The organism is Bradyrhizobium sp. ORS 111 (assembly GCF_045571485.1).
In the GTDB taxonomy this organism is placed as follows: Bacteria; Pseudomonadota; Alphaproteobacteria; order Rhizobiales; family Xanthobacteraceae; genus Bradyrhizobium.
The window spans coordinates 3,479,491-3,590,911 of record NZ_CP120701.1; the positions used below are offsets into that span (position 1 = coordinate 3,479,491).

A 111,421-nucleotide genomic window follows, 5' to 3' on the forward strand; every position below is an offset into this window, starting at 1 on the left:
GGACGATTGAGAGACGCCAGCGGAGAACGATTTGACCATCAAGGGCAAAGCCTACATTGCCGGGATCTATGAACATCCCACCCGGCACGCACCCGACAAATCAACTGCACAGCTTCACGCCGAGGTCGCCAAGGGTGCGCTCGAGGACGCCGGGCTCACCAAGGACGATATCGACGGCTATTTCTGCGCCGGCGACGCGCCGGGCGGGCTGTGGCCGATGGTCGACTATCTCGGCCTCAACACCAAGAAGTTGCGCCACGTCGATTCCACCGAGACCGGCGGCTGTTCCTATCTGATCCATCTCGGCCACGCCGCCGAAGCGATCGCCGCGGGCAAGTGCTCGGTCGCGCTGGTCACGCTGGCGGGCAAGCCGCGCACCGGCCCGATGCCGCCGCGCGCCGCCGGCGCCGAGCTCGATTTCGAATCCGCCTACGGGGCTACCACGCACAATGCCTACGGCATGTGTGCCATGCGCCACATGCACGACTACGGCACCACCTCCGAGCAGCTCGCCTGGATCAAGGTCGCGGCCTCGCATCATGCGCAATACAACCCGCATGCGATGCTGAAGGAGGTCGTGACAGTCGAGGACGTCTTGAACTCGCCGATGATCTCCGACCCGCTGCACCGGATGGATTGCTGCGTCGTCACCGACGGCGGCGGCGCGATGATCGTCACCACGCCCGAGATCGCGAAGAGCCTGAAGAAGCCGCTGGTGCGGTTGATCGGCCATGGCGAGGCGATGAAGGGGCCGCGCGGCGGCAAGGATCTCGACCTGACGTACTCCGCCGGCGTGTGGTCCGGTCCGCGCGCCTTTGAAGAGGCGGGCGTGACGCCGAAGGACATCAAATACGCCTCGATCTATGACAGCTTCACCATCACCGTGCTGATGCAGCTTGAAGACCTCGGCTTCTGCAAGAAGGGCGAGGGCGGCAAGTTCGTCGCCGACGGCAACCTGATCTCGGGCGTCGGCAAGCTGCCATTCAACACCGATGGTGGCGGTCTGTGCAGCAACCATCCCGTCAACCGCGGCGGCATGACCAAGATCCTCGAGGCTGTCCGGCAGCTACGCGGTGAGGCGCATCCGAAGGTGCAGGTGAAGAACTGCGACCTCGCGATCGCCCACGGCACTGGCGGCCTGCTCGGCGTTCGCCACGCCGCCTCAACCTGCATTCTGGAGCGCGCGTGATGTCTGAAGCCAAGAAGTACAATGCCCCGGTGACCAACCCGGAGACCGCGCCGTTCTGGGAAGCGGCGAAGGCCGGCAAGTTCATGATCAAGCGCTGCAACACTTGCGGCGAAGCGCATTACTTCCCGCGCGCGATCTGCCCGTTCTGCTTCTCCGACAAGACGGTGTGGGAGGAGTCGAGCGGCGAGGCGACTGTCTACACCTACAGCCTGATGCGGAAGTCGCCGACCGGGCCCTATGCGATCGCCTATGTGACGCTGAAGGAAGGTCCGTCGTTGCAGACCAACATCGTCGATTGCGATCTGGAGAAGGTGAAGATCGGCCAGAAGGTGAAGGTGGTGTGGAAGCCGACCGATGGCGCGCCACTGCCGTTCTTCACGCCGGCCTGATTTTACCCTCTCCCCTTGTGGGAGAGGGTGCCTTCGCTGCAAGCGAAGGCGGGTGAGGGGTCTCTTTCCGCGAAAAGAATCTCTCTGCGGCGCGAACCCCTCACCGAAGCGAGTTTGTGACTGACGCCGGCGTGGCCCTCTCCCGCAAGGGGAGAGGGCGCTTCAACGAGCACCGCGCCGCAAGAAAGTTCGGGGAGAAAACAACAATGCCGATCGTGTATGAAGAGCTCATGGCCCTGAAAAATCTCGGCCAGAAATACAGCTACACCGACCGCGACGTGATGCTCTACGCCTATGGTATCGGACTGGGCGCCGATCCGATGGACGAGAAGGAGCTGGCCTTCGTCAACGAGGGCACGCTGACGCCGCGTCCGCTCAAGGTGGTGCCGACCTTCGCGTCGGTCGCGGCGTGGGGCGCCGGTCCCGGCGAGATGAATCTCAACCGCGTGATGGTGGTCGACGGCGAGCGCGACATCACCTTCCACAAGCCATTCGCGACCGCGGCCCACATCACCGCCGACTCAACGGTGCTCGACGTGTTCGACAAGGGCAAGGACAAGGGTGCTGTCATACGTCACCAGACCGTGCTGAAGGACGAGAAGGGCGAGAAGCTCGCCACGCTGGTGGCCTCGCGTTTCGCCCGCGGCGACGGCGGCTTTGGCGGGCCGTCAGACGGCCAGCCCGAGCCGCACAAGGTGCCGGAGCGCGCGCCCGACAAGGTTGTCGATATCACGACGCGGCCCGACCAGGCGCTGATCTACCGGCTCTGCGGCGACCGCAATCCGCTGCACTCCGATCCGGAGTTCGCCAAGAAGGCGGGCTTCCCGCGCCCGATCCTGCACGGCATGTGCACCTACGGCATCACCTGCCGCGGCGTGCTGCAGACCTATGCCGACTACGATCCGTCCGCCTTCAAGCAGCACGCGGCGCGGTTCTCCTCGCCGGTGTTTCCCGGCGAGACCGTGACGATGGAGCTGTGGAAGGACGGCAACGTGGTGTCGTTCGAAGCCAAGGTGAAGTCGCGCGGCGTCACCGTGATCAAGAGCGGCAAGACGGTGCTGGCGTAGGCAACGCGTCGCGGCCGTCGGCTCCCTCGCCCCGCTCTCTTGTCCGCCGAAGCCCGCCTTCGGGCGAAGGCGGATGCGGGGAGAGGGTGGGGTGAGGGGCGCCTCCGCGGAGCAGATGTCGCGGATAGTCCAGTGCCCCTCAACCGAAATTCGCTGGCGCGAATTCCGACCTCTCCCCGCAGGCGGGGAGAGGTGAAGAAGACAAAGCAAGGGAGAAACAACCATGGGATTGCTCGACGGCAAGGTGGCGCTGATCACGGGCGCCGGCGGCGGATTAGGTGAAGCCTACGCGAAGCTGTTCGCGCGCGAAGGTGCGGCGGTGGTGGTGAACGACCTCGGCGGCCCGCGCGACGGCTCGGGCTCCGACAAGTCGATGGCGCAGAAGGTGGTCGACGCGATCAAGGCCGAGGGCGGCCGCGCGGTCGCCAACGGCGCCGACATCTCGACCATGGCCGGCGGCCAGTCGGTGTTCGACGACGCCATCAAGAATTTCGGCCGCGCTGACATCCTGGTCAACAACGCCGGCATCCTGCTCGACGAGACCTTCCACAAGGCCAAGGAAGCGAACTGGGACAAGGTGATGAAGGTGCACCTGAAGGGCACCTTCTGCTGCACCCAGCCGGTGTTCAAATGGATGCGCGACAATGGCGGCGGCGTCATCGTCAACACGTCGTCCACCTCTGGCCTGATCGGCAATTTCGGTCAGACCAACTACGGCGCCGCCAAGGGCGGTATCTGGGGCCTCTCCAACGTGCTGGCAATCGAGGGCCGCAAGTACAACATCCGGATCTGGACGCTGGCGCCGGGCGCCCTGACCCGCATGACCGCAGACCTGCCCCGCTACAAGGAGAACCCTGGCGCGGCGCTCGGTCCGGACGGCATTGCGCCGGCGGTGCTGTACATGGTCAGCGACTTGTCAGGCGATCAGACCGGCAAGGTGCTCGGCGTCTCGGGCCCGCGCGGCGTCCGCGAGATGCGGATGATGGAAATGGAGGGCTGGAAGCCGCCCTTTACCGGCTGGAAAGCCGAGGACATCGTCACCCATGCCAAGGAGATCTTCTTCTCCGAAGAGCAGATCAAGATGGGCGCGCGGCGGTTTTAGGTGCTACACGTCGTTCCGGGGCGATGCGCCAGCATCGAACCCCAATGCGCAATTGCGCGTTGTGGAACCTTGAGATTCCGGGTTCTCGCTTTGCGAGGCCGGAATGACGACAGATGATAGAGGCATCCATGAAGCTCACCGCCCAGGCCGCAGGAACCTTTGCGATCGCGCCGACCCCGTTCCACGATGACGGCCGCATCGACGAGACATCGATCGACCGGCTGACCGATTTCTACAGCGAGGTCGGCTGCGACGGCGTCACGGTGCTCGGCATCCTGGGCGAGGCGCCGAAGCTCGACGCCGCAGAGGCACAGCAGGTCGCGCTGCGCTTTGTGAAGCGCGCCAAGAAGCTGCAGGTGATCGTCGGCGTCTCCGCGCCGGGCTTTGCCTCGATGCGGTCGCTGGCGAAGGCCTCGATGGATGCGGGCGCCGCTGGCGTCATGATCGCGCCGCCGCCGAACCTGCGCACCGATGACCAGATCATCACCTATTTTAAGCAGGCGCAGGACGCGATCGGCGACGACATTCCCTGGGTGCTGCAGGACTATCCGCTGACGCTGACAGTCGTGTTCACGCCCGCGGTGATCCGCAAGATCGTGATGGATAGCCCGTCCTGCGTGATGCTCAAGCACGAGGACTGGCCGGGCCTGGAGAAGATCTCGACGCTGCGCAACTTCCAGAAGGACGGCTCGCTGCGGCCGCTGTCGATCCTGGTCGGCAACGGCGGCCTGTTCCTCGATTTCGAGATGGAGCGCGGCGCCGACGGCGCGATGACCGGCTATGCCTTTCCGGAGCTTCTGATTGACGTCGTCAAGCTCTCCAAGGCCGGCAAGCGCGATGCGGCGCACGACCTGTTCGATGCGCATCTGCCGCTGATCCGTTACGAGCAGCAGCCCGGCGTCGGCCTGACCGTGCGCAAATACGTACTGCAGAAGCGCGGCATCATCGCCTCGAGCGCCCAGCGCAAGCCGGGTGCGGTGATCACGCCGCAGGCGAGGGCGGAAGTCGATTATCTGTTGTCGCGTGTCGCCCGCGTGGACCGCCGCGCCAACCTGCAACCCCAATCCAGCGCAGCGGGCTAGCCCTTCATGACCGAAATCGTCGCTCCGCGCCTTGCATCGACTGTGTTGCTCCTGCGGGACGCTGTACCGTTCCGCGGGATCGAAATCTTCATGATGGTCCGCCATCACCAGATCGAGTTCAACTCGGGTGCGTTGGTGTTTCCGGGCGGCAGCGTCGACCGGAACGACAAGGAGATCGCGGCGAATCCTGCGCTCTATTCCGGTGGCGCGGGGCTCGATCCCGATGCGCTCGGTTTCCGCATCGCCGGGATCCGCGAGACCTTCGAGGAAAGCGGCATCCTGCTGGCGCGGCCGAAAGGCGCGAAGGAGCTGGTCGGTGCGAAGCGGGCGAGCGAGATCGCGCTGGCCCATCGCGCTGACCTGAACGAGGGCAAGATCACCTTCCAGACCATCCTGGCCGACAACGGTCTGGTGCTGGCGCTCGATGCGCTCGTGCCCTATGCCCACTGGATCACACCGGAGGGCATGCCGAAGCGCTTCGACACCTGGTTCTTCCTCGCCGCCGCTCCTCCGGAGCAACTCGGCGCCCATGACGGCAAGGAATCGACCGACTCGATCTGGGTGTCGCCGCGCGAGGCGCTGGAGGGCGGCGAGACCGGCCGCTTCAAGCTGCCGTTCCCGACCACCCGCAACCTGATCCGGCTCGGCAAGCAGACCAGCGTCCAGGGCGCGCTCGCCGATGCCGAGGGCATGGCGATCGTCACGGTGATGCCCGTGATGACCAAAACCGCCACCGGCCGCCAGCTCCGCATCCCCAAGGAAGCGGGCTATGACGGCGAGGTCTTCGAGGTCGGCGCGACGGGGTAGTTCCGTCGTCCCCGCAGGCTCACACTTCGGCCCATGCCGAAGGGTCGTCGCAGGCCTGTGCGGGTGCCGGATTGAGCCAAAGTGCTTCGCCAGCGTGACGCAAATCACCTTCGGTCACGCGGCCGGCTTGTTGATCGGCCGTCGTCCTGTTCCCCAAAGCACGTAATTTCCCTTATATTGCGGCCGGACTGGACCCCGGCCCCGATGACATGACAGCAGAACTGCCGCCGAATTCGCAAGCGCCGCGAGCGTTCTCGCTGTCGATTGGCCAGCTCACGTTCGGCAGCTTCCTGCTGGTGCTGGCTGTGATCATCATCACATCCACCGCGAGCGTGGTCGCGATCCGTCACATCGACGCGACCTTTGCCGAGCTGCAGCGGCTGCAAAGCGTCGGCGACATCGCCGAGGATATCGATCGGCGCATGAACGAGCTGCGGCTGGCGGCGCGGGACTTCGTCACCGAACCGGGCAGCCAGTCGGCGCAGGTCGCGGGCGCGGCGCAATCGCTGAGCGAGATCCTGAAGAAGACCCGCATCGAGCTCGCCCCCGAGCAGCAGGACATGATCGACGGCGTCACCCAGCGGCTTGCGACCTATCGCAGCGGCATCGAGCGCATCTCGGCGCTGCTCAGCAGCCGCGCCGAGCTGATCGCCGCGCTGCCGCCGCTGCGTGACGCCTTCGACAAGGCGATCGCGGCGAGCTCGGATCCGATGACGGCGGCCGAGCTGTCGCAAATCCAGAGCCGTATCGGCACCGCGCTGCTTGCGCACAATACGTCGGCGGCCGAGCAGGGCGCGCGGAGCATGCGCGCGATGACCATTGCCGATCCGGCGCTGCGGGCCGCCGTCGACAAATATGCCGAGGCGGTTGGCGCGATCTCGGTGCGCGAGGGCCAGATCGCCGACATCGACAGGGAGGTGCTCGGCGAAGAGGGGCGGCTGATCCAGCGCGTCACCGAGCTGCTACGTGAGCTCAGCGCGCGGCGCGGGCACGTGCTGTCGCGGGATTTCGCGCGCACGCTGGCGGAGGCGAAATGGCAAAGCATCGTGCTCGGTACGGCGGGCGTCTTGATCGGCCTGTTTGCGGCGGTGCTCGTGGTTCGCCGCACCGTGCGGCCGCTGGCCAGGATCGCTGGTTCGATCCGCAAGGTCGCAGGAGGCGAGAAGAGCGCGTTCATCCCGGGCGCCGATCTCGACAACGAGATCGGCGATATCGCGCGCGCCGCCGAAGTGTTCCGCCAGACATTGGTCGACGCGGATAGCGCCCGCGAGGCCGCGTTGCGTGCTCTTGCCGAGCAGCGGCTCGCCGAGGAGAGCTACCGCAAGCTGTTCGAGGCCTCGGTCGACGGCATCTACGTGACGACGCCGGGCGGCACGCTGCTCAACGCCAATCCGGCGCTGGCGCGGATGATGGGCTACGCCACGCCGCAGGACCTGATCGACGGCATCGACGATATCGCCTCTGCCGTCTATGTGGATCGGGCGGCCCGCGCGCGATTTCAAGAGCTGATGCAGCGCCACGGCATGGTGCGCGACTACGAGTACCAGGTGCGCTCCCGCGACGGCACCGTGCTGTGGCTGTCGGACTCGGCGACCGCCGTACACAACGAGGCCGGCGAGGTGATCCGCTATGAAGGCACGGTACGCGACATCACCGACCAGAAGCGCGCCGAGGACGCGATCGCCGAAGGCCGGCGCCTGCTGCAGATGGTCATCGACACCGTGCCCGCGGTCATCAACGTCAAGGACCGCAATCTGCGCTACGTGATGATGAACCGCTACATGGCCGGCATCTTCGGCATCGAGCCGCAGGACGCGATCGGCCAGACCACCGCCGAGCTGATGTCGCGCTATGGCGCCGCCAAGACCGACGAGAACGACAAGCGCGTGCTGTCGGCGCGCCGCGAGCTCGGCTTCTACGAGGAGGAGTACGAGGATTCCGCGGGCAACATGCGGCAATGGCTGGTCAACAAGCTGCCGATCCTGGGGGCGCAGGGTGAGATCGAGAACATCGTCACGGTCGCGCTCGATATCGGCGAACGTAAGCGCTCCGAGCAGGAGATGCGCAAGGCGAAGGATTCCGCCGAAGCCGCGCTGCGCAATCTGCGCGAGACCCAGAACTCGCTGATCGAGGCCGAGAAGCTTGCGGCGCTCGGGCGGTTGGTGGCCGGCGTCGCACACGAGGTCAACAATCCCGTCGGCATCAGCCTGACGGTGGCGTCCGCGCTCGAACGCAAGACCGCGAATTTCGCCGGTCAGGTCGAGCGTGGCGATCTGCGCCGTTCCAGCCTCAACGATTTCCTGGAAACGGCCCGCGACGCCTCGTCGCAGCTCGTCGCGAATCTCAACCGCGCTGCGGAGCTGATCCAGTCGTTCAAGCAGGTTGCCGCGGATCGCAACTATTCGGATCAGCGCAGCTTCGATCTCGGCGATCTCACCGAGCAGGTGGTGATGAGCCTGCGGCCCGGCCTGCGCAAGCACAATCTGACGCTCAACGTCGATTGCGAGCCGAACCTGATCATGAACTCCTATCCCGGACCGTATGGCCAGGTGTTGACCAATCTGTTCCTCAACTCGGTCGCGCATGCGTTTCCGGATGGCCGGGCCGGAGAGGTCGACATCCAGGTGCGCGCATTGGGCAAGGATCATGTCGAGGTGATCTTCGCCGACGATGGCTGCGGCATGAGCCTCGACGTGCGCCGCCGCGCCTTCGATCCCTTCTTCACGACCCGGCGCGATCAGGGCGGCACTGGGCTAGGCCTGCATATCGTCTACAGCATCGTCACCACGCGCCTGGGTGGACGGCTGCATCTCGATTCAGAACCCGGACAGGGCACGCGCATCCAGATCATCCTGCCCCGCGTCGCGCCGCTGGAGCAGGCGGCGGAGTAGATCGATATTTGATTAGTATCGATCGATGCCGGAAGGGAATTGGACGGTTGCTGACAACGCCCGTACCGCTCCCTCAATCGACCTTCGATCAGTGGGCGATCGCAGCAGGGAGGCACGACATGATCTCACGTCGCAACGTGATGGCCGGCATCGGCGCCGGTGTGGCAAGCGCGGTGGCTGGCCCAGCGATGGCGCAGTCGTTCCCGTTCAAGCCCAATCAGCGCTATCCGGATCCGGCCGTCGAAATCCTCGATCCGAGCTTTGCGAAATACCGGCTCTACAGCAGCACGCTGGAGCAGGTCGCCACCGGCATGCGTTGGGCGGAGGGGCCAGCCTATTTCCCCGAGGGCGGCTATCTGCTGTTCAGCGACATTCCCAACAATCGCATCATGAAATTCAGCGAGAAGGACGGCAGCCTCAGCGTCTTCCGCAGCCCCGCCAATTTTGCCAACGGCAACACCCGCGACCGCCAGGGCCGGCTGGTCACCTGCGAGCATTCCGTGACGCGGCGGGTCACGCGCACCGAGAAGAACGGCAAGATCACCGTGCTCGCCGACAGCTTCGAGGGCAAGCGCCTCAACGCGCCCAACGATATCGTGGTGAAGTCGGACGATACGATCTGGTTCACCGATCCGGTGTTCGGCATCGCCGGCGAGTGGGAGGGCTTCAAGACCAAGCCCGAACAGGCCAACACCAACGTGTTCCGCATCGGCACCGACGGCAAGCTGACGGCGGTCATCACCGACCTCGTCAATCCCAATGGGCTCGCGTTCTCGCCGGACGAGAAGAAGCTCTACGTCGTCGAATGGAAGGGCACGCCGAACCGCAGCATCTGGAGCTACGACGTCAATGCGGACGGCACGGTCGGCAACAAGTCCAAGCTGATCGACGCCGCCGATCAGGGTTCGCTGGACGGCTTCCGGGTCGATCGCGACGGCAATCTCTGGTGCGGATGGGGAAGCAACGGAACGCTGCAGTCCGAGCCGACCGACGTCAACGGCCGCAAGATCTATCAGCTCAAGGGAAAGCCCGAGGACCTCGACGGCGTGATGGTGTTCAGCCCCCAGGGCAAACCGCTCGCCTTCATTCGCCTGCCTGAGCGTTGCGAGAACCTGACGTTCGGTGGCCCCAAGAACAACCGCCTCTACATGGCGGCCTGTCACTCGATCTACGCCCTCTACCTCGAGGCGCACGGCGCGACCTGAGGCGTCGGCCGACTGTACTCGGCCTAATTGATATCCGTGAGCCTGTGCAGCGTCGCGCTGAAGATCAGGCTGGCCTTGCCGACCAGCGCGGTTCCGCTCATGGTCGCGCGCGTGTCGGTGAAGGTGCCGGAGACGCCGATGCCGACCGGGGCGGGGCCTCCGAACAGCGGGTTGTCGGTGTCACGCGGCGTGGTATGGCGCTGCACTAGGACCTCGCCCCTGAATATGTCGCCTTTCACCGTGTAGGTACCGGTGTAGTAGAGATAGGCGTCGCCGCCAAAAATCTGGCCGTCCCGGAAAAGAATCACGCCGCTACCCTTGCCGACGCGCCCGTCCAGCAGGGTGACGTGGATTGAGTACAGCCCGTTCTTCATGACGTCCCGCTTTGCCGGCCGCCGCGCCCACGGAAGCCGGTCGGTTTTTTATGCCAAAGCGCGCAACCTCGCGCAACGCGGCAGGTTAATTATGGGGTGGCCTGCGTTGGCGTGAACCCTCGGTTCCTGCCAGTCGGTGTGACAGCGCCATGACAGCGGACCGTACGCGTGAATCGAACTGGCCCGCGAAATGCATGGCTCTGATTGCACTGGCCGGTAGTGCTGGAGCAAGAGACATATGACAGATTGGATTGAAGCCGGCGGCCCTTCGGCGCGCTCATGCGAGGTCTCTGGAAGTTCGGTCCGTCATCCGGCGGTCCGTGTGACGGCGTCACTTTGCCTTGGTCTTGTGGCGCTCCTGTCGGTGGCGACTGTGCACGTCGCGCAAGCGCGGGATCCCGATGGCCGCTATGCCAATTCGCCCCTCAAGCAGTGGTTTGATGGTTTGCGCAGCGGCAAGGGGCCGTGCTGTTCGGATGCCGATGGCACGGCAGTCAGCGACGTCGATTGGGAGTCCAAGAACGGACACTACCGCGTCCGCCTCGATAACCAATGGATCGATGTGCCGGACGATGCGGTGATCACCGAGCCCAACCGCGCCGGTCGCGCCATGGTCTGGCCGATCCGCAGCTACATGGGCATTACGATCCGCTGCTTCATGCCCGGCAGCATGACGTAGCGGACTTGGCGCCAGGCTTCATCCGAAGCGCGTGACAGTCGGCTCACGCGTATTTCTTGTCGCGCTCGAGCAGTTCGATCGAGATGCCCTGCGGGCCGCGGATGAAGCAGATGCGCACGCCTGGACGGATCGTAGTCGGCTCTTTCGTGAATTCGACGCCCTTGGCCTTGAGCTCGTTGGCGACCGCGTCGATGTCCTTCACTGTCAGCCCGAAATGATCGAGTCCCTGATAGGGCGTCACCGGTGGAGCGTTGACGCCGTCTCCCGGGGTCACCTCAGCGATGAAGACCTTGGCGCCGCCAAGCTGAACGTCGATGCGGCCCGGTCCGCGGATAATCTCGCCACCGAGGATGTCGCGAAGCCAAATGGCGGTCGCCTCGGGATCTGGACTGCGCAGGTGGATGTGGTCCCAGGTCACGGTCGGCATTGCGATCTCCTTGCTGGTTCTTGCGCCGCTTGTGCAGGCGTTGTTTCGCAGCGCAAATCTAGAGCACGATTGCGAAAAGTGCGAAGCCGTTTTTCCGAAAAGATCGTGCTCGAACAAGGAGCTAAAGCGTGACGACGGCTCAATCCAAGCGTGCTTGCGGCCTGTCGTCGGCCATTCCATCCCGCGCGCCCGCCGCAATCTCGCCGTCCCCGAATGAAACTATTTCGGAGCTCGGCAATTGTCTCGGCAGTGGCGCCCTTTGGCGGCCGTCCCAGAGGCCAGGGCGCCTCCTGGCGTGGCCAGCGGGGTGAGGGCACGACGATGCGGATCGGTTTGGCGTCGTTTCGCAAGGCGGGCGCTGAACATTTCGATGAACTAAGCCTTTGGGCCAGCTTGGCGCTAGCGGTGATCGTCGTCGCCGGGATCGCCGCATGGCTTATGCTCCCGGAGCCGAGCGACGCCGGTGACGATGACAGGTCTTCTTCCTCCATCACCCTCCCAGCCCAAAACGCTTCCAATGCAGTGCAGTCAGGCCGGACGCAGTTGGCGGCGGTCCCATCTCCGTCGGTCGCGGCCGCACCGTCCGACGAACCGGCTACCGTCGGTGTCGTCGCGGCCCCGCAAGCAGCACAAGATGAGAAGGTGCCAGGACCGACGTCCGATAAGTCACCGCTCGACAGGCTGCGGATCGCATCGCAGTCCTTTCAGCGAGGCGGGCTTGGCTCAAAGGCACTCGTCACCCTGACGCTGCGCAATGCCAACGATTTCGCGGTGAAGGATGTCGAGATCGCCTGCGCCTTCGTCCGCCGTGACGGCAGTCCCCTGACCGAGCGCACGCGCGTCATTCCCGGCGCCATCGCCAGGAAGAGCCGGAAGACCTACACCCACATGCTGATTGGGTTCGTGAACATCAACGCAAGCAAGGCGAAGTGTTCTCTGGTGACCGCGAGCCGCCTGTAGCCAGATCCTCATCCCGAAAAAGTGACCACCCCGGGTGAACCGTCGGGGACGATCAGGAACTAACTATAAGCTTGCCCGTTTCCACCACGGTCCGGCAACGTGGATGGCGATTTTCCCAGGTGGTCATGCGCAATGGATGAAATCGGCGGGCGATGAGATGTGTCGTCGTGCCAAGGCGATATGAACCGCGCCTGATACGCGCGGGGGAGCTGTCAAAATGCCAATGGCGCGTTACTTCCTTTTTGTCGGCGGGGTTCTGCTTGCGCTGTTGTTCGTTGTAAACGCGATCTTGCCGCAAGAGGACGTTGCTGCGTCCAACGGCTTGTCGTCGCCGGATTTCGACAAGACCGTTGTTCGCATCAGGTCAACCCAGAAGTTGCCGGAGCGGGTGGTTTATGACACCAACCTGCCCACTATTGTTCCGCCGCAGGTGAACGCGGTCGCCGCTGCCATTCCGCCCGCTAAGGACATGACGACGGCGCATTCGCGCGTTCGCGACACCTTTGCCCAGTTGGGATCTGCGGAAGGCAAGAAGGGTCAGGAGGCGAAGCCGGCTGAGCAGCAGGCGCAGGCCCAGTCGCACGCGTCGAGGAAGCGTCGTGTCGCCCGAGCCCGCCTGCCGAGCCAGTTCCAGCAACCACGCATGGCGCCGCCGGGCATGTTCCAGCCGTTCCGGATGGCCCAGCAGCAGCCGCGCGGTTTCTTTGGCGGTTTCGGCGGCTTCGGCACCTGGTAACGTAGCCGCAACCAGAGCTGTGCCGCCGGGCAATGGCGGCGCTTCGCTTGATCCATCAAGCTTGCGCTTCGCCCATCGCCGCCTGCGCGGCGGTGAATGCGGTTAACGGGGCAGCTTCGGGATCTTGTCGGCGAAGCCGTTGTAGCAAGTCAGCCGCTCGTCCTCTTCCTTCACGAAGCGACAGTCGTTCACGCCTTTGGCCGGGGTCGCCTTCGGCTTCGGCTGCGGCTTGAAGATCTCATCGTAGCAGTTCAGCCGCTCCTTGGTGCCGTCGTCGACATCCTGGCAGGCCTGCAGCTTCTGCGCGACCGATTGCGGTTTGCCGGCGGCAGCCTTCTCGCCCTTCTTGGCGGCCTGCTTCTTGCCGATCTGGACCAGCGGCTTGTCGCCGACCATCGGCGGTTGCGAGGCGGCTGGCTTGGCCTCATTGGGCGGCGGCGCGGTGGTACCCTGGGCAAGCGCGGCAGCGGGGTACAGGAGCGCCAGCGCGAGGATGATCTGCTTCATGTTGAAAACGTCCGAAATGGCGTGGTGACCAGAGGAAGACGCCCGGGATCGGAAAAACCGGGTGTGCCGTGACTATCGCAAGTTCCGCTCAAATCCTACCCCCGACTTGGGTCCACGCCATGGCGTCCACCGGGAATCCGGGCCGGCGGCCGAGCCCACCCTCGGCCGCGAGCCGGGCGCCGCGGCTTTCCACGGCTTGCGAAGGCCTGCCGCCATTGCCTTTGCCGGACCGGCCGACTATAAACCGGCCATCTGCGCGACTGGCGCTTGGATGGATGACCATCGGGGAGCGCAGAGGCTGAACGCCGCGCGCCTGGGCACCGCTTCGAAACGGAGGTGCCATGACGGCGAACATTCTTGATGGGCACGCGCATGCCCGCATTGTCATCGACAGCATAACAGACGAGCTTGAGCGGTTGCCCCGGGTGCCGGGGCTCGCCGTTGTCCTGGTCGGCGACGACCCGGCCAGCCACATCTACGTCCAGAGCAAGATCAGGATGGCCGAGCGGCTTGGCTTGCGCGGCGAGGTCGAATTCCTGCCACACGATGCCGGCGAGGCCGAGCTGCTCGTGCGGATCGAGATGCTCAACGCGCGCGACGATATCGACGGCATTCTGGTTCAATTGCCCTTGCCGGCGCATATCGACAGCCTGCGGGTCATGGCCGCGGTCGATCCCTCAAAGGATGTCGACGGCCTGCACGCCCTGAATGCCGGCCGCCTGTTCCATGGTGACGACGCACTGGTGCCCTGCACACCGCTTGGCTGCCTGAGGCTGATCAAGTCGATCCAGAGCGATCTCACGGGCTGCCATGCCGTGGTGATCGGAAGCTCCAACATCGTCGGCAAGCCGATGGCGGCGCTGCTGCTGAAGGAGCACGCAACCGTGACGCAGACGCATATCCACACCCGCGGCATCAGCAACATCTGCCGCCAGGCCGACATCCTGGTGAGCGCGGTGGGGAAGGCCGGGCTGGTCCGCGGCGACTGGATCAAGCCGCACGCCATCGTGATCGATGTCGGCACCACGCGGGTGGAAAAGCCGGAGGGCGGCTATGAGGTGCGCGGCGACGTGACCTTCGATGAAGCGGTGCAGGTCGCCGGCGCCATCACACCGGTGCCGCGCGGCGTCGGTCCGATGACGATCGCCTGCCTGATGGAGAACACCGTCAAGGCCGCAAAGGCGAGAGCGGCGCGGCTGCAATAGCGTTGCCGCAAAGTGCGGCGCGCGATCCACCTCGCGCGCCGGCGACTCATGACCTCTCGGGTAATGGAAAGCCGTCGGCTTTGCTCTATCGTCGTGGCCAAAACGAGGAGCTCTGCAATGCTGTACGCGGAAGATCTCACCGAGGGCCAGATATTTCAGCTCGGCACCTACACGATCGATGAGGCCGAGATACTGGAGTTCGCCCGGAAGTACGATCCGGTGCCGATCCACGCCGACCCTACAGCGGCCGCGGCAGGCCCGTTCGGCGGCCTGATTGCGAGCGGCTTCAACACCATCGCGATCTATCAACGCCTCGTCGTCGAGGCGATCTGGACCAAGGTCGCCGGCATCGTCGGACGGAGCCTCGAGATTCGGTTGCCTCGCCCGGTTCGTTCAGGAGCCACACTCACCGGTCAATCGCAAATCCAGAAGATCACGATCAGACCGGAGCGGCACGACGCCGTCGTGATCTTCAAGACAGAACTGGTCGACGACGAGCGCCGCCCGGTTCTCGTCCTGGTGCTTGATGCACTCATTCACCTCCGACCGGCCGAGAGCCCGCCCGCGCACCCCAAACCGTCGGCGTCGGCAAGCTAGATCGCGCCGCAGCCACTCGCCAGCCCTGGCATTGCGGGCAGCTCGGGCTTCGAGGAACCTGTGGGTCAGACGTAGTCAATAGGTCGCGCGCGGGAACATTTCGATGCGGGATCGGTTCGTAACTCCGGGCCTCTGAGGAAAGAGGGTGAAAAGGGGGAAATCCAGCCAAGGCCGAAGCCAAGAAAAGAGGAGCAGCGCATGAAGCTGAGTTCCACGCAGGTGAAACAAACGATGACGCAACTCGATGCCCAGGTGCTTCCCGAGGATCACCCGGCCGTCGCACAACTGAACAGCGTGTTCGGCGATCACACGTTCTTCGTCGACAGGAGTGGTCTCAAGGTTCTCGAGCCCGCCGAGGCGCCCGATATGCAGGGACAGACCGGTGAAGTCGTGAGCCTCGCCGATTGGAGCGATCCGGAGCTCACAAGTCTTCGGCCGCACGAACCGGAACCGACCGGCGTGCTGATCACTCTCGAGCCTAGCAAGCACTGACTGCCGCATCAGATGGCGCCGCGACCGGTTGCATAAGCGCGCCGTTCGCGGGCCGATGCAGCGGCCCGTCGTCAATTCGACGTCTCCATTGCCGTTAGTGCCGATCGTCACATCAAGAGATGGCGAAAGTCACATGGCAAATCAGCCGTGCCTGCGTATGCATCGATTCCAGATGCAGCGTATCCAGGCGAAGAGGGGCAAATGGGGAGCGTGCGGCGCTGGACCTCTGATGAGGACGAAAAGCTCAGGGAGCTCGCCAAGGCCGGCAGGAATGCTCTTGAGATCAGCAACGAGCTGACCCGCAGCCCTTCAGCCGTGCGCCGCCGCGCGGAAGTTCTGTCTGTTCTTATCGTCGCGAAAGCCTACCGGGCGCGCCCGTCGCATGTCGCGACGCATCTCGAACGCGTGGCGATCGACGCGATCCGGAATCGCCGCCCATTTCCCGCCGGCGTCGGCCCGAGCACCATCGCAGGTATGATCGAAAAGGGATGGATCGTCGCGGAGGGAGCTGCGGGACGCAAATACCGCGTCACCGACGACGGCGAGGAGGCGGTGCGCCGCAAGATCCCGAGCAACTGAGACTTTTCGGAGAGTGTCGGGCCGCAGCACGTCCGCGCGAGGACGCCTCTGTCGCCATTGTGGCGTCGGCATCGTTGGCGGATAGAATGGCGCAATCTCTTAAAAAGGGAATGCGCAGTGGCCGGCGAACGCAATCTCGAGACCTTGTTGCGGGATATGAAGCCCGAAATGCAGGACGGCATCTTCGTGTTTTGCACGATTGCCGCCGACGCGGATATGCCCGTCGGCATCAGGCCGGTGCTGACATTTCGCGAATCGGAAGCAACGACCCTGGTGATGCGGAAAGACGAGGCCGAACGCGCCGGGCTGCACCATCAATTCGCCTCGCGCCTTCTGACCTTGACAGTGCACTCCTCGCTTGAGGCCGTCGGCTTTCTCGCCGCGGTGTCGGGTCGCCTCGCGGAGGCCGGCATCAGCGTCAATGCGGTGTCGGCGGTCTATCACGACCACCTGTTCGTGCCCGAGCATCGGGCCGATGAAGCGCTCGCGCTTCTGCAGGGCATGACCGGCCGGGACTGACTCCCGTCCTTGACATCTCCTCAGAGATTTGTTGAATTGAATTCAGTTTAACGTGCAGACAGGAGAATTCGTGGCCGGCGTGGGGACGCGAGAGAAGCTGATCCGCGCGGCTGAGGAGGAGCTGGTACGGGGGCACGGACACCTGGAGATGCAAGCCGTCGCGAAGCGGGCGCGCGTCTCGGTCGGGCTCGCCTATCATCACTTCGGCTCGAAAGCCGGTTTGATCGCCGCCGTGGTCGAAGACTTCTACCGCTGCCTCGATGAGGCGGCGTTCAGCGGCGCAAGGCTGCCCGCGGAAAGCTGGACGGAGCGGGAGCGGGCGCGGATCGGCGCCTATATCGCATTTCACTACGCCCACCCGTTTGCGCCTCTGGTCATCGGGACGCTCAGCCGCGCGCCCGAAGTCGTCGATGTCGAGGCCGCCTTCACCACCAAGCAGCTTGCGGCGGGGGCGTTCATGCTGGAGGCGGCGCAGCGCGACGGGATCGTGCCCCGCGACATCGATCCGCACCTCACCATCTCGCTGATGATCGGAGGCATCCGCCAGGCACTGATTGGCAGCCTGACGCGCCAGCCGCGGCCCGATCCGGGAAAACTGACCGACGACATCTGGGCCTTCATCGCCGCCGCGCTGCGCCTGACCGCGGAGGCCGACGCTCCGGGCCGGGACGCCTGACGTCCGGCAGCCGACAACCTCACGAAAGGTCTTGTGTTGCCTAACCCACACGATTTCCACGCGCCCCAAACGTCCTACACCAAGGAAGATCTGCTCAGATCGAGCGCGGGCGGCTATTTCGGCCCGGGTAACGCGCAGTTGCCGGCGCCGCCGATGCTGATGATCGATCGCATCACCGAGATCAGCCTGGACGGCGGCGAGTTCGGCAAAGGCCGCATCGTCGGCGAGTTGGACGTCACGCCGGGCCTCTGGTTCTTCGACTGCCACTTTGCCGATGATCCGGTGATGCCGGGATGTCTCGGGCTCGACGCCATGTGGCAGATGATCGGTTACTGGCTGGGATGGTCGGGCTCGCCGGGCAGGGGCCGGGCGCTTGGCGTCGGCGAGGTGAAGTTCAGGGGGCACATCACGCCCGACGTCAGCCGTGTACGCTACGAGGTCGACATGCACCAGGTCAGGCGGGGCCGGCTGGTGCTCGGCATTGCCGACGGCCGCGTGCTCGCCGACGATATGTGCGTTTACGTAGCCAGGGACATGAGGGTTGGGCTGATCACGTCAGCGGCCTAGCGCTGGGCGATCGCCAGATGATGCAAAACAGCTTTGTGGGCTGGCGCGGGTCCGATCGTGGCCCACACCGCCGCCGCGATCGCGAGAGCCGCCAGGAGGGCGCCGCGCAGCGGATGGTCGTTCTTCATGCCGGGCCCAGTCAGATCACGTGCTCGAGTTTCCGCATCTCTTGCAGGCGAGCCAAGCAATACTCTCGATATAGCGCGTTGATGAAATCCCACATGACCCGATTCCCATTTGGTGCAATCACGGTAAACTGGCCCGGATTTGTTTCAGGCCGATTTCGCGGGGCCGGGAAAATGGTTTCGTCCGGTACTGGTGGAGCGGGCGCGCCACAGCTTGCCCCGGACGGTCACGGCATTGCCAGGAGCGTGGTCCGGTTTCATACTCCCGCACCATCCGGCGCGACGCTGCGACAAGTGCAAAATGCGGGCGACAACGCCGGATGATCGGAGAGCGGAGGGACGGCGATGCTGTTTCGTCTCGCATTTGTCCTTGTGTCGATGGCGGCGCTGCTGGGTGATCCCATCGATGCCACGGCGCAGGGCATGCTCAGCAACGTCGACCTCAACAGTCCCGAAATGTCGACGGCGGAGATGACGCGCGCCGAGGTCGAGGCGCTGCTCAAGGCGGTGCCTCAGGACGGCGCGGGCCGGTCCTCCGCAGATTTGCAGGGCAAGCGGCTGTCCCATCTCGATCTCTCGGGGCTCGACTTCTCCGGCAGCAATCTTCGCCTCGTCAAGCTCAACGGGGCCAGCCTGAAGGGTGCACACTTCGATCGTGCCAATCTCAACCAGGCCTGGCTGATCGACGCGGACCTGACCGGGGCGTCGCTTGCAAACGCGTCGCTGCTCGGCACCCAGATGCAACGCGCGAAGCTTGGCGGCGCCGATTTGAACGGCGCTCGCATCACCGCGGATCTCTCCGGTGCAAGCTTGATCGGGGCCAAGCTCAGCGGCGCCGATTTGAGCGCAGACATGCGCAACCAATCGATGGGCCTGATGCGCGGCGTGCTGAAATCTGCGGACCTCGCTGGCGCGGATCTGAGCGGTGCCAATCTCTCGCGTGTCGATCTCGAATTCGCACAGCTCCAGAACGCCAATCTGGCGAATTGCAATCTCGGCCACGCCGACCTTGCGGGAGCCGATTTGTCCGACGCCAATCTCGCAGGTGCTGATCTGACTGAGACCGATCTCGCCTCGGCCCTGTTGCCGGGCGAAGCCGCGCTGAAAAAGGCCAGCAATCTGGATAAGGCCTTGAACCTGAGCCTGGCGCGGCGCCACCCCTGAGGATCGCCACTGTGCGGCAAGGTTTGGCCGGTCGCTCCATGCCAACGCGGTCGGTTCCATTGCCGCGATTGCATCATAATTAATGCACAACCTAACCACTCATGCGTGTTGCTGTTCCCGCAAAACAGCTTCAGGCTGAGCATTCCTCGGCGGCCGGCGGCGCGCGCCATCGGACGCTGGCCTCGCGTGTGTCCGCCGTCATCGCCGGAGAAACTCGCTGGCCTGTACCTCGTGATCGCGACCGAGGCTCGGCAAGCGTCAACCCCACGTCAGTGGAATTGAGAGCCCGCGCTTGCCAAGGGCTCGAAGCGGCGTCCTGGCATCATTCCCGCCGGGGCGCGCTCGTTTCAAAAAAGAAAAAGAAGGAGACCGCAGCGATGACAGAGCCGACCAACAAAGAAGTCGCTGACCTCGCTCGCAAGCTGATCAAGCTCATTCTGCGCGAGCACCCCGTGACCGACCCGCGCGTGACGACCGTGATGATGGTGAGAGCGTTGATCGCCGTAATCATGACGGTGGGCGAGATAGCCGGTATCTCGTCACAGGCGATCGCCATGGAGTTTGAATTTGCCGCGCACAATCTTCGTGACGGCAAGGTGCTGCACATCGGCCCCGGAGCGGATGCAAAGCGTCGATAGCCGCGTGCCCAAGTACGAGAGGAGCAGGTTTGGAGTGCCCGGTTTTGCACCGAAATGGCGCGCTCGGAGAGATTCGAACTCCCGACCCTCGGAATCGAAATCCGATGCTCTATCCAGCTGAGCTACGAGCGCGTTGAGGTCGCTTAGCAGACCTGAGCCGAAACGGCCAGCGATGGCTGGCGGCATTTTCGGGCGATCTGCCGGCAGGGTTGCGTGATGCGAACGGACCTCACTCGCAGGGGTGCCGGCGGTGGTCCTGGCCGATATAGGCGGCCGCGCTCTGATAGCACTTGTTGCTGGAGGGGCCGTCGTAATAGGCGAAGCGGCCGGGCGTCAGGCCGGGGCCGTAATTGTGCAGATAGCTGATGTGGTAGGGCAGGCCCCGATGGACGTGGTGTCGGTAATGGTGATGCCGATGGTGCGGGTAGATCGAGAGGTCGGCCGCGACCGCCGGGGCGACCGCAAGGACGGCGATGGCCGTGGCTGCGAAAAGCTTCAGTCGGGTCATTGGCGGCCTCCTGACATCGCGTGGGAAACGGCATTTTCGGCCGATCTGCCATCTATTTAACTCGGAATCAGGCGAAAAGCTGCAGGGAATCGGTCACATCGCGCCAAATTTCGCCGCTTTGCGCATGCTTAACGGATTGCCAACACAGTCCGGCCAGAGTCTTGCGATCAGGTCCGGCTGTGGGCCGACCTTCCGCCGATATCCTTTGGGCACTTCGGTTTCGAACATTCGATGCGCATCACGCCCTTTGCCCTGCTGTTCCTCGTTCTGGCAGCCGCGCCTGCGCGGGCCGATCTGCACATCACCCGCGATCACGGCGGCTATGTCGAGGAATACAAGGCCAAGTACAAGCGCGTCCGCGAGCGCGGTGAGCGGGTCATCATCGACGGCATCTGCAACTCGGCGTGCACGCTGGTGTTCGGCATCGTGCCGATGAACAAGATCTGCGTCACGCCGCGGGCGAGCCTCGGCTTCCACCAGGCCTATTACGACAAGGCCTTCACCTTCGGCATCAAGGTCACCAGCCTCGAGGGCACGTCGGACCTGATGTCCTATTACCCCACCTCGGTGAAGGACTGGATCCGCCGCAACGGCGGGCTCACCACCGAGATGAAGAAGATCAAGAACGGGCCAGAACTCTGGAAGATCGTCGATCCCTGTCCGGACGATTGGTAGGGGCATAAGCGATCCGGGCTAATCCTTCTGCCTGACCTCGCCATCCGACACCAGCAGCACCGACGCCTTGGACTTGTCGAGCACGGCCGCGGCGACGCTGCCGAAATTCAGGCTGTCGCCCCGGATGCGGTCGACGCCGATGATGACGAGATCGGCGTCGGCAGCCGCGATCTCCTGCAGGATCGCCACCTCAGGCGCCGCGTTGGCACGCAAGGTCGTGGCGACCCGGACATCGTAGCGCGCGGCGGTCGCCGCGATGTCCTTCAGGATCGCTTCCTCGCGTGCCAGTGACATGCTGGCGCCGGTGCGGCGCGCCCCCTTGTCGCGCGTGGTCGAGACATAGACGATCTGCAAGGGCTCCGTGCCGAGCCGCGCCAGCGCAATCGCCACGTCGGCGCCGCGGCGCGAGACGTTGCTGCCGGATACAGGCACCAGGATTTTGCGGGCGTTGGTGGCCGGCTCCTTGCGGTGGATGCCCTTCGCAGCCGCGATCGCGAGCGGGCCTTCGAAGCCGGAAGTCAGATCGTCGATCCGCTTGGCGAACCCGCCGTCGCGGCCGATGACCTTGTCCATGCCGACCACGAGCAGGTCGAAACCCTTCCTGGCCTCCTCGGCAATCGCCTCCGCCGCGATCTTCTCCGGTGCGCGGGTGAGGACATCGACATCGCCGCCGCCGTCAGGTTCGGCCTCGGCGCTCGCCCTGGCCGCGTTGATGACCGCTGTCTCTGGGCTTTCGTCCTTGTTGCGCTTCTTCTCCTGCCTGCTGGCGCGCGTGCCGACATGCAGCACTGTGATCGGCAGGCCGCGTCCGCCGGCGAGGAGACCTGCGAGCTGCGCTGCGAACTTGGCGTTGATGCTCTCGTCGACCGCGAGCAGCAGCCGCTCGAGATTGGCGACGAAGCCGCGCTGCTCATACTCCTCGCGCTCCAGGCGTTCCTTCTCGTCCTTGCCGAGCGGAAGCCGGGCCAGCGCGCCGCGCAGCATCGGTGGCATCGCCATCGTGGTCAGGATCGCCATGGTCACGATCATCGAGAACATGGTCTGGCTGAGCACGCCCATCGAGAGGCCGATGGTTGCGATGATCACCTCGGTTGAGCCGCGCGCGTTCATGCCGCTCGCCAGTGCATAGGATTCCTTCCACGTCAGCCCGCCGAAGGCACCACCGACGAAGGCGCCGCCGAACTTGCCGATGCTGGCGATCAGCACCAGCGCCGCAGTCAACAGCAGCAGCGACGGATCCTTCAGCACGGTCAGATCAGCGCTCAGCCCCGCGAGGCCGAAGAAGATCGGCATGAACAGGCTCGAGATCAGTCCGCGCAATCGTTCGTCGATCTGCCGGGTGAGGATCGGGGATTCTCCGACCAAGACGCCGGCGACGAAGGCGCCGAGCACGGTGTGGACGCCGATCAGATGCGTGATCATCGCCATCGCGCACATGAGCAATAGGATGACGGTGATGACCGCCGCCGAGCTCATCAGATTGTCGTTGGCCCAGCGGATCAAGCGGAACACCAGCCGCCGGCCGATCGTGAAGCTGACCGCGAGGAAGGCGAGCGTGCCGAACAGCGCCTTCGCGACCGACAGCAGATCGAGGCTGCCCCGCGAGGCCAGGCTGAAGATCATGGCGATGATGATCCAGCCGATCGTGTCGTCGATGATCGCGGATGCGACGATGATCTGACCGACATTGCGCCGCATGAAATTCATCTCGCGCACCACGACGGCGACGATCTTCACCGACGAGATCGAGAGCGCCGTGCCGAGGAACAGCGAGGCGATCAGCCGTGCTTCGGGATGTGGCAGCAGGCTCTGCGGCAGCGCCTGGCCGAGCGCAAAGCCGCAGACGAACGGCACCGCAATGCCCGCGATCGAAATCGTCATGGCGGCGCGACCGACCCGGCGCACCAGCTTGAGGTCGGTCTCCATCCCGGTCAGCAGCAACAAGAGCAAGATACCGAACTGCGCGATGCCGTCGATCAGGGCCTTCTGCTCGCCGGATGACGGAAAGATCGCAGCCTGCGCCGACGGCCACACCCAACCGAACAGGGACGGGCCGAGCAGCAGGCCGGCCAGCAGCTCACCGATCACGGAGGGCTGGCCGATCCGCTGCATCAATTCGCCGAGCCCGCGCCCGATCGCGATCAGCAGTGCGACCTGAACCAGCAGAGTGAATTCCGACGTGTGCCTCGCCTGACCGCCCTCGGCGTCGGCGGCCGTCACCGTCGCCAGCAGGAAGACTGCCGCCCAGATCGCCGGTTGAAGCCGCCCCCAACGGATCAGCATCCTGTCTCCGATCGCCTGATTTGCGTTCTGCGGGCCGCTCGGCCCGCATCTCAAGCCTCTGGTCAACGCACCGGTTCCAAAAGCGATCCGCGCCGTCGCCGCCATGGGGCGTGCTGGTTTGGAACTGTGCTGAGGCCAATCCGTTTTGTCTTCATGATGTCAGATGACCCGATAGCTATGGGCTAGGCCGGCGGTCCACGTGCGGTCATGCCCGCACGAATGGAGCACCGCGATGTCGACACGAACCAATCTTTCCAAAGCTGAGCTTGCACGCAGCGCCGCTGGTGCCGCGTCAGCCCTCGTGCTGTTTGGATTTGCCTTGTTCATTGCCGCCCATCATCTGAGCGGCGGGTAGAAGCGTATCCATCGGGCGCGCCACATCACGCCAGGGCGCCGGCCGAGGCGCGTGGCATTGTCTTGCTGCGTGGAATGATCATGGCGCGCCGCTGACCGAGGATGCCTCGTTGCGTCGCGGGGGCAGCACGTATATGCCGCTTGTTTCGCAATCGCCCTCTACCCGTTGTCAGCAGATTTGGGATCAGGCTTGGCCGCGCTATCCTCGTCATCGTTTGCCGATGTCGGACATACGGTCTCGAATCTGGACCGGCTGAAGCGGCCCAGGCTGCCCAACTCGTAGTAATCATCTCGCTCGTGAACTTTGGTCACTTCGTAGACGTGCCCCAGCGTGAGCGTGTTTCGCTGCAACGTGTTATCGACACAGCGAACGCGGAAGATCTTGCCGGTTTCGATCATGCCGTCATCCTCGGTCATTGGCTGGCTTTGATCGTCGGCGCGGCACGGTCTCGCGCGGGCGATCGGTGACCCCATTGCAATCGCAGGGATCACGAATTCCGTTTCGACGGCGTCCGGCGAGATGCCGGATCAATCTGCTCGCCTTCGCCTGACACAAACCTCATCTGATAGCCGGCCGGCAGCACCTGACCGGCCGTTTCGTCCGCGACCGGAACGTCAAGAATGAGCCCGGATATCAGCGCATGTTCCCAGGCTTCCTTTTCCGTCGGAAAGGCCTGGTCGATTTGTCGATCGCGATCGAACAGCGCGTAGGGCATCCTTGTCGTTCCCGAGCATCAACATCGATCGGAGGAGGTGTTGCAGGTCGTCCCGTGCAACATCACCAAAACGCTTGTCCCGTGCAGGCGTTCCTAGCCCTAAGGCCTCGCCGGCGGATGCCGTCGCGCGCTGGGCTCATATCGGGATTGCACGATCGCGCTACGTTTAAGCGCGAGCGTCTTCAGGATGTGATCTGCAAATCTTGCGTGAGCTGGCGGCGATCGCTCGCCGATGTGTCATCGAGTTCGCCGCGACTCACGGCCGGATGCGTTCGATACTATCCGCGAGAGCAGGGGCCGCACCGCCGAAAACATGCATTGCTTTCTCGAAGACAAATCGGCGTGAATGACGTGGCATCAGCTTCGCTGATGGGCTGGTGTGTCGATTATCAGCACCGGTCCTGTTCGGAGCGGAGAGGCGGCGACGCAACGTCCAGCTCCTTGCTTTCGCCCGTGCCGATGTCTAGGCCTCGCGCGAGCAATGCGTCGAGTGTCCCAGTTTGCGATCCGGCCCAGCGTTTAGACGGGCGAGCACCAAAGCTGGAATTGAAGGTCGACACCTTGGTGGAACTTTTCTACAGGATCTGCGTTCCAGAGCCTCGATCATCGAACCTATGGGGGAGAGCGTGGGACTGTCCTGGCAGCAAGGCCCGCTCTCACCGGGGGCGATCGGCCGCTTTCTGGTGCCCGAACCACTGCCCAAGAAACTCTTGTACGTTGAGCGGTTGCGTCGGCGCATGCGGGTGCGCTTCGGGGGAAGCTGGATCGCCGACAGTGAGCATGTCCTCCTGCTGTTCGAACCGGGCCGCTATCCGGTTGCCTATTTTCCCGAGGCCGACATTTCTCCACACGTGCTGGAACGGACCGAGCATACCACCCAACATCCCGATCTCGGGGTCACGTCCTGGTACAGCGTCCGGGCGGATGAGCAACACATCGCCAGGCGAGGAGCATGGCAGCATACCGGCTTGCCTGCCCACGCGAGCGAACTGCAGCAACGCGTCGCGTTCGCCTGGCGGGCCATGGACGCCTTCTACGAGGAGGACGAACGAATCGTCGGCCATGCCGCCGATCCCTACCACCGCATCGACATTCGCCAGGCCTCGCGCAACCTGGTGGCTAGACACCGTGACAGAATCATCGCCGACACCAAGCGGTCGTTGGTTCTCTACGAGTCCGGCTTCGCACCGCGCTGGTATGTTCCGCGAGCTGACGTCGATGAGTCCGCCCTCATTCCGGAGAAACTCCAGACGTTCTGCCCGTACAAGGGGCTGTGCAGCTACTACTCGATCGATGACGCGCGTCAGGCGGCATGGTCGTATCTTGACGCCTACCTCGAGGTCCGTCGCATCTCCAACATGGTATCCTTCGAACCGGAGGTTGTCGCGGTACATCTCGATGGAACGCAGCTCCACCTCGAGCCGGGGCAGACGGTGGTGCCGCACGGCCCTGATCGCAACCTTGACGTCGCTGAGGTGGTTCACGAGCGAGCACCCGGCGGTGGGCCTGCAGCGGCTCCGAGCGGCTAGGGCATGATCCGGAAAAGTGTGAAGCGGTTTTCGACGTGAAAGGGCTAAAGTGCGATGATGATTCAACGCAATCTCATCGCGCTTTGGGGCGACTTCCGGTCTCCACAATGCGGAGCGGGACATGGCTCGACTACTGTCGGTGAATGTCGGACTACCGCGTGACATCGAGTGGAAAGGCCGCACGGTGCGCACCGGGATTTGGAAAAATCCGGTACGTGACCGCTGCCGGGTCGGCCGATTGAACCTGGATGGGGACGGTCAGGGCGACCTGGCTGGCCACGGGGGTGAGCAGCGAGCCGTCTTCGTCTATCAAATCGGATCGTACCGCTACTGGCAGGAGCGGCTGAAGCGGACCGACTTCGTCAATGGACAATTCGGTGAGAACTTCACGGTCGAAGGACTGTCCGACAATGCCGTCTGCATCGGCGATCGTTATCAAATCGGTAGCGCCCTGTTCGAGGTCACCCAACCGCGCGTGACTTGCTATCGCGTCGGCATTCGGATGAACGAGCCGCGCATGCCGGCATTGCTGACATCCAGCGGGCGGCCGGGGTTCTACTTCCGCGTCCTGCAGGAGGGCGAGGTGGGCGCCGGCGACGAAATCGTCAGGGTGGGACAGGCGAAGGAGCCAATGACCGTTGCGGAGATCAACGCGCTTCTCTATTCGCCCAATCATGCGCACGATCGACTGGAGCGCGCCTTGCGGATCGAGGCGCTGTCGCCCGGATGGCGTGCGTCGTTTGAGGCGTTATTGCCGAACGAAGGAACTGCCGCGGGCAATGGCAACGCAGGGCTCGCGCCAGCGTCAGCCGCGCATCCGGCGCCACCAGGATTTCAGCCGCTCACGGTAACTGCGATCGATCGAGAGTCCGTCGACGTCCTGTCGCTGTCGCTGCGGCATCGAGACGATCAGCCGCTGCCACCGGCTCTGCCGGGGCAGTACGTCGTGTTGCGTCTTGGACGCACCGGCGGCGGCCCACCACTCTTTCGCAGCTATTCGCTCTCTGGTCCTCCGTCGCCAGAGCGCTATCGGATCAGCGTGAAGGTCGAGCCGGATGGGGCGGCTGGGACCTACCTGCGAGACCATGTTCGGGTGGGCGACGTACTCGAGGTCAGCTCGCCGCGCGGAAGCTTCATTCTGCAATCCGGGGAGCGGCCTGTCGTGTTGCTCAGCGCGGGAATTGGAGCAACGCCTGTTCTTGCGATGCTGTACGCGCTTGCGGCGGCCCGCTCGACGCGGCAGGTGTTGTGGCTGCACGCGGCCCGCGATCGGCAGCATCACCCCTTTGCTGCGGAAGTTCGCCGTCTTATGGGCATGATCGCCCACGCCCGCAGCTATGTTTGCTATAGCAAGCCAGGCTCAGGCGACAAGATCGGCGAGCATTTCGACGCAATTGGTCACCTGTCGGGATCGGCTTTCGACGAGGCCGGCATTCCGCGAGACGTGGATGTCTATCTCTGCGGGCCGCCTCGCTTCATGGCAGACATGAAAGAGGCCTTGGCCGCTTTGGAGGTGAGCTCGGAGCGGATTCATGTCGAAATCTTCAACGGAAGCGAGTCGATGACTCCCGGCGTCGTCGGCGCAGCGGTGCGAGCTCCACATCTGCCCAAAGACGACGCCGAGACCGGTCCACTGGTATCGTTCGCGCGAAGCGGTGTCGCCGCGCATTGGAAGCCCTCGGACTATCAGAGCATTCTGGAGCTGGCCGAGGCGTGTGATGTCCCGGTCCGTTGGTCGTGCCGGACCGGAGTTTGTCACAATTGTGAGAGCGGTCTGGTTTCGGGCGAGATCGTCTATGGACCTCAGCCCCTCGAGAAGCCCGCTGATGGCAACCTTCTCGTTTGCTGCTCCCAACCAATTCGGGACGTCGTCATCGACTTGTGATCCTGGCCGGCTTCGATTTCCGACCCGGATGGCAACGGCTGGGTGTTACAGGAACGAGGCGACTGCATCGCGTGACGTGTTGTGAGGCATTGAGAACGAAAGGAGTCCCCCATGCGCGCAGTTGCTTACCGGAAAGTGGACGTCGGCGGCATCGGAGTATTCTATCGCGAAGCAGGACCGAAGGATGCGCCAACGGTTCTCCTATTGCACGGCTTTCCGACCGCCGGCCACATGTTTCGCGATCTCATCCCGCGACTTGCGGACCAGTTTCGTCTCGTCGCTCCCGACCTGCCGGGATTTGGGCAATCCGACATGCCGGCGCGCAGCGCCTTCACCTACACGTTCGAGAATATCGCGAGCGTCATCGATCGCTTCGCCGAGGTGATCGGTCTCCACCGCTTTGCCATTTATGTCTTCGACTATGGTGCACCCGTTGGCTTTCGCCTGGCCGTTCGGCATCCGGATCGCGTCACTGCAATCATCTCCCAGAACGGCAATGCGTACGAGGAGGGGCTGAGCGAGGGCTGGAATCCCATTCGAACCTATTGGCAAGAGCCCTCTCAATCCAACCGAGACGTGCTCCGCAGCTTCCTCGCGCCAGAGACGACGCGCTGGCAGTACACGCAGGGTGTGCCTGACGTCACGGCGGTTTCCCCTGACGGCTATTCGCTCGACAATTTCTACTTGGCTCGTCCCGGCGCTCACGAGATTCAGTTGGACCTGTTGGGCGACTACAAAAGTAACGTCGCGCTGTACCCGACATTCCAAGAGTACTTTCGAGCCCACAAGCCACGTTTGCTGGCGGTCTGGGGAAAGAACGATCCGTTTTTCCTGCCGCGCGGTGCCGAGGCGTTCAGGCGCGATATTCCCGGTGCCGTGGTCCATTTCTTCGAAACGGGACACTTCGCGCTTGAAACGCATGCACATGAGATCGCGGCAGAGATCCGCGACTTCCTGTCATCCTAAATCTGCAACGATATCGTTCCAAGCTAGTGTCGAATCGTGCAGGAGAGGTGAGGCGCTGCGGCATCGTTACCAGATGACGCGCTGGTGATCGCCATGTCTGGCGCTGATGCGACGAGATGGCCGCATCGGGCCGCCGGGCAGAATGGCTCCGGAGCCGCGATGTCTGCTCCGGCTTCCTCGACTTCTACTGAACTTAAGACGGCTCTGGTCTCAGATAGCCCACCAGGCAGCAGATGCAGATTCCAAGGCCGACCAGCGGGTACCTCAACGCCACGACGGCAGCCGCTCCGAACAGGCACAATGTCGTCAGCGACCGCACCCGCATGATCCTGCGTACCTTAGGTGAGATCTTCTCGTGTGGCGTCCGATCGATGAGCTCCCAGATCAGCGCGACGTAGGTCGCGTTCACCAGAAAGAAAACAGCCGCGTAGAAAGCCACCGGCTGCGGTGCCAGCTCGCTAACCGCCATCCAGGCAGTGGAGAGCGGAAGCAGCGACATCGAAAACAAGTGCGCGAAATTGAACCATAACAGGCTCGGCGTAGCCTCGCTGGCGTAGCGCATCAGGTAGTGGTGATTGGTCCAGACGATCGCGATGAAGACGTAACTCACCGCATAGCTCAACCACGTCGGCCACAGAGCCAACAACGCCTCGAAGGTGGGGCGCTCGGGTGGTCTCAACTCCAAGACCAGCACCGTAATGAGCACGGCGAACACGCCGTCGGAGAACGAGCTCAGTCGCTCCGGTGTCGCTCTGGGTAGCACGGCCGGGCCTCCTGTCGCGAAGGTAGCCAAGGTTTGCAGAGCGAGCGATTTGCGTCAATCGGCTGGCGGGCAGGCGCAAGGCACAAGATGTCCGTCTAGACCGTTCGTGACCTCATAAGCGACTGCGGCAAGGAGGCCAAGAACAACACGATACAGACGCAGAGCAGGACGATATCCTTGAACAGAAACTCACCGGTCAAATTCCAGGCCATTGGATCGGTCGACAGGCTCCATTTGACGACGCCCGGCGTCGTGAAGAAGAACGACCATGTGATCGCAAAGGTGACCACACCCATCAGCGAACCGGCGGCTGACAAGAGTGGGCTGAATGCGCCGACCGCAAGCAACGCTGCAATGGCAAATTCGACAACGCCGAGCAAATATGCTTCCCCCCGAAGTCCGAAGAGCGACAACCACGAAATGAACGGACTGTTGCTGATGAACTGAGCGATACCTTGAGCCGATTGCAACGTGAATTTCTGCATTCCGAACGACACAAAGACGACAACCATGACCCAGCGGAGAATAGCCAGCAGGCGATAAGACCCGCCTCCCTGTTCAGCGACGTTGAACGATGCTTTCATGTGGGTCACTTCTTTCGTTCCCGATAGAGATTGATTTCGGCTGGCGCGCGGAGATGCGTTTGTTACAGCCTCTACGCAGGGACGACGCCGTCGTTACGTTCGGATCCTCGGCTCACAATAACGTGTGTGCCAGGCGAAAAATCCTGGCAGATCGGTGAAGCTGCAAGCCCCTTCGTCGATCGAACGTCGAGGCCGCATCCGCCGTCTTTGTAAGCCAACGGGTCGCGCGCATGCGCCTCCGATGACAGGGTCCGCGAAGCAATTCATCCTTCCGCGTTCGCGGACCGATGGATTGCTCCGTCGCTTCGGCGCAAAATTGCTTTACAATTTTATCGCGAGCTCATCGCAATGACGGCGTGAGACATCGAGCGATCCCCGTCGTCCCTGCTGCGCGAGGCTAGGGCCACGCTCCCTTTACAATCCGGCGCGGTGGCTATGGGTCCCGGCCTGCGCCGGGAGGGACGGCGAGTGGCGGGCACGACGCCTGCCACAGAGATTGCCCCCTTGCTTGCGCGGGATGGCATTGCGCGTAACGTGCTACTCATCACAGTCATTGCTCCGCGTAGCATGGTTGCGAAATTCGCGATTGCCGGCTGCCTAGTCTTCAGGCAATGACGGCCAGCAATGGACAAGAGCTACGAGGAAACTGCCGCTCGTCTGGCGCCGGCGATCTTTGTGGTGCTGTGGAGCACCGGCTTCATCGGGACCAAATACGCCCTCAGCGGCGCCGAACCGCTGACCTATCTGGCGATCCGCATGGCGTTCGTGGTGGTCGTGATGGCGGTGATCGCCGCGATCGCGCGGCCGAAATGGTTGGACCGCGCCGAGATCTTCCACAGCGCGGTGGCCGGCATTCTGGTGCACGGCTTTTATCTCGGCGGCACCGCGGTTGCGATCGCGCATTCGGTGCCGGCCGGCCTCTCGGCACTGATTCCGGGCCTGCAGCCGATCCTGACCTCGACCATCGCCAACCGCTGGTTAGGGGAGCGCGTTACGCCGCTGCAATGGGGCGGACTTCTGCTCGGTCTGGCCGGCGTGGTGTTGATCCTGCACAACCGGCCGATGACGGGTGATGCGGGTTGGGGCTGGTTTGCCTCGGGCGTCTCGCTGATAAGCATCACGCTCGGCACGCTCTACCAGCGGCGCTACTGCAATCGGATCGACTGGCGTGCCGGCAACCTCGTGCAGTTCATCGCGGTCACCATCTTTTTCGGAGTTGGGGCTTTTCTGTTCGAGACCAATGTCGTGCACTGGACCACCGAGTTCGTGCTGGCAGTCGCCTGGCTGGTGGTCGCGCTGTCGATCGGATCGATCGGGCTGTTGTACTGGCTGATCCGCCACCATGCTGCGACCTCGGTCGCGAGCCTGTTCTATCTGGTGCCGGCCGTGACCGCGCTGATGGCCTATGTGCTGTTCAACGAGCGGCTCGATCCTGTCGCGCTATCAGGCATGGCGGCCTGCGCCGCGGCGGTGCTATTGGTCAACCGGCGCGCGAAAGGCCGTTGAGGTCGTCATTCCGGGGCGATGCGCGATCGAACCCGGAATCTCGAGATTCCGGGTCTGGTGCTTGTGCACCATCCCGGAACGACCTTCGCGACTGCGCGCGGCGCGCGCAGTCGCACGCGGTCACTTCGGCTGCGGCACGATCCGGATATACGGCTTCGGTGACTTCCAGCCCTGCGGATAGATCGTCTTGGCTTCGTCGTCGCTGACCGAGCCGGAGATGATGACGTCCTCGCCCTGCTTCCAGTCGGCGGGGGTGGCAACACGGTGCTTGGCGGTCATCTGCAGCGAGTCGATCGAGCGCAGGATCTCCTGGAAGTTCCGGCCGGTGGTCATCGGATAGACCATCACCAGCTTGATCTTCTTGTCCGGCCCGATCACGAACACGTTGCGGACGGTCTGGTTGTCGGCCGGCGTGCGGGTGAGGGGATCGCCGGAGGTCGAGGCCGGCAGCATGTCGTAGAGCTTCGACACGTTGAAATCGGTGTCGCCGATCATCGGATAGTTCGGGGCGGCGCCCTGGGTCTCCTTGATGTCCTCGGCCCATTTGGCATGACGATCGACCGGGTCCACCGACAGGCCCATCAGCTTGACGCCGCGCTTGTCGAACTCCGGCTTCAGCTTGGCCAGCGCACCGAGCTCGGTGGTGCAGACGGGCGTGAAGTCCTTGGGATGGGAGAACAGCAGTACCCAGCTATTGCCGATCCAGTCGTGGAACTTGATCTTGCCTTCGGTGGTCTGAGCTTCGAAGTCGGGGGCGACAGAGCCGATCTGAAGTGCCATGATTTTACCTCATGTCTTTGAAGTTGCTGTTGAATTCATGTCCGGGATGTCCTGGCGGAGTATAGGGGGCGCCAGGACTTAAGTGAACGGATTAATGAAAAAGGTGAGATCCTTCTTATCAGGCCGGAACTTCTAGCACGTTCTTTTGATCCGTGGAGCCCGCGGCGAAATATCAACTGCGACAGTAAAGCCTGGAAATGCCCAGATAATGCCGTTTATCGCCGCCATCACGCCGGCCCCGATTGCTATACGACCGAACCATGACAGGCTTCACAGCGACCAAATAGCAACCATCTAAAAATCTCGGAACGCAGGTTCCGAATCATTAACCGCTCCTTTACGCCGGCGTGGAAATGCTGGCCTGAGATAGGAATTGAAAGCTCCCACAATGTCTGCCCCAAGTACCAAGACCGCTGAGCCTCTCAGCGGTGCGCTGCATCCGTCGTGCCGCAACACCGCCGCCCATGCGCTGACCATCGTGCGCGACGGCGTGATCACCGGCGAAGGCCCGACCACCAAGGGCCGTATCCATTTCTCCCGTTCGCTCGATGCCGATGACGCTGCCTGGTGCGCGCGCATCCTGACGGCGGCCGCCGTCGAGCATCAGCCGGTCAGCCGGGCCGAGATCGAGGCGCTGTTCGAGATCAACGAGGCCGCCGCCGAGCGCAGCGATGACGGCCGTTTCGACGACCTGCTGGCCAAGGCGATCGCCCACCATGCGGCCTCAGAGTCCGGCCTGCCGGTGCCGCCGCGCACGGTGGCGCTCTCGCCAGACACCAAGATCGAGGGCTGGGCGCCGGCGCAGGCGACCAAGATCGACACCAAGGTGCTGGAGTGGATCGCGACCCAGATGCGCGGCAAGCGCCGCGCCGGTCGCGCGCTGGCGGCGATGGTTGCGACGCTGGTCGGCGCTGCCGCGCTGCCGCTCGCGGCGCAACTGCCCAACGTGTTCGATATCGGGATGATGTAAGCCATCATCCCAATGGCGATGGTCGAGTGTGCGGCGGGGATTACTTCCCCGCCGTTTTCTGTTTGCCGTCCTCGGCCTCGAGCCCGAGCGTCCGCCCCGGGAATCCCGCGACGTCGAAATAGCGGGTGGCGTGCACGCGCTGGAATTTCAGCACAGTGCGCAGGCCGTTGGCGGCCGGCTTCGAGGCGATCGTGCCGGCGGCCATCTTCGGCACGCTGCCGTTCGGCAGCGCCTCCGACATCACCCGGCCGATCAGGTCGCCCTTGTTCGGGGTGCGCAGATCGAGCAGCCTGGCGGCGGTCATGCCGACATCGGCATTGCTGACCGGAAGCGGGTCGACATAGCCTGCCTTGAAGTCGGGACCGATCGCCGCGGTGAAGTTGTAGGTATCGCCGCGGCTGAAGCTGCCGTGCATGCCCTGGCCCTGGCGCAGCACGGTGTCGGCGACCTGCACCGAGCAGTTGGTCGGGACCTCGCAGCCGCTCGACCAGGAGCGGAAGTTGACCACGATCGACGGGTTCGGCGTGGCCGCCTTGCCCTTCAGATTGAGCGCCGACATTGGCAGCGTGCCCGGAAAGCGGCCGAGTTGGTCATCAACAAAGAGACCACTGACATAGTCCTGTTCCAGCAGTGCCTTGACGACGCGGTCGGCGAGCTTCCTGTCCCGGTTCGGAAGATAGATCAGGTCCGAGCCGCCATTGGTCGCGATCACGACGTCGGGCTTGGTCGGATCGTTGCCGAGCACGCCGTTGCCGGCCTTGGGATGGGCGGTGTCGGCGACTTTCGCGTTCTTGTCGTTGGGGTCGTGGAGCGGCAGGTCCAGCGCCTTGGCGAGATCGATGGCGAGGAAGCCCATCGGCAGGAAATCCTTCGGCGTGTCGGCGTAGGAGAGCTTGGCAGACGGGCTGGTCTTGCTCTCCTTCGAGATTGTCGAGAAGCCGTGGTCGGAGGACACGATGATGTTGGTGGTGGCGGCAAGGCCGAGCTCATCGAGCGCTTTGCGGAGCTGCGCCAGATTGTCGTCGGCGTTCTTGATACCGGCCATCGAGGTCGGCCCATTGATGCCGGGGGTGATGGTGTTGAGGCTGTCGCCGGTGTTGTGTTGGCTGCCATCCGGATCGCGCGACCAGAACACCAGCACGAAAGGCTTGTTGCGCGCCTTGAACATCGGCAGCACGACCCTGGTCGCGACGTCGGCCATGTAGGCCTGCTGCGCCACGTTGGCGACCGTGGTGCCCGGCGTCTTGGCGTCGCCGGCCTTGGCGTTGTCGCCGCGGCTGGGCGTGGCGAGCGGCAGGCCGGCCTTGGTCAGGGCCTCCTTCATCTCGTCGGAGAGCGGCACGCTGTTCTTGCCACCAGTGGAGTCGTCGACCACGATGGTGTTCTTGCCGCGATCGGTGTGATCGAACAGCAAAGTGGGACCGACCTTGCCGATCGCCGCCGTGCTGAAACCATGGCCGCGGGCGAGCTTCAGCAGCGTCTCCTCGTTGAGATAGTCGCCGTGGAAGTGATCGTCGATGTCGGCGAGCACTGCATCGTTCTCGATGAAGGGGACCACGGTGTCGCCGGCCGGCGCCGAGGCGTAGCCGGTAAAGATCGTGTTGGAAAAGGTGCCGGTGTCCCCGAGATAGTGGCCGGTCGACAGCGCCGAGCTGTTCGCCATGGTGAAGGTCGGAAACAGCGAATGCGAGTTCTTGAAGTTGACGCCCTTGTCGCGGATCTCGGCCATTGCCGGCGCGGTCTGCGGCGTCACGATGCCGCCGCGCAGGCCGTCCGGAACGAACAGGATGAGGTTGTGCGGCTTCGCGTTCTGCGCCGAGGCGGCGCCCGCTGACAAAGCGATCATGCTGGCGGACAACAATGTGATGGCACGGCGCATTTCTCGTTCCCCCATGAAGAGCAGGAGCGGCTGAGCGCCGCTGCCCTCGTTTAATTTTGCGGCATGACAGAATTGTTACAGTGTGTTCGCCGCGGGCCAATGGCGCCAGTTTGGCCCGCGACGCGCCGCTCAACAAGCCGTCATCCCGCGGGCTGGGAGGCCGTCCTCTCCTCGCATGCTACGTTGCCGGCATGACCGTACCGCGCATAGAGCGCGGGCAGCACGGCGAGCGTCAGCAGGGTTGCGCTGATCAGGCCGCCGATCACGACAGTGGCGAGCGGCTTTTGCACCTCCGCGCCCGTGCCGGTGGCAAAGGCCATCGGCACGAAACCGAGCGATGCCACCAGCGCCGTCATCACGACGGGGCGGAAGCGGGTGAGGGCGCCTTGCTCGATCGCCGACAGCATCGGCATGCCGCGCTCACGCAATTGCCTGACGAAGCTCAGCATCACGAGCCCGTTCAACACCGCAACGCCGGACAGCGCGATGAAACCGACCGCAGCCGAGATCGAGAACGGCATGCCGCGGAGCCACAACGCAGCGATGCCACCGGTCAGCGCAAGTGGCACGGCGCTGAACACCAGCAGCGCATCGCGCGCCGATCCCATCGCCGCCAGCAGCAACAGGAAGATCATCGCAAAGCAGGCCGGCACAACAACGGCGAGGCGCTGGCGCGCAGCGGTCAGGTTTTCGGACTGGCCGCCCCAGGTCATCCAATAGCCCGGCGGCAGCTTCACCGATCGCGCGACCTTGGCCTGCGCCTCCTCGACCACCGAGCCGAGGTCGCGACCGCGGACGTTGGCCGTCACCACGATGCGGCGCTTGCCGTTCTCGCGGCTGATCTGGTTGGGCCCCTCGGTGAATGAGAAGCGTGCGACGCGGTTGAGCGGCAGGCTCTGCACCGGCGCGTTCGGCGTCGCCTGCGGCAGCGCGACCGGCAGGTTGCTCAACGCCTCAAGATCGGAGCGCACGCGTTCCGGCAGCCGCACCACGATATCGAAGCTGCGATCGCCCTCGTACACGACGCCGGCATCCTGGCCGCCGACCGCAGCGCCGATCACGTCCTGCACGGCGGAGGCGCTCAGCCCGCGCCGGGCGATCGCCGCCTTGTCGATCTTGATCTCGAGCACGGGCAGACCGCTCGCCTGCTCGACCTTCACGTCGGTGGCACCGGGCACGGTACGCAGGGCCGCAGCAACTTCGTTGGCGGCCTTCTGCATCGGTTCGAACTCGTCGCCGAACACCTTGACTGCGATGTCGCCGCGAACGCCGGCCAGCAGTTCGTTGAAGCGCATCTGAATCGGCTGGGTGAATTCGTAGACGTTGCCCGGCAACCGGCCGACCGCGGCGGAGATCTCCTCGATCAGCCGTTCCTTCGTCATTGACGGCTCCGGCCACTGGTCGCGCGGCTTCAGGATGATGAAGGTATCTGATGCGTTCGGCGGCATCGGATCGCTCGCCACTTCCGCAGTGCCGGTCTTGGAGAACACGTAGGCCACCTGCGGAAAGCGGCTGACGGCTTTCTCGACGGACAACTGCATCGTCTGCGACTGCGACAGCGCCGTGCTTGGAATCCGCAGCGCGTGCATGGCGATGTTCTTCTCGTCGAGCGAGGGAATGAACTCCTGGCCGAGGCGCGAGAACCCGAACAGGGCGGTTGCGAACAACACGACGGCGACCGCAATGACCGGCACGGGGGTGGCGACCGCGCGCCGCAGCAGCGGGCGGTACCAGCGCTTCAACGCCGCCACGAGGCGGTTTTCGTTCTCCTGCACGCGGCCGGTGATGGTGATCGCGATCAACGCCGGAACCAGCGTCAGCGACAGCACGAAAGCCGCGGCGAGTGCGAGGATCACCGTCAGCGCCATCGGCTCGAACATCTTGCCTTCGACGCCGGTGAAGGTGAGCAGCGGCACGTAGACCAGCAGGATGATGGCCTGGCCGTAGAGGCTCGGCTGCACCATCTCGACAGCGGAGGCGCGCACGGTCGCTAGACGCTCGTCGCGCGTCAGCGTTCGGCCCAGAGCCTGCTGCTGCTCGGCGAGGTGACGCAGGCTGTTCTCAGTGATGATCACGGCGCCGTCGACAATCAGACCGAAATCGAGCGCACCGAGGCTCATCAGGTTGGCGCTGATACGGCCCTGCCACATGCCGATGGCGGTCATCAGCATGGCGATCGGGATCACCAGTGCGGTGATCAACGCCGCGCGGAAATTGCCGAGCAGCAGGAACAGCACCGCGATCACCAGCAACGCGCCTTCGGTGAGGTTGCGGGCCACGGTGCCGATCGTCGCATCGACAAGCTGGGTGCGATCGAGCACGGTCTTGACCTCGACGCCCGCAGGCAGGGACGAGGCGATGGAACGCAGTCGGGCGTCGACCGCGGCTGACACCGTGCGGCTGTTGGCGCCGATCAGCATCAGCGCCGTGCCGACCACGACCTCGCGGCCGTCCTCGCTGGCGCTGCCGGTGCGAGTCTCGCCGCCGATCGACACGCTGGCAATATCGCGAATCCGAACCGGGACGCCGCCGCGGGTGGTGACGACGACCGCGCCCAGTTCATCCATATTCTCGAGGCGCCCGCCCGAGCGCACCACAAAGCCTTCACCGTTGCGCTCGATATAGCGCGCGCCGCGGCTGACATTGTTGCCTTCGATCGCCTTGGCGACGTCTGCAAAGGTCAGGCCGAGCGCGATCAGCTTCGCCGCATCGGGATGGACTTGGTACTGCTTGAGGTAGCCGCCGATTGAATCGACGCCGGCGACACCCGGCACCATCTTGATCTGCGGCTTGATGATCCAGTCCTGCACCGTACGCAAATATGCGTCCTTCTCGACTTTGCTTTGCAGCACCTGGCCGTCGGCGGTGAGGAAGCGGCCATCGCTTTGCTGGCCCGGCGTTCCGTCGGTCTGCACCGGCTGCCCGGAGAACTGGACGGTCCACATGTAGATTTCGCCGAGGCCGGTCGAGGTCGGGCCGATGCGCGGCTCGATGCCCTGAGGCAGCCGCGCACGAACCTCGGTCAGGCGCTCGCCGATCTGCTGGCGCGCGAAATAGATGTCGGTCCCTTCGCTGAACACGGCGGTGATCTGCGAGAAGCCGTTGCGCGACAGCGAGCGCGTGCTCTCCAATCCCGGCGCACCGGCAAGCGCGGTCTCGATCGGGAAAGTGATCTGCTTCTCGATTTCCGCCGGCGACAAGGCAGGCGCCGTGGTGTTGATCTGGACCTGCTTGTTGGTGATGTCGGGCACTGCGTCGATCGGCAGCTTGGTCAATGCGACGCCGCCGAGCAGCATCAGGATGGCAGCGAGCGTGACGACGACCCAGCGGCGCTGGATCGCAAGAGCGATGATGCGCTCAATCATGATTGTGCTCCGCTTCGTCCTTCTCGAGCTCAGCCTTGAGCGTGAAAGTATTCTCCACCGCGATGGTCTCGCCAGCGGCAAGACCGGCGACGATCTCGACATCGTCATCGTCCTCGCGGCCGGTACGTACCGACCTCGCCTCGAAGCCATCGGCCTCGCGCACGAAGACGGTCGGCGTGCCCTTGATGGTCTGGATCGACTTCTTGGAGACGATCACCGTCGACGGCGTTCCGGCGATCGGCACTTCCGCGGTCACGAACGTGCCAGGCTTCCAGCGATGGTCTCTGTTGGGCATGGTCGCGATGACGCGCGCGTTGCGGGTTTCGCGATCGAGCAGGGGACTGACGAAGATCACGTCCGCGCTGGCCTCGTCGTCGGTGCCGATCGCGCGGATCTTGACCTTGACCCCCTCGCGCACGGCGCCGATATCTTCGGGAGACACCGCGAGGTCGACCCAGACGTCGTCGAGGTTGACGATCACAAAGAGCTCGCTCTCCTGGCCCTCGCGCCCGATCAACCCGCCGAGATCGACGCGCCGCTCGGACACCCGGCCGCTGATCGGTGCGCGCAGGAACTGCGTTCGCAGGCTTTCCTGAGGCTGGTTGGGCAGGTCAGCGATTTCGCTTTCCGACAGGCCCAGCGCAAACAGTTTCTGCCGCGCGCCATCGAGCTTGATCTGGGCGTCGTTGGCGGTCAGCCGTGTGCGCAGGAATTCGTTCTCCGACACGGTGCGGCTCTCGACCAGCGTCCGTTGCCTCGCATAGAGGGTCTGCTGCAGATCGTTGGTCAGTCTTGCCGCGAGATATTCGCTCTTGGCATCGGCCACCTCACGGCTCTCGATCGCCGCGACGATCTCGCCCTTTTCGACGTTGTCGCCGATGCGCTTGCGCAGTTCCGTGACCGTCGCCAATACGCGTACGGAGACGCGGCCGATGTGATCGGCGTCCGGGATCAGCGATCCCGGCGCGAGGAAGTGACGCTTTAGCATGCCGCCTTTCACGGGGGCGAATGTGACCCCGGCTTCGCGGAGCTGATCCTCGCTCAGCTCGATGTGTCCCGAGGCCTCATGCTTGTGGTCGGCCTTCGGCGGGCTCTCGCCTGTGATCTCCTGCCGCGCAGCCGGAAGCGAGACCGGCCAGCCGATCCACCCGGCCGCCGCGACAACCATGACGATGCCGGCGGCGACACCGGCCAAAAACAATACGATTCGTTTCATCTACGCCTCTCCGCAGCGCACGCCGATGGCTGTGCGCCGTTGCAACATCGATATGTGCGGAAACATGCCCGCTGCCTGTCGGCAGCGAGACGCGGGCGGTCATGCCGACCGGATCAGGCGCGGGGTGGTTTGAACGGAGAGAGACGATCGGCCGACGCCGGAGGCTGCAAGCTGGCGTCGCCATAAGTATGCGCAGCATACTCGATGGGGACCACGGTTTCCTGCGGAGCCATGGAGGCCACGTGCGTCAGGCAGTGATCGCCGTGCAGCGACGCCGGATGCGCCGGTGCCTTGCCGCCGGTGTCGTTGATAGACTGCGCGATGGAGATACCAGATCCCGCATCGCCGTCGCCATCGGACGTCCAGCCATGAAAAAAGGACAATACCAGCGCGAGCGAAATCAGCCCGGCGAGCAGGCTACGCCAGCGGCGCGATCCGGCTACGCGAGAGGAAGACTGAATCGTGGCGGGCGAAGCGTCCATGGGCCCTAGTTAGCCTCGCGACTGCATGTATTCAAGTTCAAGCTGACGCCGGGATCGCAGCGGATACTGTAACGTCTCGCGCAGTCTGGCTGAGATGTGCGAGCCATGACCGCGAGGCGGACGGTCACGATGAGCCGTGATGCCTGGCGCCTGGCACCGACAGTTCCAGCGAGAGGACATGTGCGCCGGGAGGGACTCGCTGAGCGAGTGCGGAGCGACCACGCGGCGGCCACCGTAAGCAAAGGCTTAAGAGCTGCGACATAATATCGCTGGAATCACGGCCTCCGCGCTAACCGCCGGTTTACCATGCGGCTTCTGCCACTCAAGGATCCCGAGCGGTCCTGGCGTCACATCCGAGCACAATGGAAGAAGGACGCTGAAGGCGTCGGCGAAGATTTTGCCAGCTTCAGCGGCATCACCGTGTTCGATGCCCTGACATCGAAGGAAGCCGACTGCCAGGGCCTGTATTATCTCGCAGACAGCCAACGTGTTCACGCGCTGTGCCAGGTCAGGCGCCTGTTGATGAGCAAATATCCGACGCCGGCCCTGAGCGTGCGGTTCGTCAACGTCTCTCCGATCTACGATCTCGGTGTTGCGGATATCAGCGGCTACGCGCAGGTCCTTGTGACACTGTTTTCCGGCGTCGTCTGGCTGTCGCGCGATGCGCTGTCGGCGAGCCACATCAGGTTCTTTCTGAAGAGCCCGGGCGACTCACAATTCTTCGCAGCGCTCAAGGCTGCGACGCCGCTGTCGCCGTTCTCGAAGTTCACCATCGAGGGAGCACTGATCGAGTGCAGCCTGAAGGAGGTCGGCGCGGTGCGCCTGACTGAGCAGCGGGTGTCCTGACGGTCACCTCGAACGGTAGACCTTGCGCGCAGGGACCGGCTTGTTGAACAGAGGCCCTGCATCTGGGTGATGTCCGCATGCTGCTGCTGCAGACCGCCGACCGTGTCGAGAATGCGGCGTAACGGCCGCGTAACGGCCGTATTTGTAGGGTTCGTTCTGCCGGCACCGCGTTCCCTCGCGGGTCTCGAAGGGCAGGCAACCAATGAAAACCGCAGTAACGTCCGCGGCCATGCTGCTGTTTGCCACTTGCATGGCAAAGGCAGAGAGTGGCCTTGCGTCCTATTATGGTGGCATCGGCAAGCACGGTGAGATGACCTGCGCGCATCGCAGCAGGCCATTCGGCAGCATGATCACGGTGTCCTATCGGGGGCGAACGATCCAGTGTCGCGTCAATGATCGTGGTCCATTCGTGCGCGGACGGATCATCGATGTCTCGACCACGGCAGCGAAGGCGCTCGGTATCCTGCAGCTCGGCGTCGCGCATGTGGTGATCGAGTAGCTGCGCGGTTCACGCGCAGCACGCTCCGGTCTTGACCTCAGGGGTTGGAGACGATCGCTCGATGTTCGGCGATCGCCTTCCTGAGCGTGCGCGACAGCGCCTCGACCGAATAGGGCTTCTGGATCAGCTCGAAGCCGCTATGCGCGTTCTCGGCGAGCACGTTGCTGTAGCCGCTTGTCAGCACCACGGGCAGGCCGGGAAAGCGGTCGCGGATAATGCCCGCGAGCTCGACGCCGTTCATCCCCGGCATGATCACATCGGAGAACACGAGATCGGCCGAGAACTCGTTCTCCGACAGGATCGCCAGCGCTGCGTTGGCATTGGCAGCGCGCTTGACCGAATAGCCGAGGTCCTCGAGCAACTCGGTGGAGAAGCGGCCGACATCGTCATTGTCTTCCACGACCAGGACACGATAGCCGCGGCCGATCGAAGTATGCTCGCTGCCTGCCGCAGCCGCGACCTTGGCATCCGCGGGCCGCATGGCCTGCGGCAGATAGATGGTGAAGGTCGCGCCTTCACCGAGCGTGCTCGTGACCTCGATGTCACCGTCGGATTGCTTGACGAAGCCGAAGGCCTGGCTCAAGCCAAGACCCGTTCCCTTGCCAACCTCCTTGGTCGTGAAGAACGGCTCGAAGATCGCGTCCAGATTTTCGGGTGAGATGCCGGTGCCGGTATCCTGGATCGAGACTGCGACGAAGTCGCCGCTGCGCGATGCCTGGGCACGCAGGGCAGGGATGGTCTGGACTTTCCTGACGGCGATCGTCAGTTGGCCCTCGCCATTCATCGCATCACGGCCGTTGACCGCCAGGTTGATCAGCGCGGTCTCGAACTGGCCGATATCGGCGATGGCGTAACAATCGGGATCGTTGATCCTGACCTCGATGTGGATCCGGGCGCCGACCAGCGGGCGGATTAGCTGCGTCACGCTGTCGACCTGCGCGCCGACATTGAACACTTCCGGATTGAGCGGCTGCCGGCGCGCAAAGGCCAGCAATTGGGCGGTGAGCTTGGAGGCCCGCTCCACGGTCTCGGAGATCGCATCGATGTAGCGGCGGCGGCGTTCCTCGGGCAACTCGCGGCGGCGCAGGAAATCAGTCGCGGAGCGGATGATGGTGAGGAGGTTGTTGAAGTCATGCGCGACGCCGCCGGTGAGCTGGCCGACGGCTTCCATTTTCTGCGACTGCCGCAGCGCCTCCTCGCCGCGGCGACGCTCGGTGATGTCGACCGCCTCCGGCACGGCACCGATGACGGTGCCGTGCCGGTCATGCAGCGGCCGCATCTCGAAATCGAAATAGCGCTCGCCGATCGGCAACCGCAGCAGCATTTCGGACTTGACGTCCTGACCGCGCATCACCTCGGCGAAGATGCGCTTGATCGCCTCGGACGCGCCCTCGGTGGTGCTGAACCACGGCGTGTCCCAGAGCGGCTTGCCGACAACGTCGGCGGCTTCGGCGCGAATGCCGGCCAGCGCCGTCTTGTTGACATAGAGAACCTCGCCGTCCTGGTTCAGCAGCCCCTGGTATTGATGGCTGGTCTCGAAGATCGCGCGCATCTGCGCTTCGTTGGACTCGAGCTGCGCAGTGCGTTCGGAAATCCGCCGCTCCAGCGACTCGTTGAGTTTGCGCAGCTCGATCTCAGCTTCCTTGGCGGATGTGATGTCGTGGGCGACGCCGATGAAGCCGATATGCTTGCCGTTCGCATCCCAGCGCGGCTGCGATTCCGAACGCAGCCAGCGCCAGTCGCCCGCGGCGTTGCGGTAGCGTGCCTCGAGCACGAACGGCTTGAGCGAGAGCTCGCCGGTGATCTGCTCCTGCAGGATGCGAGGCAGGTCATCCGGATGCAGTGCCTTGCGCCAGTCGAAGACGACCGCCTCCTCGAACGGCAGTCCGAGAAAATCAAGATAGGCCTGGTTGGCGAAGGAGCGCGTGCGGTCGAGCTTGGTCACCCAGATCGGGACCGGCGCGCTGTCCGCGATCAGGCGGAAGCGCTCCTCGCTTTCGCGCAAGGTCTCCTGCGCCAGCATCTGATCGGTGACGTCGAGGTCGGCGCCGACCAGGCGCAGCGCGCGGCCGTGGCGGTCGCGTTCGATCTTGGCGACGACGCGGATCCAGCGGCTCTCGCCGTCGTTGGGGCGGATGATGCGATATTCGGCGGTGTAGTCTGCGCCGCCGTCCCTGAGCACGCCGAACAAGTGCTTGGTCGTTCGTTCGCGGTCCTCGGGATGAATGCGCGCGACCCAGTTCTCATAGGTCTCGTTGGCCTCGTCGGCCGACAGCCCGTGAACCAGCAGATATTCGGGGGAGCGGCGGTTTCGGACACCGTCGCGGAAATCGATCTCGAGCCCGCCGACCCGTGCGATGCGCTGGATCCTCGCGAGCTCGGCCTCCCGCTCCTGCAGCTCGCGATGGGCGCGGTCGCGTTCGCGCGCGATCTGCTCAAGATGCTGCCGCAGCCTTTCCGCGGCCGCGGCCTCGGGGAGCACATCGGAGGGATCGAGCGGGGTCATTCGTGCCGGCAACCTCTTGCCACAGTGTCACACAGGACAAGGCGGCTTTGCCAGCGGTGATTTAGTGGGCGGTCACTTTCCCTTGCTGGCGGGACGGCAATTATAGGCCCTGCGGAAGCCCGCGGCTTGTGCATCCTCCTCGGAGCAGAACCAGCGATCCGGGGTGGTTAAGCCGGGGTAACTGCGGCACATCTGCAAATGATAGATGCCGACATTGCCGGTGACGCGGGCGCGCACCGCGTATTTGCCCTTGATATTGCAGCCGGCAGGCATTGGAGGGTGGCCAGGGAAGAGCGCATCGCGGATTTGTTGGTCGCGCTCGGCCGGGCAGGAGGCGCCGAGCAGGGGACCGTCCTTGTTGTCGCGACGAAAATCGTGCGGCGCGACGAAGCAACCGCGCCAGAGCCCGGCACGACTGTCCTTTGCCGCGCCCTCATCCGGCTGGAAGCGGCCACTGGCCGACGCCTCGACGTTCAGGGCATACCCCCGGCGGACCAGCAACTGGCTGAGGCTGGTGGTATCGCCCTCGAGCTTGCAGACGCCGAGGCGGCGTTTCTTGGCCGTGGGGTCGGCGCCGATGTCGTCGCAGTGAACTGGCTTGTCCCCGATCAGCTTGGTGAGCTGGTCGCGCGCCTCGATCCCGCAGGTCCAGACGTCGGCGTGCTCGTCGGTGCAGAGCTGGTCGACCGTCGGCGCATCGATACCGTCGAGCCGATAGACCGTGTTGCCGAGTTGGATGGTGCCGGCATCCTTGACGATCGCGACAGCGGCGAGGCTGGAATTGGCGGGCAAACAAGTCAGGAGCAACGTCACGACGAGGGAGGCTCGAAACCGCATGTCTTTCACTTCGGGTATTGGGCGGGGCATCGACTTCTAGCACAGGCTGGCGTGATCCAACCAAGCGCGTTGAGAGCGAACATCCGGGATCGCGGCCGATCTGATTTGGTGCGTTGTTCGAACTTACTGGCTGCGCCCAGTGTCGATGCTGTCCGCTGTGCGGAAAAATATTCCGGCAAGGAGCGCTCAGCCCCAATCGACGGATTGACTTGATGAGAACAAAATAAGAACATTGCTTCATCAACTGATCCGGATCACGTCCATGACCTCCACCAAGCCCCAATCCGACCACGATGACGGGCTGGAGGCGGCCGTCGATCAGGCCATCGCGGCCTGTGGCGGGGACATGCGCGCGACCATCCGTGCGCTGGTCGTTGCCAGTGAATTCCTGGAGAGCGAGATCAGCGAACTGATGAAGGCCGTCTCGCAAGCCTATTCGCGCGGCCGCTTCAGGACCTATTCGGGCTGAATACCGCTCCGGCTATCGTCGAAGGCAGGGCAGGGCCGCGATTAGACCGTTGCCTCCGCGGCGTTTTGCTGTACCACGGACTGGTGACGCTCAATCGCCCGTGCCAGATTGCGCGGGGAGGATCCTGCCAAGTCAAACAATCCAAATCGAACAATCCACGTCGAAGCCCAAGAAGAGCATGTTCAAACGAATTCTGATCGCCAACCGCGGCGAGATCGCCTGCCGGGTCATCAAGACTGCGCGCCGTATGGGGATTGAGACGGTCGCCGTCTTTTCCGAGGCAGACCGCGACGCGCTGCATGTCGAGATGGCAGATGAGGCCGTGCTGATCGGTCCGCCACCCGCGGCCGAGAGTTACCTTTTGATCGACAGGATCGTCGATGCCTGCCGCAAGACCGGTGCCGAGGCTGTGCACCCCGGATACGGCTTCCTGTCCGAGCGCGAAGCGTTTCCGCGCGCGCTGGAGGCAGCCGGCGTCGTGTTCATCGGCCCGAACCCCGGCGCCATCGCCGCGATGGGGGACAAGATCGAATCCAAGAAGGCCGCCGCCAAGGCGAAGGTCTCCACGGTGCCGGGCCATCTCGGCGTCATCGAAGACGACAGGCACGCGGTGCAGATCGCTGAAGAGATCGGCTACCCCGTCATGATCAAGGCCTCCGCGGGTGGCGGCGGCAAGGGAATGCGCATCGCGCATTCGAAGAAGGAAGTCGCCGAGGGCTTCAATCTGGCGAAAGCGGAAGCCAAATCGTCGTTCGGCGACGACCGCGTTTTCATCGAGAAATTCATCGTCGATCCCAGGCACATCGAAATCCAGGTGCTCGGCGACAAGCATGGCAACGTGATCTATCTGGGCGAGCGCGAATGCTCGATCCAGCGCCGCAATCAGAAGGTCATCGAGGAGGCACCGTCGCCGCTGCTCGATGAAACGACTCGCCGCAAGATGGGCGAACAGGCGGTCGCGCTGGCCAAGGCCGTGCACTACGATTCCGCGGGCACCGTGGAATTCGTCGCCGGCCAGGACAAGAGTTTCTACTTCCTCGAGATGAACACTCGCCTGCAGGTCGAGCATCCTGTGACTGAACTGGTCACCGGCATCGACCTCGTCGAGCAGATGATCCGCGTTGCCGCGGGCGAGAAGCTTGCGATCGCGCAGAAGGATGTCACCTTGACCGGCTGGGCGGTGGAATCACGCGTCTATGCCGAGGATCCGTTCCGCAACTTCCTGCCGTCGATCGGGCGCCTGGTGAAGTACCGTCCGCCCGCGGAAGCAAGCCATGACGGCGTCACGATCCGCAACGACACCGGCGTCCAGGAAGGCGGCGAGATCTCGATCCATTACGATCCGATGATCGCCAAGCTGGTCACCCACGCGCCGTCGCGTGCCGCGGCGATCGAGGCGCAGGCGACCGCGCTCGATGCGTTCTATGTCGACGGCATCAGGCACAACATTCCGTTCCTGTCGGCTTTGATGACCCATCCGCGCTGGCGCGAGGGACGCCTTTCGACCGGCTTCATCGCGGAGGAATTCCCGAAGGGATTTTCGGCGCGTCCGCCGGAGGGAGAGATCGCGCGGCGGCTGGCGGCGGTCGGTGCTGCGATCGATCACGTGCTGGGCGAACGCAAGCGGCAGATCTCCGGCCAGATGGGTGGTCGCGTCGTGCAGCGGGAGCGTCGCCGCGCGGTCTGGCTCGATCGTGCGGAGATTGCGCTCGACGTCGCGCGCGAAGACGACGCCATTGCGGTGCGCTTCATCGGCGCCGACGGGCTGCCAGGCAATCCACACAATCTGGTGTCGAGCTGGGTGCCGGGCGAGCCGGTCTGGCAGGGCACGATCGACGGCAACTTCGTGGCCGTGCAGGTGCGTGCGATCAGCAACGGTTTCCGCCTGGCACATCAGGGCTACGAGGTACCGGTCTATGTCTTCACCGAAACCGAGGCGACGTCGGCCCGGCTGATGCCGGTGATCTCGGCAGCCGACACCGGCAAGAAGCTGCTGTGTCCGATGCCCGGTCTCGTGGTGTCGATCGCGGTGGCCGAGGGCCAGGAGGTCAAGGCCGGCGAGACGCTTGCCGTGGTCGAAGCCATGAAAATGCAGAACGTGCTGCGCGCCGAGCGCGACGGCATGGTGAAGAAAATTCACGCCGCCGCTGGTGCCACATTGGCGGTCGATGCATTGATCCTGGAGTTCGCATAGCAAGAGCAACAGTTCCGTCATTGTGAGCGAAGCGAAGCAATCCATCCTTCCTCGAGAAGAAAGAATGGGTTGCTTCGTCGTTTCAGCGCAAAATTGCTTCGCAATTTTGTCGCGAGCTCCTCGCAATGACGGCAAGTCAAAAGTCAGGAGACATCGGATGGCTTTCCGCAAACGCCGCGAAGCACTGCGATCGATTCTCAATGGGTCGACTTGCATTCGTCCAGGCTCGGTCTACGACGCGACGTCGATCCGGATCGCGGAGGATCTTGGTTTCGAGCTCGGCATGTTCGGCGGCTCGGTGGCCTCGCTTGCCGTGCTTGGCGATCCCGACATCGCATTGATCACGCTGACCGAGCTTGCCGAGCAGGTGCGACGGATGTCGCGGGCTTCAACACTGCCATTCCTCGTTGATGCCGATCACGGCTACGGCAACGCGCTCAACGTCCGCCGCACCGTACAGGAGTTGGAGGCTGCCGGCGCCGCGGGCCTCACCATCGAGGACACGCTGCTGCCGCAGGCGTTCGGGCAGACGAAGACGCAGTTGATTTCGCTGGAAGAGGGCGTCGGCAAGATGAAGGCCGCGCTCGATGGCCGCGGCGACCCGTCGCTCGTTGTCCTGGGCCGTACCGGTGCGGTCTCGATCACCAATCTCGATGACGCGATCGCGCGCGCCAGGGCCTATGAGGCGGTTGGCGTCGATGGGCTGTTCTTCACCGGCATCAAGTCGCGCGGCGAGCTCGAGGCACTCTCGGTTGCGACGAAGCTGCCGATCGTGCTCGGCGGCGCGCCGGAGGAGATGACGGCGTTGGACTATCTTGCGAGCCAACGCGTCAGGATCGCGCTGCAGGGCCACGCACCGTTCGCGGCCGCAACCCAAGCCGTCTACGAGACGCTGAAGACGCTGCGCGAAGGCGCCTCGCCGAAGAACTTGAAGGGCGTCGCCTCGTCCGAACTTACCGGCCGCGCGATGCGCGAGGCGGAGACCAAGGCGCGCAGCGCCGAATTCCTGGGGCTGAGGACGTGAGCAGCGCAATTCGCCACGTCACTATTCGCGGCCGTGTGCAGGGCGTCGGCTATCGCGCCTGGCTCGAGGAGCAGGCGGTCTCGCGCGGCCTCGAAGGCTGGGTTCGCAATCGCCGCGACGGCTGCGTCGAGGCGGTGTTTTCCGGGCCCGACGACATCGTTGCCGACATGATCGCGGTCTGCAGCCGCGGACCGGTGTCGGCCCGGGTCGGTGCCGTGCAGGCCGAAGCCGGCAACTCCGATCTTCTGAACCTCCGCGGGGCGGGGGAGCGGTTCTCGGTCCTGCCGACCGTGTAAGGCACAATCTCCTTGGTGATCGTGGACCGGGCTGAGTTCGAAGGCCCGGCGTGCGGCGTGCTCGAGGTGACCTTGTGAGTTGTGTCACGCCGCGGCGGCGACGCTTCGAAATGTCGCCGCCAATGTCCGCAAGGCGGCCAGCTTCGCCGGGTCGCTGACTTTCGAATACAGCATCACCTTTGATCCGGCGAGACGCGGCAGCTTGTGTGCGGGGCCGACATCGATCAGGCCCGCCGGCGCGATACGCCGGGCGAGCGGTGCGACGGCAAGGCCCGCGAGCGCAGCGGCCGCGACGGCCGTGACGCCGCCGCCGATGAAGCTTTCGGTCCAATCGATGCCGGCCTTGTCGAGCGCGCGAACGGCGAGGGCGCGGACGCCGCAGGGCGGTGCCAGTGTTGCAAGCGGCAGCGCATCGCCGCGCGGCCACACGAAGCGCTTGGTCGCGAACCAGCCGAACTCGTCATCGGCCAGCTTCTCGCCGCCGCGCCGGCTGCCTTCCTGGCGCACGATCACTGCGTCGAATTCGCCGGCATCGTAGGCGTCGAGCATGCTGCGCGAGAAGCCGATGGTCACGGCAAGTGCGAGCTGCGAGGCCATGGCATGCAGCCGTTCCAGCAGCGGCACCAGCTCGGGGCCGGTGGCATGGTCGCTGATCCCGAGCGTGAGTTGCTGGCGTGCCGGCGCCTCGCCCGACAGCGCGCGGTCATGCGCCTCGATCAGCGCGCGGGCGTTCGGCAGGAAGGCCGAGCCGTCCGCTGTCAGCCGCACCGCGCGCGGTGAGCGCTCGACCAGACGTTTGCCGAGCACCGTTTCGAGCCGCTGCAATTTCATGCTGATCGCGGCCTGCGTGGTGCCGAGCGCCTCGGCGGCGCGGGTGAAGCCTTGCAGCTCGGCGACGAGAAGGAAGGCCCGCACGGTGTCGATGTCAAGGGTCATCATCAATAATCTTTATCATTGTTACTGGCATAGATAAGATACCAACATGATGCGGAAAGGTCTAGCTGGAAGAGGCGCGGTTCACGCGCGCCAAGGGAATTCAAGGAGACCTGTCATGCCCCTCATCACAGTTACCTACGCCACCACTCGCCAGTCGCCGACGCTCAAGTCCGACATTGCTGCCGCGGTGTCGGAGCTCACCGCCAAGATCCTGCACAAGGACCCCAAGGTCACCGCGATCATCGTCAAGGCGGCCGACGCCGCCGATTGGTTCGCCGGCGGCAAGTCGCTCGCCGCGCAGGGGCTCGCGAGCTACTGGCTCGACATCCATGTCACCGAAGGCACCAACACCAAGGATGAGAAGGCGGCCTATCTCGCCGCCCTGTTCAAGCGGATGGGCGAATTGCTCGGCCCGCTCCACACCGAGAGCTACGCCCATGTCGATGAAGTGAAGGGCGACGCCTATGGCTTCGGCGGCCTGACCCAGGAGCGGCGCTACATCGCCGGCAAGCTCGAGGTCGCGCCGCAGAAGGCGGCCTAGGTCCTACACCGTTGCTTCCGGCAGGCGCGCTTCGGCGTCGCCGAACACCTCGGCAAAAGCCTGCCGGAGCGCGATGTCGACATCGGCCAGAGTCACGGGCAGCCCGAGGTCGACCAGCGAGGTGACGCCATAGCGCGGATCGACCACGCCGCAGGGCACGATCGCCTGGAAATGGGAGAGGTCGGGCTCGACGTTGACGGCGATGCCATGTAACGAGACCCAGCGGCGCAGCCGGACGCCGATCGCGGCGATCTTGTCCTCGTGTCCCGGCCCCTTGTCCGGGCGGCGGACCCAGACGCCGACGCGGTCCTCGCGGCGCTCGCCGCGGACGTTGAAGGCCGCGAGCGTGCGGATGATCCATTCCTCCAGCGAAGCGACATAGGCGCGCACGTCGGGCCGGCGCTGCTTCAGGTCGAGCATCACATAGGCGACCCGCTGGCCGGGGCCGTGATAGGTCACCTGACCGCCGCGGCCGCTCTGGAAGATCGGAAACCGCGGCGTGAGCAGGTCGCCGGCCTTGCCGCTGGTCCCGGATGTGTAGAGCGGAGGGTGCTCCAGCAGCCACACCAGCTCCGACGCGGTCCGTTCGGCAATCGCGGCCACCCGGGCGTCCATGGCGCGAAGAGAATCGGGGTAGGGCACCGGGGCGTCCGAAATCCGCCATTCGACCGCACCGCTGCCGGCCGGCAGGGCAAAGGTCGTCAAATCAAGGCTTTGGCGGTCGTTAACCATTGGCTAACCCTAACATGGTCAGGTGAACCCACAATTTAGTTCCAGTTCGGCGGTTCAGAAGTGGCTACCCTCGATAAAGTCAGCGTCGACCTCATGGTGGTGCTCGGCACGACGACCATGCCCATCCACCAGGTGATGCGGCTATCCCGCGGTGCCATCATCGAACTGGACGCCACCGAGGCCGACGAGGTCAAGATCCTCGCCAACAACCTTCCGGTGGCCAGCGGCGTCGTTTTGGTCGACCGCAACCGGATTGCGGTCGAGGTCAAGCAGATGCTGCCGAAATCCCCCGATGTTCGGTAGTTAATTCATTCACGAACTGCCTTGTCCCTGCATCCGTGATTTGTTACATGGCGCCGTCGATCCGGCGGCGCCCTAGGGGTTCCATCCGGCATCCCAAAGCGCTCGTGGCGGAATTGGTAGACGCGCTGCCTTGAGGTGGCAGTGGGTAACACCGTGGGGGTTCGAGTCCCTCCGAGCGCACCATCACTCCCAATACAATTTGGCCTTGCCTGGCCGCTTTCCCGACCGGAATACGCCGTACCCGGCTGGTTTTGGGCCGGCGGGGCTGGTCGATACCTTTTCCGTAATACCGGTCGCGTAGAGTTGCGGATGTATGGCCCCGCGCTGCCGGCCGGCCTGATTGATTCTCCCGATCGCGGGCCGCAAGCCAGCTTCACCCGGAGCGCCTGATGACGTTTCTGAGCTATGCCTACCGTATCCTCTCCAATTTCGTATTTCTGGGACTGGTCTACTTCAGTTTGAACTTCCTCGAGAAGTACGAGCAGCGCGCCACCGTCGCGATCCTGATGCTGGTCTATGCGGCGATGCATGCGTTCTCGGCCTTGCGCTCCTTCTATTTCTTCCAGCGCGTCGAGCGGCTGGAGGGCGAGACGCGGCGGCTGGCTTCGGCAACCGGCGAGGGGCCCAATGCCGCGGCGTCGCGCAAGCAGATCATCGGCGACGTCACGGTGCTCAGGCATGCCGGCGAGATCAAGGCCTATATCGATCTGTTCTTCCTGGCGCTGGTGATCCTGCTCTGCATCGCCAAGATCGTAACCAACTAATTTAGTCCGCCACGCGCTTGACGGTCGCCGTCGCTTCTGCGCGCGGCGACCGCTTCCGCAGGTTGGCGAGATCGATCGGGTTGCCTTGCTGCGCCGGAGCGTTGGCACGCTGCGCGGGAAGTGCACCTTTGCCGCGCGCCGCGCCGGGCGCCTGATGCACGGCCTGTCTGGGATGCTTCGCCTGGCGCGCGGACCAGGCCTGTGTCGCGGGGCGGTGGGGACGGGCAGCGAGCAGCGTCAGGCGTCGCGCTTCCGGAATCCGAAACACGCTCGCCGCAGGAATCGGAAGCGTGGAGAGGGAGGCCGTCTGCGCAAGCTGCGGCTGCGGCCACTGCGTCCGGCTCAGCCAGACGACATGGGCACGCTGCGCGTGATCGAGGATCTCGGCGTCGTGCCAGTCCGCGTCGGAAAATGCCGGCGCCGGCAGCGTCTTTGTCGCGGTGAAGACGAAATTCGGGATCGCCGGCCAGCGCGAGATCGCCACCGTCTCGGTCGGCGGGTGCAGGTACCATTGTTGCGGCTGGGTCGGCGTTGCCGGCCGGTCCGGTGTCGCGGGCACGACGTGGACGATGCGGTAGCCGCGCGCCTTCAGCTCGCTCAGGATTCGCGGCAGCGCCGCGACGGTGCGCGGCTGAATGTCGTGCAGCAGCAGGATGCCTCGGCCCATGGCCTCGATCCGCTGTATGGCGAGGTCGTACACCCGCTGCGGCGAGATGTGCCGCCAGTCGTCGGCCGGGAAGTCGGCGCTCCAGACCTGGATGCCTTGCGAGGCCAGATAGTCCTCCACGGCCGCGGCGCGCATCAAGCCGGGAATCCGGAAGAACGGCGCCAGCTTGCTCTTGTCGCCGTTGAGTGCGGCGAGCGTCGAGGCGATGCCGTCGTCGATTTCCTGCCTGGCCTTGTCGACCGGCATCTTGTTCATGGTCAGCGGATGGTTCTGGCTGTGCGTGCCGACGGTGTGCCCGGCCGCAATGAGCTTGCGCACGCCCTCCGGGTTGGCCCTGGCCTGGCTGCCGATGGTGAAGAACGTCGCCTTGACGCATTGGCTGGCGAGGATGGCCAGGATCTGGTTGCTGTACTTCGGCAGCGGTCCGTCGTCGAAGGTCAGCACCACCTCGTGATCGGCGAGCGGTAATGTCTCCGGATACTGCATGGTGCCGATCCGCGGATGCTCCCTGGGATCGACGACGAGGGTGCGGGAGGTGCCGAGCGCGTTGGGGTTACCCGGACAGTCCGCCGCAAGCGCGGCCTGCACCATGAAGCAGCCCAGCAACGCTGCGCCGGCAGCGATCGATGATCGCTTGCGGAGCCTCACCAGGACATTCGTAACCATTGAACCTCGGCCGCATTCCAATCGAACGGAGAATCCTTAGCGGCGGCGCCATGAATGCTGCCTTAACGATTTGTAATCCTGCCTCAGCGTCCGGTTCAATGTGTCTGTGCGGAAACGGTTTTCGCCGCGGTCGGAACGATGTGGACCACGCGATAATTGTGCTCGCGCAGGTACCGCAAGAAGGCCGGTAGCATGTCCGCCGTTTGCTGCCTGGGGTCGTGGAGCAATAGTATTCCCTTGCGGACCGTTTCCAGCCGCCCCGTGAGCAATTTCAGCTCCTCTTCGGGCGTCATTTTGTTCCAGTCGCTGGCCCAGAAATCCGCCCCGAACACCGCGATACCGCGCTTTTCGAGCCGGTCCAGCAGGTGAGGCGTCGATTCGAAGTAGGGAAACCGGAAGAACGGTGTGGTCGGTGTTGTGCTCGACGTTCCGTGCAGCGCCTTTTCCACCGCTGAGATACCGCTGTCGATATTGGCCTCGGCCGCATCCGGTGCGAGCTTGTTGAGGTGGGGATGGTCCCAGGTGTGATAGCCGATGGTGTGGCCGAGCCGCGCGATTTTGCGCACCAGCTCGGGATGATCGGCGGCGCCGCGGCCGACCATGAAGAAGGTGGCGTGCACGCACTCGGCTGACAGCGCCGCCAGCACCTTGTCGGTGAGCCCCGGAGTCGGCCCGTCGTCGAAGGTGAGAACGATCTCGTGGTCTTCGAGCGGCAAGGTCTGCGGAAAACTCTTCAGCCCCACACGCGGATAGGTCGCAGGATCGACCTCCAGCACCCGCGAGGTTCCCAGTGCATCCTTGTTCGGGCAGTCGGCGCGCGCGGGTGCGGCCAGGACGACCGGCGCAACCGCGATCGCAACGAGGATTGCCAAGATATTTGGGAGTAATCGCGGTCCGATGAACATATTTCTCATTGCGGAGGCCGTTGCCGATTAGGTAATCCGTTCCCGCATTACCGTGTTTTCCACTCCTGTCAAACCGGTGAGTTACGGCATGGCCGAGAAAATCGACGTGGCCGCACCGGCCGAGACGGTTGTCCTTGACCGCATGCCGATGCGGGACGGAGAGGGGCGCCTTCGCCACGAATTCGTCGAGGAGATCACGCGGGCGATCCAAGCCGCCGACCGGCCGTTGCTGTGCGGGGTGGTGGCGGAACTGCACAAGGCCGATCTCGGCGACTTGATCGCGGCCCTCGAGCCGGCGGACCGTGTCACGCTGGTCGAGATCACCGGCACGGATTTCGACTTTTCCGCCCTGAACGAGGTCGATGAGGCCGTCCGTGAGGAGATCCTCGAGGAACTCAAACCGGAGACCGTTGCGGAGGGCGTCCGCGAGCTGGAATCCGACGACGCGGTCGAGCTCCTGGAAGGGCTCGACGAGGAGGACCAGGAAGAGATCCTGGAGAAGCTGCCGCCCGCCGAGCGCGAGGATATCGAGCGCAGCCTGCTGTATCCGGAGAATTCCGCCGGGCGCCGGATGCAGACCGAGTTCATCTCGGTGCCGCCGACCTGGTCCGTCGGACAGGCGATCGATCATCTCAGCGAGACGCCCGACCTGCCGGACCGCTTCTACGAAATCTATGTGGTCGATGCCAACCGGCACTGGCTCGGCGCCGTCTCGCTGGACGTGCTGTTGCGTGCGCGTCGCCTCCTGCCGATCACCCACGTGATCGAAGAAGACCGTCGCCGCATCTCGGCGCTTGAGGACCAGGAAGAGGTCGCGCGGATATTCGGCAAGTACAATCTGATTGCGGCTCCCGTGGTCGACACCACCGATCGTCTGGTCGGCGTGATCACCATCGACGACGTGGTCGACATGATCGAGGAGGAGGCCGACGAAGACCTCAAGGCGCTCGGCGGCGTCACCCATCCCGAAGAGCTGTCGGACTCGGTCTGGACCATCGCCCGCGGCCGCTTCAACTGGCTGCTGGTCAATCTCGCAACCGCCTTCCTGGCGTCGTCGGTGCTCGGCCTGTTCGAGGGCCAGCTCGAGAAGATGGTGGCGCTCGCGGTGCTGGCGCCGATCGTGGCAAGCCAGGGCGGCAACGCCGCGACCCAGACCATGACCGTCGCGGTGCGCGCGCTCGCCACCCGCGAGCTCGGGTCCTTTAACGCGCTGCGCGTGGTGCTGCGCGAGACCATGGTCGGGCTCGTCAATGGCATCGCCTTCGCCATCATCACCGGCGTTGCCGCGGTGGCCTGGTTCAAGATCCCCGGCCTCGGCATGGTGATCGGACTTGCGATCATCTGCAATCTCGTCGCCGGCGCGCTCGGCGGCATCCTGATCCCGATGGTGCTGGAGCGGGTGCGCGCCGATCCCGCGGTGGCCTCGGGCACGTTTGTCACGACCGTCACCGATGTCGTCGGCTTCTTCTCCTTCCTCGGCATCGCCACGTTGTGGTTCGGCCTGAAATAGCCGGGTGTTGTCACGCGATGCAGCCCCGGGACGTGCGGCAGGCAGAGGCTCGCTTATCGTTAATCGAGCCTTAATCGCCATCACCGATGATGCCCCCATTCCCAAGAGGGGGACACCATGCAGCGCTTGCGGCTCAAGGCGGACGGACGGATCGTCGAATTGCGCGACGGGAAGGAAATCCCGCTCGCCCCGCAGCCGCCCATCGCGGCGGCACCGTCCGTGGCGTCGCGACCGGCCGTGCGCGACCTGCGCCGCCGGGCCCAGCTCACCCAGCTTGAATTCGCCGCCAAGCTCGGCGTCCCCGTGGAAACCATCCGGAACTGGGAGCAGGGCAAGCGCGCGCCGCGCGGTCCCGCCCGCGCGCTGCTCGCCGTGATCGCCCATTCGCCCGAAACCGTGTTCGCGGCGCTGTCGAACGAGCCGACGCCGGCTTGAGCGGGGGGAGGCGTGGCGCTCGCCGTTGCCGCGACCTCGATGTCGTCGCCCGGCTTGACCGGGCGATCCAGTATCCCAGAGACGGCAGGGCTTGAGCCGTGAGGCCGCGGCGTACTAGACGGCCCGCCTGCGCAGGCCATGACGACTGAGAGGATGTGCATCCACGCTCTCGCGACATGTTTCGTCCGAGCTTTGCGTTTCGTTCCGCCCTCTCCTTTATAGAGGGCGCAGGGAAAGCCGGGTGCCGAGCGCACCCATAGGCCCTGAGCATCGAGTGGCGGCGCAGTATGTCGCGAATGGCCACGAAACGACATGTCGATGGCGACCATGCTCCTCAGCGTAGCCATCCACACGGTCACGCTGTTTCCCGCTGCAAGTACTGTTACGGCGCAAACATCCTTCAAGCAATGAAGCGATCCTGTCGCCTCATTGCTCGCGAACGCCAGCCTTTCTCAGGCCATCGAGGATGCCGTCGAACTCCCGACGAAACTGCGGATTGCTCGAAAGGCCGTAACCGAATTGCTGGAGCCAATGCACCGTGAAGTCCGGTCGGATTGCATTCAATTCGCCCAACATGTTCTGGGCCATTTCCAGTTGACCTATGGTCCCGTAAGCCGAAACCATATCCACATAGGGCCAGATCGACTTGTTCAGGTCGATCGAACGCCTACAGTCCTCAAGGGCTTCGTTATATTCGCGTAGATGCGTGTGAGCATGACAGCGGAAGAACTGCCAAAGGCCAGTGGACGGATCCCTGGGACTCAGCCGCAGAGCGATCTGAACCGGAGAGAACGCCTCTCGCGCACGTCCCACCAAGATAAGTGCGCCTCCCTTTTGTCCATATGCGATCGGCGAATTAGGATCGATTTCCAAAGCGGCGTCGTATTCGGCTAACGCCCCTTCGGGATTTCCATATTGCAGGATGTTTCCCCTGATAACATGCGCGCTTGCGGTTGCTGGGCGTTTTGCAAGAACTTGGTCAATGAGGGTGGTTGCGATCTTCTTGTCCTCCACCACGGACGTTGACCATCCGCTGAGTACGCGACCGGCGAGGCAGGACGCTTTCCCGAGCGTTGCGTCAAGATTATCCGGATCGAGGCGCAGCGCGCTGTCGAACAGCTCCTCCGCCTGTGCGTTCGTTACCTTGGTCCGCGGTTCATAGAGCTTCGCCCAGCCGCGCATGCTGAAATCAACAGCATCTGGATTCCTTGACTTGTCCATTTGGCCGCGCCGGCTTTCGGCCGCGACGAGTTGAACGTTGAGAGAGCGGGCGAGCCGCGCCGTGACCCGCTCCTGCAGGACTGCAAGATTCGATCGATCACCGTCAAAGCGGTCCGACCAGACATCGCGGGCAGTTGACAGGTCGACAAGTGACACATTCAAACGAACCTGATCTCCGGCCCGCTGCACCGCGCCCTGTACGGCCCAGCGAATGCCAAGGTCCTTGCCGAGCGTCTTAAGGTCGACCTGCTTGCCCTTATAGGTAAACGCTGTCCCACGCCCGATCACAAACGCGCCGGGCATTTGCGCAATATCGGTCGTCAGGTCCGTCGCAATACCGTCAGCGAAATAATCCTGCTCCGGATCGTTGTTGAGGTTCGCAAATGGCAGCACGACAAGCGATAGGCGAGGAACGATGTCGGGCCGAGCCGTAGCCTCTCTCTGTGTCTTTTGCCCTTCCTCCAAAACGTCGGTGCGGACCGTCTTCCAGACATTCCAGTAACCAACGAGCCCGCCGGCCACCGCACCGACGGCTGCAACCGAGGCCAGCGCCCCGCCGACAGACCGCAAGCGTGCCCAAAGCCGGCGTTTGAAATTGCGGTCTGATGGTGCTTTCTCCGGCGGATCACTTGGAGGCGCCGGTTCCTCTGATGGCTCGTTGACCTCGGAGTTCGTCACCTCCGCCTCCCGGCCCCGGAGTTGAAATCGCGTCCAAGAAGATAGCAGATTTCGGAGCTTAAGGTCGGTCAAGAATGCTTACTAAAATTCGCCCAACTTTGCGTGCTGAGGCTTTGCCGCGTCGGGCAACACAATGATCGACGTCGTGTCGCATCAATGGGTGGCTCGTCCGTCAAGAACCCGGAGTGGGAAGCCAAACGTCAGTCCCGCACGGATTTCGTCGACAGGGTGCCCATTCGTGAAGGCCCGCCGAAACGCAACGTCGAAGCTCAGATTGTCGCGAACCTGCCAGATCAGGCCGACCAGGGCCGATATCGTTTCCTCCTTCCTGAACTCATTCTCGTAGAACACTTCCGCGACCGGCCTGACCGTCCATTTCGACGGTCCTTCGAGGATGGCACCGATGAAGACATCGCCGTGATGATCGCGGGTGAGTACGGTCTCGGCGTTGAGGTGGATCGTTCCCCAATCCCAGCGTTGTGAGACAATGCCCGCGAGGCTCGCGCCGACGCCGGACATTCCGGTGCTGTCCGGGAGAAGCACGCCGAACTCGGTGGCAATGCTTGGTCCGGTCTTGTCCTGCAAGCTTCCAGGCACGATGACGTGTTTGAGAAACGCCCCCGCCGCCGTCAGGCTCGTGGGCCCGGAAGGCGAGAGCGGGGTTTCGCCCTGGCCCTCGAAGACGGCCTCCCAGTTCTCGCTCAGACCGTAGTTGAAGACTGTGGCGGGCGCGACGAGCGTCGTGCCCTCCACATCATGCCGACGTCCGGCGGGCTGCAGTTCGATCTCGACTTCGCCGGGAGCGGCGACGGCGGCATCGGTGCCGTCGAAGGGGCGATAGGCCCGCGCGGGAGCAGACCATATCGTCAAGCCCAGAATGATCGCCGGGCCCGATATCAGTAGCTTGTGAAGACGTCCGTGGCACTGGCTGGGTGTGAACATGCGCGTACCTCACGGCCACGAGCCTTAAGGGAGCGGGCGGAATATCCAGATCGCGGCCGGCTCGTTGGACGTTGCCCGTGCGGCGACGAGCAAACGATCAAGCTCCGGCGCGAAGAACGACGTGCGTGCGCCGCGGGCGGTGGGGATGCGGCTCAGCCGGCGATAGACGGCGCCGTCGATCGCAAACACATCGACAAAGCCCGCCCCGCAACTGGCGTAGACCCGGTTGCGCTGTCGGTCGACGAAGAGGTCGTCGATATCGCCGCAAGTTTCGACGCTCGCAATCCGCTTTCCATCGGCCATGGCGAAAACGGAGAGTTCGGGCGGACTGCGGAAGGCCACCAGGATTCGCTTGCGATCGCGATCGATGGCCATCGCGAAGTTGCCGCCCTTGTCCATCGGCCAGCTCGCCAGCGCTTTTCCGGACGCGCCATCGACCACCGCGACCGCGTGGGCATCCGGCAGGTTGACGAAGATGCGCCGGCCGTCGGGATCGAGCTGAAAGCTCTCGGGATGCGCCCTCAGGCGGACATTCTCGGTCCTGTTGCGCGTCGCTGCGTCGAGGACCGCGAGACCCCCATCTCCGTAACCGATGACGACACGCTTGGCGGCCGCATCGATGCGAATGTTGTCGGCGTCGCTGCCGAGCTCAACGCCTCCTGCCGCTTCGTAGGTTTCTCCCTTGAAGAACTTCAGCGATCCGTCCCGCGCATTGGCAACAAAAAGCGTGTCGCTGGATGGCTCGTAGCCGACGCCTTGCGGCTCCTTCAGCCCGGTGATTCTCTGGATCACGCTCCTCCTTCCCAAATCCACGATGCTGACGGTGTCGTTGCCAAGTTCAGCCACGATGAGCCGTTGCCGGTCTGGGTCGACCGCCATGTGGTCGATGCGACCGCGCACGTCGCCCAACGAGATCTTGGCCTCGAGCTGCAGGACGCTGTCTCCCGACTGCGCCAAGGCGGGAGCGCCGGCCAAAATGGCGATGCATGCCGATGCCGCTGATATCCTCCGAAACGGATATGTCATCACGTCCCCCTACGTCCGGTCAGTGAACCATCACCCAGGTCGGTTGCAGCCATGGATACGCGATCAGACCGACAACGGCGGTCGCAGCGATCAGAAGCGGATTGCTGACCTTCCAGCGGAACAGGACGGCGAGCGAGATCGCGCCGACCAGCACTGTCAGCCAGTCGCCGATCGCGATCTTGCCGAGCAGGATGCACGCGCCGAGAATGGTTCCAATCGCGGCCGCATAGGCACCTTTGACGAATCCCTGAACATTCGCGTTTTCGCGATGCCGGGCCAGTAGCGGCGCAACGATCAGCACCAATAGGAACGAGGGCAGGAAGATGCCCACCGTGGAGACCAGCGAGCCCCAAAAACCAGCCACAAGGTAGCCGACAAAGGTCGCGGTAATCACCACTGGCCCCGGACTGATCATGCCGATCGCCACCGCAATAAGGAATTGCCGTTCGTCGAGCCAATTGTATTGCTGCACCAGCCCCTGCTCGAGAAACGGCACAATGACGAGACCGCTGCCGAATGTCAGCGCGCCGGCCTTGAGGAAGAACAGCAGAAGCTTGAAGAGCGTGGAGCCGGTGACCGTCGGCGCGATGGGACCTGCGGCGGCCGGCACGACCAGGATTCCCGGCAGGGTCGTGGGCGTGCGCGTGAACAGGCTGCCATAGTAGAGAATGCCGACGATTCCGGCGCCGATGAACAGCAGCGCGACTTCGGCCTGGAGAATAACGGTAATGGCCAGGCAGACTGCCGCGATCGCCCATTGCAGCCAGTCCTCCATGCCCAGCTTGGCGAGCCGGTAGCAGGAGTGCAGGATCAGCGCGATGACCGCAGGGCTGACGCCGTAGAAGATCGCCGTGACCGGCTGGAGATCGCCGAGATGGACGTAGAGGGCTCCCAATGCAGCCACGATTACAAAATTGGGAAGGATGAAGCACCATCCACCGACCCAGGCTCCCCAGAAGCCGCCGCGAAGCCAGGAGATGTAGATGCCGACCTGGATTGCCAGCGGTCCGGGAAGCGATTGGCAGATCGCAATCGATTCCCTCATCTGATCCTTGGTCAGCCACTTCTTGCCATCGACCAGTTCGCGCTCCATCTGCCCGACGAGCGCGACCGGCCCGCCGAAGCCGAGAAAGCCGAGCCGCAGGAAATAGCGGGCCACTTCGGTCAGACGGTTGTGTTGCGAGATTGTGGGCGTGATCACGGCAGAAACTCCCCAGACGGAATCTCGTGTCTCACGGCGGACAGGCGATGCCTTGACGAAGGCCGCCTCGCGAAAGCCCAAATCCCGCTAGCCGCCGCAGCATCCTGAAGCGCACAGCCGAAGGCGTCGATCAACGAGCGTGGACGATGTTTGAAAGATTGTCGGAAGGGAGCAGACATGCAGCGTCCTCGTGAAAAGTTGGACGCGATTCTTGGGCATGTCGCCTCGCGGGGAGATCGCTTCCCCGTGAGACTTTAGTAACGGCAACAGGACGAAATTGTCAACGCCGCAGGAGCCGGATGCAAGCAGACTTATCGAGGAGTTCGACGCGGATATGCCGACGCGTGGACGCAAGCCCGCGCGCGCAGTGGATCGCTACGCCAGGCATGGATCAAAGGCGCGAAAGGTAGTGCGCGAGCGCCGTGATGGCGTCGTCGCTCAGCGGATAAGCAACGTCCGCCATGGCGGCCACGCCGCCTCCGGTTCGGGCACCCGCCTTGTAGTCGTGGAGCGCCTTGACGATGTATTCTTCTCGCTGGCCCGCGATACGGGCCGCAGCCTTGTTTCCGGAGTAGTTATCGCCGTGGCACGCCGCGCATCGCCCGGCGGCTGCGGCCTGTTTGCCGGCCTCGGTCAACTCCGGATGATCGTCCGGCGCCTTGGCCGTGGAAGAATCGGGCGTCTTGAGCGAGGCAAAATAGGCGCCGAGGTCGCGGACGTCCTCATTGCTGAGCTGCTCGGCGATCGGCGCCATCGTCTCGTTCTTGCGCGCGCCGCTGCGGAAGAAGATCAACTGCCATTGCAGGAAGAGGTCGGGCTGCGAGGCGAGCGAGGGGACATTCTCCATCGTCGAGATGCCGTTGTTGCCATGGCAGGTCGCGCACGCCTCGGCTTTGGCTTTCCCGTTGTCGGCATCTGCGGCAGCCGAGCCGACACCGGCCGCGATCGCGCAGGCTGCAAAGGCAAGTCGCAGCGGGAGAGCGAGAGGCCGGGCCATCGATCGTCGCAATCGTTCGAACGGCCGTTCTGCCACTGAATTCATCAGCACTGTCCTACTGAGCGTCATCCTGAACGTCATCGCAGGTCGGGTGGCAATGGAGTCAACTCTTCGAGCTCGCGGTCTTGTCGAGGGCGGCCCGCAAGCCCTTGGCAAGTTTGACGGCGTCGTCGTTGGCCCAGAAATGCATGAAGAACAGGCGCGGCTGCTCGTCCAGCATGTGACTGTGCAGCGCGGTGACATCGATGCCATGCGTGCGCAGCGCCATGATGACTGGGTTGACCTCCTCGCTCGTCAGCACGAAATCGCCGGTGATCGCTGCCTTGCCTGCGCCGGTCGGCTGAAAGTTGATGCCGATGGCGAGGCCGAGCGGTGCGCCGGGGCTCAACGGCATCCCTTCCTGGGAAATCGGATCGCGGCGCGGAACATTGAACTGATAGACGCCGCCGGTAGCCTTGCCCTTGACGCCGATGATCTGATCGAGCTGGGCAGTGTCGAGATCCACCGCCGGTGGAGGCGTAGCCGGCGCCGTGGCCTTGAGCGGCGTCTTGCTTTCGGCGAGTCCATCGCGGATCGCCGTGGCGATCTTGATCGGGTCGCCGTGGCCGGCAATATGCATGTAGAAGGTCGACGGGCTCGCGCGGAGCAGGTGGTTGTGCACGGCGGTGATCTGCAGGCCGCTTGCGATCATCTTCATCATGACCGGGTTGATCTCGGATTCGAGCAGCACCAGGTCACCCATCGCCATGACGCCATCGTGGGCGGGCTTGAACGCGACCCAGCCTCCGAGCGCCAGCGCCGGTTTGATGGTCACGCCATCAAGAGTCACCGTGAGATCGCTCCGCGGAAAGCCGTAGCGATGCACATCGTCCGTGACGGCCGGCTTCCGGCCCAGCGTCTCATCGACCTTCTGCCAGTCGATGCTCTGTGCATGCGCGGTCGAGACAAATGGCTCCGCGAAGACCTGCCAGTCGATCGTCTGGGCGTTCGCGCCGGCGGCGGCGCAACAGGCACCGATTCCAATCAGCGCCGGGATGATGTTTCGCATGGTCACGCTCCTTGAACGGATGTCACGGTCGCTTCAGTTCGCTTGCGGCGATGCAAGCTCCCTCGCTCTATTCCTTCGAAAGGCCCACGATCGTCGGCGCGCCAGAGATGTCCTGCACCGAGATTTCCACGGGGTCGCCGAAGCGGACGGCATTGAACAGCAGGCCGTCCTGCACCTTGAATGGCTCCGCCTTGTCAGGGGACAGGCGGATCCGGATGGTGTCGTTGCGTTCGTCGACGCTATCGACGATGCCGTGCAATTTCTCGGTCGGTGGCGGACTGACAGTCGCGACCTGAGCCAACGCAACGACCGAGTCCTGGTTCCCGCCGGCGTCGACTGCCGCCGCTAGTGCCGTGCAGGGCCACAGGGCAGCCGCGCAGAGGGCCACCGTCGATCTCATCATGGTCGTTCACTCCGTCATGTTGATGTCGATTGCTTCGAGACGCGTGACGTCTCAATTGCGTTCCTTGACTTGACCACTGCTGTCGATCACCAGACGGACCTCCTTGCCGTTCTTGGTCGCCCTGGCGGTCGTGCCTTCGGCCGTCGACTTGATGTCGGTCACATCAGCGTAGCCGGCGGCTTTGAGCTTCGCGACCAATTCGTCCTGCGTCAGGGCAGAAGCGGGCGCGGCTGCGCCCGCAATTGCCAAGGCGAGAAGCAGGTGAGCGAGCCGTCGTGTCTGCATGGTCGTTCTCCTGGTCGTATCCCGCCCCAGGTTTCGAGATGCGCGGCTCCTTCGTCAGACGACGCCCGCGAGATGCTGCACGACGTTCGTGATGTGGAACGTCGGGAGGTCGGTCATGGCTTCACCTTGTTGGTCGGCCAGTTGTGCGTCTCCTTGGTCGCGTCGCGGCACCAGCGATAGAAGGCGTCGTAAAGCAGCAGACCGGCGCTCAACTGCTCGAGATCGTCGTCGAACATCCGCGACAGGCCAAGCGAGGCGGCGAGCAATCCGGGCGCCTCCGGCGAGAGATCGAGCCGTGCGGTGTCAGCCGCGCGCACCATCGTTGCAAGCCGTTCCAGCGCCGGAGTGGAGAGGCCGAACTCCTTCACCATGATGTCGAAGGTGCAGAGCTCGCCCCGGTGGCTCCAGAACACATTCTCGATATCGAACGGCGTGGCCTCGAACCGTTCGGCCACGGCCTCGACTTCGGAGGAGGTGACGTACAGGAACACGGCGGCCGGATCGACGAAGCGGCGGATCAGCCACGGGCAGGCGATCCGATCGATCTTCGGCCGCGATCGCGTGACCCAGACCGTGCGGCCGCGCCCGTCACGCTTCGGAATTCTCTCTGCCGGCACGGTCGGAAGTTCCGCTGCCCGCCAGCCGAGATGTCCGCCTTCGAGTATTTCCGCTGAAACGCCACTGCACCGGAGCCAGGCTGCGGTGCCTTCGGCGAGCTTCTCACCCTTGTGGCAGACGACGACCACGGACTGGCCGGTCATTCGCGAGGCCCAGTCCTGAACGTCGAGATGCGACCGGCGCGCCGCGCCGGGTATCAGTCGTGGATCGGCGGCGAAATCCTCGTCGGTTCGAACGTCGATGAGGGTCGGCGCGTTTACCGTGCCGATCAGCCGCGAAAGCTTTTCCGATGAGATGGAGGTGTAAGATAATGACATGCTGCGTCCTTGGTGATCTGGACGCGATTCTTGGGCATGTCGCCTCGCGGGGAGATCGCATGTCCCCGTACCCGAATAGAAAACCCTGTCGTCCGCGCTGTCAACCTCGGCGGCGCCCGGCGACGTCAACGAATTGCGAAGCTGGTATGACAGGGCCGCTTGCCGTTTCGGTGGAACCGGCGCGTCGCGTTTGCCGGCCGCGGCCTCAACGCGCTCGCATTCGGCGCGCCGCGATCGCGATCGGTACGATGGCCAGCAGTTGAGCTATCACCGCGATCGCGACAGTTGCTGCGGTGGAGACGTCGTAGAGGGCGCCAAGTGCCGCGCTGCCGACGAACCAGGCCACGCCGAATATCGCTCCGAACACGCCATACGCCGACCCCAGCCGCTGCTGTGCGACCATCTGCGCGACTGCAGCCTGCATCACCGATTCATGAGCGCCCAGTCCGATGCCCCACAGCAGCGCACCGATCAGCGATAGCGTGAAGCCGCCGAAGAACGCCAGCGGTGCGTAGGCAGCGACCAGGACTGTCACCGGTACGAGAACGAGCATGCCGAGCCGGTCGAACAGCTTGCCGATGATCAGCGACCCGAGCCCGCCTGCGCCCATCGCCAGCGCATAGAAAACGGCTATCCAATCATTCGCAACGATCTGGCTCCTGCTGAAGTGAAACGAGATCAGCGAGAAATCGGCAAAGCCGAAGCCGACGAGACCGGCTCCCAGGCAGTACCACCAATAGGCCGGCGGATAGCGGCCGACCTGCGAGGTCTGCGGTTCCCGCTCGATGCGGCCGGCATTCGGAAAGTTGGCGCGCGCACCGAAGACCAGACACAGCGTGATCGCGGCGGGCAGCGCGAGCAATGCGAATGCGAGGTGGAAATCTCCCCTCCAGGCGAGCAGGCCCGCGACGGCCAAGGGGCCGATCAGCGCGCCGAACTGGTCCATCGCTTCGTTGACGCCGAACGCCCAGCCGCGGCCCATCTGCTTGCCGGCCTGGGCGAGCATGACGTCGCGCGGCGGGTTTCGTGTCGCCCGGCCGATCCGCTCCAGCAGGATGAGCAGGACGGCCACCGGCCAGCTTCCACTCAAGGCGAGCGCGGGCACCGAAACCATTTGCAGGACATAGCCGCCGAGCGTGATCGGCCAATAGAGGCGGCTGCGATCCGCCCAGCGTCCCGAGACCAGGCGGAGCGCGTAACCGAGAAACTCGCCAAAGCCGGTGACGGCACCGACGATGAAGCCGCTTGCACCGAGCATTCCCAGAAAAGGACCGGTGACACTGCGCGCGCCTTCATACGTCATGTCGGCAAACAGGTTGACCGCACCGAACAGAAGAACGAACGAGACGCCGGATCTGGCCGACCAATTCGGCTGCGCTTGCGTGGGCACTGATTGTTCCGTTCATCGCGTGCAATGGACCTGATGTCCATCGAGGCAATGGCGGGAGCGCTCGATCGGTCCGCATCGATGCTTTCAAAGCAGGTTGGACGATCGAATTTCCGCGTACTGCCGCGGCGCTGACCCGTTTCGACGTGAGACCAGGACGTGTTGAGCGGGCCGCCTGCGAGCGAAATCAGGCAGCGTTTGCCTAAACCCGCATCATCGGCCTGATCAAACATCGCGCAGACAAAGAATATTCGTATATAATATCAATAAGATAATAGATATTGTATGCAGAATGCAAAATGTGCTTGTCGTTTCGTGCTGTCTGCAACAGACTTCACCGGGGCAGGGCAGGCGGATGACCTTCAATGGCGAACGGTCACGCGAGGAAAAACCAAGCCGCTGACAGGGGGTGAGCAATGAGCGAACAGGTTTCCACCATCGCGATCGCAGACGCGGCGAAACCGACCGGCGTGCGCTGGAAGATCTTCCTGCTGATGCTGTTCCTGATCTCGATCAACTACATCGATCGCGCCTCGCTCTCGGTCGCGATGCCGCTGATCGCTAAGGAGTTCGACATCGATCCGGCGATGCAGGGCCTGATCCTGAGTTCGTTCTTCTGGACCTATGCGCTGATGCAGGTGCCGGGCGGCATGCTCGCCGATCGCTTCAAGCCGCGCATCGTGATTGCGTCCGCAACGCTGCTGTGGGGCGCGTTCCAGGCGCTCGCGGCGCTGTCGACGAGCTGGTTCCTGTTGCTCCTGACCCGGCTCGGCCTCGGCGCGTCGGAAGCGCCGATCTATCCGGCCGGCGGCAAGCTCAACGCGATCTGGATGACGCAGACCGAGCGCGGGCGCGGTGCCACCTTGCTCGACGGCGGCGCGCCGCTCGGCGCCGCGCTCGGAGCGATCGTGATCGCGTGGCTGATCGCAGCGTTCGATTCCTGGCGGATGGCCTTCGTCATCGCGGGCGTGGGCACGATGCTGTGCGGCCTATGGGCCTGGCACTACATCCGCAACGAGCCGCGGCAGCACCCGTCCGTCAACGAAGCCGAGGCGCGCTATCTCGAGGAGGCACATGCGATCGAGGACGCGGCGACGCCGCCGTCGGCGGGAGGAAGCTGGATGGCCTATTTCCGCTTCCGCTCGGTGTGGTGCATGTGCCTGGGCTGGATGTTCTTCAACACCACCTTCTATGGGCTCCTGACCTGGATGCCGAACTACCTGTACAAGGTGCACGGTTTCGACATCAAAGTGCTCGGCGGCGCCTCGTTCATTATCTTCTTCGCAGGCTTCGTCGGCGAGCTGGTCGGCGGCTGGGTCGGCGATGGCTGGCGCGCCCGCGGCGGGGCGCCGAACACGGTGTTCCGCACGCTGTTCGGCATCGCCGCGATCATGGCCACGGTCTCGATCTTCCTCGTGGCCTATGTCTCCAATCCGGTCGCGGTCGTGGTGCTGCTGTCGACGACGCTGTTCTTCCTGCGCTGGTGCGGCATGTACTGGGCTATTCCGTCGGCGCTCGCGGGCCGCGGCAAGTCCGGCTTCCTCGGCGGCTGCATGAATCTCGGCGGCAACATCGCTGGCGTCACGACACCGCTGATCGTCGGCTTCATCGTGCAGGCGACCGGCTCCTATTTCCTGGCGCTGATGTATTTCGCCGCCGCCGGCATTGCGCTGTTGATCTGCTCGACCCTGATCGACTACAGCCGCAAGCTACCAGTCTAGAACGGATGCGGCCGGGCCTGTTCAAGGCCCGGCCCGTTGATGAGGCCAGTGAATGACACGTCCCGTCCGGCTCGGCATGCTGACGCCGTCCTCGAACACCGCGCTCGAGCCGATCACCTGTGCGATGCTGGCCGGCATCGATGACGTGTCGGCGCATTTCTCACGCTTCAAGGTGACGGAGATCGCGCTGTCCGAAGCAGCGCTCCGCCAGTTCGACGCCAGCGAGATCCTGCGCGCCGCCGAATTGCTGGCGCATGCCAAGGTCGATGTGATCGCCTGGAACGGCACCTCGGCAAGCTGGCTCGGCTTCGATCGTGACGAGAGCCTGTGCGAGCAGATCACGGCTTCGACCGGGATCACGGCCTGCACCACGGTGCTCGCCTATCGCGACCTGTTGCGGCGGATCGGCGCAAGCCGCATCGGGCTGGTGACGCCCTATCGCAGGGATGTCCAGGACAGGATCATCGCCAACTGGAATTCGGAGGGGCTGCATTGCTTTGCCGAGCGGCATCTCTCCCTGCAGGACAATTTCTCCTTTGCCGAGGTCAGCGAGGCCGATGTGGCAAAGCTGATCGAGGAGGTGGTGCGCGAGGGCTGCGATGCCGCGGTGGTGCTGTGCACCAACATGCGGGGCGCCGGCGCCGCCGCGCGGCTGGAACAGCAGTTCGGCGTTCCCGTGCTCGATTCGATTGCGGTGACGCTGTGGGCGTGCCTTGTCGCGAGCGGCTACGATCCGTCGCGCATTGACGGCTGGGGCAGCCTGTTCTCAAACCCCGATCTGCGGGCGGCGGCCGCCACCGGCGCGGCGTCGAGAGCCCGATAGCGGATAGCGGTGAAGGCAAAACGTGACTGAAACCAAGACGACCAGGCGCAAGAAGGATGCGAAGCGGCCGCAGCCGATGACGGCGCTGCAACGGCGGCGCTTGCGCGTGCCGCGGGTCGGACTGCACGAGCAGGCGGCGGTGCGGCTACGCACCATGATCGTGCGCGGCGAGCTCGCGCCGGGACAATCGCTGGGAGAGGCCGATCTATCCGATGCGCTCGGGATTTCGCGCACGCCGCTGCGAGAGGCGCTGAAGCAATTGGCGAGCGAAGGCCTGGTCGAGCTGCGCCTCAACCACAGCGCCGTGGTCGCCCCGTTCCGCCGCGCCGAGCTGACCGAGCTGTTCGAGGCCGTCAGTGGCATCGAACGCTGTGCCGCCGAGCTCGCGGCGCTGCGCATGGAGCCGGCCGACATGGAGCGGCTCGCGGCGCTGCAGGACAAGATCGAGTGGCACCACGGCCGCGCCGAGCTGCGCGAGTATTTCCAGACCAACCAGCAGATCCATTCGATGATCGTCGGCTTCGCCCGCAATGCGGTGCTGAAGGCAACCCACGAGGCGCTGCTGGCGCGGGCCGAGCGCGCGCGCTTCTTCGCGCTGTCGGTGCTCGGCCGCTGGGAGGAATCGGTGCGCGAGCACCAGGAGATCTTGGCCGCGCTCAAGGAGCGCGATGCCTCCCGCGCGGGACAATTGCTGGCTCACCATGTGCGTCGTACCGGCGAGATTGTCGTCGCGACGCTGGACGGCAAGGCGGGTGACGCCGAGGCGCCGGAAGCATCGGAAAAGCCACGTGGCCGCAAGATGAGGAAAGTTGCGCAATGAGGGTCCTGCTGCTCAATCCCAACACGACGGCGGCCGTAACGGATCTGCTCCATGCCGCCGGCAGCAAGGCGGCCTCGGCCGGCACCGAGCTCGTGCCCGCCACCGCGCCGCGCGGCGTGCCCTATATCGCGACCCGCGCCGAGGCCCAGATCGGCGGCGCGATCGCGCTCGAAATGCTCGCGGAAGCCGGCTCCGGTTTCGATGCCGCCATCATCGCCGCATTCGGCGATCCCGGCCTGTTCGGCGCCCGCGAACTGTTTGCATTTCCGGTCGTGGGCCTCGCCGAAGCCGCGATGCTGACCGCTTGCATGGTGGGCCGGCGGTTCTCCATCGTGACCTTTGCCGGGGCGTTGGCGCCCTGGTACGAGGAATGCGTCGCGATGCATGGTCTCGCTTCGCGCTGCGCCGGAATCCGCACGCTCGACGGCGCGTTCCGGTCGATCTCGGACGTCCAGGCCGAGAAGGAAGATCTGCTGGTCGCGCTGGCCAACCGTGCGGTCGAAGAGGACAATGCCGATGTCGTCATCTTGTCCGGCGCGCCGCTGGCCGGGCTTGCAGTCAGGGTCCGCGATCGCATTCCGGTGCCGGTGATCGATCCCGTTGCGGCCGCCGTGCGCCAGGCGGAAACGCTCGCCGTCCTCAAGCCACGCAAGGCGATCGCCGGCACCTTCCGTCGTCCCGACCCGAAGCCGACGCTCGGGCTGGCGGAGCCGCTCGCCGCCGTCATCGAACATCGCACACCGAAGCAGGGAGCCCGCTGATGTCCTTCGACACCATCATCCGCGGCGGCACTGTGGTCACCGCCGCCGACACCTTCGCCTGCGACGTCGGAATCCGCGACGGCAAGATCGCGGCACTTGGACATGATCTCGGCAACGCGTCCGCGATCATCGATGCGACCGACCGGCTGGTGCTGCCCGGCGGCATCGACAGTCATGTCCACTTTGCCCAGCCGTCGGGGGAGGGGATCGTGATGGCCGACGGCTTTGCCAGCGGCACGCGCTCCGCGGCGTTTGGCGGCAACACCACCGTGCTGCCGTTTTGCCTGCAGGAGAAGGGACAGACGCTGCGCGAGGCGCTCAAGGCCTACCACGCGCTCGCCGCAGGCCAATGTCACGTCGACGTCGCCTTTCATCTCATCGTCACCGACCCGACCGAGCATGTGCTGGGCCAAGAGCTGCCGGCGCTGGTGGAGGACGGCTATACTTCGCTGAAGGTCTTCATGACCTATGAAGGCCTGGCGCTGTCGGATCGCGAACTGCTCGAGACCATGTCGGTCGCGCGCGAGACCGGTGCCATGCTGATGGTGCATGCGGAAAACTACGATGCCATCCGCTTCCTCACCGACCGCCTGGAACGCGCCGGCAACACCGCGCCGCGCTTTCACGCCACTTCGCGGCCGATCCCTGTCGAGCGCGAAGCCACTCACCGCGCCATCTCGCTGTCCGAGCTCGTCGACGTACCGATCATGATCGTGCACGTCTCGAACCGCGAATCGATGGAGGAAATCCGCCGCGCCCAGCAGCGTGGACTGCGGGTGATGGGCGAGACCTGTCCGCAATATCTCGTTCTGACCGAGAGGGATCTCGATCAGCTCAACATGGAAGGCGCGAAATACGTCTGCTCGCCGCCGCCGCGCGATGTCGCGAGCCAAAAGGCGTGCTGGGATGGGCTGCAGCAGAAGGTGTTCTCGGTGTTCTCGTCGGATCACTGCCCGTTCCGCTACGACGATCCGCAGGGCAAACTGGCGCCGAAGGGGCGCACCAGCTTCCGCTGGGTGCCGAACGGAATTCCGGGCGTGGCGACGCGGCTGCCGATCCTGTTTTCGGAAGGCGTGGTGAAAGGCCGTATCGACCTGAACAGCTTTGTCGCCTTCAGCGCGACCAATCATGCCAAGATCTATGGCCTTTATCCGCGCAAGGGCACGATCGCAGTCGGCTCCGACGCCGATATCGCGCTATGGGATCCGACGCGCAAGATGACCATCCGTCACGAACTGATCCATGACGGCTCGGACTATACGCCCTATGAAGGGCTCGAGGTGACCGGTTGGCCGGTTCTGACCATGGTGCGCGGCAAGGTCGTCGTCGATGACGGTGAGCTTGTCGGCAGCAAGGATCACGGCATGTACCTGCCGCGCGCCAAGCCACGATCGGGAGCCGGCCTCTCGTAACACGCGAACCAGAAGGCAGGAGATCACCATGCCCTTTGCTGTGACTGATGACGGAGTGCGCCTCTATTTCGAAGAGACCGGATCGGGCCATCCGGTGATCCTAGTCCACGAATTCGCCGGCGACCTGCGCAGCTACGAGCCGCAGATGCGGCATTTCGGCAAGCGCTACCGGACCATTGCCTACAATGCGCGCGGCTTTCCGCCGTCCGATGTGCCGGAGCAGGTCTCCTCCTATTCGCAGGCGCGCGCCGCCGCCGACATCCTGGCGGTGCTCGACCATATCGGCGAACCGAAGGCCCATATCGTCGGTCTGTCGATGGGCGGCTTCGCGACCTTGCACTTCGGGCTGCGCTATCCCGAACGCGCGTTGTCGCTCTGCATCGGCGGCTGCGGCTATGGCGCCGAGCTCGACAAGCGCGAGACGTTCCGCGCCGAGGCCGACGTGATCGCCGGCATGATCCGCAAAGAGGGCATGCCGGCCTTTGCCGCGCGCTACGCCTATGGGCCGACGCGCGTGCAGTACGAGAACAAGGACCGCGCGGTCACGCCGAATTCAAGGCCATGCTGGCCGAGCACTCGGCGGTGGGATCGGCCAATACCCAGCAGGGGGTGCAGAAGGAGCGTCCTTCGCTCTACACGCTGGTCGACGAGATGAAGCGCATCACGGTACCGACGCTGATCATCACGGGCGATGAGGATTGGCCCTGTCTTCTGCCCGGCATTCTGATGAAGCAGAGCATTCCGTCGGCCGCGCTCGCGGTGATGCCGAACTGCGGCCACGCCATCAACATCGAGGAGCCTGAGGAATACAACCGGATCGTCGGTGATTTCCTGTCGCACGTCGAAAGCGGCCGCTGGCCGCTCCGTGATCCCAGAGCCGTCAGCGCCTCCATCACGGGAATGAAGGATTAGGTGGGGAACTGAGAGCCCGGAGAACCATCCGCCGCGAACCGCGGCGTATGGAGGCGGACGTTTCTTCGGTGACAATGACGCGCGCCTTCGGCAACGTCATTTTTTGCGGTCGGCTTTCTTCATGCGTCGAACCGTATCGAGGAACGCCTTGATGATCGGGGAGTGCGCGCGGTCGCGGTGGTGGGCGATGCTGTATTGTGTTCGGATGGTGCGGTCGCTGATCTCGAGTGCGCGCAGGTTCGGATGCGGCACGAACTCGAAGTCGGCGACCACGCTGATGCCCAGGCCGCGCTCGACCGCCTTCCAGACGCCTTCGCGGCTTTCGATCTCGAACACCGGCTCGATCGTCACCCCCTCGGCCTGCATCGTCGCCTCGAAGGCGCGGCGCGTGGTCGAGCCGCGCTCGCGCAGCACGAAGGGCTGATCGGTCAACTCACGCAGCCTGACCGACTTCCGCCTGAACCACGGATGGTCCCTGTTGACGAACACGATCACCCGATGGGTGCGGTAGGGGATCATGGTGACGCGCGGGTCCTCCGGCACTGCGGCGAGGATCGCGACGTCGGCTTCGAAATCGATGATGTGGCGGAACGTGCGCTCGGAGTTGCCGAGCAGGGTGGAGATCTGCACCGCTGGATGATCGCGCTTGAACGCCGCGATGATCTCGGTGGCGTGAAACGGCCCAACGGTCGCGACCCGCAGATGGCCCTTGGTCGCCTTGCCGTGTGCCGCCAACAGCTCATGGGCCTCGCCGCAGAAGGTCATGATGCCGCGGGTGATCTCGAACAATGCGGCGCCGGCCTCGGTGAGCTCGATGTGCCGCGGCTTCCGGATCAGGAGCTCGACGCCGTAGGTCTCTTCCAGCTCCTTGACCTGGATGGTCAGCGTCGGCTGCCCGACGTTGAGCACGCGCGAGGCCGCGGTGAAGCCGCCATGTGCGGCGACCGCATGGAAGGCGCGGAGCTGGCTGAATACTATTGACATAATCAATAGAACGCATCCCTAGAATGAATTTGTCAATAGCGGCCAGTGCTCTACCTTCGCGCCGAACGGAGGACGCGCAATGGCCTGGACATATTCGAACCCGGTGCAGATCGAATTCGGCGTCGACAGCTTCGACAAGCTCGCGGCGCTGATCGGCCGGCGTGCCTATGCACTGGTGACCTACGGCGAGCCGTTCTTCGCCGGGCTCGAGCGCCGTCTGGTAGCGGAGGCCGGCGCGGCGCAGCTTACGATCCGCGACGTTGCGCCCAATCCGGACTACCGGCTGCTCACCGAACAGACCGCGCGCTTTGCCGCGCTCCACAAGCAGCCCGACGTGATCGTCGCGCTCGGCGGCGGCTCGGTGATCGATTCCGCCAAAGTGTTCGCGGCCGCGAGCGGCGACTTCGCCATCGTCAGGACCTATCTGGAAACGCAGCAGGGCGCCGAGCGGCTGTCCGCCATCCCGATCATCGCGGTGCCGACCACCGCGGGCACCGGCAGCGAGGTGACCTGCTGGGGGACGGTCTGGGATGAGGCGAACGGCAAGAAATATTCGCTGGCCCGCAGCTCGCTCTATCCGACGCATGCGGTGATCGACCCGCGCCTGATGCTCGGCAAGCCGCAACTCCTCACCGTCAGCACCGGCCTGGACGCGCTGTCGCATGCCCTGGAGAGCCTGTGGAACGTCAACAATAATCCGGTCTCGGCCAATCACGCGGTGGCCGCCGCGCGCGGCGTGCTCGACGTGCTGCCGCGCCTCGTCAACGATCTCGGCAATCTCGACCTGCGCAGCCGCATGGCGCAGGCGGCGCTGTTCGCGGGACTGGCGTTCTCCAACACCAAGACCGCGATTGCGCATTCGCTGTCCTATCCGATCACGCTGCATCACGGCGTGCAGCACGGCATCGCCTGTTCGTTCTCGCTGCCGATGGTGCTGCGCAGTGTGCGGGGCGCCGGCGGGCTCTGCGAAGACAGCCTCAAACAGATCTTCGGCACCGACCTGGCGCGCGGCGCCGACGATCTCGAGGATTTCATGGCCAGGCTCGGGATCTCCTGCAATCCGGCCGCCTACAAGATCGAGCCCAGGGAATGGAGCGCGCTGATCGAGGACTCGCTGCAGGGCGAGCGCGGCCGCAACTTCTTGGGCTCCAAGGAAAAGCTGATCGAGGCATCGCAGATGGTGCGGATGCCGAACGCGGTGAGCGCGTGACGGTGTCCCGCGCGGCGCAGCGACAAGGAGAGACATCATGAACAGCAATGGCAAAGCCATCATCGTCAACGGCCGAAGTTACAGCGCGCCGACGCGCCCAACCGTCGTGATCTGCCTCGACGGCTCTGAGCCGGGCTATATCGAGAAGGCGATCGAGGCCGGTGTGGCGCCGACCTTCGCGCGCTTCATGACGGAGGGCGCCCATGTCCATGCCGCAAGCGTGATCCCGAGCTTCACCAATCCGAACAACCTCTCGATCATCACCGGACGCCCGCCCGCGGTGCACGGCATCGCCGGCAACTACTTCTATGACACGGCGAGCGGCGCCGAGGTCATGATGAACGATCCCAAATTCCTGCGTGCGCCGACCATCCTCGCCGGCGTCCATGACGCCGGCTACAGGGTCGCCGCGGTCACCGCCAAGGACAAGCTGCGCACGCTGCTCGCCTACGGGCTGGATTATGCGAGCGGTCGCGCCATCGCCTTTTCATCCGAGAAAGCCGATCAGGCGACGATGGCCAACAACGGCATCGACAATGTGCTCGATTTCGTCGGCCTGCCGCTGCCGAAGGTGTACTCGGCCGACCTGTCGCGGTTCGTGTTCGCGGCCGGCGTCAAGCTCGTCGAACGGCATCGCCCCGATCTGATGTATCTGTCGACCACCGACTACATCCAGCACAAGGTCGGGGTCGGCACCAGGATCGCCAACGATTTCTACGCGATGATCGACGGCTATCTCGCGCAACTCGATGCGCTCGGCTGCAACATCGTGGCGACCGCCGATCACGGCATGAACGACAAGCACCTCGCCGACGGCAGGCCGGACGTGATCTACCTCCAGGACCTGTTGGACGAGTGGACCGGGAAGGGCGCCGCGCGCGTGATCCTGCCGATCACCGATCCCTATGTCGCCCATCACGGCTCGCTTGGATCGTTTGCGACGATCTACACGCCCGATGGCACCGACGTCGAGACGCTGTTGATGCGGCTGCGCGACATCGAGGGCGTCGAGGTCGCGCTGGCGCGGAAGGACGCCTGCGCGCGGTTCGAGCTGCCCACCGATCGGATCGGCGACATCGTCGTGATCTCCACTCGGCACAAGGTGCTTGGCACCAGCGAGGCTCGTCACGACCTGTCCGGGCTGACCGAGCCGCTACGCTCGCACGGCGGACTCACCGAGCAGCGGGTGCCGCTGATCGCCAACCGCAGGATCGCGTTGCCGCCCGATCACGGCTTGCGCAACTTCGACGCCTTCGATGTCGCCCTCAACCGCATCCACTGACCGCGAGGATATCGCCATGAACGTCCAGGCCCCGGCCGTCCGCCACGAGCAGATGCGTATCGCCGGTACGCTCGTCGACACCGACGAGCATGTGGAGGTCTTCAACCCCTACACCAACAAGGTGGTGGGCACCGTCCCGGCGGCCCGCCCGGAGCACGTGCGGGGCGCCTTTGCCAAGGCGAAGGCCTTCAAGCCGAAGCTGACGCGCTACGAGCGCCAGCGCATCCTGTTGCGCACTGCCGAGATCCTGGCTGGCCGCAAGGAGGAGTTCGCGCGGCTGATCACCGCCGAGTCCGGGCTGTGCTGGAAGGACTCGCTTTACGAGGCCGGCCGCGCCTACGACGTCTATTCGTTCGCCGGTCAGCTCGCGATCAAGGACGACGGCGAGACCTTCTCCTGCGACATCAGTCCGCAGGGCAAGGCGCGCAAGATCTTCACCACGCGCATGCCGCTGCTCGGCGCGATCTCGGCGATCACCCCGTTCAACCATCCGCTCAACATGGTGAGCCACAAGATCGCGCCGGCGATCGCCAGCAACAACCGCGTGGTGCTGAAGCCGACTGAGCTGACGCCGCTGACCGCGCTCGCGCTCGCCGATGTGCTCTACGAATCAGGTCTGCCGCCCGAGATGCTATCGGTGGTGACGGGCAATCCGCATTCGATGGGCGATGCGATAATATCAGATCCGGATGCCGACCTCGTGACCTTCACGGGTTCGGTCCGGGTCGGCAAGCACATCGCCGCCAAGGCAGGCTACAAGCGCCTGGTGCTCGAGCTCGGCGGCAACGATCCTTTGATCGTGATGGAGGACGCCGACCTCGACAAGGCGGCGGAGCTTGCCGTGACCGGCGCCACCAAGAATTCCGGCCAGCGCTGCACTGCGGTCAAGCGCATCCTGTGCGTGGAGGCGGTGGCCGACGATTTCGCCGCATTGGTGCTGAAAAAGGCACGCACACTGAAGTGTGGGGATCCGATGGATCCGACGGTAGATGTCGGCACGGTGATCCATGAGGGCGCGGCAAGAGAGTTCGAGCGCCGCGTCAATGCGGCCGTCGCTGACGGTGCCGAGCTGCTGCACGGCAACGACCGCGACGGCGCGCTGTATCCGCCGACGGTGGTGGACCACGTTCCCTACACCAGCGAGCTGGTGATGCAGGAGACCTTCGGTCCAGTCATCCCGATCATTCGCGTGCCCAACGACATCGACAGCGTGATCCGGATTTCGAACTCGACGGCGTTCGGTTTGTCGTCCGGCGTCTGCACCAACCGGCTCGACTACATCACGCGCTTCGTCAACGAGCTCGACGTCGGCACAGTCAATGTCTGGGAAGTCCCGGGCTACCGGATCGAGATGTCGCCGTTCGGCGGCATTAAGGACTCCGGCCTTGGCTACAAGGAAGGCGTGCAGGAGGCGATCAAGAGCTTCACCAACGTCAAGACCTACTCGCTGCCCTGGCCTGCGTAGCCCGCGCCGGTCGGAAGCGAAGGCCGCCCGCGCGCCACAAGAACAGCGCGACGGCCGGACTGCGAATAACCAAAATCGGCAAACAGGGGAGGTTTCAATGTCGGTCACGTTCAGTCCGGCCAATGTCGGCTCGGTCGGAGTCCAGAACCCGGAGCTTGCGACATCGTTCCGCCGTGCACAGTGGCGAATGCTGTTCGCGGCGATGTTCTGCTACCTGTTCTTCTATACGGGACGGCAGACTTTCGGCTTCGCCATTCCCGGCATCCAGGCCGAGTTCGGCGTCACCAAGGAGGCGCTGGGTTGGGCCAGCGCGGCGCTCTTGTGGTGCTACGCGATCGGGCAAGCCATCAACGGCAATCTCGGCGACAAGTTCGGCGGCCGCCGGGTGATGAGCGCCGGCGCGATCCTCTCCTTCATCATGAACTGGGCGACCAGCCTTTCGACCGGCATCGTCAGCCTTACAGCGTTCTGGGGCATCAACGGCTATTTCCAGTCGATGGGATGGGCGCCGGGCAGCCGGCTGTTGTCGAACTGGTGGGGACGGCACGAGCGCGGCACGGTCTACGGCCTCTACACCTTTGCAGCCGGTCTCGCCTCGGTGCTGTCGTTCGTGACATCGCTGGTCGTGGTCGGCTATTTCCAGCTCGATTGGCGCTGGATCTTCCGCATCCCGGTTGTGCTGCTGCTGCTCGGCGGCATCGCGTTCTACCTGATCGCGCGCGAGAAGCCCGAGGATATGGGCTTTGTCTCGCCGCATGACGAGGCCGACGACGTTGCGGCGAGCGAGGCCGCGATCGACGCCAGTGAAGGCTCGCTGGCGCGCTACAAGGCGGTGCTGGCGAACTGGCGGCTGCTGGTCGCCGGCGTCTCGATCGGTTTCCAGAACGCGGCGCGCTACGGGTTGCTGGTGTGGGTGCCGGTGCACTTCCTCGGCAGCAATTGGGCCAAGGCCGGCGCGACGTCCGTCATCGATCCGCGCTGGATCAGCATCGCGCTGCCGGTCGGCATGGCGGTGGGGGCATTCAGCAACGGCTGGGTCTCCGACAAGGTGTTCGGCTCGCGCCGCTACCTCGCCATCGTGCTCTATATGGTGCTCGCTGCGGTGACCTCGCTCTGCATGTATGCGATCCCGACCTCGGAAGTCTATCTCGGGATGGCGGTGCTGTTCCTGTGCGGCTTCTTCACCTATGGACCGCAATCCTCGTTCTGGGCGCTGTGCCCCGATCTGGTCGGTCACAAGCGGGCGGGCACGGCAACCGGGGTGATGAACTTCTTCGCCTATCTGTTCGCCGGTCTCGGCGAACCGATGATCGGCCGTTTCATGGACGCGCATAACCAGACGTCGCTGGTGTTCCTGGTGGTGGCCACCTGCGCCGGCTGTAGCGCACTCGTGGCTGCTTTCATCCGCAGGTAGCGCCTTCATTCGCGCTTCCCGAGCAAATCGTCCCGGGAGGCGCAAAAATGATTGAGTTGGCAGCGTCAGTCCATGCGCGCATAATGAGCGCATGGACTTCGTCGAAGGCAATGGTGCCAAAATCCCTGCGATCGGGCTCGGCACATGGGAATTGCGCGGCCGCGTCTGCGCCCGGATCGTCGAGCAGGCGCTGCGGCTCGGCTATCGCCATATCGACACCGCCCAGATCTATGAGAACGAGCGCGAGGTCGGCGAGGGGCTGCGCGCCTCCGGCGTCAGGCGCGACGACGTGTTCGTGACCACCAAGGTCTGGACCAGCCACTTCAAGCCGAAGGACCTCGAGCGATCGGCCAAGGAGAGCCTCGCGCGGCTTCGCCTGACCGAGGTCGATCTGTTGCTCCTGCATTGGCCCAACCCGCAGGTGCCGCTGCCGGATACGCTCGGCGCACTGGCGCGAGTGAGGCAAGCGGGCCTTGCACGCCATATCGGCGTGTCCAACTTCACGGTGGCGTTGATCGAGGAGGCGGTGGCGGCATGCCCGGAGCCGCTCGCGTGCGACCAGGTCGAGTACCATCCTTATCTCGACCAGGCCAAGGTGATCGAGGCCTGCACGCGCCACGGCCTGGCATTCGTCGCCTATAGCCCGATCGCGAAGGGGCGTATCCGCAACGACCGGGCGCTGGCGCGGATCGGCGACCGCTATCGCAAGAGCGCCGCCCAGGTGTGCCTGCGCTGGCTCGTGCAACAGAATGTTTCCGCCATTCCGCGCACCTCGAAGCTCGAGCGGCTCCAGGAAAACATCGATGTCTTCGATTTCGAGCTTTCGGGGGAGGACATGCGCGAGATCTCAGCGATGGGCAGCGGCACGGTGCGATGATTGGATCGTCGCACTTCGGTCCTTGTTTGAGCACGATCCTTGGAAAACCCTTTCCGGATTATGCTCTATCCGATTGACCGGATTCGGTTTTGCGCCGAAATGGGATTGAGCCAGACGGGCCCCGACCGCTATTGTAGCCGGCGGGGAGATATCACGACGTGATCGAGTGGGATGAAGTTCCGGCCAAACGCGGATATGATGGCGTCGGTGCTGGTGCACCTGTTGCTGCTCGCGCTGATTTTCCTCTATTCGGAAGTCCACCAGTTCGATCCTGTCGCGGCTGACACGATGCCTGTCGAGGTGGTGACGCCACAGGAGGTCGCCGAGGTCGCGCCCGAACCGACGCCGAGCCCGTCGCCGACGCCGGAATTGCGGTTGCCGTCGCTCGACAAGCCGACCGAATCTACGGCGGCCCAGCCGGAGGCGCAGGCGCCCGCATCGCAGCCGCCAAAGACGCAGGCGACGCCACAGCCCAAGCAGGAGCAGGCAGCGCCGCTGCCCCAACCGAGTCCGACCCCACAACAGACGGCGAAGCTCGAGCAGCCTCCAGCGCCGCAACCGTCCCCGCCGGCTGCGCAGCAACCAGCGCCGCCGCCGGCGCCTGCCTACACGCAGCCCGAGCCCGATCCTTCCGTCAAATACCACGTCATCCTCGGTCTGCCGCCTTATCTCCCCGCGGAGACGCCACCCGCCGCGGCACCGTCCGGCGCCGATGCCGGCAAGGACAACTTCGATGCGCCGGCGACCGAGAAGGCCGACATCGGAAGCGGCGTGGTCGCCGAATTCCGCCGCCATCTGAAGACCTGCATGAAGCTTCCGGCGACGCTGAGCTCCAGCGACGACGTCAGGGTCAAGCTGCGCGTGTTCATGCGACCGGATGGCAAGCTCGCGGCCGCTCCACAGCTCATCGAGGCCAGCGCATCGACCAAGGGCCCGCTGCTGATGCAGAGCGCGACCAGCGCACTGCAGGCCTGCCAGCCCTATGCCATGCTGCCGAGGGATCGCTACGGCGAGTGGAAGGTGCTCGACCTCGATTTCACACCGCGCGACTTTGCGTCGTAGGGCCCATGAGAAGCCCGCGTTGCGGTGAGCCTAGCACTACAGTTGCATTTCATCTCGGTGTCATCGTCCGCGACCCGTCTTCGCCAGGGCTTCGCCGGGGTAAAGGCTTTGGGCCCGCCGGAGCTTAGCGAAGGCGGCAAGCGGACGATCCAGTATTCCAGAGACGTCAAGGCTCCGTCCGAGGAGCTTCGGCGTACTGGATTCCCGGCATTCGCGGGGAATGACAACTGTAGTGCTAACTCTCCATCGCCTGCCGGGCGTTCGAAGCGAATTGTCGGCGCCAGATCACGATCACGACGGCGGCGGTGGTGATGAACAGCAGCCAGGGGCTGACGAACCAGCCGAGATAGCCGAGCGCGAAGAAGAATGCGCGCTGGCCGCGATTGAAGTGCTGGCCGGCGTTTTCGAACATCCGCGTGGTGCGGATCACATGGGCCTCGGCCTCCGGCGTGTCGCGCTCGGTGGCCGGCGGCATCGCGCCGAACAGGATCGCCACGTAGTTGAACAGGCGATAGGCCCAGGCGAACTTGAAGAACGTGTAGATGAAGATCAGGATCAGCCCGACGCATTTGATCTCCCACAGCGCAGGCGAGGGGCTCAGATTGATCGGAAGCGTCGCGAGCACCGCGATCGCGTCGCTGGTCGCGCGCAGCAGCGTCAGCGCGCCGCCGATCGCGATCAGGCTGGTGGAGGCAAAGAACGCAGTGCCGTTCTGCAAGCTGGCCATGATCTGCATGTCGACCATCCGCGCGTCGCGATTGAGCAGGTTTCTGACCCAGATCTCGCGATAGACATGCATGCGCGACGACAGGCTGTCGCGGCCATAGGCGGTGCGCTCGAGCGTGATGGCGTAAATCAGCCATTCGATGACGAAGAAGCCGACCGCAGCCGCATCGACCCAATAGCCGGTCATGTTGCCATCCCCCAACGATACGCCCATACGCGGCCGTGTCGCGCCTCATGTACAGGTTGGACGCGTGCAATGCACTATGGCAAGATATCCGTCACAACAGGATTCTCCGGACATGCTGAAGCTCGTCATCGGCAACAAGAACTATTCGTCATGGTCGATGCGGCCCTGGCTGGCGCTGCGCGCCAACAATATCCCGTTCGAGGAAATCTTCATTCCGCTCTACACAGACCAGGCCGACAAGGACCGCATCCTCAGTGTCAGCAAATCCGGCAAGGTGCCGGCGCTGATCGACGGCGACGTCACGGTGTGGGACTCGCTTGCGATCATCGAATATCTCGCGGAGCGATTTCCGGACGCGAAGCTATGGCCGGCGGATCGCGCGGCGCGCGCGCATGCCCGCGCGATCTCGGCGGAAATGCATTCCGGCTTCATGGCGCTGCGCAACGAGTGCGGCATGAACCTGCACCGGCCGATCCGTCCTGTCGCGCTGTCGGACGATGCGCGTGCCAACGCCGCACGGGTCCAGGAGATCTGGGCCGATTGCCACGCACGCTGCGGCAAGCAAGGGCCGTTCCTGTTTGGCGCATTTTCCGGCGCGGACGCGATGTACGCGCCGGTGGTACACCGCTTCCGCACCTACGCGATTCCGGTGAGGGCCGAGGCGCAGCCCTATGTCGACGCGATGATGTCGCTGCCCGCATTCCAGGAGTGGACCCGCGACGGCCTCGCCGAGACGCTTCTGATCGACCGATTCGAGCACGTCTGACCGGTGCCGTGACTTCCGAATTGTGACGGCGGCGGCAAACTTCGCGGCTTGACGCCGTGGCCCGGAGGGGTCTGAATCGAAGGCCCAGTCTTTGCAATTTGCGAAAGGACGATGTCGATGGGCATTCTCGACTCCCTGGAAAACTCGCCCGAGCTGAGGGGGATGCTCGGCCAACTCGGCGCGGCGGTGATCCCCGCGGTGCTCGGCGAAGTCTTGGGCAATGGCGGGCAGGGCGGATTGTCGGCGATCGTCGCCAAGCTCGAGCAGGCCGGCTTCGGAGATCAGGTCAGATCCTGGATCGGCAACGGCCAGAACCTGCCGATCACGGCCGAACAGCTCCAGGAGGTGCTCGGCAGCGATACCGTCAGGCAACTGGCTGCAAAGTTCAACATTCCGGTGGACCAGCTCTCCAAGGTACTGGCCCAGGCTCTGCCGGATGCGGTCGATCATGCGAGCCCGAAGGGAACGCTGCCGCACAGCGCCTAGGGCTCGACGCGCGATTTGCGGCTGGCACGCAAATTGCTCCCTATCGCCCTGAAAACTCTGCGAAATTTGCGCATGGGGCATGTCCCGATCCTGCTGGATTTCGGGCGTGCCTGTGTGCTAGGTTGTCACAGGGTTCTCAATAGGTTGGCCAGCGCTAGCGGGACTGTAGGCCGGGCCAGCCATCTCTAAAAAATGGAGAGGGCGTTGAAGCATAAGTACTCCGTTGGAGAGACTGTCTATTTCACTGCGAGCAACGTGGCGCGTCCCGCCGCGAGCGGCACCTACCAGGTGATCCGCCTGCTGCCGACCGAAGGCGACGACTGCCAGTATCGCATCAAGAGCTCGACCGAAGCTTTCGAACGGGTGGCCAAGGAGAGTCAGCTCGCGCTGTCCTGAGGAACTGTGCGCAAGCCGGCGGTGTGGCGGTTCCGCCTGCCGCCGTCAAAAGGCCCTGTTCGCGGACCCATTCTGCGGTAGATCGAATGCCGGGATGGCGGCATTCGCCGCCGCCGACTGTGCTTATGCTGCGTTGAGGGACATCGCGCATGAATTGGGCTTGGGCTTCCTCGCTGGACCAGATCTGGCGCTCACCGACCTTCCCGACCTGGCTGACGCTGGCCGCGGCGGGATTTTTTGGAATTGTCGTTCTGGTCACGCTGTTGCGCGCAGAGAAATCCGTCGCCAATGGCGCGTTGACGGTCATCACGCTGCTGTCAATCGCGGTTGCGGTCGCTGCGACGATCCGTGGCTTCGGGCCGGGCGGCCGGGCCGCCTCGACCGAGACGCCGCTGGCGCAGGCGACCGGACCGACGTTGCCGGCGCTATCCTGTGTCGATGATCTTGCGGGCGACGCTGTCCTGAATGCCTGCGAGAAGGTGCTGTTCGGCTCGGCCGAATCGGCCGCCGCGGCCGTCAGCTATGCCGCCGCGCAGATCTCACGGCTGACCTCCTTCGGTGACATTGCAACCGCCGAACGCAATCCGACCCCCGAGGTGCAGGCACTGCGCCGTGCGGTCGAGCACGACCGCTACGGGCTGATGGCTTATGTGCTGATGGCCCGCGACCATTGCACGCCGACGGCGTGCCCCGCATTCCGCTCGCTCGGCGACAATCACCAGGTTGTCGCCAACATGAACGATCGGACCTACGAGAACCTGATCACCCGCTATGCAGCCTCCTGGAACGCTGCGCCCGTGGCGCCTGCGGCCGCGGCCGCCGGACTGGTGGCCGCGCTGCCGCCGTCCCTGCCCACCGGCAAGCCGACCAATGCAGAATTTCCGAGCTCCGCGTCGACGCCGGCGGTCAGCATCATGACGCCTGAGCCGGCCAAGCCGGCAGCGGCCGCACCACCGCCCGCACGCCCGGCAGTTGCCGCGAAACGGCCTCCGGCGCCGAAGCGCGCGCCGGTCCAGATCGCGCCGCCGGCTGCCGCACCGGCCGCGCCTGCGCAAAGCGCACCCGCCGCCGCGAGCCAGGACTGAGGCGCGGGGAGGTCGGACTGACCCTGATCGCGGCTGGGCCGCCGCAGCTCGGCGCATGACGTCCGCGCTCGCGCACCATGGTCGCAACGGCCGCTATCCACTGTTCCGGATCGTGCTCCCTTTTCAAAGCCTGCGCCGGCCGCTAAATCCGCCGCATGCCGCTTCATCTCATCAAGCTTGCCGTCGGCTGCGAGTCGGTCAAGGAACTCAAGGGCTGGGTCGCCGAACGGATGGCGACCGCGAAGAAAAAGGGCCTGCCGCTCCGCCACGTCCATATCACGCGCATGACGCCGAAGCGCGACGAGGAAATCCTCGGCGGCGGGTCGCTCTACTGGGTGATCCGCGGCGAGATCGCCGCGCGTGAGAAGATCATCGCGATTGAGCCGTTCCGCGACAAGGATGGCATCGGGCGTTGCCGCATCGTCATGCAGCCCAAGGTGATCGCCGTCTCGCCGCGGCCGATGCGGCCGTTCCAGGGCTGGCGCTACCTCACTGCCGATGCCGCGCCGCCCGATCTCACCAAGTCCAGCGCCGCCAGCGTGGCTTCGATGCCGGAGCCAATGCGTCGGGAATTGCGCGACCTCGGATTGCTCTGAGTAGTCGGATTGCGGCGAGCAATCGGATGGCCGCCGCGGCTTGCGTGCCTCAAGGCTGACGTGACGTGACGAGGTGGAGGCGGGTCCATTCGGATGCTGGGACCTCGACGTAACGGCCGTTGCCCGAATTCTTGATCGCGAAGTCGATCAGTTCCTGGTCGACGCCCATCTGACCGAGATACTTTCGGAACTGATCGATGTAGATCGTGGTGAGGCTCTCGCGCTGCTCCGCCGATATGTTCGGCGCGAACCGGTTGTGAAGCGCCATGCCGCTGAGGACGACTCGATTGCCGGCTCCCAGACCGCGGTGCACGCCGCCTGCAAGCATCAGCACGCAGGCAAGGTCACAAGCGACACCGGAGAGCTTCTCCCGCGCATCCAGCGGGCCGCCGGGCCGCTTGAGGGCAAAGCAGTCCGCTTCGGACTTCCCGTTGCAGGCGTCGACCTCTGTCGCTCCGACCACCGCGTCGACGCCGTGATCGCGCAAGATCCGTCCGAGGCTGGTCGCAACATTGAGGTTGGACTCGCCCTTGATGTTGATCACGATCGGAAGCTTGTGCCCGGTCTGCCGGTCCAGGATCGCCAGCAGGCGCTTGTAGGTGTCCCACTGCACAGCGCCTTCCGCGGCGATCCAGTTCGAGCAGCCGGGGCCGCAGGAATCCGGCGCGCCATGCGCGACGTAGAAGATCATCGCGCCGGGCGCCGAATTGACGCCGCCGATCGGCGGCCGGGTCTGCGCCCGAGCCGCGGCGCCGGTGGCCAGCAACGCGATGCCAAGAACTGCGGCCCGTCGAAGAAAATCGAGCATACTGAGCGCCCCTCAAAAGCGCGATCATCCACGTGCCGCCGCGGCGGCGCAACCGCGATGTTGTCGAGCCGGCGCGTGCTGCCGAGGCGCATCGCCGACAATGGGCCAACGACCTCTGATTGCAAAGCGAAGCTAGCCAGAAACAGCGACGTCGAGGTGGAAGGCCCCTGAAATAGCAGGTCAACGGGAACTGCTCGAGATCGCTCGGGCAAGGGCGCGGCCAAGGCAATCATAACCGTCAGCCGTCGTATGCAAGCCATCCCAGGACACGAGCGCACCTTGCGTCACGCCCGCGTTGATCGAGTTTCGCATCAGCGCGAATCGAGAAAACAGCCCAACGCGCTCCTGCTTTGCGACGTCGGCGATGATGGTCTCGATCGTGGAGTGATAGGTCGAGGCGAGCACCATTGGTGCATACTGCAGGTCCATGAGCACGACATCGGCAAACGCTGCCTTGAGCGCCCGTACGCCTTCTATGACCTTGCTTTTGAGCTGTTGGTCCGGCCGGCCGCCCCAGACCACGTCGTTGGTTCCCAACTGCCACACGACGAGATCGGGGCTGTGGGCAATGACATCGCGTCCGAAGCGCGCGACATTGCCCTGGATCGTGTCACCGACTCGACCGCTGTTGATGACACTGATTGTCGCGTTTGATCTGAGCCGCAACAGTTCCCGGCGCATGACCTCGGGATATGTCGCTGCCGACGCGAGCACCCAAAGCCCCACGGTCGACGATGAGCCGATGGCTACAATCTTAAGCTGTTCGCCGGACTTCAGCCGCGCGGCCGTGCGAGGCAATAGAGCCCCCAGCGAGAGATCCCGATTTGCCGCAAGACACCTCTCGGCGGCAGACGCGGCTCCCGGTGCCTGCGAAAGCGCAGAGCCGGACGTTCCGGCAACCATCACCGCACTGACCGACGCCAAGATCGCGGCTCTTGCAATTTGCGATAATATGCCGGCAATGGTGCGCAGAACGATCGCGAAACAGCCCACCCCGTGTTCCCTAGGCGATTTGGCCGAATCTCTATTGACAGCCTTTGGCGCTCGACGTTCGCTGGGTGTTGCTGGACGAGGGATCAAAGGAAAGCTGTCCGACCTCAACGGGTTGCCACAAGCACGAAGGACGCGTGTTGAACAAATGACAAGAGCCGCCGTCGCCAAGAGGCTGGTGTTCCATGTGGGCGGCTTTGATCCAATCACGCCGCATGCCGGCGCGCAACGGCGCTTCGTCCGTGAGCTAGCAAGGTTTCAGCGCACCTGGTCAGTGAAAGCTTCAGCCGACGGTCTCTGCAATGGCATGGATCAGACGAAGTGGAACGTGACGGCGGCGGGCCCAAACTGGCTGGTCGAAACCGATTACAGTCTAGTTCGTTGGGACGACGTCATCGAAACCTATAGTCGTCGATCGATCTTCTGGCGCATCCCGCTCGGCATCGTGGCCTTTGTGGATTTCGTGGTGTCGGGCGCTCTCTGGGGATACTTGCGAACCAACTGGCACTACGCCGGCTTCTTTCTGTTTCCGTTCGTCATGTTCGGCGTCTTCAGCCTGTTCGCTTATCTCGTCGGCCTGCTTGCCCTGAGAACCGGCGGCTCAATTCCTGTCGCGATCATTGCCGGCCTCGTTGCGTTCGCGGTGCTTCTGGCTGGTCCCTGGCGCTGGCTGCATCTGGCGCCTCTGTTCGACGACTGGATTTTTTCTCGCGACTATATCCGGAAAGGTCATCCACTCCTCGAGCAAAGACTGGACAGAATGGCCGCGGAGATCGTCGCCGCGGCGAGCGGGTCTGATGCGGACGAACTCCTGATCATAGGTCATAGCCTTGGTGCCGTTCTTGCTGTTGATGCCCTTGATCGCGCATTGAGAGCCGATCCCGCGCTTGGTTCACGCAACGTCCCTGTGACCTTCCTTGCGATCGGCTCATCCGTTCTCAAGATAGGGTTGCATCGCGGCGCAACACGCTTTCGCGCGGCGGTCGAGCGTGTCGCCCGATCACCCGGCATCTTCTGGGGCGATTATCAGGCTCGCGTCGACATCATGAACTTTTATAAGACCGACCCGATGGCTGAAATGGCGCTGCCCACAGGGAATGGTCCCCTGGTCAAATGCGTCGAGCTCAGTCGAATGCTTGACCGCGCGATGTATCGCCGCATACGTCTCAGATTCTACCGGTTGCACTGCCAGTTCATCAGCGGAAACGACAAGCGAGCAGCGTACGATTACTTCATGCTGGTATGCGGACCCGTTTCGGCCAAATCCCAGACGCTTGCAGCCGACGGAGCGGTTTCGATGTTCGCGGAGGACGGATCGCTGCTCACCGCACCACCACCGTCCTGTAGCGAGCCGCTCGTCAGGATGGCGCAGCAACCTGGTCCAAGATGACGCCAACCTTTGCAAAGTTCGTGTTCGCTACGCTGGCGGTCGGTTGGTACCTGCTTCGCTATGAACACGCGCGCCGTTTCCGTCGCGAAAAGATCCTGCGAAGCGCCCGAGGCCCGCGGGAAACCACGTTGCTGCTGATATCTCTGACCGGTCTTGGCAGTTTGCCGTTCACCTATGTCGCGACGGGGATTCCGCGTTTTGCGGACTACACTTTCCATCCCATCCAGGCTTGGCTGGGAGTTGCCGTTGCGGTCGCGTCATTGCTGATGTTTCACCTGACGCATCGCGCGCTCGGCCGGAATTGGTCGGTCAGTCTCGACGTGCGGGAAGGCCACCAACTCATCACGGACGGCATCTATCGAAGAATTCGTCACCCGATGTATTCTGCGTTCTGGCTCTGGGCCAGCGCGCAGGCATTGCTGTTGCCGAACTGGGTCGCCGGCTTTTCGGGTCTCGTCGGCTTTGGAATTTTGTTTTTCGGCCGCGTCGCCCGGGAAGAGCGCATGATGCTGGAAACGTTCGGCGACGGTTACCGCGCGTATATGGCACGCACAGGTCGTATTTTCCCCTTGGTCTTCTAAGGCGCGGCCGCTACCCCACTTCATGGGCTGGCACAAGTTCCAAGCCCGCGATTTTAGTGCCCTTTCTGCAACATCCTTGAGAAAACGTTCACGCGGAGGCTCGTCAAGGGCCCTGCTTATTGTGCCGGTAACGAGTGTCGGCTTTAGTTCGAATCGATCCGTGAGAGCAGGAGAGTTCAATGTTGAAATTCGTGGTCATCGGTGCAGCTACCTTGGCGTTTGCGGGAACGGCGATTGCTGCGGACCTTCCGCACCCTCAGCCGGTCGTCCAGCAGGCGCCAATCGGCAAGTATCCCGTCGGTAAGTATCCGGTCGGCAAGTATCCGGTCGGCAAGTACCCCGTCGGTAAGTATCCGGCCCCGGTTGTAACCAAGGGCTAATTCGACCGCGGCGCGGCCGCAAAGCGTCTCCGGGCCTCAAAGCTCGGAGACGCGTCAGCGAATCGAGCCTACCAAGACATCTAGCCTACCAAGACATCTGGCCTATCAAGACATCGAGTAACCTGAGCGCATGAGGGGTTGAAGGTGGCAAGAGCCAATAAAAAATCGACCGGCGTGCTGTTTGCTGTTGGCGCCGGCATCTTTGCAGCGTGCATGGGCTTGGGGACTGGAAGCAGTCGCGCAGAACAGCTCGTGGCGAATGCTGATCGTCAGCAGCAAGATAATCCTCGGCCTTCCGTGAAGCCCGGTGTGACAACGGCTGCCATTGCGCCGAGCGAGACGCCCTCGCGATCCCGCACCGATGCGAAGCCGGCTCGTAGGGCCACCGCCTCGGTGAGAGGGCCTTACTACGTGGATTTTCGCGCCCGTACGGCGGCGTCCTATGGTCACGCCTTTATTTGGTACGGCAAAACCAGCGAGAGGCAGGTTGAAGTTGCCGGCCTCCACCCCAAGGGCGATACGCTGCCCTACGTCTTGGGACACCTCATGTGGGTGCCCTCTGAGACCGGTGCGAGCTACGGCGACCTTGACGAGCAATACCTGACGGCGAGCTACCGCGTCTATTTGAGCGAGCCCGACGCCAAGAAGGTGTTTGCCTATATCAAGCATCTTCAGGCGACCTCGCCGGTGTGGAATGCCGAGACGACCAACTGTACTGCTTTCATCGGGCAGATCGCGTCGTACATGGGGTTGAAGACACCGTTCCACCTCATGAAGCCTGAGGAATATGTGAATCAGCTCAAGGCGATGAACGGCGGGCGCCAAACGGTGCAACTCGCGGCCGACCAGTAGTCTTGCGGCTCGTCGTCTCGCGTCTTGGTTCGTTTCTCGCGTTGAATCGCACGATCGCATCGACTGCCGTTGCGATCGTCACGATCTCATAATTCTGCAGTAGCGCGGCTGCTCGCGCCTCAGAGGCTGCAGTCTCGCTCACTCGCGTGCGCCGCTCCATTTCTGTCATTGCGAGTTCTGTCATTGCGAGCCAACGGGTCGCGCAAATGCGCGCCCGATGACAGGCTCCGCGCAGCAATCCATCGCGCAGCGTACGCGGAAGCATGGATTGCCTCGTCTCATCATGATCGAGGCCTGTCGGCTATTTCAAACCGCGATGTTGTCGATCAGGCGGGTGGTGCCGAGCCGCGCCGCGACCAGCATCCGCAACGGGCCGTCCTGCAGCGATGCGACCGGGGCCAGGGTTCTGGCATGGCGGACTTCGAGATAATCGAGGGTGAAGCCGGCCTTTGTGATGATGGCTGCGCCGGTGGCCATCGTCGTCGCAACGTCCTCGCCGGCGCGTAAGCGGGCAGCCGCTTCCTTCATGACCCGGTGAAGCTCGGGGGCGACGCGCCGCTCCTCCGGCGAGAGGTAGACGTTGCGCGACGACATCGCCAACCCGTCGCGCTCGCGCACCGTTTTGGAGCCGATCACCTTGACGCCGAGGTCGAGGTCCGCCGCCATTTGGCTCACTACGCGAAGCTGCTGAAAATCCTTTTCGCCGAAGATCGCGACATCGGGCCGGACTTGCGTGAAGAGCTTGCCGACCACGGTGGCGACGCCGCCGAAGAAGTGCGGCCGGAAGCGATCCTCGAGCGCGGCGGTGGCCGGCCCCTCGGGCACGATGCGGGTCGCAAAGCCCTCCGGGTACATCGCCTTCACCTCGGGATGCCAGATCAGGTCGACGTCCTCGGCCGCAAGCCTGGCGACGTCGGCCTTCCAGGTGCGCGGGTAAGAGCCGAAATCCTCAGTCGGCGCGAACTGGGTCGGGTTAACGAAGATCGAGACGACGACCCGCTTGGCGCGGCGCTTGGCGAGGCGCACCAGAGACACATGGCCATCATGGAGAGCTCCCATGGTTGGGACCAGCGCGATGCTCGCTTTCTTGGCGCGCAGGGCGTCGACGGCGCGACGCAGAGCAGGGACGGTGCGGACGACGGCAGGATTTCTCGGCATCGGGTCTTGGTCTCTTGGGGCAGGGCTTGTGAGGCGGCTTGGTCACCCAGGTGAGGTGACTGGTGTTCGGCGGGACGCGGCACTTTACCAAGAGCGAAACGCAGCCGGCAAATCGGTGTGACAGACCGGCCTGCCTTACGTAGCAGGACACCGGCCAGCAGCATGGTGCTGCGGATCGTCGCAGCAATTTTCTTCTATCGAGTCATGATCAAGCGCGACGTTCGATTCCGAGCCGATGCGCTGCAACTGAGTTGACCGCAACCACGCTCGATTTGAAGGATATCGGTGGGGGTCATGTTGGTTCAGGCTGGTCAAGGTCAATCCGGCTCGACGCATGCTGAGGGCCGTTGATCCCGCAGCTATGCGGTAACCGGCAAGGCCCGCTAGGCGGTGCGCGACGCCAGGCGCAAGTGCTGCAGCTCGACGGCTGCTCCACGGGCTGGATTGTGGTCCGCAATCGTCTGTGGATGCTTGGCTCGCGCAACACGTAGTTCGTCGCCGAACGGTTGGCGTATTGCGAGTTCGTCTCGTGCGCTCGACGGCATCGACGAGTGGACGCTTGGAACTCGCCCGGGCCATGTCACCGCGCGAGGAGGGCCTGCGGTGCCAGCTCAAGCTGCCGGACGATGGAGCGCGGCATGCCCAGCGCCGGCCGAACAGTTCCACCAGGTCAACGCTTGAGACATTATCGGCAGCTAGCCGGAGATCGCCCGAAACGCTGTCTTGGCGCGGGATCCCGAATTTGCCCGCAAGAGGTGGCCATCGTCACTTGTTGCACGTCAGCGCGTGCCGCTATCGTTGTCGGGCTTGGCAGGTTCCGGTCACCGGAACGGCGGAACAAAGCTTGTTGCGCGCCGTTTTTCTGGTGTCCGGGCTTTCGAGCCCGATAGCCGATTGCTCGCCAGGATCAAGGTATTATAATACTTTCAATCCCGAGCGTTGGTTGAAAATGCACAAGCGGTAGGTGCACCGCACAACGAACGGGCTACGGGAACACAACATTTGGACTTCCAGTCACGACGCCGTGACATATATGCTGACCAAGGAGGCCGCAGAGCCTTCAGCGCAAATTAGCCCTTGAACAGGCGGACGCCGAGGACGTCATGAAACGTGGAATTACCGTTCTGCTTTCGCTCTCCGTGGTGCTCACGGCGGCCTATTTCACCGCCAGCAAATGGGCGATCCGTCATGAAACCATCATGTTCAACGATCCGACGCGCAACGAACGCCCTGTCGCGGTCGACGTCGCGGTGCGCCGTGACAAGGAGATGCAGGCCGACGCCGGCATGATCACGTTGCCGGTCGCGATCCTCAATCATGGTAATACCGTCAAGTTTACCGAATATTCCTTCCTCGCGAACGTATTCGCCGCGCGCGGCTATCTGGCGGTCAGCATCCAGAACGACATCCCGTCGGACGGGCCGATGGTGACCAAGGTCGGCGAGCTCTATGTCGGCCGGCTGCCGCAGTATCAGCGCGGGATCACCAACATCAAGTTCGCGATCGAGCAGATGAAGAAGGTCCAGCCGAACGCCGACTACAGCAAGCTGACGATGGTCGGCCATTCCAATGGCGGCGACATCGCGATGTATTTTGCCAAGCAGTATCCCGACGAGATCAAGAAGGTCGTGACGCTGGACAACCTGCGTGTGCCCTTCATCACCGACGGCAAGTTCAAGATCCTCTCGTTCCGCTCGCACGATCCGCAGTTCAAGACGGATCCTGGCGTCATTCCGGACGAGGCGGAATGCGAGAAGGCCGGCATCACCGTTGTGAGGACCAACTTCCAGCATAACGATATGCGCGACACCGGGCCGGAGCAGGCCAAGACCTCGATCGAGGCGATGCTCGACAAATTCCTCGCCGACAACGACAGCGACATCGCCCCCGTCGACACCAGGAACGCGCCGCCGAAGATCCTGGAACCGGGTCCGGTTTCGCTCTACGTGCCGGTCGAGAAGGAGCCGCAAACCTTCGCTGACAAAGTGAAGAAGGCGCTGACCCTGAAGAAGACCGAGCGGGACTCGTCCCGGGCCACCAACTGACCCCTGGATGATCTAGTCTCCCGACCGGGCAGGCCTCGCTGCATTGACCCGTCCGACATCGTGGCCCACATAGTGCTTGCTGTAACAGGCAAGCGCTGATGGCTGGCGATCCGACCAAACCGACATCCGGAAACGACGTGCGACCGGCGAACGCGCCTGACATGCGCAGCTCCGGTTCTGTGCCTGATGCGCGGAGGTCCACCTCCGACGACATCGCTGCCTTCGTGGCGAACGCGCGCGCGACGTCGCCACATCGCACCGGCGCGCGGGGTAGGCTGGTGTTCGCGCTTGACGCCACCATGAGTCGGCAGCCGACCTGGGACATGGCCTGCGCGCTGCAGGCCGACATGTTCCGCGAGGCCGCATCGCTCGGCAGTCTCGACATTCGCCTCGTCTACTACCGTGGTTTCAACGAGTGCCGCGCGACCGGGTGGATTTCCGATAGTGCGCAGCTTGCGAAGCTGATGGGCAAGATTAGCTGCCAGGGCGGCAATACCCAGATCGGCAAGGTGCTGTCGGAGGCGCGTCGTGAAGCGGTCGCCGCCGGCGTCCGCGCGGTCGTGTTCGTCGGCGACGCGATGGAAGAAAGCGTCGACGAGCTCTGCGCCAAAGCGGGCGAGCTCGGCCTGCTCAAGGTCCCCGTCTTCATGTTCCAGGAAGGAGGGGATGCGGTCGCCGAGCAGGCGTTTCGCGAGATCGCGCGTCTGACCGGGGGCGCTTGGTGCAGGTTCGATCCCGGTGCCGCCGCTCAGCTCCGGGAGCTGCTGCGCGCCGCTGCAGCCTATGCCGCCGGCGGTCGCGATGCGCTGCTGCAACTCGCCAAGAGCGCGAGCGGCGCGGCGCGGCTGATCGGCCAGATGAAGTGAGCCGGCATGACGTCACGCAGCAGGCGGTGTGATGGCGCCGGTGAGGCGAAGCCGCACATGCTTTTTGTCGCCGGGATGCGTATAGTCCACACATGCCAACCCTGATCGCCGGCATCGTTGCCGTAGTCGTGCTCTATTCCGCGCTGCAGATGTTTCGCGCGGCCAATCCGGCCGTGCTTGCGCGCGTGATCAAGATCGTCGGCGGCGTGCTCGCGCTCGCTGTTGCGGCCTTCACCGGCGTCAGAGGCGAGCTCGCGGTCGCGATCCCGCTTGGCATCTTCGGCGCCGGTCTGCTCGGCTGGTCGCCGTTCGGGACTACGGGCTTTGCCAATCTCGGCGGGATGTTCGGCGGCGGGCAACGCAGCGCGGGGCAGAGCTCGCGGGTGCGCTCGCAATATCTCGACATGAGCCTTGATCACACGACCGGCGTGCTCAGCGGCCGGATCGTGGACGGTCCACAGGCCGGCCGCATGCTCGATGAGTTCGACCTGCCGCAACTGCTGGCGATGCTGCCGGCGTTCGATGCCGAGAGCGTCGCGCTACTTGAAAGCTACCTGGACCGCCGGTTTCCCGCCTGGCGTCAGAACGCGCAGGACGACCGGGCAGGGGGGCAGCGCCGCACGGCGGCGAATGGCAAAATGACGAACGAGGAGGCTTATCAGATCCTTGGCCTGCGGCCGGGAGCGACGCGTGAGGAGATCAGCCGCGCCCACCGCACCCTGATGAAGAAACTCCATCCCGACCAAGGGGGGTCTACGTACCTCGCGGCCCGTGTAAACGAGGCCAAGGATACTCTGCTTCGCACGCATCTCTAACTCCGGCACGCCACTAAAAGCTAACGCCACAAGCCGAGAGCTGTTTCTGTCGATCTCTGGTCGATGCCCCTGGAACATGATGCGGCTGCCGGCATCATGCTGCGCTCGCCCGCCCTTGTTCGGCGTGGTCGACGGTCGCTTGGCGAAACCTTAACCGTAAAATCTTGACGAGAAGTTTTCGTCGCTCGCGGCGCAAGCGGCGAGGCGACTCCCTGCCGCTGCGTGTCACGCCAGAAGCAACAAGGCCGGCGCTTGCGGCGCCGGCCTTGGGGTTTCAGAGGATGCGGTCGATCAATTGCGAACCGTGATGCAGGAGATGTCTGCGCGCTTCAGGGTCCGGCACACCGCTTCGGCTTGATCGCGCTCGAGGCCGGCGAAGCGGGCGCGATAGAGCTTGCGATCGCCCTTCGCGACGACCGTCTCGGTGAACGGATCAGCCTTGCTCAGCATGCCGCGGGCCGAGTTGCGGGCGAGATCGATGCGCTGCTTGGCTTCACTCTCGGACTCCAGCGCGCCGACCTGAACGATCCAGCCGGTGTGGGCGACGGCCGCGGCCGGCTTGGACGCAGGCTGGCTGTGGGCGGGTTCGATCGAGGCCACCGCCTGAGGCCCAGCCGGAGCGGGCGCCTGTACGGCCGAAGCCGGCAGCACGCCGAGAATGCCGTTGCCGGTGCCGAAATTGGCCGGCTGCGGCGGCATGTCGCCGGCCCGCGCCATCATGGCGTTGGAAGTCTCGGCGACCTCGTTGCGCGGCGGAATCGTGTTGGTGATCGGCGGCGCGGATTGCGCGGGGCCGGCGGCTGCGAGCTTGACCTGGCCTGCCTTGACCTGAACGGTCTTCACTTTCACGGGCTTCATCGGCTCGACCGAACCGGGGATCGCCGCCATTGCCTGGCTCTGGATCACGCCGCTGGTCAGCGGCGCCGGTTCCGGCTTCGCCTGCGGGGCAGGCTTGGCCGGCAGTGGCGGCAGAGCGGCGGCCGCTGCAGCCATCAGCGAAGGCTTGTTGGCCGGGCGAGGCGCCTGCATGGCGGTCGAGGCGGGTTCCGAAGTGGCTGCCATGGTCTCGCCGCCGCGGGGTACGCTATCGGCGTCGGCGACCTCGACATTCGCATCGGCGGGATTGCGCTCGGTGATCGCGGCGACGGTCCGGGTCGTCGCGGCCCTTGCAAGGTTCTCGGCGAGCAGGTTGCGCATGATAGCGTCGCGGGACCCGCCGCTGCGGCCGCCGAGCACGACGCCGATCAGGAAGCGGTTGCCGCGGTGCATCGAGGTCACGAGGTTGAAGCCGGAGGCGCGGATGTAGCCGGTCTTGATGCCGTCCACCCCCTCGACGCTGCCAAGCAGATGGTTGTGGCCGGTGATCGTGCGGCCGCGGAAATTGAACGCCGTTGTCGAGAAGAAGCGATAGTAGCGCGGGAAGCGATCCTGAAGCGCGCGGCCGAGGATCGACTGGTCGCGCGCCGTCGTCACCTGTTCGTCGTTGGGCAGGCCGGAGGCGTTGCGATAGACCGTCCTGCTCATGCCAAGCGCGCGCGCCTTGCGCGTCATCATCCTGGCGAAATTCTCTTCGCTGCCGCCGACTGCCTCGGCGATCACCACCGCGGCGTCGTTGGCCGAGCGGGTGATGAGGCCCTTGATGGCGTCTTCGACCCGGATGGTCTGGCCGGGGCGGAGGCCGAGCTTGGTCGGGTCCTGATCGGACGCGTGCTCGGACACCGGCATTTCGGTGTCGAGCTTCATCCTGCCGGAATCGAGACGCTCGAACAGCAGATACAGCGTCATCATCTTGGTGAGAGAGGCGGGGTGCCGCAGGCCGTCGGGACTGTTGGAGGCCAGCACTGCGCCGGAATTGCCGTCGACGACGATCGAGGCGAACTTCGGACCGTAGCTCTCGCTCGCCTCCTGGCTGTGATGCTGGCGGGCGTGGCGATGCCTGTAGCGCCGCGCCTCGGCGCTGTCGCTGATCAGGATCGTCGTCGTGAGGGTGACGAGCCCGAGAACGCCAACCCGCAACGCGCGCGAGGAGGCCAAGGTTTTACGAAGCATCTACTTCCCCGTCCCAATTTCTATCTTGATCACCGGTGCGTGAGGCGAAATTGTGCCCGACGACCGCCGATCCTGCCTGCGCCACAAGCCGATTTGGGCAGAACGCCCAGCCTCGGTTGCGGCTCAGGTTGCTCTTCTGGCTAAGGTGCTGTTCACAAACAGTTTTCAGGCTGTCTGTCGGAAGGCGAACAAAGCCCGGGAATCAGGGTAGGCGGCCCGAGTTTCCAAAAGATTAAGCAACCGTTGCGTAGTCCCCCGGGGTTTATGGCAAATGCCCGGAATTGGGGCGGTTGATTTGTGCGATGCACAAGATTCCTTGACTTGATTGTGCGGTGCACTATGTTGCCGGCGTCAGGGGGCCGGGAGCTTCCCGGCAATAATGCGATATGCGTTTTCAAGTCTGGGATAAGGAACTCATGATCAAGATCGAAGACATTCAGAACTACGGCAAACAGCATCTGGACTCGGTTGCTGCGTCCGCGACCAACCTGCAGAGCGGCGTTCAGGCCATCGCGGCGGCCTATGGCGACTATGCCAAGAAGTCCTATGAAGACACCAAGTCGTTTGTGGAGCAGCTCTCCGGCGTGAAGTCATTCGACAAGGCAGTCGAGGCGCAGAGCGAGTTCGTGCGCTCGGCCTACGAGACCTTCGTGTCGGAATCGCAGAAGATCGCAGGCCTCTACAGCGACTGTGCCAAGCAGACCTTCAAGCCGTTCGAAGGCCTGGTCGGCAAGTTCACGCCGGCCCAGTAACCGGCTCCGAGATCCCGAAAATCAAAAGCCCGGCCGAAGCGGCCGGGCTTTTTTGTGACTCGCGGAGCCGTGAGGCTATCTGGACAGTCGCAGCTTGCTGAGCGCGGTTCCGATCGTCTTGAAGGTCGTCACGATCTGGCTCGAGCTGGTCAGCATGTAGAACTTGTCTGGGCTGCTGGCGCAGTTCTGCAGTACGGTCGAGGTGGGATCCGCGGGCGAACTCGTGTTCACCTGGATCGTGTAGATGGTGTACATCGGCTGGCCGTTGGCATCCGTCGCATTCTTCAAGTTCTGGCACATCAGGGCCTGCCGGGCGTCGATCGGATTGCCCGACGCCTGCGAGCTGCCATCGCCGTAGACCGGCCAACGGTCCTCGGTGTTCAGACCGTCGGACAGCAGGATGATGACCCTGTTGTAGGTGGTGTTGGAATCCTCCGTCGGTGCGTTCAGCGGGCCACCGGGGATCAGGGACTGCCACGCCCAGGCCAAGCCGACTGCCTGGTCGGTGCCGCCGGTCGGCTGCATTGCGTTGACCGCGGACTTGAGGGTGCTCCAATCATAGCTGAGCGGAATGATCGGTTCGAGCTGCGGTGAGGCGCTGCTGCTGCAATAGGCCGTGTTGTTCTCGTAATACTCGTTGGCAGGAAACCGCGTCGTGACATCGTTTAGCAGCGGCAACACGCCCGTCGCGTCGTTGGGCTGTGTGCGGTCGGTGATGCAGCCAGTCCAAGTGCTGATCGGATTGGTCGACACCTGCTGCCAGTTGTTCTGGACCGTAGGGGTGGATGTGGACGGCGTCCAGGCGTTGCCGGCGAAACCGACCACTGCGCTTACGCGGGGCTGGTTCGTGTTGTGCGTTGTGTCGTTGATGCCGGGCTGAGTCCAGTCGTGGGTATAGATGTAGCCGGAGCATGATTTGCTTGACCCGGAGCCGGTGCAACTGCAGCCGGTAACATTGCTGCCGGAAGAATTTTTCGGACAGGCGCAGTTGCCGTTTCCTGAGCAGAACACCTGAGGGGTGGTGCCGACTTGCGTGCTCACCCAACAGCCATTGTAGATCGTGTGGGAATTGTAATCGACGCTCGGGCAAATATAGCCCTTATAGGTTCCGCTCGACGGAATCGTTGACACGTTCGATGTGCTAGTCGGACCGGCGGTGCAGGTGAAGCCGCCGTTGCTATTGGACCACGGACACCTCGCGCCCGGTCCTACCGCGTGCCAATTCATCGGCAGCATCGCCTGCAAGCTCGCGCTGCCCGTCCCCATGCTGCCGTTATTGGGCTGCGCGGTCGGTGGATTCAGCCAGTCGGTCCAGTCGATCCACCACTGGCTATAGTTTGAGGTACCGACATTGACGACCTTGGCGAAGGGAATGACGGAGATGTAGACGTCCCCATTGTTCTTGCTCAGCGCGCTGAGCTGGTCGATCAAGCCGCCTGTTCCGGCCACCGCATTGCGCAACGCGGTTATCTTGCCATCCTGGGCCATCGATCCCGTGTTGTCGAGGGCGAGCGCGACGCGCATCTTGACGTTGCCCCAGGTGGTGGTCGAGGTTGCGCCGAAATTCATCGTGGTCGGAGCGGCACCGGCACCGGGAAGCAGACCCGCGAGCTGCATGAAATCATACTTGATGTAGCCCGATCCGGTCAGGAGAATGGTGGCCGGCGCGCTCGAGGTCGCGGTCGTATAGGTGGCGGAGACGGAAGCGCCCTGGCCGTCCCTGTTGGTATAAAGGGCAGTGAAATAGGCCTGAGCCTTGCTCGGGATCTGCGCGGCCGTGATGGTGCCCGACGTCAGATCCTTGGACAGCATCAGCGCGGTGGAATCGAGCGCCGCCTGCATCGCCGAGCGGGCGGCATTGGCGCGGCTATAGTCGATCGCGGCACCAACGATAAGGAGCACGGGGATCGCCGCGAGGGTAAAGATCACCGCGATATTACCGTCGGTTGCCGCGGAAAAGCGGCCGAGCGCCGTACGGGCGCGGCTGAAAAGGGCTCTACCAAGCATGATGTTCTCATCGAATGGGTTGTGCCCGCCATCTCGATGAGCGCGTCTAAACAGACGATGAATCCAGTTATAGAAACCGGGCGGGGCGCGCCGAGGGGGCCCGGAATGGGGCAAAAACCCGCTTTATCCTCAACGCAGGCTGAACCCGGTGGCCGACTCCTTTGTCAATCCCGCCGGAAACGATTAACCTTGAGGTGATTGCAGCGACGGGAATCGAGCCGGTCGGAGCCGCTACGGGCGTCAGTTCGGCGCTTGCAGCCAAGCGCCGTCGGGCCCATATTCCGAGAGCCGACCCAGCCGCTGGGTCGGACCGGGAGCGGCAATCTGGAAAGCGTTGCTGGAGGTTCCGCGATGGGCTGCTGCGGCAATCGCGAAACATCCCCGATGCGCTTACCGGTTTCCCCTGGGAATTCGAACGCCTGAGCCATGTTGCGATCCACGTCCAAAGCCCCTTCGTCGTTGGCGCTGTCAGCGCCCAAAATGAGCAATGACGAGAACCGCAACGGAGGGGCCAACGGCCCGTCGACCTCGGTCATCACCAAGGTCAAGCCGAAGACCAAACGTCCGAACCTGTACCGTGTGCTCATCCTGAACGATGACTACACGCCGATGGAATTCGTCGTTCACGTGCTGGAGCGGTTCTTCAACAAGGACGCCGAGGCGGCCACCAAGATCATGCTCCATGTCCACCATCACGGGATCGGCGAGTGCGGCGTGTTCACCTACGAGATCGCCGAGACCAAGGTGACGCAGGTGATGGACTTCGCGCGCAAGCATCAGCATCCGTTGCAATGCGTGATGGAAAAGAAGTAGGTCGCCGGCAGCCACCACTTCGCCGCGTCAGCGGAACGGGTCTTCTTGCATCGCATTTCTAATGGAAGGAAACGGCATCCCGTATGATTGCGGGCGGCGGTTGCGCGACACCATAGTGCCTGAAAATTAGAGGAAAACCATCACGCCGGAACCGGTCTTTCGCCACGATCCATCGTAACTATATCACTGGGGATCACGAAGGTTGTTATTGCCTGACCCGGCAATGGCGATCATGATGGCCGGGGGCCATAGAGGACGCGAATGCCAACTTTTTCCCAAAGCCTTGAACAATCCCTGCATCGTGCATTGGCGATCGCGAACGAGCGTCACCATCAATACGCGACGCTCGAACACCTCCTGCTGTCACTGATCGATGACTCGGATGCGGCGGCGGTGATGCGGGCCTGCAGCGTCGATCTCGACAAGCTCAGGACCAGCCTCGTCAACTATCTCGAGACCGAATTCGAGAACCTGGTGACTGATGGCGCCGACGATGCCAAGCCGACCGCCGGGTTCCAGCGCGTGATCCAGCGCGCGGTGATCCATGTCCAGTCGTCCGGTCGCGAGGAAGTGACCGGTGCCAACGTGCTGATCGCGATCTTCGCGGAGCGCGAGAGCCATGCCGCGTATTTCCTGCAGGAGCAGGACATGACGCGCTACGACGCGGTCAACTACATCAGCCATGGCATTGCCAAGCGGCCGGGCGTCTCCGAGGCGCGGCCGGTGCGCGGCGTCGACGAGGAGACCGAGGCCAAGGGCAACGAGGACGCCAAGAAGAAGGGCGAGGCGCTCGAGACCTATTGCGTCAACCTCAACAAGAAGGCGCGCGACGGCAAGATCGATCCGGTGATCGGCCGCAACGCCGAGATCAACCGCGCGATCCAGGTGCTGTGCCGTCGCCAGAAGAACAACCCGCTGTTCGTCGGTGAAGCCGGCGTCGGCAAGACCGCGATCGCCGAAGGTCTCGCCAAGCGCATCGTCGACAGCGACGTGCCTGACGTGCTGGCGGCTGCCACCGTGTTCTCGCTGGACATGGGCACGCTGCTCGCGGGCACGCGCTACCGCGGCGATTTTGAGGAGCGGCTCAAGCAGGTTCTGAAGGAACTGGAGGCGCATCCGAACGCCATCCTGTTTATCGACGAGATCCACACCGTGATCGGTGCAGGGGCGACGTCGGGCGGCGCGATGGACGCGTCCAACCTGCTGAAGCCCGCGCTCGCCTCCGGCACCATCCGCTGCATGGGCTCCACCACCTACAAGGAGTACCGACAGCACTTCGAGAAGGACCGCGCGCTGGTGCGGCGCTTCCAGAAGATCGACGTCAACGAGCCGACGGTGGAGGACGCAATCGCGATCCTCAAGGGCCTGAAGCCGTATTTCGAGGACTACCACCGGCTGAAATACACCAACGAGGCGATCGAGGCCGCGGTGCAGCTCTCCTCGCGCTATATCCATGACCGCAAGCTGCCCGACAAGGCGATCGACGTGATCGACGAGTCCGGCGCGGCGCAGATGCTGGTCGCCGAGAACAAGCGCAAGAAGACGATCGGCATCAAGGAGATCGAAACCACGATCGCCACCATGGCGCGGATTCCGCCCAAGAGCGTGTCGAAGGACGATGCCGAGGTGCTCAAGCATCTCGAGCAGACCCTGAAGCGGGTGGTGTTCGGCCAGGACAAGGCGATCGAGTCGCTGTCGGCATCGATCAAGCTGGCGCGAGCCGGCCTGCGCGAGCCGGAGAAGCCGATCGGCAGCTATCTGTTCTCGGGCCCGACCGGCGTCGGCAAGACCGAGGTCGCAAAGCAGCTTGCGGCGTCGCTCGGCGTCGAGCTGTTGCGCTTCGACATGTCCGAATACATGGAGCGGCACACGGTGTCGCGCCTGATCGGCGCGCCTCCCGGCTATGTCGGCTTCGACCAGGGCGGCCTGCTCACCGATGGCGTGGACCAGCATCCGCATTGCGTGGTGCTGCTTGACGAAATCGAGAAGGCGCACCCGGATCTGTACAACGTGCTGCTGCAGATCATGGATCACGGCCGGCTCACCGACCACAACGGCAAGCAGGTGAACTTCCGCAACGTGATCCTGATCATGACCACCAATGCAGGCGCGGCGGATCTGGCGCGGCAGGCCTTCGGCTTCACCCGCAGCAAGCGGGAAGGCGACGACCACGAGGCGATCAACCGCCAGTTCGCGCCGGAATTCCGCAACCGGCTGGATGCGATCGTCTCGTTCGCGCATCTCAATGCCGAAGTGATCGGCATGGTGGTCGAGAAGTTCGTGCTGCAGCTCGAGGCGCAGCTCGCCGACCGCGACGTGACGATCGAGCTGTCCGAGCCGGCAAAGGCCTGGCTGATCGAGCACGGCTACGACGAGCAGATGGGTGCGCGTCCGATGGCGCGCGTCATCCAGGAACACATCAAGAAGCCCCTGGCGGACGAGGTGCTGTTCGGCCAGCTCAAGGGCGGCGGTCACGTCCGCGTCGTCCTGGTCAAGGACGAGGCGGCCGGCAAGGACAAGATCGGCTTCGAGTTCGTCGAGGGCCCGGTCACGCCGAAGCCCGAGAAGTTGCCGGCCCGCAAGCGCAAGCCGCCGAAGTCCGGTGGCCAAGGCGGCGGCGGAGGCGGCACCAAGGGTCCGGCCTCACGCGGGCCGCTGGTCAAGGTGTGACGCCGTAACAAACGATCAAATGAAAAGGCCGGCTGGAAAACAGCCGGCCTTTTTGTTGCAGCGTGTGGATGACCTGAGGCCGATGCGGCGATCCGGATGCGTAGCGTCACTCACCCTTGAGGCGCTGGCTCTCATGCACACGCACCCGTTCGGCACCCCGGCTGCCGGCCGACGACAATCTGAGCGTAGAGAGCGCCGCGCCGGCCACGGCAAAGCCGACGCCGACCACAAGCGAGATCCGGGTGCCGTCGTCCGGATAGCGTGCCAGCAGCAGCGCGACCAGGGCTGCGCCCATGGTCTGCCCGAGCAGGCGCGCGGTTCCGAGCATGCCGCTGGCGCCACCGGAGCGCTCGCGCGGCGCCGCGGCAATCATGGTCCGGTTGTTCGGAGTCTGGAACATGCCAAATCCGGCGCCCGCGAGCGCCATCCGCCAGATCACGTCCAGGGGCGAGGCCATAGCCGGCATCATCGCGAGTGTGCCCAGACCCAGCGCGAACACCAGCAATCCGATGCCGCCCAGCAGGCCGGCCGGATAGCGCTCGACCAGCCAGCCCGCCAGCGGGGCTGCGAATGCGACTGCGATCGGCCAGGGCGTAATCAGCAGGCCGATCTCCACCGCCGAATATCCGAAATGCCGCTCGAGATAAAAGGGCATCGCGACAAAGGCCAGCATCTGGCCGCAGAACGAGGCGATCGAGGTGCCGATCGACAGCGCGAAAATCGGAATTCGCAGCAGATCGACCGGCAACAGTGGCGAGGGCAGATGCGTCTGCCGTCGGACCAGCAGCACGCACGCGACCGCCGCGATCGCGAACTCGGTCAGGCAGAGATATAGCGCCTCGCCATGCCCGGCGCTGTCGATCGCGGTGATGCCGACACCGAATGCGACCGCGCTGAGCGCTGCGCTTTGCCAGTCGAAGGCGTGGCTGGCCGGCCTAGTGTGCGGCAGATAGTGCCAGCCGAGAGCCAGGGTCGCGATGCCGAGCGGGATGTTGATGGCGAACAGATAGGGCCATGTTCCGATCGACAGGATGATCGAGGCCACGGTCGGGCCCACCGCGGCCGAGACGGCGACGACCAGCGCATTGACGCCGATGCCGCGCCCGAGCAGCGCGCCCGGATAGGTGAAGCGGACCAGCGCGGAGTTGACGCTCAGAATCCCGGCCGCGCCAAATCCTTGCACGACGCGCGCGACCGTCAGCATCGGCAGCGCGTGCGACAGCGCGCAAAACACCGAGGCGAGCGTGAACAGCACCAGGCCGGCGAGATAGACGCGGCGATAGCCGATGATTTCGCCGAGCGAAGCCAAAGGCAGCAGCGAGATCGTGATCGCCAACTGATAGCCGTTGACGATCCAGATCGAAAATGCCGGGCTCGCGTCAAGACTCCGGGCGATGGTCGGCAGCGCGACGTTGGCGATCGAGCCGTCGATGACGGCCATCACGAGGCCGAGCGCGATCGTGACAATGGCCCAATTGCGTTGCGGGTTCGGCAGGCCGTCGGCATGCTCGATCATTGCTGACATGTAGTGAAATTTGCCTTCGGTTCCGGCATGGATCGGCTACCGCATGCTGGATTGTCCGATACTTTGCAACCCCGAATGCCGCATGCAGCATTGCGGCGGGTCACCCTGTCGATCAGTTTGGCAACCGGCTCTGCCGCCAATCGCGCGGCGACATGCCGTAATGCTCGCGGAACACCCGGCCGAAATGCGAGAGGTCGTTGAAGCCCCAGGCGAACGCGATCTCGCTGATGTGGCGATGCGCGTGGGTGGGCGAGGCGAGGTCGCGCTTGCAGCGCTCGAGCCGCTGCGCCAGCACGAAACGCTGGAACGAGGTGTCTTCATCGGCGAACAGGCTGTTGATGTAGCGCGACGAGATGCCTAGCGCCGCCGCCGTTTCAGCGAGGCCGAGATCGGGGTTGGGCAGATGCGCCAGCACGTGCGCCTTCAGCCGGTACAGCAGGGCCGAGCGATGTGTCGAGGACGCAAGCGCGGGTCGCCCGAGCCGCTCGCTCATGGCCATGGCGAGGAGGTCGACGGCCTGGTCGGCGAGCCGGGTCGCGGTGTCATCATCGAGCCGGTCGGCAACCTCGGAGAGCCCGGCGATGAACTGGGAGGCCAGCCGCTCCACAGGGCGGTCCGGCGTGAAGCTCGTTGCGGTGAGAGGCTCGGAGCCGGCAAAGCGCCGGTGCAGCATCACGCGCGGTACCTGAAAGATGGTTTGGGTGAAGTCGTCGTCGAAGCGCAGCTCGTAGGGCCGGGTCGTGTCGTAGAACGCGAATTCGCCGGGCTGGATGACCGTTTCGCGGCCGTCCTGCAACACGGCGCCGGCGCCATGCCGGCCGAGTGCGAACAGCACGAAATCCTCGGTCGCGCGCGCGATCCGCGACGGCGTGCGCAACACCCGCTGCCGGCTTGACGAGACGGTCGAGCATTTCGCCGGCCCCACCTGCGAGCTGGCGATGGCGCCATGGAAGGCGGTGCCAAGGTCGGACTTGCAGTCGAGCTGTACGAAGACGTCGCACACGATGTCCTGCCAGAGCGCCAGGCGTCGATGCGTGGGCGCGTCGTCCGTGGTGAACAGGGCCGGCATGATTTCCTCCCTTCACGAGTTCAAACGCTGGCCACTCGAACAAAGCAAGCTTCATACCGGGGACGGCGACCGATGATCTCCGCCGAAGTCGAATTTTCCTTCCGTCCCGGTCGAACGGCGTGTCCGGTTTCGCGGCAGCATGATGTCAGAGGCTGCCAAGGCCGATCAAGCATGAACCGGCCCGACGCCGGCCGCGAGGAGGACATCATGGGCATCGAACATCCGAAATATCGCGTTGCGGTGGTGCAGGCCGCGCCGGCCTGGCTCGACCTCGATGCGTCCGTCGCCAAGACCATTGCGCTGATCGAGGACGCCGCGGCCAAGGGCGCCAAGCTGATCGCGTTCCCGGAGGCCTTCATTCCCGGCTATCCCTGGTACATCTGGCTGGACTCGCCGGCCTGGGCGATCGGGCGCGGCTTCGTGCAGCGCTATTTCGACAACTCGCTTGGTTATGACAGCCCGCAGGCGGAACGGCTGCGGCTCGCCGTCAAGAGCGCCGGCGTGACCGCGGTGCTCGGCCTGTCCGAGCGCGATGGCGGCAGCCTCTACCTCGCGCAATGGCTGATCGGTCCCGACGGCGAGACCATCGCCAAGCGGCGCAAGCTGCGTCCGACCCATGCCGAGCGCACCGTCTATGGCGAGGGCGACGGCAGCGATCTTGCGGTGCATGACTGCCCCGGCATCGGCCGGCTCGGCGCGCTGTGCTGCTGGGAGCACCTGCAGCCGCTCTCGAAATACGCGATGTATGCCCAGAACGAGCAGGTGCATGTCGCGGCCTGGCCGAGCTTCTCGCTGTACGATCCGTTCGCGCCGGCGCTCGGCTGGGAGGTCAACAACGCGGCCTCGCGCGTGTACGCAGTCGAGGGCTCGTGCTTCGTGCTCGCGCCCTGCGCCACCGTCTCGCAGGCGATGGTGGACGAACTCTGCGACCGCGACGACAAGCACGCATTGCTGCATGCCGGCGGCGGGCACGCCGCGATCTATGGGCCGGACGGCAGCGCGAGCGCCGAGAAGTTGCCACCCGATCAGGAAGGCCTGCTGATCGCCGACATCGATCTCGGCGCGATCGGGATTGCCAAGAATGCCGCCGATCCGGCCGGGCACTATTCGCGGCCCGATGTCACGCGCCTGCTTCTGAACAAGAAGCCGTCGAAGCGCGTCGAGCATTTTGCGCTGCCGCTCGACAGCCTCGAGGAGATCGACGCGGCGGCGAGCTGACAGGCATCATCCATCAAGCGGAGGCGACTGCCATGGAATCCGCCATCCCATCTCATTTGCAGACCGCGCGGTCGCGTCATCGCCGGGTGCCCGACGATTATGCGCCGCCTTATCCATCCTTTGTCGCGCGCCACAAGCCGGCGGTCGTCAATGTGATCATGGCCTATTTCGGCCTGCAGTATCGCGGCCAGCCCACCGCCACGGTGACCGAGGCGCTCGAACAGATCGCGGAGCTCTTCGCTAGGGCGAATGGTCCCGCGCATTGGGACCGCGCGCAATATGTCGATCAGGCCGGTTTCGCGAACGTCGTCTCGGTTGCCTATTGGGATGACGTTGCGCGCTTCGATGCCTGGTTTGAGCTGGCGCGCGAGGCCTGGATCGGCAGCGACGCCGCAAGTGACGGGGTCGGTCGCTTCATCGAGGTGCTGCGGCCGCATGTCGCCCGCTACGAGACGCTGTTCTCATCGCTCGACCGTCCCGAGGGCGTCGCGGTTCTGGCCGACAGCATGAGCGGGGAGGTGCAGGAGCACGCTTATTGGGGCGGCATGCGCGACCGCATTGCGCTGTCGCAGACCGACGCGATGGTGCCAGCCGGCGAGCCGCGGGCCGTGCGTGACGGCGCGCGCATCCGCATCATCGCGCATGACAATCTCTGCCTGATCCGGTCCGGCCAGGACTGGAGCGACACCGAGGCTGAGGAGCGCAAGATGTATCTCGACGATGTCGAGCCGGTGCTGCGCGAGGGCATGGATTTCCTGCGCGACGACGGCGTGCCGATCGGCTGCTACGCCAATCGCTACATGCGTGTCGTCGACGCGCAGGGACAGCCGACCGAAAAATCCTACGGCCAGAGCTGGTGGAAGAGCCTGGCTGCGCTGGAGCGCTGGGCGGAATCGCATCCGACCCATGTCAGGATCTTCGGCGCGGCGATGAAATACCTGTCGACGCTCGGACCGAACGCCAAGCTCAGGCTGTACCACGAGGTCACGGTCGCGGCCGCTGACGAGCAGTTCTTCGAATATCTGAACTGCCACGAGCGGACCGGAATGCTCAACGCGGTGCAGGGCGTAACGATGAAACCGGCCTGACGCTCCGCTTGGGGCCTACGGCCGCAGCCGGCCGCCGCGTTCGGTGATGGCGTGCGCGAGCTCGGCGGCAGGACCGCGCCGGGCGCGACGCGCGATCTGCACCACGAATTCGACGCTGCCGAGCGGCGGCAGCCCCGACGGCGGCACCTCTTCGAGGCCGTCAGGGATCAGCGCCTGCGCTTGCGGCGTGATGCCGAGACCGGCGAGCGCTGCGGCACGTAGCCCGCTCAGGCTGCCGCTCGAGCAGACGATGTGCCAGGGCCGTCCGAACCGCTCCATCGCCTCCAGCACGACGCTGCGGCTAACGCTCGGTGGCGCATAGAGGATGAGCGGCAGGGGCTGGTCCGGATCGAGGCGGGTCCCTGGCGCGCCGGTCCACACCAGACGGTCCTGCCATACAAGCTCGCCGTGCGCGTCGCCGGGCCGCCGCTTGCCGAGCACGAGATCCAGTTCGCCTCCGTCGAGCTGCTGGTAGAGCCCCGCGCTCAACCCCACCGTCAGCTCGAGGTCGACCTGCGGGTGCCGGCGGACGAAATCGCGCAATAGGTCCGGCAGGCGCGAGTTGGCAAAGTCCTCGGCGGCGCCGAAGCGGATCTTGCCGCGCACCTGCGATCCCGCGAAGTAATCACGGGCGCGGGCATTCGCTTCCAGGATCGGGCGTGCGAAGCCCACCATCGCTTCGCCGTCCGCGGTCAGCGCGACCGAATGGGTGTCGCGCACGAACAGCCGGCGGCCGGCCGCGGCCTCGAGCTTGCGGATGTGCTGGCTCACCGTCGATTGCTTCAGGCCGAGGCGGCGACCGGCCTCGGTGAAATTTTGCGTCTGCGCCACGGTGAGGAAGGTTTCGAGCTGGATTGGGTCGAGCATTCGCAGGGCCGGTGATTACGAATTGTTATCACCATAACATCGGTAAGCGCAGTTCACAATCGGTCCCGCGATAGGCACCTTTCAGTCAACGAAAGGAATGCCATCATGAAGACCAGCCGGCTGCGATCACTCGCGCATCTCGATCCCTACATCATCGCCATCGTCGGCATGGTCGGCCTTGCCACGCTGCTGCCGTTGCAGGGGCAGGGGACCGTGATCGGCGCCTACGCGACGGATGCAGCCATCGCGCTGCTGTTCTTTCTCCACGGCGCCCGGCTGTCGACCGCGGAGGCGCTGGTCGGCGCCCGGCATTGGCGCCTGCATCTGGTTATCTTCCTCTCCACCTTCGGCCTGTTCCCGCTGCTCGGGCTGGCGGCCCACGCGCTGGCGCCGCACCTGCTGACGCCAGCGCTGTGGGCGGGCATCATCCTGATCTGCATCGTGCCGTCGACCGTGCAGTCGTCGGTCGCCTTCACCTCGATTGCGCGCGGCAACGTGTCGGCGGCGCTGTGCTCGGCGACCGCCTCCAATCTGCTCGGCATCATCGCGACCCCGCTACTGGCGGGTGTCCTCTTCTCCAGCCATGGCGGGTTCTCCGGCAATGCAGCGTTCGATATCGTTGTCCAGTTGCTGCTGCCGTTCGTCGCGGGTCAGCTCTCCCGGCCGCTGATCGGAAGCTGGGTTGCGAAGCACCATGAGATGCTCGGCCTGGTCGATCGCGGCTCGATCCTATTGATCGTCTACACCGCCTTCAGCGACGGCGTGAGCCACGGCATCTGGCATCAGGTCGACGCGACCCAGATGGCGATCGTTCTCGGCCTCGATGCGGTGCTGCTCGCGCTGGTGCTGTTCATCACCAATGTCGGCAGCAGTCTGCTCGGCTTCTCGCGCGAGGATCGCATCGCCATCATGTTCTGCGGCTCGAAGAAAAGCCTGGCGAGCGGGCTGCCGATGGCGAGCGTGCTGCTGGCCGGCCAATCGGTCGGGCTGATCGTGCTGCCCTTGATGCTGTTCCACCAGATCCAACTGATGACCTGCGCGGCGCTCGCGCGCCACTATGCAGGACGTGCGGGCGTGGTCTCGCGCGATCCAGTCCCGGCGCTGGCGAGGGCTCGCTGATAACGCAGAGGCCTACGCGACCCGCTCGCGCAGGCCCTTAGCGATTTCCTTCTGCGCGTCGAACTCGCGGCGCAGGCGCGCCAGCTCTTCGGCGCTGAGTGCGTCGGCGTTGCTGTAGTCGCGCTTCCAGGAATGATCCTCGCTCCAGCGCAGCGGCGACTGCACGGTGGTTTGCGGACCAGGGGCGGACTCCAACACGCGAAGCGCGAGCTCGATCGTGAAGGCTTGGGAAGCCAGGTCGTGCGGCTTGCCGGCGGAGTTGCCGAGCGGGAAGTCGGAGAACAGGAAGCGGGGCACCGCGGCGTGCTCGACGATATCCTTCGCGCAGCCCATCACGACGGTTGCGATGCCGTTCTGCTCGAGGTGCCGCGCGACCAGGCTGACGGTCTGGTGGCACACCGGGCAATTCGGCACCAGCACCGCGGCGTCGACCTGATCGGCGCGGCAGCGCTTGAGGATTTCGGGCGCGTCGGTCTCGATGGTGACGCGGTGGCTCCGGTTGGTCGGCGCGCCGAAGAAGCGCGGGGCGACCTCACCGATCTTGCCGGCCTCTGCGAGGCGCTTGAGCTGCGGCAGCGGGAACCAAGTGCCACTGTCCTCGGCCGAGGTATGCATCCGGTCATAGGCGATATGGGAAATTCGCAAATCGTGCTGTTGCGACGTGTCGCCGTCATAGACGGAAT

Annotated in this window: 111 protein-coding genes, 2 tRNA genes and 1 riboswitch (1 of these 114 cut by a window edge); of the genes, 70 read left to right on the forward strand and 43 right to left on the reverse strand. The window is 64.1% G+C overall.

All coding sequences use genetic code 11. The features are described from left to right. The first annotated feature begins 31 nt into the window (after positions 1–31). The 8 genes from P6U30_RS16060 to P6U30_RS16095 all read left to right on the forward strand — a co-directional run bounded on the left by P6U30_RS16060 (position 32) and on the right by P6U30_RS16095 (position 9,732). Positions 32–1,189 carry a thiolase domain-containing protein gene (locus tag P6U30_RS16060; protein ID WP_407169898.1) on the forward strand — a complete coding sequence of 386 codons (1,158 nt, stop codon included), beginning with the start codon at positions 32–34 and terminating at the stop codon, positions 1,187–1,189. Next, positions 1,189–1,578, forward strand: a complete 390-nt coding sequence (locus P6U30_RS16065; protein ID WP_076831312.1) for a Zn-ribbon domain-containing OB-fold protein — start codon at positions 1,189–1,191, stop codon at positions 1,576–1,578. The genes P6U30_RS16060 and P6U30_RS16065 overlap by 1 nt, the downstream gene beginning before the upstream one ends. A gap of 206 nt (positions 1,579–1,784) precedes the next feature. Further along, complete coding sequence (locus P6U30_RS16070; RefSeq protein ID WP_407169899.1) at positions 1,785–2,645, forward strand: MaoC/PaaZ C-terminal domain-containing protein; 861 nt, start codon at positions 1,785–1,787, stop codon at positions 2,643–2,645. A gap of 223 nt (positions 2,646–2,868) precedes the next feature. Then, a complete protein-coding gene (locus P6U30_RS16075) occupies positions 2,869–3,747 on the forward strand; it encodes an SDR family oxidoreductase (RefSeq protein ID WP_280977406.1) in 879 nt (292 codons plus the stop codon). 128 nt (positions 3,748–3,875) lie between these two features. Then, the gene (locus P6U30_RS16080; protein WP_407169900.1) at positions 3,876–4,829 is read left to right on the forward strand and encodes a dihydrodipicolinate synthase family protein; all 954 of its coding nucleotides are present in this window, start codon (positions 3,876–3,878) and stop codon (positions 4,827–4,829) included. Positions 4,830–4,835: 6 nt separating this feature from the next. Continuing rightward, entirely contained in the window at positions 4,836–5,636 is an 801-nt protein-coding gene (locus P6U30_RS16085; RefSeq protein ID WP_407169901.1) for an NUDIX hydrolase, read from the forward strand. Positions 5,637–5,845: 209 nt separating this feature from the next. Next, entirely contained in the window at positions 5,846–8,527 is a 2,682-nt protein-coding gene (locus P6U30_RS16090) for a PAS domain S-box protein (protein ID WP_407169902.1), read from the forward strand. 119 nt (positions 8,528–8,646) lie between these two features. Further along, a complete protein-coding gene (locus P6U30_RS16095; protein ID WP_407169903.1) occupies positions 8,647–9,732 on the forward strand; it encodes an SMP-30/gluconolactonase/LRE family protein in 1,086 nt (361 codons plus the stop codon). 23 nt (positions 9,733–9,755) lie between these two features. Here P6U30_RS16095 and P6U30_RS16100 read toward each other — a convergent pair whose 3' ends face one another. Further along, entirely contained in the window at positions 9,756–10,106 is a 351-nt protein-coding gene (locus tag P6U30_RS16100) for a GrlR family regulatory protein (RefSeq protein ID WP_407169904.1), read from the reverse strand. Between the two features lie 238 nt (positions 10,107–10,344). Between P6U30_RS16100 and P6U30_RS16105 the strand changes: the two genes are divergently transcribed. Continuing rightward, complete coding sequence (locus P6U30_RS16105; RefSeq protein WP_407169905.1) at positions 10,345–10,785, forward strand: hypothetical protein; 441 nt, start codon at positions 10,345–10,347, stop codon at positions 10,783–10,785. Positions 10,786–10,828: 43 nt separating this feature from the next. On the opposite strand, the gene P6U30_RS16110 is transcribed toward P6U30_RS16105, so the two are convergent. Continuing rightward, positions 10,829–11,212: a VOC family protein gene (locus P6U30_RS16110; protein WP_407169906.1), complete on the reverse strand. Its 384-nt coding sequence runs from the start codon at positions 11,210–11,212 to the stop codon at positions 10,829–10,831. 321 nt (positions 11,213–11,533) lie between these two features. Between P6U30_RS16110 and P6U30_RS16115 the strand changes: the two genes are divergently transcribed. Beyond that, entirely contained in the window at positions 11,534–12,172 is a 639-nt protein-coding gene (locus P6U30_RS16115) for a hypothetical protein (protein ID WP_407169907.1), read from the forward strand. A gap of 223 nt (positions 12,173–12,395) precedes the next feature. Further along, on the forward strand, positions 12,396–12,908 hold the full coding sequence (locus P6U30_RS16120) for a hypothetical protein (protein WP_407169908.1): 513 nt from the start codon (positions 12,396–12,398) through the stop codon (positions 12,906–12,908). A 102-nt stretch (positions 12,909–13,010) separates the two neighbouring features. Here the strand turns inward: P6U30_RS16120 and P6U30_RS16125 are convergent, their stop codons facing one another. Next, the gene (locus tag P6U30_RS16125) at positions 13,011–13,415 is read right to left on the reverse strand and encodes a hypothetical protein (protein ID WP_407169909.1); all 405 of its coding nucleotides are present in this window, start codon (positions 13,413–13,415) and stop codon (positions 13,011–13,013) included. A gap of 246 nt (positions 13,416–13,661) precedes the next feature. Continuing rightward, positions 13,662–13,741, forward strand: a riboswitch (ZMP/ZTP riboswitch). A gap of 15 nt (positions 13,742–13,756) precedes the next feature. Between P6U30_RS16125 and P6U30_RS16130 the strand changes: the two genes are divergently transcribed. From P6U30_RS16130 to fabA, 7 genes are all read left to right on the forward strand, one after another. Further along, positions 13,757–14,620: a bifunctional 5,10-methylenetetrahydrofolate dehydrogenase/5,10-methenyltetrahydrofolate cyclohydrolase gene (locus tag P6U30_RS16130; RefSeq protein ID WP_407169910.1), complete on the forward strand. Its 864-nt coding sequence runs from the start codon at positions 13,757–13,759 to the stop codon at positions 14,618–14,620. A gap of 117 nt (positions 14,621–14,737) precedes the next feature. Continuing rightward, positions 14,738–15,217: a MaoC/PaaZ C-terminal domain-containing protein gene (locus tag P6U30_RS16135; protein ID WP_407169911.1), complete on the forward strand. Its 480-nt coding sequence runs from the start codon at positions 14,738–14,740 to the stop codon at positions 15,215–15,217. 198 nt (positions 15,218–15,415) lie between these two features. Next, entirely contained in the window at positions 15,416–15,709 is a 294-nt protein-coding gene (locus P6U30_RS16140) for a hypothetical protein (RefSeq protein ID WP_407152003.1), read from the forward strand. 201 nt (positions 15,710–15,910) lie between these two features. Then, positions 15,911–16,288, forward strand: coding sequence for a hypothetical protein (locus tag P6U30_RS16145; RefSeq protein WP_407169912.1), 378 nt, complete (start codon positions 15,911–15,913; stop codon positions 16,286–16,288). Between the two features lie 117 nt (positions 16,289–16,405). After that, positions 16,406–16,807 carry an ACT domain-containing protein gene (locus P6U30_RS16150; protein WP_407169913.1) on the forward strand — a complete coding sequence of 134 codons (402 nt, stop codon included), beginning with the start codon at positions 16,406–16,408 and terminating at the stop codon, positions 16,805–16,807. A gap of 70 nt (positions 16,808–16,877) precedes the next feature. Continuing rightward, complete coding sequence (locus P6U30_RS16155) at positions 16,878–17,483, forward strand: TetR/AcrR family transcriptional regulator (RefSeq protein ID WP_407169914.1); 606 nt, start codon at positions 16,878–16,880, stop codon at positions 17,481–17,483. 36 nt (positions 17,484–17,519) lie between these two features. After that, positions 17,520–18,050: a bifunctional 3-hydroxydecanoyl-ACP dehydratase/trans-2-decenoyl-ACP isomerase gene (gene fabA, locus P6U30_RS16160; protein ID WP_407169915.1), complete on the forward strand. Its 531-nt coding sequence runs from the start codon at positions 17,520–17,522 to the stop codon at positions 18,048–18,050. Here the strand turns inward: fabA and P6U30_RS16165 are convergent. Next, positions 18,047–18,178 carry a hypothetical protein gene (locus tag P6U30_RS16165; RefSeq protein ID WP_407169916.1) on the reverse strand — a complete coding sequence of 44 codons (132 nt, stop codon included), beginning with the start codon at positions 18,176–18,178 and terminating at the stop codon, positions 18,047–18,049. The genes fabA and P6U30_RS16165 overlap by 4 nt on opposite strands. A gap of 342 nt (positions 18,179–18,520) precedes the next feature. Here P6U30_RS16165 and P6U30_RS16170 point away from each other — a divergent pair, with 342 nt between their 5' ends. Next, the gene (locus P6U30_RS16170; RefSeq protein ID WP_407169917.1) at positions 18,521–19,339 is read left to right on the forward strand and encodes a pentapeptide repeat-containing protein; all 819 of its coding nucleotides are present in this window, start codon (positions 18,521–18,523) and stop codon (positions 19,337–19,339) included. Positions 19,340–19,716: 377 nt separating this feature from the next. Beyond that, on the forward strand, positions 19,717–19,977 hold the full coding sequence (locus tag P6U30_RS16175) for a hypothetical protein (RefSeq protein ID WP_407169918.1): 261 nt from the start codon (positions 19,717–19,719) through the stop codon (positions 19,975–19,977). 55 nt (positions 19,978–20,032) lie between these two features. Here P6U30_RS16175 and P6U30_RS16180 read toward each other — a convergent pair. Continuing rightward, positions 20,033–20,109 (reverse strand) — tRNA-Arg (locus P6U30_RS16180). A gap of 97 nt (positions 20,110–20,206) precedes the next feature. Further along, positions 20,207–20,485: a hypothetical protein gene (locus tag P6U30_RS16185; RefSeq protein ID WP_407169919.1), complete on the reverse strand. Its 279-nt coding sequence runs from the start codon at positions 20,483–20,485 to the stop codon at positions 20,207–20,209. Between the two features lie 231 nt (positions 20,486–20,716). Here P6U30_RS16185 and P6U30_RS16190 point away from each other — a divergent pair, with 231 nt between their 5' ends. After that, positions 20,717–21,160, forward strand: a complete 444-nt coding sequence (locus tag P6U30_RS16190) for a hypothetical protein (protein ID WP_407169920.1) — start codon at positions 20,717–20,719, stop codon at positions 21,158–21,160. A gap of 18 nt (positions 21,161–21,178) precedes the next feature. On the opposite strand, the gene P6U30_RS16195 is transcribed toward P6U30_RS16190, so the two are convergent. Further along, complete coding sequence (locus P6U30_RS16195; RefSeq protein WP_407169921.1) at positions 21,179–23,443, reverse strand: cation:proton antiporter; 2,265 nt, start codon at positions 23,441–23,443, stop codon at positions 21,179–21,181. 232 nt (positions 23,444–23,675) lie between these two features. On the opposite strand from P6U30_RS16195, the gene P6U30_RS16200 reads away from it, so the two are divergent. After that, complete coding sequence (locus P6U30_RS16200; protein ID WP_407169922.1) at positions 23,676–23,798, forward strand: hypothetical protein; 123 nt, start codon at positions 23,676–23,678, stop codon at positions 23,796–23,798. A 158-nt stretch (positions 23,799–23,956) separates the two neighbouring features. Here P6U30_RS16200 and P6U30_RS16205 read toward each other — a convergent pair whose 3' ends face one another. After that, positions 23,957–24,214, reverse strand: a complete 258-nt coding sequence (locus P6U30_RS16205) for a hypothetical protein (RefSeq protein ID WP_407169923.1) — start codon at positions 24,212–24,214, stop codon at positions 23,957–23,959. Positions 24,215–24,285: 71 nt separating this feature from the next. Next, positions 24,286–24,513 carry a hypothetical protein gene (locus P6U30_RS16210; RefSeq protein WP_407169924.1) on the reverse strand — a complete coding sequence of 76 codons (228 nt, stop codon included), beginning with the start codon at positions 24,511–24,513 and terminating at the stop codon, positions 24,286–24,288. Positions 24,514–25,139: 626 nt separating this feature from the next. Between P6U30_RS16210 and P6U30_RS16215 the strand changes: the two genes are divergently transcribed. The 3 genes from P6U30_RS16215 to P6U30_RS16225 all read left to right on the forward strand — a co-directional run bounded on the left by P6U30_RS16215 (position 25,140) and on the right by P6U30_RS16225 (position 28,893). After that, entirely contained in the window at positions 25,140–26,042 is a 903-nt protein-coding gene (locus P6U30_RS16215; RefSeq protein WP_407169925.1) for a DUF427 domain-containing protein, read from the forward strand. A 121-nt stretch (positions 26,043–26,163) separates the two neighbouring features. After that, positions 26,164–27,927: an MOSC domain-containing protein gene (locus P6U30_RS16220; protein WP_407169926.1), complete on the forward strand. Its 1,764-nt coding sequence runs from the start codon at positions 26,164–26,166 to the stop codon at positions 27,925–27,927. Positions 27,928–28,038: 111 nt separating this feature from the next. Further along, positions 28,039–28,893 carry an alpha/beta fold hydrolase gene (locus tag P6U30_RS16225; RefSeq protein WP_407169927.1) on the forward strand — a complete coding sequence of 285 codons (855 nt, stop codon included), beginning with the start codon at positions 28,039–28,041 and terminating at the stop codon, positions 28,891–28,893. Between the two features lie 193 nt (positions 28,894–29,086). On the opposite strand, the gene P6U30_RS16230 is transcribed toward P6U30_RS16225, so the two are convergent. Next, positions 29,087–29,656: a TMEM175 family protein gene (locus P6U30_RS16230; protein WP_407169928.1), complete on the reverse strand. Its 570-nt coding sequence runs from the start codon at positions 29,654–29,656 to the stop codon at positions 29,087–29,089. A 95-nt stretch (positions 29,657–29,751) separates the two neighbouring features. After that, positions 29,752–30,240, reverse strand: coding sequence for a YkgB family protein (locus tag P6U30_RS16235; protein WP_407169929.1), 489 nt, complete (start codon positions 30,238–30,240; stop codon positions 29,752–29,754). Positions 30,241–30,864: 624 nt separating this feature from the next. Between P6U30_RS16235 and P6U30_RS16240 the strand changes: the two genes are divergently transcribed. Next, complete coding sequence (locus tag P6U30_RS16240; RefSeq protein WP_407169931.1) at positions 30,865–31,746, forward strand: DMT family transporter; 882 nt, start codon at positions 30,865–30,867, stop codon at positions 31,744–31,746. Between the two features lie 120 nt (positions 31,747–31,866). Here the strand turns inward: P6U30_RS16240 and P6U30_RS16245 are convergent, their stop codons facing one another. Beyond that, a complete protein-coding gene (locus tag P6U30_RS16245; RefSeq protein WP_407169932.1) occupies positions 31,867–32,526 on the reverse strand; it encodes a peroxiredoxin in 660 nt (219 codons plus the stop codon). Between the two features lie 388 nt (positions 32,527–32,914). Here P6U30_RS16245 and P6U30_RS16250 point away from each other — a divergent pair, with 388 nt between their 5' ends. Next, positions 32,915–33,496, forward strand: coding sequence for a hypothetical protein (locus P6U30_RS16250; protein WP_407152021.1), 582 nt, complete (start codon positions 32,915–32,917; stop codon positions 33,494–33,496). 40 nt (positions 33,497–33,536) lie between these two features. On the opposite strand, the gene P6U30_RS16255 is transcribed toward P6U30_RS16250, so the two are convergent. From P6U30_RS16255 to P6U30_RS16270, 4 genes are all read right to left on the reverse strand, one after another. Next, positions 33,537–35,375 carry an alkaline phosphatase family protein gene (locus tag P6U30_RS16255; protein WP_407169933.1) on the reverse strand — a complete coding sequence of 613 codons (1,839 nt, stop codon included), beginning with the start codon at positions 35,373–35,375 and terminating at the stop codon, positions 33,537–33,539. A gap of 140 nt (positions 35,376–35,515) precedes the next feature. Beyond that, positions 35,516–38,740: an efflux RND transporter permease subunit gene (locus P6U30_RS16260; protein ID WP_407169934.1), complete on the reverse strand. Its 3,225-nt coding sequence runs from the start codon at positions 38,738–38,740 to the stop codon at positions 35,516–35,518. After that, positions 38,733–39,956, reverse strand: a complete 1,224-nt coding sequence (locus P6U30_RS16265; protein WP_407169935.1) for an efflux RND transporter periplasmic adaptor subunit — start codon at positions 39,954–39,956, stop codon at positions 38,733–38,735. The genes P6U30_RS16260 and P6U30_RS16265 overlap by 8 nt, the downstream gene beginning before the upstream one ends. A gap of 113 nt (positions 39,957–40,069) precedes the next feature. Further along, positions 40,070–40,438, reverse strand: coding sequence for a hypothetical protein (locus P6U30_RS16270; RefSeq protein WP_407169936.1), 369 nt, complete (start codon positions 40,436–40,438; stop codon positions 40,070–40,072). 306 nt (positions 40,439–40,744) lie between these two features. Between P6U30_RS16270 and P6U30_RS16275 the strand changes: the two genes are divergently transcribed. Together P6U30_RS16275 and P6U30_RS16280 are read left to right on the forward strand one after the other, a co-directional pair. Beyond that, entirely contained in the window at positions 40,745–41,284 is a 540-nt protein-coding gene (locus P6U30_RS16275; RefSeq protein WP_407169937.1) for a hypothetical protein, read from the forward strand. A 202-nt stretch (positions 41,285–41,486) separates the two neighbouring features. Continuing rightward, positions 41,487–41,783: a septal ring lytic transglycosylase RlpA family protein gene (locus P6U30_RS16280; protein WP_407169938.1), complete on the forward strand. Its 297-nt coding sequence runs from the start codon at positions 41,487–41,489 to the stop codon at positions 41,781–41,783. Positions 41,784–41,820: 37 nt separating this feature from the next. Here P6U30_RS16280 and P6U30_RS16285 read toward each other — a convergent pair whose 3' ends face one another. Then, complete coding sequence (locus P6U30_RS16285; RefSeq protein ID WP_407169939.1) at positions 41,821–44,289, reverse strand: PAS domain S-box protein; 2,469 nt, start codon at positions 44,287–44,289, stop codon at positions 41,821–41,823. Between the two features lie 72 nt (positions 44,290–44,361). Continuing rightward, positions 44,362–45,126: a thermonuclease family protein gene (locus P6U30_RS16290; protein WP_407169940.1), complete on the reverse strand. Its 765-nt coding sequence runs from the start codon at positions 45,124–45,126 to the stop codon at positions 44,362–44,364. A gap of 262 nt (positions 45,127–45,388) precedes the next feature. Between P6U30_RS16290 and P6U30_RS16295 the strand changes: the two genes are divergently transcribed. From P6U30_RS16295 to P6U30_RS16310, 4 genes are all read left to right on the forward strand, one after another. Next, on the forward strand, positions 45,389–45,595 hold the full coding sequence (locus P6U30_RS16295; RefSeq protein WP_407169941.1) for a hypothetical protein: 207 nt from the start codon (positions 45,389–45,391) through the stop codon (positions 45,593–45,595). A gap of 178 nt (positions 45,596–45,773) precedes the next feature. Continuing rightward, entirely contained in the window at positions 45,774–47,789 is a 2,016-nt protein-coding gene (locus P6U30_RS16300) for an acetyl-CoA carboxylase biotin carboxylase subunit (RefSeq protein WP_407169942.1), read from the forward strand. Between the two features lie 157 nt (positions 47,790–47,946). Continuing rightward, positions 47,947–48,813 carry an oxaloacetate decarboxylase gene (locus tag P6U30_RS16305; protein WP_407169943.1) on the forward strand — a complete coding sequence of 289 codons (867 nt, stop codon included), beginning with the start codon at positions 47,947–47,949 and terminating at the stop codon, positions 48,811–48,813. Next, positions 48,810–49,109 (forward strand): acylphosphatase, encoded by a 300-nt coding sequence (locus tag P6U30_RS16310; RefSeq protein WP_407169944.1) that lies wholly within the window; start codon positions 48,810–48,812, stop codon positions 49,107–49,109. Before P6U30_RS16305 ends, P6U30_RS16310 begins: the two co-directional genes overlap by 4 nt. An 84-nt stretch (positions 49,110–49,193) precedes the next feature. Here the strand turns inward: P6U30_RS16310 and P6U30_RS16315 are convergent, their stop codons facing one another. Further along, the gene (locus P6U30_RS16315; protein WP_407169945.1) at positions 49,194–50,051 is read right to left on the reverse strand and encodes a LysR family transcriptional regulator; all 858 of its coding nucleotides are present in this window, start codon (positions 50,049–50,051) and stop codon (positions 49,194–49,196) included. Positions 50,052–50,160: 109 nt separating this feature from the next. Between P6U30_RS16315 and P6U30_RS16320 the strand changes: the two genes are divergently transcribed. Beyond that, positions 50,161–50,586 carry a 4-oxalocrotonate tautomerase family protein gene (locus P6U30_RS16320; protein ID WP_407169946.1) on the forward strand — a complete coding sequence of 142 codons (426 nt, stop codon included), beginning with the start codon at positions 50,161–50,163 and terminating at the stop codon, positions 50,584–50,586. A 3-nt stretch (positions 50,587–50,589) separates the two neighbouring features. Here P6U30_RS16320 and lipB read toward each other — a convergent pair whose 3' ends face one another. Next, complete coding sequence (gene lipB, locus P6U30_RS16325) at positions 50,590–51,318, reverse strand: lipoyl(octanoyl) transferase LipB (protein WP_407169947.1); 729 nt, start codon at positions 51,316–51,318, stop codon at positions 50,590–50,592. A gap of 60 nt (positions 51,319–51,378) precedes the next feature. On the opposite strand from lipB, the gene P6U30_RS16330 reads away from it, so the two are divergent. From P6U30_RS16330 to P6U30_RS16340, 3 genes are all read left to right on the forward strand, one after another. Then, a complete protein-coding gene (locus tag P6U30_RS16330; protein WP_066505938.1) occupies positions 51,379–51,621 on the forward strand; it encodes a FliM/FliN family flagellar motor switch protein in 243 nt (80 codons plus the stop codon). 98 nt (positions 51,622–51,719) lie between these two features. Beyond that, positions 51,720–51,804, forward strand: a tRNA-Leu gene (locus P6U30_RS16335). Between the two features lie 206 nt (positions 51,805–52,010). Then, positions 52,011–52,385, forward strand: coding sequence for a hypothetical protein (locus P6U30_RS16340; protein WP_407169948.1), 375 nt, complete (start codon positions 52,011–52,013; stop codon positions 52,383–52,385). 1 nt (position 52,386) lies between these two features. Here P6U30_RS16340 and P6U30_RS16345 read toward each other — a convergent pair whose 3' ends face one another. Both P6U30_RS16345 and P6U30_RS16350 read right to left on the reverse strand, forming a co-directional pair. After that, entirely contained in the window at positions 52,387–53,718 is a 1,332-nt protein-coding gene (locus P6U30_RS16345; RefSeq protein ID WP_407169949.1) for a polysaccharide deacetylase family protein, read from the reverse strand. 95 nt (positions 53,719–53,813) lie between these two features. Continuing rightward, positions 53,814–54,632 (reverse strand): polysaccharide deacetylase family protein, encoded by an 819-nt coding sequence (locus P6U30_RS16350; RefSeq protein ID WP_407169950.1) that lies wholly within the window; start codon positions 54,630–54,632, stop codon positions 53,814–53,816. A 79-nt stretch (positions 54,633–54,711) separates the two neighbouring features. On the opposite strand from P6U30_RS16350, the gene mgtE reads away from it, so the two are divergent. Continuing rightward, entirely contained in the window at positions 54,712–56,133 is a 1,422-nt protein-coding gene (gene mgtE / locus P6U30_RS16355) for a magnesium transporter (protein ID WP_407169951.1), read from the forward strand. 117 nt (positions 56,134–56,250) lie between these two features. Beyond that, on the forward strand, positions 56,251–56,568 hold the full coding sequence (locus P6U30_RS16360; protein WP_407169952.1) for a helix-turn-helix domain-containing protein: 318 nt from the start codon (positions 56,251–56,253) through the stop codon (positions 56,566–56,568). A gap of 426 nt (positions 56,569–56,994) precedes the next feature. Here P6U30_RS16360 and P6U30_RS16365 read toward each other — a convergent pair whose 3' ends face one another. From P6U30_RS16365 to P6U30_RS16410, 10 genes are all read right to left on the reverse strand, one after another. Next, positions 56,995–58,467: a tetratricopeptide repeat protein gene (locus P6U30_RS16365; RefSeq protein ID WP_407169953.1), complete on the reverse strand. Its 1,473-nt coding sequence runs from the start codon at positions 58,465–58,467 to the stop codon at positions 56,995–56,997. A gap of 153 nt (positions 58,468–58,620) precedes the next feature. Further along, positions 58,621–59,409 (reverse strand): hypothetical protein, encoded by a 789-nt coding sequence (locus P6U30_RS16370; RefSeq protein WP_407169954.1) that lies wholly within the window; start codon positions 59,407–59,409, stop codon positions 58,621–58,623. A gap of 24 nt (positions 59,410–59,433) precedes the next feature. Next, entirely contained in the window at positions 59,434–60,435 is a 1,002-nt protein-coding gene (locus P6U30_RS16375) for a YncE family protein (protein ID WP_407169955.1), read from the reverse strand. 19 nt (positions 60,436–60,454) lie between these two features. Beyond that, positions 60,455–61,636, reverse strand: a complete 1,182-nt coding sequence (gene chrA / locus P6U30_RS16380) for a chromate efflux transporter (RefSeq protein ID WP_407169956.1) — start codon at positions 61,634–61,636, stop codon at positions 60,455–60,457. Positions 61,637–62,027: 391 nt separating this feature from the next. Next, positions 62,028–62,633 (reverse strand): c-type cytochrome, encoded by a 606-nt coding sequence (locus P6U30_RS16385; RefSeq protein ID WP_407169957.1) that lies wholly within the window; start codon positions 62,631–62,633, stop codon positions 62,028–62,030. Positions 62,634–62,736: 103 nt separating this feature from the next. Continuing rightward, the gene (locus P6U30_RS16390; RefSeq protein WP_407169958.1) at positions 62,737–63,681 is read right to left on the reverse strand and encodes a DUF1259 domain-containing protein; all 945 of its coding nucleotides are present in this window, start codon (positions 63,679–63,681) and stop codon (positions 62,737–62,739) included. Between the two features lie 67 nt (positions 63,682–63,748). Further along, positions 63,749–64,084, reverse strand: coding sequence for a hypothetical protein (locus P6U30_RS16395; RefSeq protein ID WP_407169959.1), 336 nt, complete (start codon positions 64,082–64,084; stop codon positions 63,749–63,751). A 51-nt stretch (positions 64,085–64,135) separates the two neighbouring features. Then, positions 64,136–64,369 carry a PepSY domain-containing protein gene (locus tag P6U30_RS16400; protein WP_407169960.1) on the reverse strand — a complete coding sequence of 78 codons (234 nt, stop codon included), beginning with the start codon at positions 64,367–64,369 and terminating at the stop codon, positions 64,136–64,138. 113 nt (positions 64,370–64,482) lie between these two features. Next, positions 64,483–65,304: a chromate resistance protein ChrB domain-containing protein gene (locus P6U30_RS16405; RefSeq protein ID WP_407169961.1), complete on the reverse strand. Its 822-nt coding sequence runs from the start codon at positions 65,302–65,304 to the stop codon at positions 64,483–64,485. Between the two features lie 205 nt (positions 65,305–65,509). Next, positions 65,510–66,694, reverse strand: a complete 1,185-nt coding sequence (locus P6U30_RS16410) for an MFS transporter (protein ID WP_407169962.1) — start codon at positions 66,692–66,694, stop codon at positions 65,510–65,512. A gap of 413 nt (positions 66,695–67,107) precedes the next feature. On the opposite strand from P6U30_RS16410, the gene P6U30_RS16415 reads away from it, so the two are divergent. From P6U30_RS16415 to P6U30_RS16445, 7 genes are read left to right on the forward strand one after another with little or no spacing between them, the layout of a single operon-like run. After that, positions 67,108–68,412: an MFS transporter gene (locus P6U30_RS16415; RefSeq protein WP_407169963.1), complete on the forward strand. Its 1,305-nt coding sequence runs from the start codon at positions 67,108–67,110 to the stop codon at positions 68,410–68,412. A gap of 52 nt (positions 68,413–68,464) precedes the next feature. Beyond that, positions 68,465–69,235, forward strand: a complete 771-nt coding sequence (locus tag P6U30_RS16420; protein ID WP_407169964.1) for an aspartate/glutamate racemase family protein — start codon at positions 68,465–68,467, stop codon at positions 69,233–69,235. Positions 69,236–69,257: 22 nt separating this feature from the next. Next, on the forward strand, positions 69,258–70,055 hold the full coding sequence (locus P6U30_RS16425) for a GntR family transcriptional regulator (protein ID WP_407169965.1): 798 nt from the start codon (positions 69,258–69,260) through the stop codon (positions 70,053–70,055). Next, complete coding sequence (locus tag P6U30_RS16430; protein ID WP_407169966.1) at positions 70,052–70,816, forward strand: aspartate/glutamate racemase family protein; 765 nt, start codon at positions 70,052–70,054, stop codon at positions 70,814–70,816. Before P6U30_RS16425 ends, P6U30_RS16430 begins: the two co-directional genes overlap by 4 nt. Continuing rightward, entirely contained in the window at positions 70,816–72,228 is a 1,413-nt protein-coding gene (gene hydA, locus P6U30_RS16435; protein ID WP_407169967.1) for a dihydropyrimidinase, read from the forward strand. Before P6U30_RS16430 ends, hydA begins: the two co-directional genes overlap by 1 nt. Positions 72,229–72,256: 28 nt before the next feature. Further along, positions 72,257–72,883, forward strand: a complete 627-nt coding sequence (locus P6U30_RS16440) for an alpha/beta fold hydrolase (protein ID WP_407169968.1) — start codon at positions 72,257–72,259, stop codon at positions 72,881–72,883. Continuing rightward, positions 72,838–73,140 (forward strand): alpha/beta fold hydrolase, encoded by a 303-nt coding sequence (locus tag P6U30_RS16445; RefSeq protein ID WP_407169969.1) that lies wholly within the window; start codon positions 72,838–72,840, stop codon positions 73,138–73,140. The genes P6U30_RS16440 and P6U30_RS16445 overlap by 46 nt, the downstream gene beginning before the upstream one ends. Before the next feature lie 96 nt (positions 73,141–73,236). On the opposite strand, the gene P6U30_RS16450 is transcribed toward P6U30_RS16445, so the two are convergent. Then, the gene (locus P6U30_RS16450) at positions 73,237–74,124 is read right to left on the reverse strand and encodes a LysR substrate-binding domain-containing protein (RefSeq protein WP_407169970.1); all 888 of its coding nucleotides are present in this window, start codon (positions 74,122–74,124) and stop codon (positions 73,237–73,239) included. Positions 74,125–74,203: 79 nt separating this feature from the next. Between P6U30_RS16450 and psrA the strand changes: the two genes are divergently transcribed. From psrA to P6U30_RS16480, 6 genes are all read left to right on the forward strand, one after another. Further along, on the forward strand, positions 74,204–75,334 hold the full coding sequence (gene psrA / locus P6U30_RS16455) for an iron-containing alcohol dehydrogenase PsrA (RefSeq protein ID WP_407169971.1): 1,131 nt from the start codon (positions 74,204–74,206) through the stop codon (positions 75,332–75,334). Between the two features lie 37 nt (positions 75,335–75,371). Beyond that, positions 75,372–76,616 (forward strand): phosphonoacetate hydrolase, encoded by a 1,245-nt coding sequence (gene phnA, locus P6U30_RS16460; protein ID WP_407169972.1) that lies wholly within the window; start codon positions 75,372–75,374, stop codon positions 76,614–76,616. A gap of 16 nt (positions 76,617–76,632) precedes the next feature. After that, positions 76,633–78,081 (forward strand): phosphonoacetaldehyde dehydrogenase, encoded by a 1,449-nt coding sequence (gene phnY / locus P6U30_RS16465; RefSeq protein WP_407169973.1) that lies wholly within the window; start codon positions 76,633–76,635, stop codon positions 78,079–78,081. A gap of 97 nt (positions 78,082–78,178) precedes the next feature. Further along, a complete protein-coding gene (locus P6U30_RS16470) occupies positions 78,179–79,495 on the forward strand; it encodes an MFS transporter (protein ID WP_407169974.1) in 1,317 nt (438 codons plus the stop codon). A 91-nt stretch (positions 79,496–79,586) separates the two neighbouring features. Further along, the gene (locus P6U30_RS16475) at positions 79,587–80,372 is read left to right on the forward strand and encodes an aldo/keto reductase (RefSeq protein ID WP_407169975.1); all 786 of its coding nucleotides are present in this window, start codon (positions 79,587–79,589) and stop codon (positions 80,370–80,372) included. A 171-nt stretch (positions 80,373–80,543) separates the two neighbouring features. Further along, positions 80,544–81,434 (forward strand): hypothetical protein, encoded by an 891-nt coding sequence (locus P6U30_RS16480; protein ID WP_407169976.1) that lies wholly within the window; start codon positions 80,544–80,546, stop codon positions 81,432–81,434. 235 nt (positions 81,435–81,669) lie between these two features. On the opposite strand, the gene P6U30_RS16485 is transcribed toward P6U30_RS16480, so the two are convergent. After that, positions 81,670–82,347 (reverse strand): DUF599 domain-containing protein, encoded by a 678-nt coding sequence (locus P6U30_RS16485; RefSeq protein ID WP_407169977.1) that lies wholly within the window; start codon positions 82,345–82,347, stop codon positions 81,670–81,672. Between the two features lie 112 nt (positions 82,348–82,459). Between P6U30_RS16485 and P6U30_RS16490 the strand changes: the two genes are divergently transcribed. From P6U30_RS16490 to P6U30_RS16510, 5 genes are all read left to right on the forward strand, one after another. Next, on the forward strand, positions 82,460–83,113 hold the full coding sequence (locus tag P6U30_RS16490; protein WP_407169978.1) for a glutathione S-transferase family protein: 654 nt from the start codon (positions 82,460–82,462) through the stop codon (positions 83,111–83,113). A 117-nt stretch (positions 83,114–83,230) separates the two neighbouring features. Beyond that, on the forward strand, positions 83,231–83,599 hold the full coding sequence (locus P6U30_RS16495; protein ID WP_407169979.1) for a YidB family protein: 369 nt from the start codon (positions 83,231–83,233) through the stop codon (positions 83,597–83,599). A 192-nt stretch (positions 83,600–83,791) separates the two neighbouring features. After that, entirely contained in the window at positions 83,792–83,995 is a 204-nt protein-coding gene (locus tag P6U30_RS16500) for a hypothetical protein (protein WP_280977522.1), read from the forward strand. 149 nt (positions 83,996–84,144) lie between these two features. Continuing rightward, complete coding sequence (locus P6U30_RS16505; protein WP_407169980.1) at positions 84,145–85,080, forward strand: hypothetical protein; 936 nt, start codon at positions 84,145–84,147, stop codon at positions 85,078–85,080. Positions 85,081–85,235: 155 nt separating this feature from the next. After that, complete coding sequence (locus P6U30_RS16510) at positions 85,236–85,676, forward strand: DUF1489 family protein (RefSeq protein WP_407152059.1); 441 nt, start codon at positions 85,236–85,238, stop codon at positions 85,674–85,676. Positions 85,677–85,725: 49 nt separating this feature from the next. Here the strand turns inward: P6U30_RS16510 and P6U30_RS16515 are convergent, their stop codons facing one another. Beyond that, positions 85,726–86,484 (reverse strand): hypothetical protein, encoded by a 759-nt coding sequence (locus P6U30_RS16515; protein WP_407169981.1) that lies wholly within the window; start codon positions 86,482–86,484, stop codon positions 85,726–85,728. A 180-nt stretch (positions 86,485–86,664) separates the two neighbouring features. Next, positions 86,665–87,477 carry an SGNH/GDSL hydrolase family protein gene (locus tag P6U30_RS16520; RefSeq protein WP_407169982.1) on the reverse strand — a complete coding sequence of 271 codons (813 nt, stop codon included), beginning with the start codon at positions 87,475–87,477 and terminating at the stop codon, positions 86,665–86,667. 34 nt (positions 87,478–87,511) lie between these two features. Between P6U30_RS16520 and P6U30_RS16525 the strand changes: the two genes are divergently transcribed. The 4 genes from P6U30_RS16525 (at position 87,512) to P6U30_RS16540 (ending at position 90,677) form a co-directional block, all read left to right on the forward strand. Further along, positions 87,512–88,864: a hypothetical protein gene (locus P6U30_RS16525; protein WP_407169983.1), complete on the forward strand. Its 1,353-nt coding sequence runs from the start codon at positions 87,512–87,514 to the stop codon at positions 88,862–88,864. Further along, positions 88,861–89,445 (forward strand): protein-S-isoprenylcysteine O-methyltransferase, encoded by a 585-nt coding sequence (locus tag P6U30_RS16530; protein WP_407169984.1) that lies wholly within the window; start codon positions 88,861–88,863, stop codon positions 89,443–89,445. Before P6U30_RS16525 ends, P6U30_RS16530 begins: the two co-directional genes overlap by 4 nt. A gap of 179 nt (positions 89,446–89,624) precedes the next feature. Beyond that, positions 89,625–89,825, forward strand: a complete 201-nt coding sequence (locus P6U30_RS16535) for a hypothetical protein (RefSeq protein ID WP_407152063.1) — start codon at positions 89,625–89,627, stop codon at positions 89,823–89,825. Positions 89,826–89,969: 144 nt separating this feature from the next. Further along, the gene (locus tag P6U30_RS16540; RefSeq protein WP_407169985.1) at positions 89,970–90,677 is read left to right on the forward strand and encodes a hypothetical protein; all 708 of its coding nucleotides are present in this window, start codon (positions 89,970–89,972) and stop codon (positions 90,675–90,677) included. Between the two features lie 306 nt (positions 90,678–90,983). On the opposite strand, the gene panC is transcribed toward P6U30_RS16540, so the two are convergent. Further along, complete coding sequence (gene panC / locus P6U30_RS16545; protein WP_407169986.1) at positions 90,984–91,835, reverse strand: pantoate--beta-alanine ligase; 852 nt, start codon at positions 91,833–91,835, stop codon at positions 90,984–90,986. Between the two features lie 1,103 nt (positions 91,836–92,938). Here panC and P6U30_RS16550 point away from each other — a divergent pair. The 3 genes from P6U30_RS16550 to P6U30_RS16560 all read left to right on the forward strand — a co-directional run bounded on the left by P6U30_RS16550 (position 92,939) and on the right by P6U30_RS16560 (position 95,561). After that, positions 92,939–93,880, forward strand: coding sequence for an alpha/beta fold hydrolase (locus P6U30_RS16550; protein ID WP_407169988.1), 942 nt, complete (start codon positions 92,939–92,941; stop codon positions 93,878–93,880). A 98-nt stretch (positions 93,881–93,978) separates the two neighbouring features. Then, positions 93,979–94,746: a VWA domain-containing protein gene (locus tag P6U30_RS16555; protein WP_407169989.1), complete on the forward strand. Its 768-nt coding sequence runs from the start codon at positions 93,979–93,981 to the stop codon at positions 94,744–94,746. A 92-nt stretch (positions 94,747–94,838) separates the two neighbouring features. Further along, positions 94,839–95,561: a DnaJ domain-containing protein gene (locus P6U30_RS16560; RefSeq protein ID WP_407169990.1), complete on the forward strand. Its 723-nt coding sequence runs from the start codon at positions 94,839–94,841 to the stop codon at positions 95,559–95,561. Between the two features lie 291 nt (positions 95,562–95,852). Here P6U30_RS16560 and P6U30_RS16565 read toward each other — a convergent pair whose 3' ends face one another. Then, complete coding sequence (locus P6U30_RS16565; protein WP_407169991.1) at positions 95,853–97,610, reverse strand: serine hydrolase; 1,758 nt, start codon at positions 97,608–97,610, stop codon at positions 95,853–95,855. Positions 97,611–98,026: 416 nt separating this feature from the next. On the opposite strand from P6U30_RS16565, the gene P6U30_RS16570 reads away from it, so the two are divergent. After that, positions 98,027–98,362, forward strand: a complete 336-nt coding sequence (locus tag P6U30_RS16570; RefSeq protein ID WP_407169992.1) for a phasin family protein — start codon at positions 98,027–98,029, stop codon at positions 98,360–98,362. A gap of 75 nt (positions 98,363–98,437) precedes the next feature. Here the strand turns inward: P6U30_RS16570 and P6U30_RS16575 are convergent, their stop codons facing one another. Further along, positions 98,438–100,369: a pilus assembly protein TadG-related protein gene (locus P6U30_RS16575; RefSeq protein ID WP_407169993.1), complete on the reverse strand. Its 1,932-nt coding sequence runs from the start codon at positions 100,367–100,369 to the stop codon at positions 98,438–98,440. Between the two features lie 480 nt (positions 100,370–100,849). Here P6U30_RS16575 and clpS point away from each other — a divergent pair, with 480 nt between their 5' ends. Continuing rightward, positions 100,850–101,182, forward strand: a complete 333-nt coding sequence (gene clpS / locus P6U30_RS16580) for an ATP-dependent Clp protease adapter ClpS (protein ID WP_407152072.1) — start codon at positions 100,850–100,852, stop codon at positions 101,180–101,182. A 261-nt stretch (positions 101,183–101,443) separates the two neighbouring features. Then, positions 101,444–103,852, forward strand: coding sequence for an ATP-dependent Clp protease ATP-binding subunit ClpA (clpA, locus tag P6U30_RS16585; RefSeq protein ID WP_407169994.1), 2,409 nt, complete (start codon positions 101,444–101,446; stop codon positions 103,850–103,852). Positions 103,853–103,958: 106 nt separating this feature from the next. Here clpA and P6U30_RS16590 read toward each other — a convergent pair whose 3' ends face one another. Next, complete coding sequence (locus P6U30_RS16590) at positions 103,959–105,377, reverse strand: MFS transporter (protein WP_407169995.1); 1,419 nt, start codon at positions 105,375–105,377, stop codon at positions 103,959–103,961. Between the two features lie 112 nt (positions 105,378–105,489). Further along, on the reverse strand, positions 105,490–106,446 hold the full coding sequence (locus P6U30_RS16595) for a helix-turn-helix domain-containing protein (protein ID WP_407169996.1): 957 nt from the start codon (positions 106,444–106,446) through the stop codon (positions 105,490–105,492). A gap of 207 nt (positions 106,447–106,653) precedes the next feature. Here P6U30_RS16595 and P6U30_RS16600 point away from each other — a divergent pair, with 207 nt between their 5' ends. Continuing rightward, positions 106,654–107,664: a carbon-nitrogen hydrolase family protein gene (locus P6U30_RS16600; protein WP_407170465.1), complete on the forward strand. Its 1,011-nt coding sequence runs from the start codon at positions 106,654–106,656 to the stop codon at positions 107,662–107,664. A 32-nt stretch (positions 107,665–107,696) separates the two neighbouring features. Beyond that, positions 107,697–108,752, forward strand: coding sequence for a phenylacetaldoxime dehydratase family protein (locus P6U30_RS16605; protein ID WP_407169997.1), 1,056 nt, complete (start codon positions 107,697–107,699; stop codon positions 108,750–108,752). 15 nt (positions 108,753–108,767) lie between these two features. Here P6U30_RS16605 and P6U30_RS16610 read toward each other — a convergent pair whose 3' ends face one another. Then, positions 108,768–109,619, reverse strand: coding sequence for a LysR family transcriptional regulator (locus tag P6U30_RS16610; RefSeq protein WP_407169998.1), 852 nt, complete (start codon positions 109,617–109,619; stop codon positions 108,768–108,770). A gap of 105 nt (positions 109,620–109,724) precedes the next feature. On the opposite strand from P6U30_RS16610, the gene P6U30_RS16615 reads away from it, so the two are divergent. Further along, positions 109,725–110,738 carry a bile acid:sodium symporter family protein gene (locus tag P6U30_RS16615; RefSeq protein WP_407169999.1) on the forward strand — a complete coding sequence of 338 codons (1,014 nt, stop codon included), beginning with the start codon at positions 109,725–109,727 and terminating at the stop codon, positions 110,736–110,738. Between the two features lie 12 nt (positions 110,739–110,750). On the opposite strand, the gene P6U30_RS16620 is transcribed toward P6U30_RS16615, so the two are convergent. Further along, on the reverse strand, positions 110,751–111,421 hold the 3' portion of the coding sequence (locus P6U30_RS16620) for a glycine/sarcosine/betaine reductase selenoprotein B family protein (RefSeq protein WP_407170000.1). 265 nt of this gene lie beyond the right edge of the window; 671 of the gene's 936 nt are visible here — the last part of the coding sequence; its start codon lies beyond the right edge, outside the window; its stop codon occupies positions 110,751–110,753.

Bases quoted from the DNA above. Each gene is read 5' to 3' on its own strand.
- P6U30_RS16570 (WP_407169992.1), top strand. From the start codon at position 98,027: ATGATCAAGATCGAAGACATTCAGAACTACGGCAAACAGCATCTGGAC.
- P6U30_RS16370 (WP_407169954.1), bottom strand. From the start codon at position 59,409: ATGTTCACACCCAGCCAGTGCCACGGACGTCTTCACAAGCTACTGATA.
- P6U30_RS16560 (WP_407169990.1), top strand. From the start codon at position 94,839: ATGCCAACCCTGATCGCCGGCATCGTTGCCGTAGTCGTGCTCTATTCC.
- P6U30_RS16080 (WP_407169900.1), top strand. From the start codon at position 3,876: ATGAAGCTCACCGCCCAGGCCGCAGGAACCTTTGCGATCGCGCCGACC.
- P6U30_RS16440 (WP_407169968.1), top strand. From the start codon at position 72,257: ATGCCCTTTGCTGTGACTGATGACGGAGTGCGCCTCTATTTCGAAGAG.
- phnA (WP_407169972.1), top strand. From the start codon at position 75,372: ATGAACAGCAATGGCAAAGCCATCATCGTCAACGGCCGAAGTTACAGC.
- P6U30_RS16125 (WP_407169909.1), bottom strand. From the start codon at position 13,415: ATGAAGCAGATCATCCTCGCGCTGGCGCTCCTGTACCCCGCTGCCGCG.
- P6U30_RS16105 (WP_407169905.1), top strand. From the start codon at position 10,345: ATGACAGATTGGATTGAAGCCGGCGGCCCTTCGGCGCGCTCATGCGAG.
- P6U30_RS16375 (WP_407169955.1), bottom strand. From the start codon at position 60,435: ATGACATATCCGTTTCGGAGGATATCAGCGGCATCGGCATGCATCGCC.
- P6U30_RS16265 (WP_407169935.1), bottom strand. From the start codon at position 39,956: ATGAAACGAATCGTATTGTTTTTGGCCGGTGTCGCCGCCGGCATCGTC.
- P6U30_RS16280 (WP_407169938.1), top strand. From the start codon at position 41,487: ATGAAAACCGCAGTAACGTCCGCGGCCATGCTGCTGTTTGCCACTTGC.
- phnY (WP_407169973.1), top strand. From the start codon at position 76,633: ATGAACGTCCAGGCCCCGGCCGTCCGCCACGAGCAGATGCGTATCGCC.
- P6U30_RS16420 (WP_407169964.1), top strand. From the start codon at position 68,465: ATGACACGTCCCGTCCGGCTCGGCATGCTGACGCCGTCCTCGAACACC.
- hydA (WP_407169967.1), top strand. From the start codon at position 70,816: ATGTCCTTCGACACCATCATCCGCGGCGGCACTGTGGTCACCGCCGCC.
- P6U30_RS16235 (WP_407169929.1), bottom strand. From the start codon at position 30,240: ATGAAAGCATCGTTCAACGTCGCTGAACAGGGAGGCGGGTCTTATCGC.
- P6U30_RS16240 (WP_407169931.1), top strand. From the start codon at position 30,865: ATGGACAAGAGCTACGAGGAAACTGCCGCTCGTCTGGCGCCGGCGATC.
- P6U30_RS16225 (WP_407169927.1), top strand. From the start codon at position 28,039: ATGCGCGCAGTTGCTTACCGGAAAGTGGACGTCGGCGGCATCGGAGTA.
- P6U30_RS16270 (WP_407169936.1), bottom strand. From the start codon at position 40,438: ATGGACGCTTCGCCCGCCACGATTCAGTCTTCCTCTCGCGTAGCCGGA.
- P6U30_RS16490 (WP_407169978.1), top strand. From the start codon at position 82,460: ATGCTGAAGCTCGTCATCGGCAACAAGAACTATTCGTCATGGTCGATG.
- P6U30_RS16510 (WP_407152059.1), top strand. From the start codon at position 85,236: ATGCCGCTTCATCTCATCAAGCTTGCCGTCGGCTGCGAGTCGGTCAAG.
- P6U30_RS16210 (WP_407169924.1), bottom strand. From the start codon at position 24,513: ATGCCCTACGCGCTGTTCGATCGCGATCGACAAATCGACCAGGCCTTT.
- P6U30_RS16250 (WP_407152021.1), top strand. From the start codon at position 32,915: ATGTCTGCCCCAAGTACCAAGACCGCTGAGCCTCTCAGCGGTGCGCTG.
- P6U30_RS16475 (WP_407169975.1), top strand. From the start codon at position 79,587: ATGGACTTCGTCGAAGGCAATGGTGCCAAAATCCCTGCGATCGGGCTC.
- P6U30_RS16170 (WP_407169917.1), top strand. From the start codon at position 18,521: ATGCTGTTTCGTCTCGCATTTGTCCTTGTGTCGATGGCGGCGCTGCTG.
- P6U30_RS16110 (WP_407169906.1), bottom strand. From the start codon at position 11,212: ATGCCGACCGTGACCTGGGACCACATCCACCTGCGCAGTCCAGATCCC.
- P6U30_RS16535 (WP_407152063.1), top strand. From the start codon at position 89,625: ATGTTGAAATTCGTGGTCATCGGTGCAGCTACCTTGGCGTTTGCGGGA.
- P6U30_RS16115 (WP_407169907.1), top strand. From the start codon at position 11,534: ATGCGGATCGGTTTGGCGTCGTTTCGCAAGGCGGGCGCTGAACATTTC.
- P6U30_RS16200 (WP_407169922.1), top strand. From the start codon at position 23,676: ATGTCGACACGAACCAATCTTTCCAAAGCTGAGCTTGCACGCAGCGCC.
- P6U30_RS16430 (WP_407169966.1), top strand. From the start codon at position 70,052: ATGAGGGTCCTGCTGCTCAATCCCAACACGACGGCGGCCGTAACGGAT.
- P6U30_RS16290 (WP_407169940.1), bottom strand. From the start codon at position 45,126: ATGCGGTTTCGAGCCTCCCTCGTCGTGACGTTGCTCCTGACTTGTTTG.
- clpS (WP_407152072.1), top strand. From the start codon at position 100,850: ATGAGCAATGACGAGAACCGCAACGGAGGGGCCAACGGCCCGTCGACC.
- P6U30_RS16480 (WP_407169976.1), top strand. From the start codon at position 80,544: ATGAAGTTCCGGCCAAACGCGGATATGATGGCGTCGGTGCTGGTGCAC.
- P6U30_RS16470 (WP_407169974.1), top strand. From the start codon at position 78,179: ATGTCGGTCACGTTCAGTCCGGCCAATGTCGGCTCGGTCGGAGTCCAG.
- P6U30_RS16605 (WP_407169997.1), top strand. From the start codon at position 107,697: ATGGAATCCGCCATCCCATCTCATTTGCAGACCGCGCGGTCGCGTCAT.
- P6U30_RS16530 (WP_407169984.1), top strand. From the start codon at position 88,861: ATGACGCCAACCTTTGCAAAGTTCGTGTTCGCTACGCTGGCGGTCGGT.
- P6U30_RS16140 (WP_407152003.1), top strand. From the start codon at position 15,416: ATGAAGCTGAGTTCCACGCAGGTGAAACAAACGATGACGCAACTCGAT.
- P6U30_RS16400 (WP_407169960.1), bottom strand. From the start codon at position 64,369: ATGCAGACACGACGGCTCGCTCACCTGCTTCTCGCCTTGGCAATTGCG.
- P6U30_RS16515 (WP_407169981.1), bottom strand. From the start codon at position 86,484: ATGCTCGATTTTCTTCGACGGGCCGCAGTTCTTGGCATCGCGTTGCTG.
- P6U30_RS16305 (WP_407169943.1), top strand. From the start codon at position 47,947: ATGGCTTTCCGCAAACGCCGCGAAGCACTGCGATCGATTCTCAATGGG.
- P6U30_RS16550 (WP_407169988.1), top strand. From the start codon at position 92,939: ATGAAACGTGGAATTACCGTTCTGCTTTCGCTCTCCGTGGTGCTCACG.
- P6U30_RS16190 (WP_407169920.1), top strand. From the start codon at position 20,717: ATGCGCATCACGCCCTTTGCCCTGCTGTTCCTCGTTCTGGCAGCCGCG.
- P6U30_RS16500 (WP_280977522.1), top strand. From the start codon at position 83,792: ATGGAGAGGGCGTTGAAGCATAAGTACTCCGTTGGAGAGACTGTCTAT.
- P6U30_RS16340 (WP_407169948.1), top strand. From the start codon at position 52,011: ATGACGTTTCTGAGCTATGCCTACCGTATCCTCTCCAATTTCGTATTT.
- P6U30_RS16085 (WP_407169901.1), top strand. From the start codon at position 4,836: ATGACCGAAATCGTCGCTCCGCGCCTTGCATCGACTGTGTTGCTCCTG.
- P6U30_RS16345 (WP_407169949.1), bottom strand. From the start codon at position 53,718: ATGGTTACGAATGTCCTGGTGAGGCTCCGCAAGCGATCATCGATCGCT.
- P6U30_RS16070 (WP_407169899.1), top strand. From the start codon at position 1,785: ATGCCGATCGTGTATGAAGAGCTCATGGCCCTGAAAAATCTCGGCCAG.
- P6U30_RS16390 (WP_407169958.1), bottom strand. From the start codon at position 63,681: ATGCGAAACATCATCCCGGCGCTGATTGGAATCGGTGCCTGTTGCGCC.
- P6U30_RS16120 (WP_407169908.1), top strand. From the start codon at position 12,396: ATGGCGCGTTACTTCCTTTTTGTCGGCGGGGTTCTGCTTGCGCTGTTG.
- P6U30_RS16505 (WP_407169980.1), top strand. From the start codon at position 84,145: ATGAATTGGGCTTGGGCTTCCTCGCTGGACCAGATCTGGCGCTCACCG.
- P6U30_RS16615 (WP_407169999.1), top strand. From the start codon at position 109,725: ATGAAGACCAGCCGGCTGCGATCACTCGCGCATCTCGATCCCTACATC.
- P6U30_RS16360 (WP_407169952.1), top strand. From the start codon at position 56,251: ATGCAGCGCTTGCGGCTCAAGGCGGACGGACGGATCGTCGAATTGCGC.
- P6U30_RS16590 (WP_407169995.1), bottom strand. From the start codon at position 105,377: ATGTCAGCAATGATCGAGCATGCCGACGGCCTGCCGAACCCGCAACGC.
- P6U30_RS16350 (WP_407169950.1), bottom strand. From the start codon at position 54,632: ATGAGAAATATGTTCATCGGACCGCGATTACTCCCAAATATCTTGGCA.
- P6U30_RS16395 (WP_407169959.1), bottom strand. From the start codon at position 64,084: ATGATGAGATCGACGGTGGCCCTCTGCGCGGCTGCCCTGTGGCCCTGC.
- mgtE (WP_407169951.1), top strand. From the start codon at position 54,712: ATGGCCGAGAAAATCGACGTGGCCGCACCGGCCGAGACGGTTGTCCTT.
- P6U30_RS16405 (WP_407169961.1), bottom strand. From the start codon at position 65,304: ATGTCATTATCTTACACCTCCATCTCATCGGAAAAGCTTTCGCGGCTG.
- P6U30_RS16130 (WP_407169910.1), top strand. From the start codon at position 13,757: ATGACGGCGAACATTCTTGATGGGCACGCGCATGCCCGCATTGTCATC.
- P6U30_RS16100 (WP_407169904.1), bottom strand. From the start codon at position 10,106: ATGAAGAACGGGCTGTACTCAATCCACGTCACCCTGCTGGACGGGCGC.
- lipB (WP_407169947.1), bottom strand. From the start codon at position 51,318: ATGGTTAACGACCGCCAAAGCCTTGATTTGACGACCTTTGCCCTGCCG.
- P6U30_RS16275 (WP_407169937.1), top strand. From the start codon at position 40,745: ATGCGGCTTCTGCCACTCAAGGATCCCGAGCGGTCCTGGCGTCACATC.
- P6U30_RS16165 (WP_407169916.1), bottom strand. From the start codon at position 18,178: ATGAAGAACGACCATCCGCTGCGCGGCGCCCTCCTGGCGGCTCTCGCG.
- P6U30_RS16495 (WP_407169979.1), top strand. From the start codon at position 83,231: ATGGGCATTCTCGACTCCCTGGAAAACTCGCCCGAGCTGAGGGGGATG.
- P6U30_RS16145 (WP_407169912.1), top strand. From the start codon at position 15,911: ATGGGGAGCGTGCGGCGCTGGACCTCTGATGAGGACGAAAAGCTCAGG.
- P6U30_RS16245 (WP_407169932.1), bottom strand. From the start codon at position 32,526: ATGGCACTTCAGATCGGCTCTGTCGCCCCCGACTTCGAAGCTCAGACC.
- P6U30_RS16595 (WP_407169996.1), bottom strand. From the start codon at position 106,446: ATGCCGGCCCTGTTCACCACGGACGACGCGCCCACGCATCGACGCCTG.
- P6U30_RS16415 (WP_407169963.1), top strand. From the start codon at position 67,108: ATGAGCGAACAGGTTTCCACCATCGCGATCGCAGACGCGGCGAAACCG.
- psrA (WP_407169971.1), top strand. From the start codon at position 74,204: ATGGCCTGGACATATTCGAACCCGGTGCAGATCGAATTCGGCGTCGAC.
- P6U30_RS16285 (WP_407169939.1), bottom strand. From the start codon at position 44,289: ATGACCCCGCTCGATCCCTCCGATGTGCTCCCCGAGGCCGCGGCCGCG.
- P6U30_RS16385 (WP_407169957.1), bottom strand. From the start codon at position 62,633: ATGGCCCGGCCTCTCGCTCTCCCGCTGCGACTTGCCTTTGCAGCCTGC.
- P6U30_RS16065 (WP_076831312.1), top strand. From the start codon at position 1,189: ATGTCTGAAGCCAAGAAGTACAATGCCCCGGTGACCAACCCGGAGACC.
- P6U30_RS16600 (WP_407170465.1), top strand. From the start codon at position 106,654: ATGGGCATCGAACATCCGAAATATCGCGTTGCGGTGGTGCAGGCCGCG.
- P6U30_RS16575 (WP_407169993.1), bottom strand. From the start codon at position 100,369: ATGCTTGGTAGAGCCCTTTTCAGCCGCGCCCGTACGGCGCTCGGCCGC.
- P6U30_RS16135 (WP_407169911.1), top strand. From the start codon at position 14,738: ATGCTGTACGCGGAAGATCTCACCGAGGGCCAGATATTTCAGCTCGGC.
- P6U30_RS16205 (WP_407169923.1), bottom strand. From the start codon at position 24,214: ATGACCGAGGATGACGGCATGATCGAAACCGGCAAGATCTTCCGCGTT.
- P6U30_RS16185 (WP_407169919.1), bottom strand. From the start codon at position 20,485: ATGACCCGACTGAAGCTTTTCGCAGCCACGGCCATCGCCGTCCTTGCG.
- P6U30_RS16450 (WP_407169970.1), bottom strand. From the start codon at position 74,124: ATGTCAATAGTATTCAGCCAGCTCCGCGCCTTCCATGCGGTCGCCGCA.
- P6U30_RS16260 (WP_407169934.1), bottom strand. From the start codon at position 38,740: ATGATTGAGCGCATCATCGCTCTTGCGATCCAGCGCCGCTGGGTCGTC.
- P6U30_RS16095 (WP_407169903.1), top strand. From the start codon at position 8,647: ATGATCTCACGTCGCAACGTGATGGCCGGCATCGGCGCCGGTGTGGCA.
- P6U30_RS16090 (WP_407169902.1), top strand. From the start codon at position 5,846: ATGACAGCAGAACTGCCGCCGAATTCGCAAGCGCCGCGAGCGTTCTCG.
- clpA (WP_407169994.1), top strand. From the start codon at position 101,444: ATGCCAACTTTTTCCCAAAGCCTTGAACAATCCCTGCATCGTGCATTG.
- P6U30_RS16295 (WP_407169941.1), top strand. From the start codon at position 45,389: ATGACCTCCACCAAGCCCCAATCCGACCACGATGACGGGCTGGAGGCG.
- P6U30_RS16175 (WP_407169918.1), top strand. From the start codon at position 19,717: ATGACAGAGCCGACCAACAAAGAAGTCGCTGACCTCGCTCGCAAGCTG.
- P6U30_RS16300 (WP_407169942.1), top strand. From the start codon at position 45,774: ATGTTCAAACGAATTCTGATCGCCAACCGCGGCGAGATCGCCTGCCGG.
- P6U30_RS16565 (WP_407169991.1), bottom strand. From the start codon at position 97,610: ATGCTTCGTAAAACCTTGGCCTCCTCGCGCGCGTTGCGGGTTGGCGTT.
- P6U30_RS16610 (WP_407169998.1), bottom strand. From the start codon at position 109,619: ATGCTCGACCCAATCCAGCTCGAAACCTTCCTCACCGTGGCGCAGACG.
- P6U30_RS16320 (WP_407169946.1), top strand. From the start codon at position 50,161: ATGCCCCTCATCACAGTTACCTACGCCACCACTCGCCAGTCGCCGACG.
- P6U30_RS16220 (WP_407169926.1), top strand. From the start codon at position 26,164: ATGGCTCGACTACTGTCGGTGAATGTCGGACTACCGCGTGACATCGAG.
- P6U30_RS16075 (WP_280977406.1), top strand. From the start codon at position 2,869: ATGGGATTGCTCGACGGCAAGGTGGCGCTGATCACGGGCGCCGGCGGC.
- panC (WP_407169986.1), bottom strand. From the start codon at position 91,835: ATGCCGAGAAATCCTGCCGTCGTCCGCACCGTCCCTGCTCTGCGTCGC.
- P6U30_RS16555 (WP_407169989.1), top strand. From the start codon at position 93,979: ATGGCTGGCGATCCGACCAAACCGACATCCGGAAACGACGTGCGACCG.
- P6U30_RS16255 (WP_407169933.1), bottom strand. From the start codon at position 35,375: ATGCGCCGTGCCATCACATTGTTGTCCGCCAGCATGATCGCTTTGTCA.
- P6U30_RS16485 (WP_407169977.1), bottom strand. From the start codon at position 82,347: ATGACCGGCTATTGGGTCGATGCGGCTGCGGTCGGCTTCTTCGTCATC.
- P6U30_RS16195 (WP_407169921.1), bottom strand. From the start codon at position 23,443: ATGCTGATCCGTTGGGGGCGGCTTCAACCGGCGATCTGGGCGGCAGTC.